The organism is Microbulbifer sp. CnH-101-G, from assembly GCF_052466775.1.
Genome location: NZ_CP174292.1, coordinates 2934426 through 3049768, shown reverse-complemented (window position 1 = coordinate 3049768; position 115343 = coordinate 2934426). Strand labels below are relative to the sequence as shown.

Here is a 115343-nt window from a genome sequence, read left to right as displayed (position 1 = left end):
GGTGACTACCTCGATAGATACAAGCTGTTTGAATGGGTACCCCCTCTTCAATCAATTTTTTGGATACCCCTGAATGGGAGAGTAACTCCAAACTTTTAGAGGTAATTCCAACAGCCCTGCTCAGAGTCGAGGCGCTATCGCGTTTATCTATAATCTTGGCGAATATTTTTCGACGTGCTAATTCCACGGCAAGAGTAAGACCCGTTGGCCCCGCACCGACAATTAGTACCTTCATAGAAACCAGATGCTTTCTCTCTTATTTACAACAATAGTACAGTAATCAGGAGTGGTAGTTGCCACCGAACCTTTATTCGTGGTTAGTGGGGGGGGCGTAAAATCAGCAATGAATCGACTAGAATCGTTATCCTAGTCAAATAGTGTTTTACGGGAGTAGGGTTGATCTTGAAGAGTGCGAATGGGTTTCTGCATCAATCCTTTTGTGGCTATGAGTACCTAATCAAGGTCGATCTAAGAGGATATACACTTTAGAGTGGATAGATCTTCGAGGAAATATCCTTGAAAGAATACAACTATCAGAACATCACTCTACTTCCCATTCGCTAGCAACTAAATAACTAATCAGCTAGGTAGCTTGACTGACGGGGAGAAGTAAACCTGGGATTTAGTGATATTTACCGTGGGCCTTATTTTATCCTTGTCTTTTTTACACAGTTGCCCGGATTTACAGTTTGCTCATCCTCATGTTGCAGATCCATTGCCCCCTTCACTAGATTTTGGAAGTTAGAACACTCCAACTGGTTGTCTTCGGGGCAATTGGCTAAATGCTTAAAGCCATCGCGCATAGCTACTAGGCGTTGAATATTTTTATCCAGAGCATCTACTTTTTGAAGCAGCTGATCACGGTCGATATTGGGTTTGTCACTATAAGTGAACATGCAGGCAATTTCGTCAAGCGAGAAGCCGGCATAGCGTGCTAGGGAGATCAAGGAGAGTTGCTCAAGTACACTAGCATGAAAGACTCTGGCGATACCTCGTCTGCTAATGGATTGAATCAGACCCTTTTCTTCATAATATCTAAGGGTCGAAGAGGGAAGCCCGCTAAGCTTCGACACTTGGCGAATATCTATTTCTTGTGGATCACCCATCTGTAACAACCTCAAGCAGACTAGAAGTTGTATCCTAGTTTTCGCTGCTCTCCCTGGCAAGCCTTTAATGCAATGTCTTATTGGCTAGGGGGGTAGAGTATGGTTTGCAAAACGATAGTTAAGAGACTTACCTTTACTTCTTTAGCTTAGGCCTGCCAATGAGTACCGGAGGATAATTAATATTCATTTTTCTGCCTCATTGCTAATTTATTAGCTTAGTTGCTGTTTAGATAAGGCAGATTTTCTTGGGGGTTCGAATCTTTTGTGTTTGAAAGTTAGATTTTGTATCTCTTATTTTTGGCAAGCATGAAGAGGAGATGCCTATCTGGATTTTTGTATTGCTAAAATAAAGCACCGCTATTGTAGCTTAATACTGAATTTTTTTTATTTTCCAAACTTAGTGTTCCTTGTCGGCAGCTCTTCCTTCGAAGTATTAGCTCTATGAACTAAATATGAGTGCTGGGATTTGCTCTTGGATAGAGCTTATGATGATCCTTTCCTTACCTTGCGCCCTGTAAATTGGCTTTAGGTGACACCCGATAACCTATAAATGTGGAGGAAATATGGAAGAATTTTTTTACCTGCTCTAATTCAAGAAATTTTTCTATTGAAATTGCTGGCTTTCTTGGTTCTGGATTTATTTATTTAAATTAAATTTCTATTTTGCTTGTGCAAGGCTGGCGATTTTTCAGTTATCTGGGTTTTAAAGCGATATTAAAGTTCTTCGCTTGGAGTCTTTTAGGGTACTTTTTGGCTTTTCTAGGTTTTCCGTTTTGTAAAGAATTGTTTTTCATTATGGGAACCATTCCATCATGCCTCAATCGAATCTGCAGTGCTTGTATGGGGCTTTTGCTAGGGCACAGAACAATTTTAAGTATTTGTCGAAAATATTAACTGGTGCAGCTATTTGTACCGAAATAAGAGTAAGCGGGGTTTAGGAATATTATTCCTGTCAGTAAATGAAGGCTCGACTGAAAATATGGGACGTTCGGGTCATATATTATTGATAGAAAAACCGTTGTAGATTTTATCCACGAATTCTTAATTCATTGTTCCTGAAATAACGCCAGCCGGCTAAGCCACCTCATCGCATATATCAACGTTTTTAATAGAAGCCTAAAAACGAATAGCGGAGATTCTATGAACCACCTTTTTATACGCACTGCCATTGCTTCGGCACTGGTGATTGGTGCCCAGAGCGCGGCTGCCGATCAGCCTGCTGAAGACTATGTGGAAGGCCAACACTACCAAGGGGGCAGTCAAGTCTGTTATGGCGGCGATCTTTTTAAAGCTCAGTGGTGGGCTACTGCTGAACAGCGTCCATCCCAGGCGCTAACTGCGCAAAACACCTGGGATTCCCCTTGGATTTTGGAAGAGGCGGGAGCTTGTGATGCTTCCGGCGGGGACTCGGGCGATAGTAGTAATACTGGCGATTCCGACGATAGTGCCGACAACGGTGATTCTGGCAGCAACGATGACAGTAATAGTTCAGGCTCAGACTCCGGCAATTCCGGTAGTACGGGTGGCTCTGGCAGCTTCGGTTCCAGTGATGTTGCCAATTATCAATCCGGACAAAGCTACCGCAAGGGCAGTGAAGTTTGCTATGCCGGTGATGTTTTCCTTGCTCAGTGGTGGGCCAATGGGAACGACTTACCTTCTGATGCATTAACCGCACAAAATACGTGGGACTCCCCCTGGATCCTCAAAGAGGCAGATGGTTGTGCCGATGGCGGAAACAATGACAACGACGATGACGGTGATACCGGCGACGGCAACGATGGCAATTCAGGCTCCACGCCGATCTCCCTAAACGTATCCTCCTCGCAATCGCAGCTGGCTGGTGGCGGTACTGTCCAACTTAGTGCCAGCGCATCCGGTGGCGACAACACGCTTAGCTATAGTTGGGCGCAGCTCTCACCGAGCTCCCCCGAAGCGAGTATTGCCTCAGGTGCCAGTGCCTCCACTTCTGTGACCCTGCCGGCTACGACCTATGATGTGAGTTATGTCTTCAGCCTGATTGTCAGTGATGGCGAGACCACCGAAGAGGCACAGATTACTGTGCAGAATTTCGCTGTCGATACTGGCGGTGATGACGATTCCACCGATAATGACAACTCCGGTGGGGCAGTGAATGCGGTGATCTCCGCTTCCGCCAATAGTGTGGGTTGTTCCGGCAGTATCACTTTGGATGGTTCCGAATCCACCGGCGGCAGTGGCATGAGCTATATCTGGAGCCAGACCGGTGGTCCCTCCATCAAGCTCTCCAACTACGTGGGTAGTTCCACCCAGGCGATCCTGTCTGAGGTGTACAGCAATGTGACTTACACCTTCCAGTTGACGGCTACCGATTCCTCAGCGGCCAGTGATGTTGCGGAAGTGAGCATCAACCAAACCGGTTGTGGCTCTGCCAGTGGTCATGTGATGGGCCTGAGTGAACTCGAGGCGGAGGAGACTGCCCGTACCAGCGATTCGCTTCTGCAAGAGGTGAAGCATACCGTTGAGACCCGTGATAACAGTATTGTGGAAGCGGTTCAGCCCGGTCGCAATGCCAATCCGGAAAACGTGCAGCGCGTTGAAAGCGTTATTTCCGAAGATACCTGGAATTATCTGTTCCCGTTGCGGGCCGAGGAATATACCTACACCAATTTCCTGCGCGCGGTGGCTAAGTTTCCAGCCTTCTGTGGTGAGTACACCGATGGCCGCGATTCCGATGCCATCTGTCGCAAGGTACTGGCGGTGATGTTTGCCCACTTCGGCCAGGAGACTGGTGCCCATGCAGCTGCCTGGGATGAGCCGGAATGGCGCCAGGGTCTTTACTGGATTCGCGAAATCGGTTGGACCGAGGAGACTTCTGGTGGCTATGGCGCCTGTGAATCCAGCAGCAGCTGGGCGGCAGATGTTTGGCCCTGCGCCATCAATGCGGATGGTGGCTACAAGAGTTACTTTGGTCGCGGCGCCAAACAGCTGAGCTGGAACTATAACTACGGTCCCTTCTCTCAGGCCATGTACGGTGATATTTACACCCTGTTGGAGAACCCGGAGCTAGTTGCGGATACCTGGTTGAACTTGGCCAGTGCCATCTTCTTCTTCGTATATCCACAGCCTCCCAAGCCGAGCATGTTGCATGTCGTTGATGGTACCTGGGAGCCCAATAGCGTTGATTTGGCGAATAACCTGACCTCCGGTTTTGGTGTGACCACCAATATTGTGAACGGCGCTATCGAGTGTAGTAAGGGCTCAGAGGATTCCCGCTCCCAGAATCGTATAGATTACTACCAAAGCTTCACCGAGTACCTGGGTGTGGATATTCCCGCGGATGAAGAGTTAGGCTGTGCCAATATGGGCCAGTTCGAGACGGGCGGTGCTGCCTCCCTGAACATTTACTGGGATAAAGATTGGGGCTGGTCTGCCGATAATCCCAATAATGAGAGTTTCGCTTGTCAGCTGGTGAACTACCAAACGGCCTACTCAGCACTGAATGAAGGCGACTATGCCAAGTGTGTGGAAGGTAACTTTGATATGACAATCGATTACCAAAATTAAAAACAAGAGGGGTGTGTTAACGCCCCTGTCAAACCCTTACCCACTTGCAAAGTGACCCGGTACCATCCCCAGCGCCGGGTCACCTTTTTACTACTCCTTTCTCGCGCTTTTCCGTTTTTCCCACCTGTGGATAACTTATAGAGTCAATACTGACAAAATTACACTGATTCACTCACTGGAAAATATGCAGGGTATTGGCGTTGCCAATTTGAATTACAATAGAGTTGCCATCAGTTCCTGATTGTGTGATTTGATTAAAATTGGCGCTGCCGACTTGCAGTAATTCCAGGTTATTGCGCAATCCACTTTGGTTGATCTCTGCAGTATTCAAGCTGCCGATCTGCACCGAGGTAATGGTAAGTAGGCTTCCATTTTGTTCTAGTGTAAGACTATTACTCTCTCCTACCTGGAAAGCGGAAAAACGCACATCGATGCCCAGCTGACTGGAAGTGACCGCGTTGTGATTGCCGGCCTGACTGATAAGAGCGCTGCTTAGCAGGGTATTCTGGTTTGCCATTGCGCTGTTATCGCCCCCGGCTTGGTTAATATTAATAACGCCATCCCTGGAGAAATTTTGATTGCTGGTGGCAGAGTTAAGTATGCCCAACTGAGTGATACTAACCGAGTTGGATCTGCTGACCCATTGGCTGGTTTCCGCAGAGTTTTGTGAGCCTGCCTGTTCTATTCGTGAGGTATCTGTGTTTCCATCAAGTTGAGAAATTTTTGCGAAGTTGTTGCTGCCGACCTGGATGATCGAGCCCACAACGGAAATACTATCCAACTGGTCCACGCGGCTGCTGTTCTCGGAGCCCACCTGAAAAATATCGGCACTGCTCTCTGAGCTTAGGAATTGCAGGATGTTAGCGCTGTTGGCACTACCAAACTGACGGAGGATGCCGCTGCTGTCACTGGTATTTTCCTGAAGGAATCCCGCCGTATTGTGCTCGCCTGTCTGTTGTACCTGTTGGCTACTGGCAGTGACAATTACTTGCTGCGCATTAGCATTATTAGATGCTCCCAGCTGAATTACTGAGTTGCTGCTATCGCTTGTCGTTCCCTGGCCGGCATTGACCTGGTTATTGTCCCCAGTTTGCTCGGTGCTGATGCTGCTAGCGGTAGTGTTTTCCTGAGCGGCTTCGCTGTTGTTGGTCACGCCTACTTGCGTCTGGCTGATAACACTGTTGCTGGTGCCATCAATTTGCAGGGCGTCCACGGTGTTATTTACCCCAATCTGGGTCTGTATGATCAAACTGTTATTGACATCGGAGTCGCCATTATTAGCGGTGGCGCTATTCCCGGTGCCAAATTGATTGAGGATAACAAAGTTATTGTCGGCGAGCGCCCCCCCACTGATGGTGATAGCCAGTGCGGTGGTGATAAGAGGAGAGATTTTCATGAGATGCTCCTTTACTACAAAGATCTCTGGGTAATGCTAAATCCCTGACGAAAATCAGCTATTAGATACCCCATTATTGATGGGGCATTCACTAAATTTTAGATCTTGTTTTAAAGAGGGTGGCTGCGGCTCCGCCATTCTTTCATGAGAAACTTAAGAGTTGGAAGGGAGTATGTACTGTGCTTGGTTTTGTTTGAAATATTGGAGTTGGCTACTAGTGTATTTATTCTTCAAGTATACTGAGGGAAGAGCGCTCTTTGCTTTTGGTTCTGTAAAAGAAAGTCCGACTTCAACGGCTGGCTACTGCTTCCGCCTATGCCTGGCGCCGAAGTCGGGTTACTGCATTGGATCGGCTCTGAATGGAGGATAAGTTTCAGAACTGCACAAAGAACCTTTTCCAAGCCATTGTTAATGGCATTACTACTTGTCTCTACCTGGATGCCGGTCGTTGGCGGATTTTTTCAACGAAGTGAATTTTACCATTTCCATCCTCAACATTAAGTATTCACTACGTTAATGGCTGCAAGTCTAGAATATTTGCATCTTCACCAGAATGATTTTGTGTGCAACTGCTAATTCTCTGTAGCCTTAGGCTCACTGCTGTGTAAGGTAAACCTCTTGATTTTAAGGGTAACTTGCCTGTTTCAGTTTGATTACATTGGTAAGTGTTGACGATAAATTGAGAAGCCGGTATGAGAAAGAAGTATGAAAGTCCTGGGAATAAAGTTTTCTGACTTGATGATGAACAGCTTGGCTTGTGAGAAATATTTCCTGGTAATGCGGTACTAAACTCTCAATTTTCAGCCTGAGCCTACCATTGCCAATTGCACTTATTGTCCAAAGCCAGGAATGATTGCCCCTAAAATTATGAACATATGGGGCTGGTGTATTCAGGTGTCGAAAGATTGGAGTATTTATGGAGGTAGTAAAAGATACACTTTCCCGAAAGCAGATCGTTGCATTAACCGCATTAACCTTCGCGATATTTCTGATTGCCAATGACTTTACAGCCTTTTCTGTGGCAATACCGGCTATGCAGAAGCATTTTCATGCAGATATTTCCACAATGCAGTGGGTGATCAATGGTTATGCCTTAGTCTTTGGCGTATTGATTGTAACCGGCGGTCGCCTGGCGGATATGTTTGGGCGTCGCCGGCTCTTTTTTATTGGTACCAGTATATTTATTTTGTTTTCCCTGTTAGGTGGCTTTGCGATCAATACCTGGATGTTGTTGGGCAGCCGTGCATTGATGGGGGTGGGAGGGGCCCTGATGTGGCCAGCGATCCTTGGTATGACCTACCAGATAATGCCTGAGAGCAGGGCTGGGCAGGCTGGGGGGTTGATTATGACAGTGTGCGGGTTTGCTAATTCGGTGGGTCCTCTACTAGGAGGTTTTCTAACAGATTTTTTAAGTTGGCGCTGGATATTTTTTATTAATTTTCCCATTGCACTTTTGGCAATGCTGATTAGTTGGCGAGTGATTGATGATGACACTCCAGAGAATGCTGATGAGCAGGTGGACTATGCGGGGATAACTTTCCTATCTGTTTGCTTGTTGGCACTATTGCTGGCGCTGGATCTTGTTGTGGATATGGGGTTGGGGAGTTCTTTAATTATTGGGCTCTTTTTCGTTTTTGTGCTTGCATTTTGCATGTTCGCCTGGGCCGAGGCACACACCGAGCGCAATCCTCTTATTCCCGCGGATGTGGCTACTAATTGGCGCTTTCTTACCGTGGGCATTACAACGCTTTTACTCTCGGTTATTTTTGTCTCAATGTTGCTCTATGTCCCTCAGTTTCTGATAAAAGAGCTAAAGTTTTCCGCAGCCTGGTCAGGCGCTGGATTGTTGCCAGTTATGATGACTTATGGGGTTGTCTCCTATATCGCCGGTAGGCTCTATGCCTTGCTGGGGGCAAAAGTGATCTTATCTGCTGCGGCCATCTTTCTTGGGGGTGGAATGTTCTTGTTATCGAGTTTGCTGGAACATACACGCTATATGCACTTAGTACCGGGTCTGATATCACTGGGGATTGGACTGGGCCTTTTTTTTCCTACTATCACAACGGCTGCCGTTACAGCCGTTGGCCCTGGCAGGGCCAGTCTTGCTGCAGCGTTGGTTTTTATGTTTCAGATTATTGGTGGGGCGATTGGCCTCGCAATGAATACTACCATTGTCTCTCTGGCTCCGAGCTTATCTGCGGGGATTGATCGTGCATTTTTAGTAAATGCTTATCTAGCATTGTTGGCACTGCTGGTGTGTATTTTGTTTGTGCGTGGAGAGCGCATTGTTCAGAAGAGATAAATCGTTGGTTTGAGTGTGTTTCACTGATTGGATCCGAATGGTTATTGGTTTTATAGATAATCGGTGTTTGTATTTTTAATAAGAAAAGCTTGCAGCTCAATTTTATATAGCTCAATTTAATTTAACTTAAAGTTCAACTTTAAGTTAAGGGGTCGGGTAATACCCTATTTTTAAATAGGGTTATAAAATTAAAAAACTATGATCATTTCCTATTAACTAATGGGATTGATTGGGGGAAAATAAGCGGCATGCTCAATCCTTGGAATGGACTCTCAGGCGTTAATTCGCGTTGTGATGAATCATCGGGTCGGCTCTATGCCGAACATTGAGTAGATGCGGGACTTATTGGTGCTGCTTCCTGTGACCCTTCGTTCGTTTTTATGGCCGATGTCGAGGCAGTGATACTGGCATTGTGCAGTAAGTGATAACTGCGGAGAGAACCATTGTGAAGGCAGGCAATTGTCCCGGGAGAATTAACCTCCCTTTTTATAAGGAGAACAGACTGTGATACCCATTGTCGACCGCGCGAGCGCGGAATCCATCGCTCCATTTTGGCGCATGCCTTTTCGGCCTTTCTTCTGGGGTGGCGCCCTGTGGAGCATGGTTGCTCTGTTGATCTGGCAGGCTTCTTTGTCCGGCTGGCAATTGCCCGCGCTGCGCGTGGGGATCGCCTGGCATTCCCATGAAATGCTATTTGGCTTCGCGGCAGCGGTGGTGGTGGGTTTTCTTGGCACTGCAATGCAAACCTGGACCGGAATCCCTTCGCCCAAGGGGCCCCAGTTAATGAGCCTGGTGGGCTTGTGGTTACTAGCACGCCTGGGGTATCTGGTCGCGGCAGTGCCCCTGTGGATGCCGGTAATCGCTGAAGTATCCTTCTTCCTGTTGGCCGCATTCCTGCTGGGGGCACGAGTGTTGCGTACAAAACAGTGGCGCAATCTGTTTGTGCTGCCGGCTATGCTGGCCTTTGCCGGGCTAGCGGCCTGTCATTGGCTATTGCCCGGTGCACAGAGCCGAGTAGCACTGATGGCTCTGCTTTTGGTGACAGGGATCATTCTGGTCATTGGTGGCAGAGTTATTCCTTTCTTTACTGCGCGACGCTTCCACTTGAGTCCCCGGGAAAAATTACCTCTAGTTGAATGGGGTACGCATATCGCGGTAGTACTACTGCTACTCAGTGTTGCCTTGGATTTGCCCAGAATAGTTTGGGCACTGCTTGCTTTGTCTCTAGGTGTTTTGCAGCTAATAAGGGTGCTGCGTTGGCACCCCACTAAAATCTGGGCTGAGCCTATGGTTTGGTCTCTGCACCTGAGCTATTGGCTGGTGATTTTGGGGTGTTTTCTCGCCGCCCTGGCTTGGAGTGGAATTGCTCCCGCCTGGCAAAGCCCTGCGCTACACGCTTTTGCAGTGGGTGGCATCGGTGGCTTGATTTTGGCCATGACCAGTCGAGTGAGTTTGGGGCACACCGGTCGTATCCTACAGGCGCCGCGTTTGATGCCGCTGGCGTTTGCCGCGCTGGCTCTGTCCGCTCTAGCCCGTATTTTTTGGGCGCCGGCCCCCAGCGGCTTTCTCGCCGCGATTATTGCCTGGGTGCTTGGCTACTCCCTATTTCTGATTTACTACACCCCGGTATTATTTCAGCCCAGAGTGGATGGTCATCCCGGCTAAACCTATAAACAGCATGCGGTGCAGTTTTACTTATTTGTGAGCGGCACCGTATCTCTTTCAGGAAATATCAACATTATCTTCCTGGGGAAAGCTGCCGAATTTTGGGGCTTTGCTCAGGTCCTTGTCCCAATCCGCTTTGCTGCCCATAAAGATATGCCCTGTGGGCTTGAGGGTGATGGGGCTGTTGAGGCTGCCTGCGGGCACGGCCACAAGCCTTGTTTCCTTATCTGCGTAGGGCAGTGCGGAGCCACACTGACTACAAAAGCTTTTTACGTGCCGGGTCGAGGGGAGCCTAAACACCCTGATGTACTCTTCCCCGTTTAACCACTGCAGTTTTGCCGAGGAAGAAAACAGGTTTGCAGCGTGAGCGGAGCCGGTGTCTTTGCGGCAGTGGTTGCAGTGGCAAAGAAAGAAGCTTTCAAACTCCCCCTCTACCTCAAAGTGCACTTCGCCACAGAGACATGAGCCTTTGTGATTCATTTCTACTCCTTTTTTTAATCGGGGTTATTTGGGGGCCCTAACATATGGTTGTGATTGCGGAGGGGCCTACATACGTACCAAATCATAAAAATTATTCGGCTACATCAATGATGCCGTTAAGGTATGGCACGGCGTTGCCGGAGATGATCACTCGCTCTTCCTCTAGCTGGCAGTGTAGTAGGCCGCCGCGCCTGGAAGCTTGGTAGGCGATCAAGCTAGATTTGCCCAGCTTTTCTCCCCAGTAGGGCGCCAGACCAGTGTGGATAGACCCGGTTACTGGGTCCTCGGCGCCACCATTAGCGGGCCAGAAATACCTGGAAATAAAATCGTACTTCTTTGATTGTGCGGTAACTACTACATCATAGGGAGCGAGCCTGGCCAGCTTGGCAGCATCCTGTTGTAACCGCAAAATATCTTCTTCTGCGCTGTAAATGGCAAAGTAGGCTTGATTGTTGCGCAGAACCTCTGTGGGTGTGATGGACAGCCCTTCGAGCAGGTCACTGGGAATACTGGCTAGTGGCTGTGGGGAGCGAGAGGGAAAGTCCATGGAGATCAGGCCGTCGCTATTGCGCCTGATGTGCATATCACCTACTGCCTCGGCAAAGAATTTCAGTCCTTTTAAGTGTGGATGCCTGCGAAATACGACAAAAGCTGCGGCCAGGGTGGCGTGACCGCAAAAATCGATTTCTGTTAATGGAGAAAACCAGCGGATTTGGTATTCGCTGTCGCTGCGTCTGCGCAAAAATGCAGTTTCCGAAAGATTGTTTTGCGCGGCAATGGACTGCATCAAGGGCTCGCTGAGCCACTCTTTACTAATAATCACTGCTGCGGAGTTGCCACCAAACTGGGTGTCGGTGAAGGCGTTGATGATGTCGATTTCGAGCTGCATATACGATTCCTTGTCTGTGCATCTACTCTTTTTTCTGCCTTGCGCTTTCCTGATTTGTATCAGTCGAGAGACTACGGTTCCAGCATACAGTGCATGTCGAGCGGTGGATAACAAGAGTTTTTCATCGCGAGTCGTAAATGGTTTGGGGTGGTTTAGGGAGTTTGGGATGCTACACACAGATGTCGCGATTGTGGGGGCAGGCCCCGCCGGTATGGCACTGGCGCTTATGCTGGCTGCTCGGGATTGCAGAGTCACCTTGTTGGAGCGTCAGGGTGAAGAAATATTGGCGAGTCCTGCGAACGATGGACGGGAAATTGCGCTCACCCATCAGTCTGTAAGGTTGCTGCAGTCCTTGGGAGTCTGGCAGCGGCTCAAGTCCGGTGAGCAGGGCCCGCTGCACTCTGCGCAGGTGGTGGATGGCAACTCTCCCACTTATCTGGATTTCGACACGCGTGGGCGTGGGCCGCTGGGATTTATTGCGCCCAATTATGCAATCCGGCGGGCTCTCTATGAAGCGGTACGTGAGGACGGCAATATTCAGCTGCAGACGAATAGTGCGGTTGTTGGCACGCGCTGCGAGGCAGCGCGGCAACTGGTGCAGCTGGATAGTGGGCAGGATATTGCCGCAGCCCTGTTGGTGGCGGCAGACAGCCGCTTTTCAGAGGTGCGCCGCATGGCGGGGATCGGTGCGGATATGCGTGATTTCGGCAGGGTCGCGATACTGGGGGCGGTGCGTACAGAGCGGGAGCACGGCGGCATAGCTCGCGAGTGCTTCCGCTACGGTTCCACGCTGGCTTTATTGCCTATGTCCGATGCTTATACCTGCTCGGCGGTGGTCACAGTATCCGCAAGTTGCGCCGAGGAAATTATGGCCTATGGCGATGAGGCATTTGCAGCGCACGTGCAGAGGGAGAGTGTAGGGGCGTTGGGGGCTGTAGAGGCGTTCGGCCGGCGACATAGCTATCCGCTGGTGGCCGTCTATGCCCATCGATTTTACGCGGAACGCTTTGCCCTGGCGGGGGATGCGGCTGTGGGGATGCATCCAGTCACGGCTCACGGGTTTAACCTGGGGTTGGCCGGAGCGAAAAGTCTGACCAATCAGCTACACAATGTAACGCGTCTGTATCAGTCGGCAGCGCTCTCCCGCGCCCTGTCTCGCTATCAGGTTCAGCATCGCCTGGAGTCGCATCCAATATATACGGGCACCAATCGGCTGGTGGACCTCTTTACCGATGATCGTCTGCCGGCGAAATTGCTGCGCAAGGCGGTATTGCGTATCAGTGAGCATTTCCCGCCGGTGCGTCGCGCCATAGTGCATCAGCTTACCCGTTAAGCGGCGGCTTGCTGTTGGGAGATATGGCTGTGAAGTAGGGCTAAAGAGAGATATGCGGTAAGCACTGGGATAAAAACCTGCTTATGCGGGGAGCCATGTTTGCGGGATTTTCTTCCTTTTCTATACTGATCAGCGAGGTACATTCAGAGCTGTTCTCCGCCGCAAGGGAAAACAAATGCCAATTGTGGCTTGACTCATCGGGATGCTAACCATAGAATGCGCAGCCTCTTGAGTGGTTGGGCTGGTCCCGCCGCAGGGAAACAAAGATCAACCAGGCTTTGTTTCTTGGAGTTGTTGCGGGGTGGAGCAGCCTGGTAGCTCGTCGGGCTCATAACCCGAAGGTCGTAGGTTCAAATCCTGCCCCCGCTACCAATTTTGCTTTTTAGCAAAAACTTTGATGTGCATTTGTTGTTGCGGGGTGGAGCAGCCTGGTAGCTCGTCGGGCTCATAACCCGAAGGTCGTAGGTTCAAATCCTGCCCCCGCTACCAATTTTGCTTTTATGTAAAAGCTTTGATGCGCATGTGTTGTTGCGGGGTGGAGCAGCCTGGTAGCTCGTCGGGCTCATAACCCGAAGGTCGTAGGTTCAAATCCTGCCCCCGCTACCAAATTCAGGTGCCAGTGGCGCTTAGGTCGATGCCCGATGATTTGGGCCCCCTTTTCTTCTCTGGCCGGCATTGCCGAGTGAAAGTCTCAGATTGTTATCTGCTTTCGCTACCAAATTGCATTCATGCATACTGGCTGCATGGATGTGCGGTCAAAGCCCCGTCAGGGGCTTTTTCGTATCTGCAAAAAAAGTTGCAGATATTTTTCGAAGTGGGCCGCAGGCCCATTTTTTGTATGTGGTGACGTAAATGGCGAGCAAACGCGAATTGCTGGAAGAACTTCTGGCGCCGGTGGTGGCATCGCTGGGGTGTGAGCTGTGGGGGATCGATTATCAGACCCACGGCCGCAACGCGCTGCTGCGCATCTATATCGATTCTGAAAATGGCATAGGCGTGGAGGACTGCGAGAAAGTCAGTCGCCAGGCGAGTGCCGTGCTGGATGTGGAAGACCCCATTAGCGGTAGATATACCCTGGAGGTCTCCTCCCCAGGTCTCGATCGCCCCCTGTATAAGCTGGAACAATACGAGCGTTTTGTCGGCGCCCAGATAGAGGTACGCCTGCGTATGCCGCTCGACGGTCAGCGCAAATGGCGCGGCCTGCTGGCCGGCGTGGAAGGGGATGAGGTTGTTCTGCGCGTGGATGGCGAAAATGAATACCTGCTGCCGATCGACAGCATCGAGAAAGCAAATATTATCCCCCAATTTACCAAGTAACCTGTAGGCGCCTGAACTCAGGCGATTTTGAGGCACAGTTGCATGAACAAAGAAATCTTGCTGGTAGCCGAGGCGGTATCCAACGAGAAGGGCGTTGACCAGGAGATTATTTTCCAGGCCATCGAAGCGGCATTGGCAACGGCCACGAAGAAACGCTACGACGAAGATTCAACCATTGAGGTTATCATCGATCGCCGCAGTGGCGACTACGAGACTTTCCGCAGCTGGGAAGTGGTGGATGATGATACCCTGGCGGAGCTGGGCACTCAGTTCACCCTGGAGGAAGCCCACGAGAAAGACACCGAGCTGAAAGCTGGTGATATCTACCGCGAACAGGTGGAAAATGTAGAATTCGGCCGTATCGCCGCACAGACCGCTAAACAAGTGATTGTGCAAAAAGTGCGTGAAGCCGAGCGTGCCAAGGTTGTCGACGAATACCGCGACCGCGTTGGCGAGATGGTGAGCGGCACGGTTAAGAAGGTTACCCGCGACTTTATCGCCGTAGACCTGGGCAACAACGCCGAGGCGCGCCTGCCCCGCGATCAACTGGTTGGCCGGGAGATTTTCCGTCTCGGTGACCGCGTCCGTGCCATCCTGCTGGAAATTCAACCGGAAGCCCGCGGTCCTCAGTTAATGTTGAGCCGCTCCTGCCCGGAAATGATTATCGAGCTGTTCCGCATCGAAGTGCCGGAAATCTCCGAGCAGGTCATTGAAATCAAGGGCGCTGCCCGAGATCCTGGCCTGCGTGCCAAGATCGCCGTAAACACCAACGACGGCCGTATCGATCCAGTTGGAGCTTGTGTGGGCATGCGCGGCGCGCGTGTGCAGGCTGTGTCTAACGAGCTGTCTGGCGAGCGTGTGGATATCGTGCTGTGGGACGAGAATCCAGCCCAGTTCGTGATCAATGCCATGGCGCCGGCGGAAATCGAATCCATCGTTGTGGATGAAGACGCCGGCTCAATGGACGTGGCGGTAGCCGAGGAGAACCTCGCTATGGCCATCGGCCGCAGTGGCCAGAATGTTCGTCTCGCGTCAGAGCTGACTCAGTGGCAGATTAATGTCATGAGCTCCGACGAGTGGCAGAATAAACAGGAAGCCGAGTCCAGCTCCATTATGCAGGTGTTTATTGATCGCCTGGATATCGACGAGGATGTGGCCAGCATTCTGGTGGACGAGGGCTTCACCTCCCTGGAGGAAGTCGCTTACGTGCCCATCGAAGAAATGCTCGCAATCGAGGGTTTCGACGAGGATATCGCTGAAGAGCTGCGCGCCCGTGCCAAGGACTCCCTGCTCACCCAGGCCCTGGCTTCTGAAGAGAAGCTGGATGCCTCGGAGCCCCAGGAAGACCTGCTGAATATGGATGGTATGGAGCGCCACCTGGCCTTCCAGCTGGCCAGTCGCGGTATTGCGACTATGGAAGACCTGGCGGAACAGGCGGTGGATGACCTGCTCGACATCGAGGGTCTCGATCAGGAACGCGCCGCTGCGCTGATTATGAAAGCGCGTGAGCCTTGGTTTGCCGATGATAGCGGCGAACAGGCTTAAACACACAGCAACAAGTATTACGTATAAGTAACCCCCCTCCGACCAAGTGACTTTTAGGAGAGAGAATGGCCGAAGTAACAGTTAGCGAACTCGCCAAATCGGTTGGTGCCACCGAAGACCGTCTGCTCAAGCAGATGAAAGAAGCGGGTTTGCCTCACACCTCTGCGAATGCAGTGGTGTCAGATGAAGAAAAGCAGGTCCTGCTCAGTTTCCTGAAAAGCAGTCACGGGGAGCAGGGCGCGAGCCCGCGCAAGATCACCTTGAAACGCAAGACCACAACCACGCTGAAAACCGGCTCTGGCACCGGCCGCAAAACTGTAAACGTGGAAGTACGCAAGAAGCGCACTTATGTGAAGCGTCCACAGGCTGAGCTTGAAGCGGAAGCAGGTAACGAAAGCGCTACCGAAGCGGAAGAAGTGCGCACAGGCGTTGATGCTACTGCAATAGCAGAAGCTGAAGCCAAAGCGGCAGCTGAGGCCAAAGCCGCAGCTGAAGCGGAGGCCGCTCGTCGTGCCGCTGAAGAAGAGGAAGCGCGATTAAAGGCTGAAGCAGAGGCGAAAGCCGCTGCCGAAGCGGAAGAGAAGGCTCGTGCGGAAGCTGCCGCAGCAGAAGCCGCTAAAGAAGCAGAGACAGCCGATAAAAAGGCAGAGGGTAAACCCGTAGAAAATGTAGCGAAAAAGGCGCAACCCGCCGCACCCATCCGCTCAACGTATGTAGATGATATTGAGGCGATGCGTATCGCCGCGATGGAACGTCGCAAGCAGCAGGCAGAGCAAGAAGAGCGTGAGCTAGAAGAGAAGAAGGCAAAGCTGGAAGCCGACCGACGCGCCGCTCAGGAGAAGAAAGAGAAAGCTGCCCAGGCAGCCAAGGCGAAGCCTGCCAAGCCCGCGAAGCCTGCAGAGAAAACCGAAGAGGTTAAACCCTCTCTGCGTCGCAAGCTGGAAACGACCCCGAGTGAAGATCGCAACGATGATGAGCCGCGTAAACGTCGCGGTCGCCGCTCCAAATCCGGCCCGAAGAAATCCAGCAAAACAGCCCTATATGAGCAGGCGCTGGAAGTATTCGAGGAAGATGAAGCCAGTAAGCGCAGCACGCGCTCCCTGTCTCGTCCGAATGTGAAGGTGAAGCCGACACATGTCTTTAAACGGCCTACGGAGAAGCAGGTGTACGAAGTCCAGTTAGGGGAAACCATCACCGTTGCAGAACTGGCCAAGCAGATGAATGTGAAGGCTGGTGAGCTGATCAAGCGCCTAATGAAAATGGGTGAGATGGCCACCATCAACCAGCCCCTGGATCGTGAAACTGCCCAGTTGATCGTCGAAGAAATGGGTCACAAGGTGGTATTGCGCTCTGAGACCGAGCTGGAAGACAGCCTGGTAGCGCAATCCAAAGCTCAAGAGGGCACCGAGGTTTCCCGCGCGCCGGTAGTAACCGTGATGGGTCACGTTGACCACGGTAAAACCTCTCTGCTCGACTATATCCGCAAGACCAAAGTCGCCTCTGGCGAGGCTGGTGGTATTACCCAGCACATCGGTGCCTATCGGGTGAAAACCAGCCAGGGCGAGATCGCTTTCCTGGATACTCCGGGACACGCCGCCTTTACCGCCATGCGTGCCCGCGGTGCCCAAGCTACCGACGTCGTTATTCTGGTAGTGGCTGCCGATGACGGTGTGATGCCGCAGACTGAAGAAGCTGTGAATCACGCTCGCGCTGCCGGTGTGCCGCTGGTTGTCGCTGTAAACAAGTGCGACAAAGAAGCCGCTGATCCCGATCGCGTGAAAAATGAGCTGGCCGCAAAAGATGTGATCCCAGAAGATTGGGGTGGTGATACTCAGTTCATCAACGTATCTGCGCACACTGGCCAGGGTATCGATGAGTTGCTGGAAGCAGTTTCCCTGCAGGCGGAAATGCTTGAACTGAAGGCCAAAGTGAATGTACCGGCCACCGGCGTTGTGATTGAGTCCCGTCTGGAAAAAGGTCGCGGCGTAGTTGCCACCCTGCTGGTGCAGAATGGCGAACTGAAGCGCGGCGATATTATCCTGGCTGGCCAGAGCTATGGCCGCGTGCGTGCCATGACCAACGAGCACGGTAAGCAAGTTAAAGAAGCCGGCCCGTCTACTCCGGTAGAGTTGCTGGGTCTGGACTCCACGCCGAACGCCGGTGATGAGTTCATGGTGGTTGCCGATGAGCGCAAGGCCCGTGAAGTTGCTGAGCAGCGCGCTGATAGTGAGCGTCGCGAGCGTATGCAGCGTCAGCAGGCCGCCAAGCTGGAAAACATGTTTGCGGATATGGAAGCTGGTGAGCGCAAGGTGCTGCCGGTTGTCATCAAGGCCGACGTGCGCGGCTCCCTGGAAGCTATCCTGGGTGCGCTGGCGGATATCGGCAACGAAGAAGTTTCCGTCAACGTAGTATCCAGCGGTGTCGGTGGTATTGCCGAAAACGATATCAACCTGGCACTGACTTCCGGTGCGATCGTATTAGGCTTCAATACTCGTGCGGATGTTGCTGCACGCAAGACCGCTGAGACCGAAGGGGTGGAGATTCGCTACTACAGCGTGATCTACAACCTGCTCGACGAAGTGAAGAAGGCCCTGTCCGGCATGCTGGACCCGGAAGTGCGCGAAGAGATTGTGGGTATCGCCCAGGTGCGCGATGTTTTCCGCTCGCCGAAGTTTGGCGCCATTGCCGGCTGTATGGTTACCGAGGGTACCGTATACCGCAACAAGCCGATCCGCGTACTGCGCGACAACGTTGTAATCTATCAGGGTGAACTGGAATCCCTGCGTCGCTTCAAAGACGATGTGCAGGACGTGCGCAACGGCATGGAGTGTGGTATCGGGGTGAAGGACTACAACGATGTGAAGCCCGGTGACCAGATTGAAGTTTACGATATCGTCAAAGTTGCCCGCGAACTGTAAAGCGTTCCGGACCGGGTAAAGAAGAAACCCGCGCGGCTTGGCCGTGCGGGTTTTCCTGTCTTTAAACCGCCATTCTCAATAGGTAAACAATGGCAAGAGAATTCCACCGCGCCGACCGCGTCGCCGACGCCATGCGCCGCGAACTGGCCCAGCTGATTCAGCAGGAAGTGCGAGACCCGCGCTTGGGCATGGTCAATATCAACGATGTTGAAGTCAGCCGCGATCTGACCACTGCAAAAGTGTTTGTCACCTTTGTGGGTGAAGATGACCGCAGCAAGATCAATACCTCGATGGAAGTGCTAAACAAGGCCGCCGGTTTTCTGCGCAGCCAGCTGGCCCGTGCGATTCAGATACGCACTATCCCGCGTCTGTATTTCCGCTACGACGAGACCTCGGTGCGCGGCCAGGAGCTTTCCGCATTGATCGACAAAGCGGTGCGTGCTGATCGCAAGCACCAAGACGACAGCGACTCTGACGAAGATTGATCTATGGGCCGCAGACCAAAATGGGGCCGGCCGGTTCACGGCGTGCTGTTATTGAACAAGCCCGCCGGCATTACCGCCAACGACGCCCTGCAAAAAGCCAAACGACTCTTTTTTGCCAATCGCGCGGGACACACCGGCGCCCTGGACCCGCTGGCGACCGGTGTTCTGCCGATCTGTTTCGGTGAGGCCACCAAGTTTTCCCAGTACCTGCTCGATGCGGACAAGCGCTATCGCAGTACTTTTGTTTTCGGCATGACTACAGCCAGTGGCGATGCCGATGGCGATGTACTGGAAACCAAGGACGCTTCCGGTTTGACCGAAAAAGCCGTGCTGAAAGCGATGGAAGCCTTCCGTGGCCGCATCAAGCAGGTGCCCTCCATGTACTCCGCTCTCAAGCACAAGGGGCAGCCGCTCTATAAGTTGGCGCGCCAGGGCTTGGAAGTGGAGCGCGAAGCGCGCGAAGTGGAAATTTTTGAATTTGAACTGCTGAGCTTTACACCGGGCCCACAGCCCCGTGCGGAAGTTGAGGTGCACTGCTCCAAGGGCACCTATATTCGCAGTATCGCCGAAGACCTGGGGCAAGCCCTGGGTGTGGGCGCCTATGTGGAAGTATTGCACCGCAGCGCCGCCGGCCCCTTCGATGAAGCGGACTCGGTCACTCTGGATGAGCTCACCGAAGAGCGCGGAGAGGACCAAGCGGAAGTACTGGATCACCACCTGTTGCCGATGGACTCTCCGGCGTCATCTTTGCCCAAACTCGTCCTGCCGGATGACTCTGGTTACTATGTGCGTCAGGGACAGTCGGTAATGGATTTGCAGGTCTATCGTATCGGTGCGGAAGGTGATATGGTGCGCCTCTTCCTGGAAAATGGTGATTTTCTGGGCGTAGGAGAAATTACCGACGAGGGGTGCGTAGCACCGCGGCGTCTGGTAAGTGGCACTTGAGTGGAAACCGCAATATTGGTGAAAGCTAATATAAGGTGAACTTGAAAGTGCCCGCGCGGCACAGCCGCATTCACGATTAGCTGGTCTGTAAATATGCACGGGCCAGCCGAATCTTTTAAAGCATATTACGACGAGGTAATTCGTTATGGCACTGACTGCCGTTGAAAAAGCAGCCATCCTGAAAGAGCACGGCCAAACCGAAGGCGATACCGGTTCTCCGGAAGTCCAGGTAGCCCTGCTGACCGCCAACATCAACAAACTGCAGGGTCACTTCTCTGCGCACAAGCAGGATCACCACTCCCGTCGTGGTCTGATCCGCATGGTAAACCAGCGCCGCAAGCTGCTGGACTACCTGAAGCGCAAGGATCTGAACCGCTACGCACAGCTGATCGCTAAGCTCGGCCTGCGTCGCTAAGACCCTGGAATGCCCGCCTCTGGCGGGCATTCTTTTTTAATGCTTGCTGAAAAGTGGCCTTGCTGTCATTTTTCAGAAGTTGCACTGCACAGGCCAGCGGAAAAGAACCCGACCTGGATGTGCAGTGTTTGCACCGGCCACCCCTGGTCGGTGGCGGCACATCCCCGTGCCGCCCTGGGAGAGGCGTTTGGATTTCTCCCCCGGGCAACCACTGTAGGGGTTACTGGAATGGGCCAGTAACCGTAAGGAAATAGGAAAAAAACTAGTGAATCCAGTAAGCAAAACCTTCCAGTACGGACAACACCAAGTCACCATCGAAACCGGCCGCATCGCACGTCAGGCGACGGGCTCCGCTCTGGTTACCATGGGTGAGACCGTTGTTCTGTGTACCGTTGTCGGTGCCAAGGAAGCCAAGCCCGATCAAGGCTTCTTCCCGCTGTCCGTGCACTATCAGGAAAAAGCCTACGCGGCTGGCAAAATTCCCGGTGGCTTCTTCAAGCGTGAAGGCCGCCCGTCTGAAAAAGAAACTCTGACTTCCCGTCTGATCGATCGCCCGATCCGTCCTCTTTTCCCCAACGGCTTTATGAATGAAGTACAGGTAATGTGTACTGTACTTTCTGCCGAGAAGGACATGGACCCGGATATCGCTGCCATGATCGGTACCTCCGCAGCATTGTCTGTTTCCGGTATTCCCTTCGCAGGCCCCATCGGCGCCGCACGTGTGGGTTACACCCAGCAAGACGGTTACCTGCTGAACCCGGGCTACCAGGCTCTGAAGACCTCCGAGCTGGACATGGTAGTAGCCGGCACCAAAGACGCCGTACTGATGGTGGAATCCGAAGCGCAAGAGCTGCCGGAAGACATCATGCTGGGTGCCGTGCTGTATGCGCACCAGGAAATGCAAGCCATCATCAAGGTGTGCGAAGAGCTGAAAGCTGAAGCTGGCAAGCCCCAGTGGGACTGGCAGGCGCCGGCGGAAAACACAGAGCTGAAAACGGCTCTGGAAGGCCAATTCGGCGAGAAGGTTGCCGAAGCCTACCGTATCACCAACAAGCAGGAGCGCAGTACCCGCCTGGCGGAGCTGCGCAGCGAAGCGGCCGAAGCACTCTCCACTGAAGAAATTAGCGCCGAACTGGTAAAAAGCTACTTCGGCAAGCTGGAGAAGAAGCTGGTGCGCGGCGCTGTAGTGCGTGGCGAGCCCCGTATCGACGGCCGCGACAGCAAAACTGTGCGCTCTATCGCTGTGGAAGTTGGCGCTCTGCCCAAGTCCCACGGCTCTGCGCTGTTCACCCGCGGTGAGACCCAGGCCTTGGTAGTGGCTACCCTCGGTTCCACTGGCGATGCACAGATCATCGACGCCCTGGAAGGTGAGCGTAAAGACTACTTTATGCTGCACTACAACTTCCCTCCCTACTCTGTAGGTGAAGCGGGTCGTGTAGGTGCAACTGGTCGTCGCGAAATCGGTCACGGCCGCCTGGCGCGTCGCGGTATCGCGGCAGTTCTGCCGAGCCCGGACAGCTTCCCCTACACCGTACGTGTGGTTTCCGAGATCACTGAGTCCAACGGTTCCAGCTCCATGGCTTCCGTCTGTGGTTCCAGCCTGGCGCTGATGGATGCAGGTGTTCCGCTGAAGGCACCGGTAGCCGGTATCGCTATGGGCCTGGTGAAGGAAGACGAAGGCTATGCGGTTCTGACCGATATCCTCGGTGACGAAGACCACCTCGGCGATATGGACTTCAAAGTAGCGGGTACTGCCTCTGGTGTAACCGCGCTGCAGATGGACATCAAGATCGAAGGTATTACCGAAGAGATCATGGAAACCGCTTTGGAGCAGGCCCTGCACGCGCGTCTGCACATCCTGGCGGAAATGAACAAGGTGATCGATTCCTCGCGCACCACTGTGAACGAGAACGCACCGCGCTACGCGACCCTGAAGATCCATCCGGACAAGATCCGCGACGTGATCGGTAAGGGCGGTGCGACTATCCGTTCCATCACTGAAGAGACCGGCGCCTCCATCGATATCGAAGATGACGGCACTATCAAAGTCTTTGGGGAAGATGGCGAGAGCCTCGAAGCGGCGGTTACCCGTATCGAGGAAATCACCGCAGAAGCCGAGATCGGCGCTATTTATGAGGGCACTGTGGTGCGCATCGTGGACTTCGGTGCATTTGTAAACTTCCTGCCGGGCAAAGATGGTCTGGTGCATATCTCCCAGATCGCGGAAGAGCGCGTAAATGCCGTGACCGATTACCTGAGCGAAGGTGAGAAGGTTAAGGTTAAGGTGCTCGACGTTGACCAGCGCGGACGCATCAAGCTGTCCATTAAGGAAGTAAAGGCTGAGCAAGCCGCTTCCGAAGAGGCGAAACAAGGTTCCGAAGAGGCCTAAACCTCTCGAGCTGATCAAGCCTGAAGAAACCCGGCCAAGTGCCGGGTTTTTTTATGGCTTATATTGGCTGTAGCTAAGAGCACAAAGGCATTTTTGCCGGCGTTTTTTCGGTTAGAATTCTGCGAAAAGAGGGAAAATTTTGCACAATTACTGGCTTCTCGATACGCTCCTCGGACTAACCTGTCTGCTCGTCGCCAACCAGTACTGGTATCTCACCCGCGCGCGCTTTCAATCGGCAGCTCTAATCATCGTGGCCGCTTTGATGATTATGGCCCTGGCCGCCCTGGTGGGAGCCTATCGTTATGGGATCGATCCCGGAGTGACTGATCTGCACCGGGCACTTACGCAGATTTCCGGTTTTGTCTCTTTCCTGTTGATCGGTATAGCCCTCCTATGGGCGCGGCTGGAGCTACCTTGGGGGCAAGATAATCGTACACCGGCGTACCTGGTCCTTGTATTGTTATTGGCAGGAGGGATTGGATTCGCGCAGAGTAGCTGGATGTCCACCCAGACGGTAATTGACCTCTTTTCTACTGTGGGGATTTTATTGTGGCTGTCGGTGGCCTTGCTGGAGTTGATAGCATCGAGGCGCCTCCAGCGAAACCAGGCCCTGATGATTGGTGCGGGTGCGCTGGTAGTGGTGATCAACGGGCTATTTATTGGCACCGGTGCTTCACGACTGCTGGGCCTGGCCCGAACAAATTGGTTCCACCTGCTTCTCGCGCTCTCTGTTTTTTCCCTTTTGTGGGCTCGCCCACTATTCAATCTGGATCGAACCGCTAATGAATAAAATAACCACCAAGCTGCAGGGCGGCTGCCACTGCGGTGCCGTGCGCTTTAGCGCAGTGCATCAACGTCACAATGATGAGCCATTGGTGGCACACGCCTGTAATTGCTCTATGTGCGAGAAGGTTGGCTACCTGCACCTGATTATACCGGCGGCAAACTTTCAGCTGGAGCAGGGTGAGGGGGATCTCAGCTGTTACACCTTTAACAGTGGAGTGGCGAAACACTATTTTTGTCGTCATTGCGGCGTTAAGCCTTTCTACATACCCCGCTCCAATCCCGATGGTTACAGCCTTAATGTGCGTTGCTTTGATAGCGTTCCACCGGAGTTGGAGGTTAAGCCATTCGACGGGCAGAATTGGGAGCAGAATGCTGCGGATTTGGCACACCTGAGCGCCGCAAAGTAATAATCGTTACCTAATAGACCAGTGAATGGTTGATGAGATTCCAAAGAGGCGGTAGGTGGGATATCTATAGGCTTGCGTATCTGCGCCAGTCTTTTTTCAGTTTTTTGAAAGCCGGATTATTGGTGCTTTATCCGCAGCCGGCGAAGGAGTGGGAAAATGCAATCTGGGCTGATTCACGCCTATCTTCTCGATCACCGTGGTGGCGGCAGGGAGCTAAGCTGGACAGAGGTGGCTGACTGGCAACCCGGACAGGGCGTGCTGTGGTTACACATGGATTATACCGATGAGACCGCGGCCCAATGGTTACGTACAGAGAGTGGTTTGGATCGTTTGGTGGTGGAGGCTCTTCTATCAGAGGAGTCCCGTCCCCGCACCACGCCGATAGGCGATAGCTTATTGATTGCTCTGCGTGGAGTGAATCTAAATCCGGCCTCGCAGCCTGAAGATATGGTTTCGATCCGCCTGTGGATAGAGGCAGACCGTATTATCAGCACCCGTAAGCGCCGCTTGTTGTCGGTAGAGGATCTACTCGGACGTCTGCGCGCTGGTCGCGGTCCCAGCGGCCCTTCAAACTTTATCGTCTCCCTGGCGGATTTACTGGTGCGCCGTATGAGCGACACCGTGGATCAGCTCGAAGAGAAAATTGATGAGTTGGAGAGCCTGGCTCTGGATTCTGCTGGTGGTGAACTGCGTTCGGAACTGGCGCATCTGCGCAAGCAGGCTATTACCCTACGGCGTTATTTATCCCCGCAACGGGAAGCCCTATCTGGCATTATGGCTGCAGAAATGCCTTGGTTTCACGAAACCAATATATTGCATTTGCGCGAAGTCAGTGATCGCCTGCAACGGCATATTGAAGATATTGATGTGGTGCGCGAGCGTGCTTCAGTCACCCAGGAGGAGTTATTGAGTTATAACTCCGAGCAGCTGAATAGCCGTATGTATATGTTGTCGGTGGTGGCCGCAGTATTTTTGCCACTCAGTTTTTTGACTGGCTTATTTGGTATCAATGTCGGTGGTATGCCCTGGGCCCAATCGCAAGAGGGTTTTCTAACATTTTGCGCGCTGCTAATTATTGCGCTTGGCGGGCAGATTGCATTTTTCTTTTGGAAAAAGTGGTTGTAGGGCTCCTTCCATATCCCACCATATGCCCTGGAAGGAGCCCTTGAGTGGATTTAGTTTTTAGTCCAGGAGAAATCCACAAAAACTGGATCGTGGTCGCTTAACCCAGAATAGATTGGAGAGCCGATAAAATAATTGGTGACCTCCAGTGTGTAGTTGGGGTTGTTGTTAATCACCACTACATGGTCTGTGTCATTCTGTAGCTCATCGGAACAGGCCTCCAGGCTGGTATCGCTGCCAGTGAGCATATATTGACAGGCGTGCTTGCCGCCGGTTTTTTCGAAGAAGGCCTTCCAGGTTTGGTAATTAACGCCGCGCCAGCCGTCATCATTTTCATCAAATGCCATATTGAAGTCGCCCGCCAAAATAACGGTGGCATTGTTTGAGTGGGAGACAATCATATCGGCGATTTGATCTAGTTGCTTTGCTTTGGCAGTCAGGTCCGCGTCCTTGTGGCCCGCATCCATATGGGTGTTATAGATATGCACATGATAATTTTCAGTCACTTCAACTTTGGCTACGGTAAAGCCTTTCTCGGTATCACAATCATTACCTGAGCATTTATTAAAGGTTTCCTCTTCATAAGTGGCAAAGGAATAGTCGTTATCATTGCGATTGTCCCGGTCAAAAGGAAATTTGGAAAAAGTGAGTAGACCGTTGCCAAAAGAGGTACCACCTCCCTTCCAGTGTTTTGAGCGATAGGGGACAGTATCGTTACTGAGTTTGTCATCATCATCCAGATAATTGGCCTTGGTTTTATTCCAAACCTCCTGCATCAGCCAGAGATCCTTGGGGTCTTCATTGAAAGTGCGAATAATCTGTTTGAAGTCTGACTTACTGTTGCCGCCGATACATTGTAAAAAACCATCCATGTTGTACACCATCATGTCAAAGCTGCCTGAGTTGGCATCTTCAAAACTAGTGTCACCATATTCGTAACCATCCAGATCTTTTGATCCGCTCTCATCCACATCATCGATAAATTCGAACCAGTTGCATGAGGTAATAGCGTCCCAGACATCTTCGAAATCTGCAGCGCTGGCGGGATGGCTGATCAATAGGGCAAGGGAAATACAGATTCTTTTTATCATTTTTTATTCTCCATAGTTTTATCGCTGGTGGGTGCAGGGATCTGAAATAGCAAGCCTCTTATGTTTGGACTTTTTATTTTTGAGGGTGGGATGATGGATAGCGTAGATTACAAATTGAAGTAAGAAAGATTTTTTTTATTTTATTTTTTTAGTAAATGGTGTGAGCTTGCGTGTTTAGCTGGGGATATCAGTCTTTGATGATAGGAAAATTATTTAGCTGTCAGTCAGTTGAGATTATCCTGACTTTTAGCGGGCAAAAGCCGCCGAATTAAGCCCAGGTTATTTCACGTTTCTGTTTTATCCTTTGGTGACTTGGTGGGGTGAGCCGAATGGTAGAGCCATATCCACTGTAATAGGTGGGTATGGCTCTGCGGGTGGATGGGCTAAGGGGTAAAAAATGAGTACTGTGGATATATTTCGATGCTTTGAAAAAAGAGCGGCCGTTATTCTACTCAACCAAAAATAGTTACCATCTGCCGGGATAAAGCGACGAGTCTGCCCCCACTGTCCCAAAGGCGCGCCTGAATCACCGCATAGCCATCTTCCGCTTGCTCCACTTCAGCCAGGTATTGCCACCAATCCGATGCGCTGCGCTTGGGTAGGGGCTCCATGAACTCCACCGTCCAGGTGAGAGAGCTGGCCGGTGCTGGCGCTTTTAGCATCGGTAAAGTGGCTGGAGGCCAAGCGTCGATCAGTGCGAGCAGATGGCTGATACCTACAGTATTTTCACTGCCGTCCTTAAAGCGTACCCAACCGCCCAGTTGCCGCTCCGAGGTGCCACTGAAAGGCATTTGGCCACGGGCAATGCGGTAGTCATATTTTTGAGTGAACTCCGGTACGACACCCTCGATATATGGCAGGGCGATGCATTTCTCCGGTTCGGCAAATTCGGGTGCGGCAGGGGGAACAGCTTTTACGGAGGAGTCCCTGCCGTTGCCAAAACTGCCGAGCGCCGCGAGCATGACTGATTCGCTCTGCAGCAGCTGGCCTTGTGCTTGTGTTACTGAGCGGCCAGCGCGTAATACTTGCGCATTAACGCCTAAGGCACCGGCGCTAACCGGGCCGACAAAGGAGAGGGTGAGCGAGCGCAGGCTGCTTTCCCTTGCTACCTCAGCAACCTCCGTCGCCATTTTTTCGTAGAGCATGGCCGCAACCAAGCCGCCAAAAGTGGCTCGACCCTGGCTCCAGCCTGTGGGGACTGTATTTGCGCCCTGGTTATTGCGCCACTCAAGGAGAAGTTCATCAAAGGTCATAGTGTTACCGCTGGACAGGCGGACGTTGTGCAGTCCGCCGAGGAGATGTCGGGGCCATTTAAGCTGGTGTTAACTGGCCCCAAATAGAAGACTAATTGAAAGTGTGGCTGTCTTCGGGGAATACGCCGAGTTTGACGTCCGCTGCGTACTTACGCAGGGCGCCAGGGATATCGCCGGCTTCCACCAGGAAGTTCTTGGAGAACTTCGGTGGTTGCTCGGTAAGGCCGAGGATATCGTTGATGACCAGAACCTGGGCATCGGTATCGCGCCCCGCGCCGATGCCGATAGTCGGCATAGATACGGACTCGGTAATGCGCTTGGCCAGAGCGCTGGGTACACATTCCAGCACCAAAAGGTCGGCACCGGCCTGATCCAGCAGGATCGCATCTTCCAGCATTTGCTCGGCGTGTTTTTCGTCGCGCCCCTGAACCCGGTAGCCGCCGAGCTTATGAACGGACTGGGGGGTGAGCCCCAAGTGGGCACAGACGGGGATACCGCGGTCTGTGAGCATTTTGACCGTGTCGGCAAGCCAGGCACCACCCTCGATCTTCACCATATGGGCGCCGGCCTGCATGATACGAGTGGCATTTGTGAGCGCTTGCTCCGGTGTGGCGTATGTCATGAATGGCATATCACCCATGATCAGGGATTTTTTATTGCCCCGCGCTACCGCTTCCACGTGGTAGATCATCTGCTCCATAGTGACCGGCACTGTGCTGTCGTAACCCAGCACGGTCATGCCGAGAGAGTCACCCACCAATACGGTTTCTACGCCGGTTTTCTGCGCCATAGCTGCCATGGGCGCATCGTAGAGAGCGACGGTAATAAATTTCTCACCGTTCGCTTTCATCTTGCGCAGGGTTTGCACGGTAACGAGCTTTTCTAATTCTGAGGGTGCATACATAACGGTTAACTTCCCGGGTTGTAGTAATGACGGCCCTTGGTCACTGTGAGCATGTACTCCACCAGTTGCTGGTAATCCTCGGGGCTATCGACAATATCGATATCCTCACTGTTGACAATCAGCAGCGGTGAGCTGTCGTAGAAATGGAAAAATTGGGTGTAGGCATCGTTGAGTGTGGCCAAGTATTCATTGCTGATTGCGCACTCTGCGGGGATGCCTCGATTGCGAATGCGGGTCTGCAGAACTTCCAATGGCGCCTGCAGATAAATCACCAAGTCGGGTTTGGGCGCCTCTAAGGTGAGATGCTGGAACACCTGTTGGTAGAGTGCGAGTTCATCCGCGTCCAGGGTGACCTGGGCAAACAGCTGATCCTTCTCGATAAGGAAGTCCGCCACTCGTACAGGTTCAAACAGATCATCCTGGCGTAGGGCCTGGATCTGTTGGGAGCGCTGCAACAAAAAATGTAACTGGGTTGGGAGTGCGGCGTTCTTGGGATCGCGGTAGAAGCGCTCGAGAAAGGGGTTTTCCTCGGGCAGCTCCAAGAGGGTGTCGTAATTGAAAGTGGTGGCCAGTTTCTTGGCCAGCGTGGTTTTACCCACACCGATATTGCCTTCAACAGCAATGAATTTCGGTGGGGTTCTTTCCGGTTGGTCAAATTCACACAGATTGGTTTCGCTGTTGTCGATAACCACGTGTTTGACTCCTTTGGTTGGGGGTCTTCCCTGATGGGCTGCAGGCGCAAAAATACTATTAAGGGGGGCGGCCAGTCGAGCACTTTTGGCGCTGCACTGTAGGCTGGTTAGATTTTCTCCAGGCGGTTTTGAGGGCAATTCTGCAGCAGCTGTTGCAGTGATTCCCCAGTTGGCAATTGCAGGTTGGGGGCTAGCTCGGCCAGTGGCAGCAGCACGAAGTTGCGCTCTGCCATGCGCGGGTGCGGCACCTGCAGGTGTGCTTCGTCTAACTGGAGCTCGCCGAACAGCAGAATATCCAGGTCGAGGGTTCGTGCTCCCCAGCGCACCGAGCGCTCGCGCCCGTGGGTCTGCTCAATCAACTGGAGCTGGTTAAGTAGCTCGATGGGTTGCAGCGCGCTCTCCAGTTCCGCTACAGCGTTGACATAATCCGGTTGCTCCCCAGGGCCTATAGGGGCACTGTGATAAAAGCTGGAGCAGCGCAGCAGGCGGCTGTGGGGAATTTCTTCGATGGCTTTCAGGGCACCGCGCAGCTGTTTCTGGGGCTCAGCCAGGTTACTGCCGAGCCCGATAAAAACTCTTTCCATTATTCGGCAGCCTTTGGCCTGCGCCGGCGACCGCCGCGGGAGTTGCGGCCACGGCGGTTGCCGCCACCGCTGCGCTGGAGCTTGCGCACCATCTGTTGGCGCTGTTCTTCGTCGGCCTGCTGGAATTCGGTCCACCAGTTGCCCAAGCCGGGCTCGAGCTCACCACACTCTTCGCGCAATAGCAGGAAGTCGTAAGCGGCGCGGAAGCGGGGGTGCTCCATTTGGCGCTGTGCGCGGCTGCCGCCGCGCTGTGGCAGGCGGTGCTGCAGGTCCCAGATTTCGCGCATGGGGATAGAGAAACGCTTGGGAATCGCGGTGTGGGCCAGCTGGTTGCTTGTGATTTTTTGTGCCGCCTGGGCCAATGCCGGTGCCGGCGGCACCCCTTTCTCTATGAGTTTCTTCTGTTCCTCATTCACAGCCGGCCACAACAGGGCCGCGTACAAAAAGGCGGGGGTGACACGCATGTCGGCCTGGATACGCTGATCGGTATTGCGCAGTGCGCGTCGGGTCAGCTCCAGTGCCGCAGGGTTCTTTTCAATCTGGGCGGCGTTATCGGGGAACAGGTGTTGCCACAGATGGTAGCGGCGCAACAACTCGAAAGTGCGCTCGCCCTGGCCGCTCATCAACAGCTTGAGAATCTCATCGAACAGGCGCGCGGGGGCGATATTGCGCAGTAGGGGGGCCAGCTCCTGCAATGGGGCTTCGGTACCGGCTTCAATGGCAAAATCCAGTTTGGCGGCGAAGCGCACCGCGCGTAGCATCCGCACGGGGTCTTCTTTATAGCGTGTGGCCGGTGCGCCAATCATGCGGATAAGACGCTTTTCTATATCCTCCACACCGCCGGTGTAATCGTGGATGGCGAAGCCATCGGTGGTGTAGTAGAGCGCATTCACCGTGAAGTCCCGGCGCACGGCATCACTTTCCAGATCGCCATAGACATTGTCACGCAGCAGCATACCGTGTTCGGACTGCTTGGCTTCGTGCTCTTCGCCATCGTTGTGGTGACCGCGGAAAGTGGTGACCTCAATGACCTCACGGCCGATACGCGCGTGCAGGATTCGAAAACGCCGCCCGACGATGCGTGCACCGCGAAACAGTGTCTTGGCCTGTTCTGGGGTAGCGTCAGTGGCGACATCGAAGTCTTTGGGGTGGCCGCCGAGCATTAGGTCCCGAACACCGCCACCGACAATGTACGCTTGGAAACCCGCCTCTTGTAGGCGCTTCATGACCGTTAGGGCCGCGCGGCTGATGTCCCGGCGGGAGATATTGTGATCGCTGCGGGCGATAATCCTGGGGCCTTTCTTGGCCGGCTTGCGCCAGCGTTTGATACTACTAATCAAATTATTGAGCATACGGCTGTCTGTCTTGACTGCTGCCATCTGTTGGTGACCGAAAATGCCCTGTTGGTGCTGAGGCCACATCTTCGGTGGCGGCAGGCTTCACACCCGCACTTTCCTTGCCCTATAAAAGTTAGGGTAAGTTGTTGCACTACTGGGGCCTCTGAACCTGGGCTGGCCAGGGGCGAAGTCCAAAACAGGGGGCGGCAATGGCATCTGCTGTCAGTGTGGAGGACTCGCTGGCGCGATTCTAACACACGCAAAGCAATGCGCCCGCAATCTGCGGGTGCCGGAAAGTTGGGGAAAAGTTTGGGAATTATTATTACAGGTATGAAGGCAGCGGCTTCCTTGCGCTCTTAATTTGCTATCAAGCAAACACCCTCTCCCAGGTATAAATCAGTCAGTTTGCAACGCGCTTGTTGTTATTTTTATTCTTCTTTCGAATTTATTGTTATTGTTTATTGTTGTTCTTGCGGTTTTGGCCACTCATTGCTTTTGTTATCGGCCGCCCCATTATTTTTATTGTGTTTCGCCCACTTATTTTGAGTAGTTATAGGGCTTTTAACGGTCATTTATTTTTATTGTTGGCCGTTTTTAATTTTTGTACTAAGAGTAAAGCACTTAGTGTGCCAACTTTTAAAAATCTTTATAAATCAATAAGTTACAATCTTTACGAAAATTGATGGAACTTTTCTAAGCGCCATTGCGTTACGTAAGGTGCGGCAACTGTTACTTGAGGTAGGTGTTGGGTAACACTTCCCCTTGTTACCGGAGGTGTACAAGGGGCGCGGGGGCGCCGGCATGCGGGGCACACCGTAGGGGTGGCGTTTTTTGGGATTCAAGTGCCGCAGCGGGGTAGCGCGGCCGGTGGAGGTGATCGGGGGCGACTTAGCCCCCAGAATAAGGTGATCAGACTTCGGCAACGGCGCTGCGGCGGGCCTTCTTGCGGGGAATACCCAGTTTTTGACGTCTTTCCCACAGACATTTGCGGCTAACGCCCAGCTTTTTCGCCAGTTCTGTCTCGCTCATGGTGTCCTGGTGCTCGATAACGAAGCGCGCGAAGTAATCCTCTAGAGACAGGTCTTCGCGAGGATCTGTGTGCAGGCTGCGTGGGCGGGGTTCACCGATGGCTTCTTCCACAGGGACCAAATCCAGGTCGATATCCAGGGTTCTATGATCGATTTCCCGGCTATCGCGGTCGGTGAGGATCACCGCGCGCTGTATAGCGTTCTCCAGTTCACGTACGTTACCGGGCCAGGTGTAGGTGGTGACAGCCTGGACGGCTTCAGGAGAAAGGCGCAACAGGGGCCGCTCAATTTTGGTGCAGAACTTTTCCAGAAGGTGCTCTGCTAGTGCAAGGACATCGCGGCCGCGTTCGCGCAGCGGGGCCAAGGTCATCTGTACCACGTTGATGCGGTAGTAGAGGTCTTCGCGAAATTTGCGTTCAGCGGCGAGTTGGCGCAGGTTGCGGTGGGTGGCGGTAACCAGGCGTACATCGACTTTGTGGGACTCAATAGAGCCGATCGGGCGCACTTCGCCCTCCTGTATCACACGAAGCAGTCGGGCCTGGGCCTCCAGGGGGAGTTCCCCGATTTCATCCAGAAACAGTGTGCCGCCATCTGCGGCGGCAACCAGTCCTTCGCGGGCACTCTGGGCACCGGTAAAGGCGCCTTTTTCGTAACCGAACAATTCAGATTCGATCAATGTCTCGGGAATGGCGGCACAGTTGACGGAGATGAGCGGCTTGCCAGCGCGGCGGCTCTCCTCGTGGATAGCCTTGGCCACCAGTTCCTTACCGGTACCGGTTTCACCGTGTACCAGCACGGTGGCATCTGTGGGGGCCACCTTGTGGATGCGCCCGTAGAGTTCGCGCATAACCTGGCTGTCGCCGATCATCCCGGCGATAGTGCCGGAGTTGCCCTTATCCACAGGAGCTTGAGCGCGGCTCTGCTCGGCCTTGCCGATGACACGGCGAACGGTGGCGAGCATCTCATCGTGGTCGAAGGGCTTGGCGATATAGTCCGCAGCGCCCATACGCATGGAGTCCACCGCGGAGCGCAGACTGGCGTAGCTGGTCATGATCAATACCGGCACTTCACCGGCGTGTTTGAGCAAGTCGGTGCCGGGCGCACCGGGAAGACGCAGATCTGAGATAACCAGGTCGACCTCGTTAACTCGGTATTTACTGAGGGCCTCCCTGACTGAGCCCGCTTCGCTGACCTTGTATCGGTGCCGCTCTAACAGTTTGCGCAGCGCCGTTCGAATAATGGCTTCATCTTCGACGATCAGGATGTGGCTCATATGTTACGCCTGGTTACAAAATGCTCAACAAACGCCTAGTTTTACCCGGCCGCCGTTTCTATGCAACTCAAAAACGGAGAATCGGGTTATTTTTGCCCAATATCTGGCCGGTTTGCCGGCTGGATTCTTAACCCGCCAAGGGCAGCTGCACAGTAAATCTGGCGCCGCGGCCGGTCTCCGGATTAGCCGGGCTCTCTAGTTCCAGCTGTCCCCCGTGCTCCTCGACAATGCTGTACACCATCGCCAGGCCGAGGCCTGTGCCTTCTCCGGGTTCTTTGGTGGTGAAGAAAGGTTCCAGGATGCGCTCGCGGTGCTGGGCCGAGATACCGGGGCCGTCGTCGGTAACAGACACACAGGCGCAGCCCCTGGCCTCGCGGCCTTCAATACGGATGAGACCGCCATCGGGACTGGCGTCGCGGGCGTTGCTGAGCAGGTTGATAAATACCTGGATCAGGCGCTGGTTATCTCCGGGGGCGATTAGATCTGCGGGCACCGCATTTTCGAAACGCACCTCGGTTTTATCCCGCTGCAGGGACAATAGATGTACGGCTTCCTGCACGCAGGCATAGAGGTCCACTGGCGCGCGTTCACTTTCCTGGCTGCCACTGTGGGAAAAATTCACCAGTGAGTGCACGATACGGCTGATGCGCTGGGTCTGGCTGAGGATCTGGTCGGCGGTTTCCAGCACTTCTGGGTTGTCGCAATCGAACTGGAGGTTCTGCGCCAAGCAAGCGATGCCGGTTACCGGGTTGCCCACTTCGTGGGCGACACCGGCGGCAAGACGCCCCACTGAAGCCAGGCGTTCGCTGTGAATCAGCTCCTGTTCCAATATCTGGGTTTCGGTAATGTCCTCGAGCAGTAACATCTGTCCATCACCGCGCTGGTTACGGGCTGGCCCGCTGCGGCTGCGTTTCTGTCGGGTTTTGTGCAGGTTGAGCCAGTGGCTGTTGCCGTCGAGACTGACCTGCTGCTTGAAGCGGCTGGCATCCGTAGACTCGGCGAACTCCGCCAGCAGACTGCGCCAGGGCTCGGCGAGATATTCCAGTTTTGAACCGATCACCTCTACAGCGGCAATACCGGTGAGATCCTGCATGGCGTAATTCCACAGCAGTATCTCGCCGTCGCGCCCGAGAGAGCAGGCGGCCATGGGTAGCTCTTCGAGCATTTGCCGATGGTAGAGGCGCAGGTTGTTCAACTCTGCGGCCAATCCGGTGAGCTGGTGTTTGTAACGCCCCAGGCGGGTCTCAATGAGGTGGATATCCTTGTTGGCCGGCTGATCGCTGTTCTGGAAGGGAAAGTGGCGATCGATAATCTGGCCGGCCAGCACCCGCCCCAGCAACCCCGACAGGTTGGATTCGATACGGTTGCGCAGCTGGCGTAAGGCGTAGGGACGGCGTTCATCATCGGGCAGGTTGAGCTGGCTGAGGGCGCGTTTCACCTCGGTGTTGGCGGTCGCCGCCCCCAGGCTCTCCGCCAGGCGCAGGCGAAAGTCCGCTGCGGACTGCACATCGAGACCCAGACGCAGAGCCTGGGCGATGGTGTCGTCACTGCACAGGTCAGCGGCGTATTGTTCCAGGCTGCTCGTCGAAGTGAACAGCGACAGACTGACGAACAGCAGTATGTTGACGCCGAGCGACAGAGTGGTGATCTGGGTCCAGATGGACATGCCCAAAGGGATCTGCAGAGAAGTACCGGGCAGGGTGATGCCGGTAATCTCAAATACCGATGGCAGCAGCAAGCCGCAACCCCAGATCAGCATCCCAGCCAGAAGCCCGCCGATCAGACCGCGTCGATTGCCCCGCGGCCAGTGAATAACGGCGAAGATACCTGGCAGGAACTGTAGAGAGCCGATAAAAGCCAGCAGGGCCAGATCCGACAGGGATAGGCGATTGTCCAGCAGCAGGTAAAAGGCGAAACCGGCGATAAACAACGCGGCGATTAAAGCACGGCGCAGCCACACCAGCTGGCGGTACATATTGTCTTCAGAATGCCAGCGGGTGCCCGGGAGTAACCAATGGTTCATCACCATGGTGGACAGCGCCAGGGTCATCATAATCAGTGCGCCGGTGGCGGCGGAGAGGCCGCCGATAAAGGCGAGGGTGGTCAGCAGCGCCGAGCCGCTGGCTCGCGGCACCGCCAGCGAAAAGTACTGCACCGGTTCGGCCACATCCAGGGCGAAGCCCGCCCACATTATCGGAAAGATCGGTAGCGCCATCAGCAACAGGAATAGCGGGAATCCCCAGCTGGCGGTGCGCAGGGCCTGGCCGGTGGGCCGCTCGGCAATACTCAGATAAAAGATATGGGGCATGGCCACGGCGGTGGCGATAAAGACCAGCAGCAGCGTATGCGAGGAACCCTGCTCAATGGGGGTGTAGAGCAGCTGTTGCATATCGTTATTTTCCAGCAGCCACTGGTCGAGTCCCGAAAAGCCACCGAATACACCGTAAACCGCATAGCCCCCTACTGCGGTCAGCGCCACCAGCTTAACCAGGGATTCCAATGCCATGGCGCTGGCCAGGCCCTCACCGCGCTCGCGGGTGGCGCCGTACATACTGGTAAACACTGCCAACAGTACGCAATAGAAGAAGGCGATCAGGTTTTTACTGGAGACACCGCTATCCGGCAGCCCAAGCGCAGCGACGCTGTCCCGCGACAGTAGTGCCAGGGTCTCCGATACCGCTTGGATTTGCAGAGCCACCAGCGGCAATAGCGCCAGCAGCATAAACAGGGTGGCCAGGGTGCCCACCTGGCGACTGTGGTAGCGGAATACCAAGAGATCGGCGGGGGAGTAAAGCTGGTAGCGTTGGGCCAGGCGAGCCAGGGGCTCCAGCGCCACCGGCGCGAATAGGAACATGGCACCAGTGCCTAGATAATAGGCAAGCACTCCGTAACCGTATTGCCAGGCGAGGTCGACAATGCCGTAGAAGGTCCACGCGGATAGAGAGACTCCCAGCGAGAGCACATATACCAGAGGATGGCGCACCCAGCGCGAGGGCAGCCAGCCCTTGGAAGTGGCGAAAGCGACAAAGAACAGGGTGGCGATATAGGCGACCCCGATCAGGGCGATATGGGCTATCTCAAAGCTCATTCGACTTGCGCCTCCACTGGATAAAAATCGCCAGCAGGATCAGAACGAACCAGAGAATAAAGGGCCGATACCAGGCGCCAACGGGGTTGATCATCCAGGTAAATATGGTGGGGGAGAACACATAGCCCACCAGCACGAGCAGAATTAGCAGGGTGCGGTTGCTCATAGGTTGTTATGTAAATCCGCGTGGAGGGTGAAAAGGTAAATGGTTGGCCGGGTTTCGGCTGGCGCAAAAATGTTAATTGCCCCCAGCAATCAGTGCAATTGCCGATCGCGCTTATCGACCTGGTGACGCTGCCAGCGCGCCGCAGCCCACTTGAGAATATGTTCCGGTGTCTCTCTCTCCAGATCATCCGCAACATGGAAGCCGAGAAAATCCAATGCGGTGCAGAGGTTGCTGGCGGCCTTGCTGTCGTCAATCGCCGGTGCGTGGTTTTGCTTGCTGAGTTTTTGTACTCCCCCCGGCCCCATGACCAACGGCAGATGGCCAAAGTGCGGCGCTTCGCTGCCGAGCAGGTGAAACAGGCGGATTTGTGCGGCGGTGGTGTCTAGCAGGTCGGCACCACGCACGACATGGGTGATGCCCTGGGCAATATCATCCACCACTACCGCCAATTGATAGGCGTAGAGGCCATCGCGGCGCTTGAGAATGGTGTCTTCGCGTACTGACTGGCTTTGTGTCCCGCGCCAGATATCCTCGAAGCGCTCTTCTCCGCCTGCGCAATGCAGGCGCAGGGCGCAGACACTATCGTTTTTATCCCCTGTACCCCTAGTTCGGCAGGCCAGGTTATCGTGACCACCGTTTTGGCGGATCTGACTGCGTGAACAGTAGCAGACGTACAAGAGTTCCTGCTGGCGCAATCGAAAGAGGGTCTCTTCATAGAGTGAGTGGCGCTTGCTCTGCCATTCAACGGCACCGTGCCAATGCAGTCCATGGGATTCCAGGGTTTTCAGGATGCGCGTGGCTGCGCCGGGTTCCTCGCGGGGGGGATCGAGGTCCTCCATACGCACGAGCCAGTGCCCACCATGCGCGAGGGCGTCCAGATAGCTGCCGAGTGCGCACACCAGCGAGCCGAAATGCAGGGGACCGCTCGGCGAAGGAGCGAAGCGACCGATATAGGGAGTCTTGCTATTCAAGATGGTAGAGGCGGTCCCGTCGACCGCCCTGTCCAGCTGGGCGATCTGGGGTGATCGCCGCAATGCAAAGGGAAAAAATCAGCCGGAAAGCTGTTTTTCCTTGATCTCAGCCAGGGTTTTGCAGTCCACGCACAGGGTTGCAGTGGGGCGCGCTTCAAGGCGGCGGATACCAATATCAACCCCGCAAGCTTCACAGAAACCGTAGTCATCCTGGTCAATCAGTTCCAGGGTGGCGTCGATTTTCTTAATCAGCTTGCGCTCGCGATCACGGGTGCGCAGTTCAAGGCTGAACTCTTCTTCCTGGCTCGCGCGATCGGCGGGGTCGGGGAAGTTTGCGGCCTCGTCTTTCATATGGGAAACGGTGCGGTCCACTTCCGCCATCAGTTCGGCCTTCCAGGCCAACAGCAAGTTGCGGAAATGCTCCTGCTGCTTCTCATTCATGTACTCTTCGCCCTTAGTCTCCTTGTAGGGCTCAAAGCCGTGCAGAGAATCGGTGCTCGCAGCAGTTTTGGGCATAGTCGTTGCCTCTCTTTCTTTACGGACCCCCGATAATGGGGGCGATACCACCAAATTCAATCTAGCCTAGACCGGAATCTTTTTGGGTGATGTTTTTTTCACCTATTCAAGCAGTTGCGGTGGCAGGCTAATCCTTGCCTCGGTTACCGAGACCCCCGGCGACCGAGAGCGAGGAAGCTATCAAATCTGCGCGATTCGCGCCACAAATAGTTGTCTGCTATTTTGTGGCGCTGAAATGTACAAGAGTGCCAGCCAGTGAAGTTTTCTCCTCCATTACAAAAGGCCACCCTGTTGCGTCGCTACAAACGTTTCCTCGCCGATGTGGAGATGGCGGATGGCGAGATGTTTACCATTCACTGCCCAAATACAGGTTCTATGAAAAACTGTTGGGTTGAAGGGGGCGCATGCTGGTATTCGGATTCGGGCAATCCCAAGCGCAAGTACCGTCACACGCTGGAAATCTGCACAACCCCAGACGGCGCCTTGGCCGGCGTTAATACCGGGCGCGCCAATGCCCTGGTGGAAGAGGCCATAAATTCCGGAGTGGTCAGTGAGTTGCAAGGGTATGAATCCCTGCGTCGGGAAGTGCGTTACGGCGATGAAAATAGCCGTATTGATTTTCTATTGTCCGGTGATGCCGGCGACTGCTATGTGGAGGTCAAGAATGTCACTCTTGCAGATGGGCCGCGCGGTTATTTTCCCGATGCGGTAAGTGCCCGCGGTGCTAAGCACCTGCGTGAATTACAGAAACTGGCTGAGAGCGGTGTGCGTGCAGTGCTTTTTTACTGTGTACAACACAGCGGTATCGAGAGTGTGGCAGCAGCGAGAGAGATCGACCCCGTTTATGCCAAGGCCCTCGATAGCGCTGTATCTGCCGGTGTGCAGGTGCTCGCTTACAAGGCACAGATGAATGCCACTGAAATTGTTCTGAGCGAAGCTTTGCCATTTCGCTGAGAGAATTTGGTTTGTTGGCTGGGCGGAATTCGGCCAGCCAATAAAATCTCATTCCTGCGATTTTATTGAGGCCAGTTTATTCCGGCAGCAGGGCGTAGAGACCGTCTTGAGCGTATTCCACTGGCACAGGCGTTAGAGCATCCCCGGTACAGGGCCCGGCAATGCATTCGCCGGTTTCTATGGTGAACAGTGCTCCGTGGGATGCACATTGAATCAATGCGCCATCGGGATCGAGAAACTGGTCTTCCTGCCAGTCGAGATTGATACCGCGATGGGGACAGGTGTTTTTATAGGCGAAAACCTCACCCCCTTTCATTACCGCAAACACATTGTCGGTGCCGGCGGCGGTATCGCCGAGGGAAAAGCCTTTGGATTGTCCTTCCGTTAACTCATCGTAACGACACAGGAAGTATTTCTGCATAACTGGTCGGCCTTAGGCACAATTATTTATTGGTTATTACGGCACGCCCTTCCAGGTTTGTTGGTCAGGGGAGAAACGCGCCGGATTCTGCCCCTGATTACTGGGGCGCCGCGAGTGTAATCGAGGTGTAGCGGATTGTCCCGTTGCGCATTATTCCCAGGGTAATCTGGTCCCCGGCGCGGTACTTCTCCAGTGCATTCAGCAGGTCGTCATAGCTGCGGACGGGTTGTTGTTCGACTTCCACGATAACGTCTCCGAGTTGCCACCCCCCTTGGCGTGTGCGGTAGATGCCCTGTAACCCGGCTTTTTCCGCCGGCAGGCCGGGCGCAGTGCGCAGCACGGCAACACCTTCAAAGCCGTAGCGACTGCTCCACTGGTCCGGCGCCGATTCGATGCCGAGAATCGGCCGAACCAGGCGGCCGTAGTTAATTAGCTGCGGCACTATTTTCTTTACGGTATCCACCGGAATGGCAAAGCCGATACCCACACTGGCGCCGCTGGGGCTATAGATAGCGGTATTTACCCCGATCAGGCGGCCGAGGGAATCCAGCAGAGGGCCGCCGGAATTGCCGGGGTTAATGGCGGCGTCGGTTTGAATCACATTGCGGATGGTGCGGTTGTTGGCGGCCTCGATTTCTCGCCCCAGTGCGCTGACCACCCCGGTGGTCAGGGTGGTGTCTAGGCCAAAAGGATTGCCGATAGCGAGTACCTTGCGCCCCACTGACAGGTTGCTTGAAGTGCCTGCTACCAGAGGTTTGAGCAATCCTTTCGGCGCTTCGATTTTCAATACGGCCAGGTCTTTTTCCGGTGCGGTACCCACCAGAGTGGCGGGCCATTCACTGCGGTCCTGCAGGGTGATGGTGACTTGGCGCGCGCCTTCGATGACATGGAAATTGGTGACTACGTGCCCCTGCTCATCCCAGATAAACCCACTGCCGGCGCCTTTGGGCACCGCGTGCAGGCGCAGGGTTCTGCGATCGCGAACCAGAGTTTCATTGGTGACATACACCACCGATGGACTGGCAAAATTAAACACCTGCATGGTGTTGCGCTCGTCATCGGTGGCGAACTCCGGTACCTCTGCGTACAGAGGGGCGGTGAAAAAGAGCAAAAGGGCCGACAGAATAATGGGCAGAGTTTTAAGCGGTATCATAGGTTGCCGTCTTCGCTTTATCACTTTACTGAAAAGTTTACTGTGCTCGCTGTGAGGGAGTGAAGATGGGGGCGCGGCAATGAATTAAAACCCGCCCCTGAAGCGTGTAAACAGCAACCTGGCTATTACTTGCGGAAGTTTTGTAGGGCCAGGATACGATCATCCAAGGGCGGATGGGTGGCTAATAGTGCGCCCATATTGCCGAAAATACCGAACGCTTTCATATTGCCCGGCAGCGGTTCCTCGTGACCCCGCTCGGATTCCACTTTGAGTCGTTGCAGTGCGGCAATCATAGAGTTGGGGCTGGCCAGGGTGGCGCCGGCGTGATCCGCACGGTATTCCCGTCGGCGGCTAAACCAAGCGACGATAAACATGGCAAGGAAACCAAAGACTATATCCATCACGATGGAGGTAACGTAGTAGCCGATACCCAGGCCCTGCTCGTTGCGCAGTATCACTCGGTCGACAAAGAAGCCGACCAGGCGCGCGAAGAACATCACAAAGGTGTTCACTACTCCCTGAATCAACGCAAGGGTCACCATATCACCATTGGCCACGTGACCGATCTCATGGCCGATCACCGCGCGCGCCTCTTCGCGGCTAAAGCGTTGCAATAGCCCGGCACTCACAGAGACCAGGGCATTGTTGCGATTCCAGCCAGTGGCGAAAGCATTGGCCTGGGGCATGGGAAAAATCCCCACATCCGGCATGCCGATATTCGCCTTGCGCGATAGCTCGCGCACCGTTTCCACCAGCCATTGCTCGTCGGCACTACGCGGCTCGGTGATAATCTGGGTGCGGGTGCTCATACGAGCGATGGTCTTGGACAGAAATAGGGAAATAAAAGAGCCGCCAAAACCAAATAGCGCACAGAGAAGCAGCAATGCACCCAGGTTCAGGTCGACACCATTGGCCTGGAGGATGCCGCCAATGCCGAAAATATTGAAAATAATGCCGACTAGAACCAATACCGCCAGGTTAGTCAGCAGGAATAGTCCAATGCGCAACATCGGCTCTCTCCGTCTCTTTGCCCTTAGACAAGTTTAGATAGGGTGTGGTGGTTTGTGTGACAAAATTTAGTGTTACTGCCGGGCGGAAGTAATAAAGAACGTGTTGATTTAGCGGTCCGCCGAAAATAGCTTCTTGTGAGTTCTTAATTGGCACTCATACCACAGGCTTCCTACAGCTCGGTAGGCAGTGTATTCCTTCTATTGTTTGTCCCTAGTCAGAATTCTGCGTGGCAAGCAGGCGATCGGCTTCAGTGACCAGCTGCTGCTTGAGATCCGGATCCAGGTCGTTCCAGTGGACGTCCAGGAGGGCACCTTGAAGTGCATAGAGCATGACACGCGAGGCGTTAATGCCGCGGTTGCGAATACTGATAAAGGCCTCAACCGGGCCAATACGATGGAGGTCTTCGTAGGTGCGAATACCAATGGAGTGAAGGATGTTGACGGAGGCGAGCCCCAAATTTTTCAGCTTGAGTAATTCTGATTGACTGGGGTGCATTCAGTTTTCCCTGCAAGGTTTTCCGTCCAGTGGTTGCGATCAATCCTCAATCGCGGGACTGAACTTAACATACATTAACAAACTGCCAACAAAGATTACCGCCGAGGGCTTTAAGAAAGCGCCTATTACTTTATCTAGCCAATTGCGGTGGGCTCACTTATTCCACGCCGCTCTTTGGTAGAGTAGCCGGGTGTTTACTCACTTTAGACCGCCCTATAAGAATCGCCTGCCGATAGGAGCCAAATGTTATCCACACCACTAAAGAGCATGCTCTTCGGGCTCACCGATCATCACGTTATTCTCGATCCTCCCTCTGGGCAGTTGCTGCACCCGGAGGCCCTGGTCGCCTTTCAACGCTTGCGGCGCGATGCGCGCGATGCCGGCTTTGATCCCAAGGTTGTCTCCGGCTTTCGCAGTTTTGAGCGCCAGCGCACCATCTGGAATGGCAAAGCGCAGGGGCTGCGCCCGGTGCTTAACAACGATGGAGAAGCGCTTGAAATCTCCGAGCTGCCACAGGGGGAGCTGGTGCTGGCCATACTGCGTTGGTCGGCATTGCCTGGTGCCTCGCGCCATCACTGGGGTACTGATTTCGATATTATCGATGCCGCTGCTGTAGCAGAGGACTACCAGGTACAGCTAACCCCACAAGAAGTGGCTGATGATGGGGTTTTCGGTGCCTTTCACCAGTGGCTGGACCAGCGCATAGCTGCAGGGCAGAGTTACGGCCTGTTTCGCCCTTATGCCGAGGATCGCGGTGGCGTGGCACCGGAACGCTGGCATTTGAGCTATGCACCGCGAGCCCTGGAGCTGCAGCACCTGTTGACCCTGGAGCGCCTGGAAGCGCAGCTGCGCTCCAGTGACCTGGCGCTGTGCGACACGATTTGCGATCAACTGGAGCACATCTATACGCGCTTTGTGTGGATTCCAGATCACTGTTATCCGGCAGAAATGCCGCTCTGAGAAAGATCTGCGCCACTGGATTCTGCAGTGGTTTCCTAAAATGAGTGGCGCTTGAAAGCCCCTGATATTCCTGCGAAGCTGCGCGAGCTCAGGGGCCCGGATTAGATTCAAGCAGATTAGATACAATAAGGCGGCACTGGGAAGGTAAGCCCTGGGAAAATGAGTAAGAAAGGTGAGGAACAGATTATCGACAGCCAAACTGAGCCCAGAGACGTATGGAGTGCCATGCGCGCAGAGGCTGCCGCAGCCGCCAGGGATGAGCCGATTTTGGCGAGTTACTTCCATAATACCGTGCTGCGCCACAAGTCACCTGAGCACGCGATTGCCGACCAGTTAGCTTCAGTCCTCGATCACAATGCCCTCACGTCCACCGCCTTGCAGGAAGTGATCGCCTCCGCCCTGCAGGGAGATGAAAGTATATCCCGCAGTATGTTGGCGGATATCTGCGCCTGGTATGACCGGGACCCCGCCTGCGATCAATACCTCACCCCCTTTCTTTACTTCAAGGGATTTCACGCACTGCAGTCGCACCGTATCGCCCATTGGCTATGGAATCAGGGGCGCACGACTCTGGCGCTGTATTTCCAGAGCCGTGTGTCGGAACAGTTCGCTGTGGATATCCATCCTGCGGCCAAGTTTGGCAGCGGTATCATGATTGACCACGCCACGGGTTTGGTGGTGGGAGAGACCTCGGTGGTGGGCGACAACGTCTCCATTTTGCATTCGGTGACTCTGGGCGGCAGCGGCCGCGGTTCTGGGGATCGCCACCCGAAAATTGGTCACGGCGTGATGATCGGTGCTGGCGCCAAGATCCTGGGGCCTGTGCGGGTGGGTGAGGATGTGAAGATAGCCGCCGGTAGCCTGGTTCTGCAGGACGTTCCCGATCACACCACCGTGGCTGGCGTCCCCGCACGTCAAGTGGGAGGACGTATAGAGGGCGCCCCCGCTCTGACCATGGACCAAACCCTGGGCTCCGAAGAATAAAGTAGCCACGCCAAGCATTATCCAACCAGCATGACACATAGGGATTGAGTGATGAGCCAAGCCACCTATAGCCTGATATTCCGCGGCGACCTGATTGCCGGCTTTACCGCCGGTGATGTGAAGGCCAATTTGGCACGCCTGTTTAAGAGCAGCCCGCAGGCAGTGGAAAAACTGTTTAGTGGTCGGCCGCTGGTACTTCGCAAGGGGCTCAGCCGCGCCCAGGCGGAGCAATTTCAAGCCACCCTGGCCAAGGTTGGTGCTCAGGTGGTTCTCAAGAATGAGGGCGGTTCTGATATCGCCAAGCGTGCGTCAGAATCCAAGACCGCTGAGCCAACGCAGGTATCGCAACCAGAAGGGCCTCTTGCTCCCAACTGGACGCTTGCGCCTATGGAGGGCAACCTGGTGAAAGATCATGAGCGCGAGCCGGTGGTGGAAGTGCAGGTGTCCACTGAACATATCAGCCTACGTGCGGCGGAGGGATTGTTACTGGATGAGAGCGAGCGGGCTGAGACAGCCGCTGTAGCGGTCAGTATTCCCCAGTGGGATCTCAATTAGATCTTTTGCAGTTTCCATTACAGGGAACGCCCAGGCATAAAAAAACCGGCTAAATGCCGGTTTTTTTATGCCTGTCAGCCCGGCCAATACAAAATCGTGCCGGGCTTTAAAGAAGCTGTGATCAGCCTTCTTCTTTCAGGTAGCGCTCGCGGGAGGAAAGCACTTCTTTGCGCGCTTCTTCAGCGTCGGCCCAGCCTTCCACTTTCACCCACTTGCCGGCTTCCAGAGCCTTGTAGTTTTCGAAGTAGTGTTCGATTTGCTTGAGCAGCAGCTCGGGCAGGTCGCCAATTTCCTGAACGTGATCGTACAGCTTGGTCAGTTTGGTGTGAGGTACCGCCAACAGCTTGGCGTCAACACCGGACTCATCGGTCATTTTCAGAACGCCGATCACACGAGAGCGGATCACGGAGCCAACCATTACCGGGTAGGGTGCTACTACCAGCACGTCCAGGGGGTCGCCGTCTTCGGACAGAGTCTGGGGTACATAGCCGTAGTTGGCCGGGTAGAACATGGGAGTGGCAACGAAGCGATCCACGAATACGGCGTCTGAGTCCTTGTCCACCTCGTACTTGATGGGGTCGGAGTTGGCAGGGATCTCGATGATTACGTTGATATCGCTGGGCAGGTCATTACCTGCGGGGATCTTGTCGAAGCTCATTGCTGTTCCTGAACTGGGTAAAACGAAAAATTTGGAGCGCGGATTATATATGCAGTTCGGCACGGCTGAAAGCCACGCCCCTAAAGGAAATATGGGGCGTCAAGGCTCGGCTGGCGGGTCTATCCTGTAGGTCATTGATAACAACAATGGGGCAGGGAAGGCCATGATCAAAGCGCGGGAGGTAAAAACCGTTCAGGAGGCTCGAGCCATCGTTGAGGGGCGCGGCCTCAGTCATGTCAAAGTGGGCCTGTTTGATTTGGATGGGGTGATGCGCGGCAAATATATGAGTCGCGAAAAATTCTTCTCTTCCCTGGAGCAGGGATTCTCATTTTGTGATGTGGTATTGGGCTGGGATGTCAAAGACCAGCTCTACGATAACACCCGCTATACCGGCTGGCATACGGGCTACCCGGATGCGCCGGTACGCATTTTGCCGCACAGCTGCCGCGATATTCCCTTTGAAGACAATATGCTGTTGTTTCTGGCGGAGTTTGATGAGCGAGCCCAGGTAGTCTGCCCTCGCGCGGCTTTACAGCGCGTGGTAGACCGGTGCCGGGCTATTGGATTTGAACCCTTCGCGGCCCTGGAATATGAGTTCTTTTTATTTGATGAAACACCTGAGTCGGTACGGGAAAAGGGCTTTCGCAACCTGAAGCCTTTCACGCCGGACTGGTTTGGCTACTCGATGCTGCGCAACTCGGTCCACGCCGAACTCTACCGAGAAATCCTCGATATGGGTGAGTGCATGGATTTTCCTCTGGAGGGGCTCCACACAGAAACCGGCCCGGGTGTTCTCGAAGCGGCCATTGCCGTGGATAGTGCAGAGGCTGCTGGGGACAAAGCCGCACTGTTTAAAACCTTTATGAAGGTGCTGGCGCAACGTATGGGCCTGATGGCCACCTTTATGTCGCGCTGGAGCAGTGATTACCCGGGACAGAGTGGCCATATTCATTTGTCGCTACGAGATCTGGATAGTGGCAGTGCCGCTTTCTTTGATGGCTCCCAGCCCCAGGGGATAAGTGAAACCATGCGCCACTTTATTGCCGGCCAGCAACGCCTGATGCCGGAATTCTTGGCGTTGTTCGCCCCTACTGTTAACAGCTATCGACGCCTGGTACCCGGTTTCTGGGCGCCCACTGGTGCGAACTGGGGCGTGGAAAACCGTACCACGGCGCTGCGCGCTATTCCCGGCAGTGAAAAATCACAGCGGGTGGAATACCGCTTGGGCGCAGCGGATGCCAATCCCTATCTGGCGCTGGCTGCAGCCCTGGGTTCCGGCCTTTACGGGGTAATGCAACAGTGGCAACCCAGTGCGCCAATTGAAGGTAATGCCTATGCCCTGGCGCGAGAGGCACAGCAGGAATTACCCACCACTTTGTGGGATGCCACCCAGCGCCTAAAAAATTCCGAGACCGCTCACGAATTATTCGGCAGCGAATTTATTGAGCACTTCGCCGCCAGCCGTGAGTGGGAGGAGCGCGAGTATCGCCGTCACGTCACCGATTGGGAATTGGATAGGTATTTCGAAATTATTTAAATGGCATTCTAACAGTGCGCTTCAGTGGTTTTTTATATTGAAGGGATATCAATGTATGCCGGTGATACCGGCGATAACGGATAGTTAAAATGCACCACCTGCGCTGTATTTCCCCTGTTGATAACAGTGTGTATCTAGAGCGGGCCTTGGCCGGCGAGGCTGAAATTCGTGTAGCCCTGGATAGGTCGGCGTCTTCGCAAAGGGCCTGGCGCTTGACCCCTATGGTAGAGCGTATCGCCATAGTCCACCGTGCGGTGGAATTTTTTACTGAGCGAAAGCATCGACTGGCAGAGGAAATCTGCTGGATGATGGGCAGGCCCATTCGCTATGCGCCGGGAGAAATAGATGGTTTTGCTGAGCGTGCCATCGCCATGGCGAACTTGGCGGAAGAGGCTCTCGCAGATATCCATTTGCCAATCAAACCGGGATTTTCCCGCTTTATACGCCGTGAGCCGCTGGGGACTTCCCTGGTGATCGCCCCCTGGAACTATCCCTATTTAACTGCGGTTAATGCGGTGGTGCCATCCTTGCTCGCAGGCAATGCGGTCATATTAAAACACTCTGCGCAAACGCCTTTATGCGCGGAGCGCATGGTGGAGGCTTTTAGGGAGGCGGGCCTGCCTTACGGGGTTTTTCAGTTTCTAAATCTCAATCATTCAAATACACAACGTTTAGCCTGTGCTGATGAAATTCAACATATTGCTTTTACCGGTTCTGTAGATGCGGGGGCCAATATTGAGCGCACTGTTGCTGGCCGATTTATCCAGCTGGGGCTGGAATTGGGCGGTAAAGATCCGGCTTATGTGCGGGAAGACGCAGACCTTGAACAGGCGGTAGAAGCAGTTGTGGATGGAGCCTTTTTTAACTCTGGCCAGTCCTGCTGTGGTATTGAGCGCGCCTATGTGCATGAAAATCTGTTTGATGAATTTGTTGAGCGTGCCGCTACATTAGTGGGTGACTACCAATTGGGGCGGCCCGATGATCCCCAAACAACCCTGGGTCCGTTGGTCAATGCGGAGGCTGCCGACAATGTGCGCGCTCAAATTGACGAAGCACTGGCACAGGGCGCCAAGCCCCATCTTCAGAGTAATAAATTTTCCAAGGACAAACGCGGCACTCAGTATATGGCGCCGCAATTACTCACCGGTGTGCGCCACAAAATGCGGCTAATGCGCGAGGAATCTTTCGGTCCTGTTTTAGGGGTGCAAAAAGTCCATGACGATGGTGAGGCTCTAGAATTGATGAATAACAGCCGCTTTGGTCTCACAGCAGCTATTTTTTCTCGAGATGAAGAAACTGCCCTGGCAATTGGAGATTACTTGCGAGTGGGCACCGTTTTCCTCAATCGCTGCGACTACCTGGACCCGGAGTTGGCCTGGACTGGAGTCAAACAGTCTGGCAGGGGATGTACCTTGTCCAGAATTGGATTTGAGCAGCTAACCAGGCCCAAATCATTTCACTTTAAAGTTAGGGGTTAGCAAACCAGTAAAGAGGGAAAGTTTGTGAGGTGGATTACTTGTTGTATTTATGGATTGTTTTTAATTTATCCTCTGGCATCAAGCGCGGAACCTTACCTTTATGAAAATATTACTTTAGAGATTCCTGATGGCTGGTCGAGATACAAAGATCCTTACAATAATGATGTAGGGGTTGGTTCTCGTCAGGAGCACACGGGTAACCTGATGGCCTTCATTCTCAGAAAAGGAATGTTGAGTAGTGGGGGTGATCCCAGCGCATTTTTAAAAAACCATCCGGTGGAACATCCAGTTTCCTCAATCCAGGTTGGCAAATATTCAGGCTACTTTGTCACTTTTTCATCGGAAGGAAGGTGTTTGGCAAATTGGTTCCTGGGAGATGGGCATGATCTGCTAATTGCGCATTTTCAGGGTGACTGTAATTCGGCAGATTTCACACCAGTGACTAAGGTGATTGAATCTATCGAGCCTGTTGAGGATGTAGTCGATTAATGATGCGTCTACTGATTCTATAGGTCCAATTACTAAAATGAAAATCGTGCTTTTTTCAGCTGGAGTTTGGTCTAAGGATTATAGCGCCGAGCTTTGACAGGTTAGATAGGTAGATAGCAGTGAGGTTATGAACAGACAGTTTTTTAACCTTATTTGATCGGCAAAATACATAAAGTTTGTGGATAACTAGAAATTTTAAATGTTTAAGCGGTAAAGGCAGAGAGGCTAATGTGGATAAATACCGGGTAAACTGGAATTTTCCTACCAATATTTGGGTTGGTCCCGGCCGGATATCAGATCTTGCCAAAGCCTGCTCTGAACTCAATATGCAGCACCCCTTACTGGTAACCGATCCCGATATTGCAGGCATGCCATTGCTTCAACGCGCATTAGAGCCTTGTAAGGAATATGGTTTAGAGGTGGATATTTTCTCCTCGATCAAGGGGAATCCCAACGGTGAGAATATTGACTGTGGTGTCGAGCTGTTACGAGATAAAAACTGCGACGGTGTAATCGCTTTCGGTGGTGGTTCGGCCATAGATGCCGGTAAGGCGATTGCTCTAATGGCCGGGCAGCGTCGTCCCATTTGGGATTTTGAAGATATTGGCGATAACTATAAACAAGTGGACCCCGACGGTATGGTCCCGGTAATCGCCGTGCCCACTACCGCAGGCACCGGCTCGGAGGTAGGGCGGGTGGCGGTCATAACCGATGAACAGGCGAAGCTGAAACGCCTGATTTTTCACCCCAAACTATTACCGGATATCGTTATATTGGATGCAGAGCTAACTCTGGGTTTACCACCCCAGATTACTGCCGCCACCGGCATGGATGCACTCTCCCACAACCTGGAAGCTTATTATTCCCCCATTTACCATCCCATGGCTGAGGGCATCGCACTGCAGGGGATGCGTCTGATTAAAAACTATTTACCCCGTGCTTATATGATTGGCACTGAGTTGAAAGCCCGCCAACAGATGCTGGTGGCCTCCTGTATGGGGGCCACCGCATTTCAGCGCGGCTTGGGAGCCATTCATGCTCTGGCACATCCACTTGGTGCCCTCTATGACAAGCACCACGGTTTACTCAACGCCATATTGATGCCCTATGTGCTTGTAGCCAACCGGCCCGCCATAGAGATTCCCATGGGGCAGTTGGCCCTCTCACTGCAATTAACGGGCAAAGACAGGTTCGAGAGTGGTTTTGACGCGGTGCTGAATTGGATCCTTGGTTTGCGTCAGCAATTGAGCATCCCAAATACCTTAATGGATATCGGCATTAAAACCGATGATGCCGATAAGATCGGTTGTATGGCCGCGGAAGACCCCTCCGCAAGTAGCAACCCTATCTCTTTCAATGCCGTGGAATATCGCGATATTTTCCTACGGGCCTGCCAGGGCAATATTGCACTGTAAGAAATTGCTCCTAAGGTCCGACAGAAGAGAGCCTATCAATAGAATTTTTCACAGGAATTGGTTATGCGCAGTATTTTTACTCTGTTTATTCTTTTTGCAGCCACTCTAGGATTTGCCCAAGATTCCCCTAACATCCGCACCGCTATTTTTGCCGGAGGTTGTTTCTGGTGTATGGAACCGCCTTATGACAAAGTGAATGGCGTACTGGAAACCACTTCGGGTTACAGCGGTGGTCATGTAAAGAACCCCTCCTATGATCAGGTCTCTGCTGGTGGTACCGGCCATGCCGAGGTGGTGCAAGTTAAATATGACGCAGACAAAGTGAGTTATTCTGAGTTACTCAATATCTTTTGGCACAACGTAGACCCCTTTGATGCCGGTGGCCAGTTTTGTGATCGGGGTGATCAGTACCGTGCTGAGATCTTTTACGGTAATGAAGAAGAGAAGAAGCTGGCCGAAGAGAGTAAGAAGAAAGTAGAGGCTGAGCTGGGTAAGAAAGTTGTCACCCAGATAAAGCCTGCCGCTACTTTTTATCCAGCAGAGGCTTATCACCAGGATTATTACCAGCGCAATCCCCTACGCTATAAATACTACCGCTTTCGCTGTGGGCGGGATCAACGGCTTGAGGAAGTTTGGGGTAAAGGAAAAAGTAAGAGTAAGAGTTGATTAGTGAGGAGTTTTTTGACCCCACAAGTAGTGATGCCTTCAAAGCGAATAAGTCTCCTGACTAGGACAATTTAGCTGTGGTAAAAGACATGGGGAGCACCGAATCTGGCAGATTGCAAGAAGGGGAGGTAATGAGCATTGCAGCAGGATTCCCCGTTCTTTATCGCTATATGGCTGCAGATAAATCCAAACCTCTAATGGTATTTGTGCCGGGTAACTCTCATTTGGCCCGTATCTTTTATGGCTGCCCCGAGGCCAGGGAAGAAGACTTTATCAGTTATTGGGTACATCATTCAGGCCACCCCTTCCTCGCTATATCCTTCCCCATCGCCAATAAGGCCTTTGAGGGATATTACCCCAATTTCACCATCGCAGACTGGGGTAAGCAGGTCGCGGAAGTAATTGACAAGATTGTGTCTGAGAATAGATTGCAGCAAGAGGTGATCGTCTGTGGCTGGAGTATGGGATGCAAGATTGCCGGAGCTCTTGGGAGGGAAGCGATTGGTAAGAGCTTCTCAATAGAGATGTTTGTTGCCATGTCGGGAGATCCAGCTGTCCCTGGGTTTTTGCCAAAGGCAAATGCTGAAAATATCGCTATGACGCCGGAGGGACTGGCAAATCGTGAGAGCTTGTATCCGTGGTTTTTCCAGGCTCTGGAGGATCAAAGTACCTATAACGGTCATAGTATTCTTCCAAGGGATATTTACCGAGAGAGGATTCTGGGCGCCACTCCTGTAGCATTGATTTGTACAGGATTGATGTATAGGCATGGCCACTTTGAAGAAGATTTATTGAAAACTATCCAATCTGCCAACACTTTCGGCTATGAAGATTATCCTTTTCCTGTGGTTATTCATGGAAACTCAATATGTGACGCTGAGAATATACTGCTAAATAATTCCAATTGGGCGTTTATTCGCGATCGAGTCTTAATAAGGATGTTAGTGGGAAAGGAGGGATTGGAAACTCTTAAACCTTCCCAATGGGAAAGTTTGCAGTTATTTGTCCGGTCTTCAGGTAATCATTTTTCAGTGATAGTGCCGGGAAATCATTTCTTTTTTGTTGGGGGTATTGGAGCCCGCGCAACTGTCGAGAAAATTCTTATGCTGCAAAAGCGAATTCTTGGTTTGATTGGTTTTTAGGGTGAGATAGATTTTTCGATAGAAAATATTTTGTTAGTGCATCGGTTTCTAATGGTCGTTTGAATATATGAGTAATGACCAAAAGTTAATTTCTCCAGAGCCGATCAGACTCTTGATGTGCTGGAGGGTGGAGTTTTTATTTTCTATTTCTCCAGACTGTAAAGATTTCTCAATAAAGGAAAGGGTGGAAATGAAGCTAGTATAGGTTTCTGCTATACAGGTTTCTATCCACTCTCCCATCCCATGTGGTGCAGTGTAAACTGGTAAGCTACCTTTATTGAGGTTTATAAAAATTGGATCGCCAAGTAGTGTTTCAAAACCTATAACGTACCAACACTCTTGCCAGTCTCCCTCATCAAGTCCGTATAATGGATCACCATTGATAGATGTTGAGTAGCCAACTTGTTCTCCTAAAGACCCGTCCTTGCTGAAGGTTATTATCCCACCCATCTCGACCTCAAGTTCCCCCTCAATCAAATCTGGTAACTCAAATCCCATAGCCTTTTCTCATAATGTTGACTTAACTGCTCAGTTTTCTTGATCTTATGCAATTTTATTTAGATTGTGAAGTTATAATTTAACGAGTGGTTGAATTTTTATGGGGTGATCAAATGTTGTAGCGAATTGCAGATCTTGCTTGAAGGCTTTTAGATATAGTATTTAATGGTGATTTGAATTGATTTTTCTGAAGTTATCTAAAAATATCAAAATATAAAACAAAGGGATAAGTGCTAGCGCTACAAAATGCAATGCTAGTATATCGTTTTCTTTACTGGTGGGGTTCACTGAAAATACAATTATTTCTAGAATAACGAACAGGATAAATAATAAGCGTTTATCCAGGCTGGATAGAGAATCGAATACTCTGGGTCCTAGTAGCCAAAAACGCCAGGATTTATACTTTAATGCGCCGAAAAGATAATAAAGGCCGCAAGTCAGACTCACTAAGGTTGTGAGTAGTAGCTCAAATACCCAAGCCGGGGGCTTGCTTGGTGCCGGGGGCCAAACGTTGGTCACGCCGAACTCGGTAAAGGAAAGAATGGCAAATAGTCCGGTAGTTAATAGAACAATAGGGAACCGAAAAACTAATATGATCATACAGATTGCGGCAGAGACTTCGAAAATCCTTTGAATGGGCATAAAAATATTGGCATGCTCTGCAACCCAGGCTAATGCGTTGCGAAACCATAGCGGGGTATTTCCGTATTCTACATAGGAGTTCACCAGCCCCCGATAGCCCTCTACGGTAAACCAGTTCAGTAAGCTGTCTTCATAAACTTGGAAAATCAACATAACACCAATGGTGATGGTGAACAGGTTAATCCAACGCCCTACTAGCAGATTGGATTGTTCTGTCTGTAGGACCATGCGATATCGGTCTAAAAATTTTGAAAGTATTGCTAGAGTGGCAATGGTGATACTGGATAAAAGGCTGGCTAGAAGTATGTGATTGCCACCGTTACGCGACATCAAAAATATCGCGAACAGCACGCTAGATGCCACAATCACCCAGAGGCACCAGGACAAAAAGCTTATATTGGGTGCCAGAATACTGCCCAATAGACGCTGGTGATAGGGCGTTGGATGAGATGAGGCTTGATCGGATGGTTTCTGAAAATTTGAGGTGAAGCTACAGCTGCTTACCGCTAAGACTAATGCATATAAAGCTGGTGATAAAAATTCAAAGAACCAGCTATTTTCGCCCATATAAGTAAGGCCCCATAACAATATGAAGCTAATAAACATTAATAGGGAGCCTAGAGTTATCAATACTCGCAATACTAAGAGTACCCCGGCAAGTAGAATGGCTAAATGCAGTGAGTAGGTCAGGCTGGTGATGTGCGGGGTGAAAAATATGGCTAAAGATTGAATGGCCGCCGGAGCTTCTTCGGTTTTTATAAGCTGCTCTAATCCTATTGCGAAAGCCTGCGGTGCCATCTCGCCATTAAAGTAGCGCATAATGACTAGCTGAATGCAGGCGGCGCCTAAAAACAGACTTATCATGCCTAGCCATGCGGTTGGCGAGGTTTCCGTTTTTGCTTGGCCTGAGTCTAAACTTTGGCTGGAATTGTGCATAAACCCTAGCCTAGTTGAATCAGGCAACTACATCTCAATACGTATGCCAAAAAAACTTGTAGATTAAATATATTAGAGCAGCTTAACCCTTATTGCCGACAGCTAAAGGTTCGGATCAGTCAAGGCTAGGATTGATACGGTGGGTAAAGGAAGATATTGCGTAAGAAACTTGGATAAGATGGCAGACGTACTTTATCTATCGTTGTTATCGCCTCCATTTATTGTCAAAGCTATTACCAAAGACAAGTCAACTGAAAGTAGTGAGTTGGTTGCGTCAGCTTATTAAGTGGCCTTTTAGAATATCAATGCAATCCTCTCGCTGTTGTTTGCTGGTATTGGCAAATCCCAGGACCAGGCCCGTATCCAATGGATTGTCGGGATAGAAAAAAGAGAGTGGTGTACTGCCGAAGTTGTGCCTGGCAAGTTTTCTCGATAGGTCAACGTCATCCCTGTTGGGAGTTGAGAGTACGACATGCATTCCAGCCCCGCTTGCGATAAGTTGCGCCTGCGGTTCCAGTTTTTCCCGTATCAGATCACCAAAATGCAACCATTTGTCGCGATAGTTGAGGCGCATTTTGCGCAGGTGTCGCACGAAGTGTCCCTCCTCAATAAAATCGGCAATTACTGCCTGGGTGAGTAGTGGGGAGTGGCCTGAGAGCATTTCCTTGGCGCGAGCAAATGCCTGCACAAAGGGTTTAGGGACTACCAGATAGCCTAATCGCAGACCCGGCTGCAGACTTTTACTGAAGCTGCCCATATAGAGAACGGGAGTATGCTCTGCCATTCCCTGGAGGGCAGCGACGGGTTTGTGCTTAAAGGAAAATTCGCTGTCGTAGTCGTCTTCCAAAATCCAGCATTGCGTCTTGCTGGCCCAGTCCAACAGCTTTAGCCGTTCACTGGCCGGCATGACTCCGCCCATGGGGTACTGGTGGGTTGGTGTGGTGTAGAGGACTTTGCCGTGCAGTTGGCTTTTGATCAGTGCATCCACATCTAAATATCCATTCTGCAATTCGGCCAATGCCAATTTGGCGCCGCAGGTTTGAAACACCCAGCGGGCGCGGCGGTAGCCTGGATTTTCTATGGTGGCGGTATCTCCAGGCTCCAGTAGTACTTGTGCGCACAGGCTTAAGGCTTCTTGGGCGCCATTGGTCATGATGATCTGGTCTTGATCACAGAGCACTCCGCGGCAGCTGCGCAGGTATTCTGCCAGTGCTTGGCGCAAGGGAGGATGGCCCTGGCTGTGCCCATAGCCAAGCAGTGGAAACCTATCTTTGTGGCGCCTGTAGAGTCTGGACCAAATAGCTAAAGGAAAGGCATTGAGATCCGGTATACCCGGTGAAAAAGGTAGAGATACACCGCTGTCGGTTTTAAATGCCGTGGCAGTCTGCAGCTTTCGGCCAAGGGCTGAGAGCCCTGGTAAGGGAGCTGTGCCATCGGAGTCTTGGGAATACCATGCCTGGTGCTGTGGTTTCTGTACGTAAGCGGGCAGGGTGTTAGATACAAAAACGCCCTGTCCGACATGGCTGGTAACAAAGCCCTCTGCTTTGAGCTGCTCTAACACCAGTGTGACCGTATTACGGCTGATATTCAGGGTGGAGGATAGTCTACGAGAGGAGGGCAGCTTGCTCCCTGCTGTGAGACGGCCGCTGCAAATCCACTCCACCAGGTTGCGGTATAGCTGGCTTTGTAACGGTTGCCTGGGGTCCAGGGTTAAGTCGGCAAAATCGGGGCTGCTCAAACTGGCACCATTAACTGATTAAAACTGGATCTAATCAGAGTACCAGCAACTCCCTATATTGGCGATATCTGTTTTTGATAAATCGTTGTGGGAGTTTTTAAGAATGGTAGTTTTAGATTCCGCAAAGAGTGAACTGCCGGTAACTGCGAAAAGCCGGGTGCGCCGTGCTGCCAAGAGGGCCAGTTATCGTCGCGAGGATATTTATCGTTTGGTCGATGAACTGAAGCTGGGGCATATTGGTTTTACCCAGGATGGTGAAGTGATTGTTATCCCCATGACCCTATGGCGCCATGGGGACTTTTTGTATTTACATGTGGCCAATAAAAGCCGCCTGCAGAAGTTACTGGATTCGGGGCAGCAAGTGTGTATTTCCTTTGCCCACTATGACGAATGGGTCCTGGCTAAATCCGCATATCACCACAGTGCAAATTATCGCTCGGCAGTTTTGTTTTGCCGTGGTGAACGAGTGCAGGATTCACAGGAATTTGATGAAGTTTTCAAATCCATTATCGAAGATATCGAACCCGGCCGTTGGAATCAGGTGCGCGCTCCAAATCCACAGGAGCGCAAGGGTACGGCCCTGATGCGCCTGACCATAGAGGAAGGCTCTTTTAAGAGTCGCACAGGGGCGCCATCAGACAATAAAGAAGATCTCGATTTACCGGTCTGGAGTGGCACTAAGCCCGCCTGCCCGTTTAGATAGAATCAGCCTCTTCAGGAGTTTTATTGGTGAGATTGATAATGGCAAGCATATCTTCGTTGTCCTTATCCATGCCCACTTCAGTAAAACCAAAACCGGAATAAAAGCCTTTAGCCACCGGATTTTTGGGGTTGTAGCAGATTTCTATTTGCTCGATATTGAGTGTTTGCCGGATTTCTTGTAGGGCTAGCTGAAGCGCTGCCCTACCTATCCCCTTCCCCTGGTGCTTCTGGTCAACCATAAATCTCCAAATGGAAATTTTTTCACGGCTCTCTTTCACCCACATAAGAAAACCAACGGGCTTTTCTCCCGTATAAATCGCACGAGTTTCATATCCAGAATTGAACTGTGCCTCCACCAGTGACCACATATTGCAGGCGACGTATTCTTGCTGCGCTTCGGCGACATCCAGATCGCAGACCGCCTCATAGTTATTCTGGGTTATAGGTTGTAAAGAGGTACTCATTGTTGATTTCTACAATTCCATTGCTTTAAAGTTTGGGTGTGCTTTAAAACGCAGTTTATTTTTTAAGAACCTCTAACGCCACCTGTAAAATTTCTTGCTCGCTGCTTTCAATATTCGGCCTCACCCCCCGACCCTCCCAGTTAACCAGCTCCTTAGATAAAGTCGAAACCGGGCGACTAGAGGGAATTCCAATCTCAAAGCTAAATGGCAGGGTCTGAGGCGCATCCATCATATGGGCTCCGCCGGCGCTGGCACTACCGATAATAGTGGCTCTACCCAGTTGTTGCAGCGAGAAGGCGATGCTTTCTGATGCAGAGAAGGAGCGCCCATTGATCAGTACTACCATGGGTCGCTGGGTGCCATAGGCTGGCCAAGGAAGATCTTTGATGCGTTCAGGGGAATGTTGCTTCTCTCTGGTTTCAATAACATATGGCAGGGGTTTGGTGGGGTCGACAAAGGACTCGAGGATGGCAGTGGCTGTATCACTATCACCACCGCCATTATTGCGCAGGTCCAATATCAGACCGTCACTGTGTTGCAACAGGGTAAATGCCGCGGCCAGGCTTTGTCGGGCATTTCCATAAGTGTGGAATGAAGAGAGTTTGAAGTAGGCAATATTACCGGGCAATAACTCTAGTTTCTTTACACCATAGTTGCTCTTGGGCGCCTCGGCTCGCCACTGTGCTATCCAGTTGTTGGAATCTTCATTAGGGCTTTCCGGCTCCAAATAGAAATGTTTGTCTCCAGACAGTGTTCGGATTTTCTCGGTAATTAGCTTGGCAAAACTTTCGGAGTCCCGACAAAGGCGCAAAGTTTCAGGGCTACTGGCCATCTCAGACAACGCCAGGGCAACGCTCTGGGCTTTGTCTGCGAGTACATAAGTTTCTGCAATAGCGCTTGCAGCGGATTGGATAACTACGGTGGGATTAAACTGGCAATCCTTATCGGTGGCGCTTGCCTGAGTCGCTGAAGAGATGGTGTGGCATAGGGCCAGGCTGAAGGCGACAATCAGTTTCATGGTTTTTTATTCTCCTTGGCAATGCACTGCTGAATGCGATCGAGATAGGGGTGTTCCTGCAGAGTGGCAATCGCCTCTTCGACGAGTGCTGTTAGAGGTGTAGACAGTTGCCGATTTAATGAACGTTCCGCTTCAACTGTGGCTTGCCAGTGGACTTCAAGCTTTGGTAGTAAGCGCTGGCCTTTACGGCTGAGGCGGACCTTGCGCTGGCGTGCATCCTCCCCGGTGAGGATTTCTAACAATCCCTGCTGGACCATATCTCTGATCGTCTGGCTGACCGCCGGCTGGGAGATTGCGGCACTGGCCGCTATTTCATTGATGGTGACCGGGCTCTTGTGGATAAGGGCTCGCATCACCGGTGTATAACGCGGCTTGTAGTTTTTAATACCGCAGGTGCGGTAACTATCTGCGACATCGCCGTCCAGTAATTCGATTAAATGCCTGAGGCGAGTACCCAGCTGACTGTATTTCATAGTGTTGAATTTATATAAGTGCTTATATAAATGATTGTAGAATATCTCTTTCTGCTGTGGGATTTCACCTAACTCTTGTGATCCCGTTAACCTTTCAGTTGGTCGCAGTTGGTCGCGATCTCGCATTTTCCACTATCAACAAATGCCGAGTGTTTCTAACCACGCAGAATTGAAACCGAAATTTAACATTTGTTTCATCGAAATTTAGGAATTCCCCGCCACTCTGTGCGCCGCTTAATCCGTATCAGGCAACTGGGAATAACGACGATGAAACAATTTGGCTTGGCTGCTCTGGCAGCCCTGGGTCTTCCACTGATGGCTGCAGAGGTCCAAGCCAGCGACCTCATTATTTCAGAATACATCGAGGGCAGTGGTAACAATAAGGCGCTGGAAATTTTTAACGGCAGCGAAACTGCGATTGATTTGAGCGATTACTCAATCCAGCTCTTTTTCAACGGCTCCGATAGCGCCTCAGCGAATATCGCTTTGAGTGGCACCTTGCAGAGCGGTGCGGTATTTGTTCTGTCCCACGGCAGTGCCGATGCGGCGTTGCTGGATCAGGCCGACCAGATTTATACCAGTGGCCTGTTTAATGGTGACGATGTAGTAGCGCTGGTAGGCCCCAATGGTTTTGTCGATGTGATCGGCCAAATTGGCACAGATCCCGGTAGCCAGTGGGGCAATAGCAGCCTCGGTACACAGAATCAGACACTGGTACGCAATCTGGATGTGCAGACTGGTCGCACCGATGGCAGCAGCGCTTTCGATCCCGCTCTGGAGTGGTCCAGCGCCGGCCTAAATAACTTCGATCATCTCGGTTGGCATGGTGCCGATGGAGGCAATGACAACGGAGATGGCGATGGAAATGACAATGGCGGAGTCGAACTGGGAGCCTGTGGTGATGCTGCAACCCTAATCAGTCAGATACAGGGCAACGGTGCTGCCAGTGCGCTTGAAGGCGAGCGCCACGAAATTGAGGCGGTGGTTGTCGGCAACTTCCAAGACCCCAATACTGGCCTGGCCGGCTTCTTCCTGCAGGAAGAGGACAGTGATCAGGATGGCGTGGATGCGACTTCCGAAGGGCTGTTTGTACACGACAATGCCTTTGGTGTGAACGTACAGGTTGGCGACTTAGTACGTGTTGGCGGTATCGTCGATGAGTTTTTTGATTTCACTGAGTTGAACCAAATCGACGGTGTCAGCATTTGTGGAAGCGGCTATCAGGTAACGCCCGCTAATGTGCAAATGCCATTTAGCTCTGTAGAAGAGCTGGAGCAGTTCGAAGGCATGCTGGTTGAATTCCCGCAGAGCCTCACCGTCAACGGTCATTACAACCTGGGCCGCTATGGCGAAGTGATCTTGTCCAACGGTCGCCTGTATATCCCTACCCACAACAATATGCCGGGCGCCGCGGCGGCAGCTCAAGTGGAAGCCAATGCACTCAACCAGATTATTCTAGACGATGGCTCCACCGTACAAAATCCTGAGGAAATGCCCTATCCGGCCTCCGGTCTCAGCGCTTCTAATACGCTGCGCAGCGGCGATACCTTAGCAGGGCTCACCGGTGTGATGGGTTATGGTTTTGGTGCTTACCGTGTACACCCAGTGGAAGTGCCTCAATTTACTCCGGTCAATTTCCGCGATGAAGCGCCGATTCTGCCGGGCGATGGCAGCCTGCGCGTTGCCAGCTTTAACGTGCTGAATTACTTCAATGGTGACGGCAACGGAGGTGGATTCCCCACTTCGCGCGGTGCCGATACTCTGGAGGAGTTTGAGCGCCAGAGAGATAAAATTATTTCTGCAATCCTGCGTATGGAAGCCGATATCGTCGGCCTGATGGAACTGGAAAATGATGGCTATGGAGCCGACAGCGCTATCCAGGATCTGGTTAATGGGCTCAATGCTGCCGCATCAGGACAGAGCTACCAGTTTGTGCAGCCGGACCTCACGCAGCTGGGTAGTGATGAGATCGCCGTGGGGATGATCTACCGCAGTGACCGCGCTGCGCCTATCGGCAGCGCCGTTACCCTGCAGGACTACCCCTTTGACGATGGCAATCGTCAACCGCTGTTACAGGCTTTCGCTGAACTCTCCTCCGGCGAGGAGCTCGCCGTAGTGGTGAACCACTTTAAATCCAAGGGCAGCTGTCCTAATGATGGCAGCCTGAATAGTGATCAGGGGGATGGTCAAGGCTGCTGGAATGCCCTGCGGACTCAAGCTGCCGATGCGTTGGTGAGCTGGGTTGACAGTGATCCGACCGGAACCGGAATTGATCGCGTGCTGGTACTGGGTGACCTCAACAGCTACGCCATGGAAAACCCCATTACCACTTTGAAGGGTGCGGGTTATACCGACCTGCTCGAATGGTACGGGGCAGGAGAGGCTTATTCCTATGTCTACGACGGCCAGTCTGGCTATTTGGACCACGCACTCGCCAGCCCCACACTGGCTCCGCTGGTTACCGCCGCGGTGGATTGGCACATCAATGCGGACGAACCCCGTGTGCTGGATTACAACATTGAGCACAAGAGCGCCGAGCAACAGGAAAACCTCTATTCCACCGGGCCTTTCCGCGCATCCGATCACGATCCCTTAATTGTCGAGCTGGACCTGGGTGCGGATAACCTGGCACCCACGGCAGAATTTAGTTGGGAATCCGAAGGGTTGTTGGTTGATTTTATCGACAGCAGCAGCGATGCAGATGGTGAACTGCTGAGCTGGCTCTGGGATTTCGGTGACGGTGTAACCAGCAACGAGCAAAACCCCAGTCATCACTTCGATGCACCGGGTAACTATTTGGTACGTTTGCAAGTAGAAGATGATCGCGGTGCGGTCTCCACACAGGAGCAGATCGTAGAAGTGCAGGATGTTGTCGATTCTTTGCAAGCCGAATTTAAGCTGCATCGCTTTTTTCGTTGGGTATGGGTGGAAGATCGCAGCCAATACAGTGGGGATAACAAACTGCAATACCACTGGGATTTTGGGGATGGAGTGCAGCGCAACGGACGTTGGGCGTTACATCGCTACGCACAAACCGGCAATTACGAAATTACCCTCACAGTGAGTGATGGTGAGGGTGCAGAAGACAGCGCCTCCCAAGTAGTAAAAATTTCCTGGCCACGCTGATATATGTCATTTATTGATTAATAATAAATATTCTGGTTGCCCTGGCGCTGGGGTTTTGCATTCCCTGTCGTCGCTTCACCAGGATTCTTTGAGTTGATAGCTTTTCCCTAGAAGCGAATGGCCGCACCCTGGTGGTGCGGTCTTTTTTATTTTTCCGATACAGTTTTTTTTCCGAAAAAATTCTATCCCCATCCTTTGTAATTGGGCGGAGAAGCCATAATGGTTAGACATAGAAATGCAGGGCAGCATCCTTTATGTCGCGTACCTTAGAAAGTCTTACCGGGCTAAGCCTGGAGTGGACTGGCACCCGTTATTCCAAGCAGGGGGATTTCCCCGAGCTGTCCACCTATATCGTCAGTTATGACACAGATTCCAGCTGTTATGTCACTGCCTCGGGAAAGCTGGTAGGAGAGGCGCGTTATTGTTACGAACCCATGGGGGTGCGTATGGCGACACTGATCTACTGGCCAGAGGTCTACCAGGGGCGTCGTGGTGTTGTACTGTACGCGATGTTGGATTTTGACCTGATGTTGGATCGAGCGGTCATAGTGCATAATGATAGACCGCTGGCAATAGCAAATGGCAGTTTTCGGGTGGTGGAGACTCCAGCTAAACCGGCCACCTAAATCCCACAACTCACACAATTAATGGAAGGGAAGCTAAGATGGGCAATCATGAAAAAATTAATTATGTAGAATTTCCATCCAAAGATTTACAGAAGACCAAGGATTTTTTTGCCGAGGCTTTTGCCTGGGGTTTTACCGATTACGGCCCAGAATATATCGCATTTTCCAATGCTGGCCTCGATGGTGGATTCTTCCTCGCCGAACAGCAGAGTAAAACCGCAAACGGTGCAGCGCTGGTAGTTTTATACAGCTCTGACCTAGAAGATACCTTGCAAAAAGTAGAGCGCTGTGGCGGTACCGTGGTGAAGCCAATTTTTTCTTTTCCTGGCGGTCGACGTTTTCATTTTACCGAGCCCAGTGGCAATGAGTTCGCGGTTTGGTCAGATATGGAATAATAAGAGTAAATTTGTGAAACGCACCCAATAAAAAAGCCCCCGTTGTTAGTTGGGGGCTTTTTTTATTCTAGGCGATAAGATCTTCGCTTACACCTTAAACTCAGTATCCAGTTTCTTTTCTACCAGCTGCTTTTTCAGCTTGGCATATTGGGGCACGCCGTTTTTGTAGGGCGGGTAGTCTTCGCCCTGAATTAACGGTAACAGGTACTCGCGTCCCGCTTCGGTAATGCCGAAGCCGTCTTCGCTAATATATTCTTTCGGCATAAATTTTTCGACGTTGGCCACTTCAGACAACGGTGCTTCGGCGATAGACCAGCTGTACTCTTCACCTTCCGCACGAATAATTGCCGGCATAATCGCATTCTTGCCGGCTGCCGCCATTTCCACGGCGGCACGACCGACGGCGTAGGCATGCTCCACATCGGTGGCGGAGGCGATATGGCGGGCGGCGCGTTGCAGGTAGTCGGCCAGTGCCCAGTGGTATTTCAGTCCCAGCTCACTTTTGATCATATTGGCGAGGGTCGGTGCCACACCGCCCAGCTGCTTGTGACCGAAGGCGTCGGTGGTGCCGGCATCGGCGAGGAAGGTGCCGTCTTCGTACTGGGCGCCCTCGGAGGCGACGATTACACAGTAGCCTTTTTCGTCCACGGTCTTTTGCACTTTGGCCAGGAACTTCTCTTTATCGAAGGCCACTTCCGGGAACAGGATGATGTGCGGTGCATCGCCTTCCTCTTCCTGGGCCAGGGCGCCGGCGGCGGCAATCCAGCCCGCGTGACGACCCATTACTTCGAGGATAAAGACCTTGGTGGAGGTGGCGCACATGGAGGCGACGTCCATGGCCGCTTCCTTGGTGGAAACTGCAACGTATTTGGCTACGGAGCCGAAGCCGGGGCAATTGTCGGTTAGCGGCAGATCGTTGTCGACCGTTTTGGGAATATGGATGGCCTGAATTGGGTAACCCATGGTCTCAGACAGCTGCGAGACTTTCAGGCAGGTATCGGCAGAGTCGCCGCCGCCGTTATAGAAGAAGTAGCCGATATCGTGGGCCTTGAACACTTCGATCAGGCGCTCGTACTCGGCGCGGTTCTCTTCCAGGCTCTTTAGTTTGTAGCGGCAGGAGCCAAAGGCGCCGGAGGGGGTGTGACGCAGTGCGGCGATGTCTTCCACACTTTCCTGGCTCACGTCGATCAGTTCCTCGCGCAGTGCGCCGAGGATGCCGTTCAGCCCCGCGTAGACTTTGCCAATTTTGTCCTGATTTTCACGGGCGGCTTCTATTACGCCGCAGGCGGAGGCATTGATTACGGCAGTCACACCACCGGACTGCGCGTAAAAGGCATTCTTCTTCGACATGGTTATCCTGTATTTCATAGCGATCTTGGGAAGTGACCCGATCCGGTTGTCCGCCGAGCGCTCTTTGGCGGCGCCAGTGGGGAACTCCGGGAGCTCGTATCGGGTGTCGGCCGTAGCTGGAAAACTCCTACCACCCTAACGGGGGTGAGGCCGATCTGTGCGGGGGCGGAGTCTAATGGAATAGCGAGTAAATTGCATGGCAAACGGGGTATTTGGCAATTACTGGCCTGTTTGGCCGTGTTAAGCTTGCGCCGCAACCCCCAGGAGTACAGATTTTCGCCATGCATATCCATATTCTCGGTATTTGCGGCACCTTTATGGGCAGCCTAGCCCAATTGGCGGTAGCCGAAGGACACCGGGTCACCGGTAGCGATGCCAACGTCTATCCCCCCATGAGCACTCAGTTGCAGCAGGCGGGTATCCAAATTACCGAGGGCTATGACCCGGCTCAACTGGAGCCGGCCCCGGACCTGGTGATTATCGGCAATGCCATGTCCCGCGGTAATCCCGCCGTGGAAGCGGTGCTTGAACAAGGTTTGCCCTATACCTCCGGCGCCCAGTGGCTCTGCGACCACTTCCTCGGCGGGCGCTGGGTACTGGCAGTAGCGGGCACTCACGGTAAGACCACGACCGCCAGCATGTTGGCTTGGATTCTGGAAGCGGCGGATATGCAGCCGGGCTTCCTGATCGGCGGTGTGCCAGGTAACTTTGGAGTGTCGGCGCGCTTGGGGGAATCCCCTTTCTTTGTGGTGGAGGCGGATGAATACGACACGGCTTTCTTCGATAAGCGCTCTAAGTTTGTGCATTACCGCCCACGTACAGTGATTATCAACAACCTGGAATTCGATCACGCCGATATCTTCGACGACTTGGCGGCGATCCAGCGGCAGTTCCATCATCTGGTGCGCACGGTGCCCGGCAATGGCCTAATTGTTGCCGCCGCTGAGGACAATGTGGAGCAGGTATTGCAGCAGGGTTGCTGGAGTGAAGTTCAGCGCTTTGCCAGTGAAGGCCAGCCGGGGATCAGTGCCGGCGACTGGCGAGCGGTGGAGATCGCCGCGGATGGCAGCAGTTTTAGCGTGCTGTTCGAGGGTGCCGAAGTGGCGCGTGTGGGGTGGGATCTCACCGGTATGCACAATGTGCGCAATGGTCTCGCCGCTATGGCTGCAGCTCGTCATGTGGGCGTGGTGCCGGAGTTGAGCGCCTCTGCCCTTGGGCGTTTCCAGGGCGTAAAGCGCCGTATGGAATGTCTGGGCGAAGTGGCGGGTATCCGCGTTTACGATGATTTTGCTCACCACCCTACTGCGATCGAATCCACGCTTACGGGCCTCAGGGCCAAAGTGGGCAAGGACAAGATCATCGCCTTAATAGAGCCCCGCTCCAACACCATGCGCATGGGCGTGCACCAGGGCCAGTTGGCCAATGCCTGTAGCGGCGCGGATATGGTCCTGTGGTATCAGCCCCAGGGCATGAATTGGTCCCTGGATGAAGTGGCTCACCACTCTCCGGTGCCGGCCAAGATTTTTGACACTATCGAGAATGGGGTCGAATCGGTACTACAGCTCGCCGGTGAAGGCAGCCATATAGTAGTGATGAGCAACGGCGGCTTCGGTGGTATCCATCAGCGTTTGATCGGAGCCCTGGAGCAAAAATATAACTATTCGACCTGAACAGAGTCAGCACTTTAGTGATCGGGGAAGTGATCTTGCAGCAAGCCACATTTAATAAAACCGTCACCCTGGCCATGACTGGGGCTTCCGGAGCCCAATACGGCCTGCGTTTGTTGCAGTGCCTGCTCGCTTCCGGCGTGCGCGTCTGGCTGTTGATGTCCGAGGCGGCTCAGGTGGTGATCAACACCGAGACCGACCTGCAACTGCCGGAGGGGGACGACAATACACTGCAGGCCTTTCTCGCCGATCGCTTCGGCGCTCAAGAGGGCCAGTTGAAATTGTTTGGCAAGCGCGACTGGTTTTCGCCGGTGGCATCCGGCACTGGTGCACCGGCCAGTATGGTGATCTGCCCGGCCAGCGGCGGCACCTTATCGGCGGTTGCCTGTGGAGCCTCCAACAATCTGATCGAGCGCGCTGCGGATGTGGCACTGAAGGAGCGCCGCCAGCTGATTTTGGTTCCGCGCGAGGCGCCTTACTCGGAGATTCATCTGGAGAATATGCTCAAACTCACCCGTATGGGGGCGATGATTCTGCCGGCCAGCCCCGGTTTTTATCAGAAACCGCGCACGGTCGAGGACATTGTCGACTTTGTGGTGGCGAGACTACTCGACCAGCTGGGCGTGGAACAAAAGTTACTACCGTCTTGGGGTGAGTAGGTCACCGGGAGATAAAAAATAGTGAAACCGAGCATAACTATCCACTACTGTGCGCAGTGCAACTGGATGTTGCGGGCCACTTGGATGGCCCAAGAGTTGCTTCACACTTTTACCGATGACCTTCAACAGGTTGCATTACAACCCGGAACTGGAGGAATATTCGAAATCCGAATTGGTGAAAATTTGATCTGGGAGCGCAAACGCGATGGCGGCTTTCCCGGAGCAAAAGAACTCAAGCGGCGCGTGCGGGACCTGCTATTTCCCGAGCGCGACCTGGGACATATCGATACTCCCTGAAAATATTTCCAATAGCGCCGTGTTAACGCAAATTTTGTATTTGCACCAGCACTGCCGAGGCGATCAAAATATGCGCCGTACTGCGGCCCACTGATTTATTGGATACAAGCGGAAACCTATGCTGTCAGCTCTGAAGAACTCTTATGAATTCCTGGTAACCAAACGGCCACTGGCTGTATTGGTGGTTATCGGCCTACTCACCTTGCTGGCAGCGATGGGTCTGCCCCGCTTCAAAATCGATGCTTCGGCGGACTCCCTCACCCTGGAAGCAGACAAATCGCTGGATTATTTCCGCGAGATCGCCGAGCGTTACGCCAGCGGTGATTTCCTGGTAGTGACTTACCGTTACAAGGATGGCGACCTGTTCAGCGATGAGTCCCTGGAGGCGCTGGGCAGGCTGCGCGATGAGTTGGCCGGAGTAGATGGCGTTTCCAGTGTGCAGTCCATTCTGGATGTACCGCTGTTGTACAGCCCAAAACTGTCTCTAACTGATATAACCGATGAGATTCGCACCCTGTCCCAGTCCGACACCGATCGGGACCTGGCTCGTCAGGAGTTTCTCTCCAGCCCTATCTATCGAGAATTGATTCTGAGTCCAGACGGCCAGACCACGGCACTGCTCGCCAACCTGACGCTGGACAGCCGCGGTATTGAACTGGTGCGCGAGCGCGATGCCTTGCGCCGCAAACGCAATAGCGAGGGCCTGAGCCCGGAAGAGGCCGCGCGCCTGGAAGAGGTGAGTGCCGTTTACCTGGAGCACCGCACCGTTCAAGAGCAGGAAGCCCACCAGCGGGTGGATACGGTGCGAGCAATTCTCGCCGGTTACGACGATGACGCTGAGCTTTTCCTCGGCGGTGTCACCATGATCACCGCGGATATGATCTCGTTTATCAAGAGCGACCTGCTGGTGTTCGGGCTGGGCATCCTCGCCTTTATTATCCTTACCCTGTTGCTGATCTTCCGTCAGCCCCGTTGGGTGCTGTTACCGCTGCTGACCTGCGTCACTACCGCAGTGATGATTCTTGGCCTGCTCAGTTGGCTCGACTGGCGTATGACCGTAATCTCCGCCAACTTTGTCGCTCTGCTGTTGATTATCACCCTGGCCATCACCATCCACTTGGCGGTGCGCTACCGCGAATATATTGCGCAAAACCCCGACTGGAGCCGTGAGACACTGGTGCTGCAAACAGTGCGGTTTATGGCCAAGCCCTGTTTGTACACGGCTCTGACCACTATCGTTGCATTTGTGTCACTGGTGGTGAGCGGCATTCGCCCGGTAATCGACTTTGGCTGGATGATGACGATGGGCGTCACCCTGGCCCTGGTGTTGTCCTTCCTGATTATCCCCAGCTTTCTGATGATCCTGCCTAAGCGCCAGGGCAGAGTGAGTGAGGATAATTCTCATGCCTTCACCCTGCGCTTCTCCAGCTTTGCCGAGCGCCATAAGTTCGTGGTGCTGGGGGTCTCCCTGATTGCTGCGGTAGTTAGTGTGGTGGGCATGTCTCAGCTCAAAGTGGAAAACCGCTTTATCGATTATTTCGATGACTCCACCGAAATTTATCAGGGGATGCTGGTGATTGACCGCCGCCTGGGCGGCACTGTAACCCTGGATATCATCCTCGATAAACCCGAAGAAGAGGCGGTGGCCTTCGAGGGCGAGGAAGATCCCTTTGCCGTGGAAGCGGAAGAAGATCCGTTTGCGCTAGAGGAGGATCCCTTCGCCGCTTCCGAAGAAGACCCCTTCGGCAGTGAGGAAGCGGCCCCGCAGCAGAGTTACTGGTTTACCGTAGCCGGTCTCGCCACGCTGGAGCAGTTGCACGACTACCTGGAAGAGCAACCCGAGATTGGCAAGGTGCAGTCCCTGGCTACCCTGTACAAGGTGGCGCGGGATCTAAAAGGCGGCCAGCTGAATGATTTCGAACTGGCAGTGGCCAATACCAGCCTGCCGCCGGAAATTCGCGGTGTATTGGTCGATCCCTATCTCTCCGCAGAGCACAACCAGGCACGTATTACCTTGAGGGTGATGGAGACAGATCCAAATCTGCGCCGAGGTGAATTGATCGAGCGCATTTACGATTACGCGCATAACGAGATGGGCATAGCGCCGGAAAATATCCACCAAACAGGACTGCTGGTGCTTTACAACAATATGCTGCAGAGCCTGTTTAAGTCCCAGATCCTGACCTTGGGTGCGGTGTTTGTGGGCATCCTGCTGATGTTCCTGGTGTTGTTCCGCTCGCTGTCCATCGCCATTATCGCGCTGGTGCCGAATATGTTGGCGGCCTGTGTGGTGCTTGGTGGTATGGGCCTCGCTGGTATACCGCTGGATATGATGACGATCACTATCGCCGCGATTACCGTGGGAATTGGTGTGGACCACGCGATTCACTATTTGTATCGCTTCCGCGCCGAGTTTGCCAAAGACGGCGATTACCTGGCTACCATGCATCGCAGCCACGCCACAATCGGCCGTGCCATGTTCTACACGGCCATCACGATTATTGCCGGCTTCTCAATTTTGGCGCTGTCCAAGTTTGTGCCTTCTATTTACTTTGGTCTCTTGACCGCCTTGGCGATGTCCGCGGCACTGCTGGGCTCATTGACGTTACTGCCACTGCTGCTGGTGATGGTTAAGCCACTGGGAGCCGGTTCTGTAGATAGTGGTGAGATGGACATTCCTGAGGGTGCGGCCAAGGCCTGAGGGGACACTCTACAAAACTAACAATAAAAAGCCGGGCAACAGCCCGGCTTTTTATTGGCAGATTATCCCACTGGGAATCAGTCTCGGCGGCTGGTGATTTCCAGCAGGTGGTAGCCAAACCGGGTTTTATCGGGTCGAGCACCTTGTGCAGTTCCTCAGAGAAAATGACCTTGTTGAGCTCGCCCAGATCGCCGCCGCACTGAATAGTAGAATTACTTAATCTTCTTATTGCCCCTCTGTAAACTGATCGCAAGGCTCATCAGTTCATCGTCGCTTGAAATAGGTATTTCATCGCTGGGTGCGAAAGAGTATGGATCTTGAGCATATCTTGGAATGATTTGCACATGCATGTGATCTTCCGACTGTCCAGCTGCCATGCCGGAATTACAGAAGGTATGAATGCCGTCAGGTTCCAGTGTTTCCCTTAGTAAATGTATTCCAGTTAGCGTCAAATCACTAATGTCGGATAACTCTTGTGGATTACAATCCGTGAGATGGTGAGTGTGAGCAAAAGGCATTACCAGCAGTGCTCCTCTGCTGCGTTGTCGCGGATTGATTGCCAGGCAGGCATGATTTCTGACCTGTATCAGCGGGATATTGGAGTGCATTAGAGTGCATAATGGACAGGGCCGTCGAACTCGAAATGTGTAAGGCACAATAAAATCAACGCAGATTGTTGTAAGTTAGAGTAACCAAATAATCAATCCATGATTTCTCTGCTGAGTCATTTTGTGAGCCAGACTGACAGCCAAAGACACCGAGGAGCTATTCTGAAATTTAAAAAAGTATAGAAATTATCTTGAGTGATGAAGGGCCTCTCTCAGCCGTGTTGCCTCTTCTGCACGTTGTGCCTGTGTCCATTTGGGGCACAAATGAATATCTTTATAGCGATATTTTCTGCCTTCCTTACGATCATTTCTCGGCACAATTTCCCAGACCAAGTGCTGATAAGATCGGCCTGTGATATCACCCCAGTCACACCATACATTTGTGCCGTCAGGCTCATATACTCTTTCCACTGCTAGCGTGGCTTCGCGGACACATAGAAATAGTCCGTGAAACTCCTTTTTGCTCAGAGAGGTAAAGTTAGTGTGATAAATATAGGGGATAATTACCACATTGCCTGGAATTCTCGGGCGCTCTGGTATCATCGCAATGGCACAGTCATTCTTGAAAACAGTAAACAGCGATTTTTCCTCTGAACTGTTAAAGCAATATCCACAGGGACAGTCTGATTGTTTAGAGGATAGATTAGACAAGGGTGATACGAGCCTCTTCCCTTTGTTTTGCAACAACATAGGCTTGTCTTCCTATTGGCAGAGTGAGCATGGGATCTGTGTGGCCAAAACTTAGGTTGGCAATAATCGGAAAATCATAATCCTCACAGGCTTCAAGTACGATGTCCTTTAAGGTTAGCCCCGCAACTTCTGTACATCGGGGAGAGCGGCCGATTAGCATGGCTCTAACATGAGAGAACACACCAGATTGGCGAAGATGAGTTAAAGCGCGTCGGACTCGTTCGAGGCGCGCCTCTTCAGCATGCGCTTCCCAGAAAAAAATACTATCCATAGGAACCTTTAAGTATGGAGTTCCAATCAGCATGTTGAGTGTTTCAATGTTCCCACCAAATAATATGCCGCTCCCACCACCTGCTCGATAAACAATCCGCTGACTACCTTCTGTCTTCAAGTGTCGCTGACGGGGATTCTTTCCCCAGTCTGCAAATTCCTGAGTCCACGCCCTTGGATCACCTAATTCTGTAAAGTCGGTTTCATTGGATATAACGGCTTGCAGGTTGTGAACTGTGAAAGGGAATGGATCAGGGTATTCACCGAACTGCGGTAAAACTGCTGGGCCAAAGTAGGTGATCCAGCCACCCATTGCGTAGATGCCCAGGAGTAGGGCGGAGGCGTCACTATTGCCAACAACCACTTTAGGGTGACGGCGAACGACCTCTGCATCCAGGTGCTCTAATATCTCTGCTGAATTAAAACCACCGATTGCACAAATGATCGCTGTAACAGAATCGTCCAGTAATAAATCCTCTAGGACTTGTGCGCGTTGTGCTGCACTCCCGGCGGTAAATCCCGTTGAGTAAGTGACTTGTGCGGGTAGTACAACCTCGACATTCAGCGCGGCACCTAGGGACTTAATACCTTGCTGCAAGCGGACTGGGTATTTACTTGCCGCATTGGAAGACGGTGAGAAAACAGCGATTGCCTTTCCAGGTGTAAGACGAGGGCGAAACGCAATAGTCATATTATCAACACACGTGGCGGCATGGGTTGGGTGCTGCAGATCTTAGTTTGGCCAGTCAAGGGATAATCCTTGCTGCCGTAAAATGTCGATAATTTTTTTGTACTGCGGGTTTTTAATAAGTAAGTGATTCTGTCTGGCTCCTTTAAGTGCGCGTAAGAAAATTTGATGAAGAGTCAATTGGCTGGACTGAAGATCTTCTTCCGTAAGCGTTGTGGGATGCGACTGGTGAAGTTGCTCCACCCAACTAGTGGGTAATCGCTCTTCCAATCTCCTATCGCCTTGTAAATTGGTACCCGTGGCCATTTGGATTAATGGAACAATTGCGTGTTTACGTGTGAAAGCGAGGGAGTCACATGCGGCTAAATATTCACCACGTTTGATTTTCGTATGGGTAAACCAAAGCCACCCGCAGTAGCGTCGCAATATATATTCCACAGATAATGGGGTATTGTAATTTTTTTTGCTGAGTTGGACCGGTATATCCTTGCGCAAGAAAATTTGTGACGCGGGAATGGAATAATGAGGCCCAACGCAAGTCTCAAAACTCACATCGAGCTTTACTACCCAGTTGCTATCTGTTGAGTAGAACACAAGTAGGTTGGGTAGTCCTGCGTGTTCTGCGGTAAAGGATACTGAAATTGAAAAATGTCTGTTAAGAGATTGCTCGAAGTGAATCTTGGCCAGATCGCGTGCAAGATTAGAGGGGAATATAAATGTAAAGTCTAGATCGCTAAAAACATCGGCCTCACAGGAAGCAATACTTCCACCAATAGATACCGTTAACGGCCCCTCCTGTTCCTCAATCCATGAATTTACAAATAAAAACATAGGACGTAAGTGCTTCGGGATTTTTTGGGTATTTTTTTCCGAAGTAAAGTTGTCGCTGTGATCTAGGGTTTTACCAATTGGAGATTGGCCATCCAGTGAATTCATGGTGTCAATTCGAATCCGTTTCGACGGGGTAAGATCTGAAGATCACGAATATCGTCATGATTGAGGACCCACATAAGAAACCGCTCCACGCCCATACCAAATCCAGCCGTTCGCTTTGGGCATTGTTGCTTCATATTTGTATACCATTCATAAAGCTCTGGATTTATGCCATGGGCCTGCATGGCTTCGAGTGTGGCCAAGTGATCGACATGTCGTTCACCGCAACCTATTACCTCTCCACAGCCGAATAGGAGATCAGCGTTTAGCGCTTTGTGTCCATCTTTATCGAGGGCCTGATAAAATGGAACAACACCGTGATCCCATTTGGTAACCCAGACAAAAGGCCCGATGGTTTTAATCAGCTCCCTCTCGCCCTCTCGAGTTAAATGTCGACCGTATTTGGTTGACTGTATCAAGCCAGGCTTTTCGCGAAGTAGATCGGCGGCTTTATCGAATGTAATCTCTTTGAGTTCCAACTTGCCTGAGGCTAATTCCTCTAGGTGACTTAAGCCGCCGGCGGCATTCAGAACAGGTTCTGCCTGTTCAGCGAGGATAGCGTTACAGAGTGAGCGGATATAGCTTTCGGCTAGGGCCATGGCATCGTGCAGTCCGCCGTTTATTTCTACTTCGCTGTGCATAAATTGACATAAATGCGTGGTATCCCAGTCCTCCCCGCGGAAAGAGGGCATCAAGTAATAAACCCCCTGAGGCTTCATTCGGCAGCACAGCTCCAGGTGGAACTGCATAGAGTCGGCCAAATAAGTTTCATGGCCGTCCATTTGAATGCGAACAGGCATTGAATCGCTGCCCAATCCATTTGGGCTCGAGATGCTTCCCGTGGTCACTGGCAGGTGAACGGTTCCAATGCCCCGTTTTTTCCAGAATGCTGCGGTTCCTCGGGTGATGATGTCTTGTAGATCTACCAATAGGTTAAACCAGGGGTTCTCTGTCAGCTTCAAATATCTGGCAGGGTCCGCTAACGCTGGTGGTTGCCAGCTATTTATACGGTTGTCGGTGTCCAATTTCCCGGCTCCATAAAGAAAAATATTTTGCGACACGATGTTGAGTTTGCTGTGTTGGTTGTGTGTTGCCGCGGTGTGCCAAGTTTAGTGAATATTTCTGTTACATTTTTTGTAAAAGATCGCGCTGTTGAATAGATAGTTTTTTCCTTTTCATCAAGGGGGAAATTATAGTCTTGCTGTATGATCTGTAGGCATTAGAATGCGGGATTTTTACTTTGTAGTGCGAATGGCTATGGAGTAAGTTTTGATTGCCGATGGGCGCTTAACTCTCTAATGAGTCAAAAAATGATGACCCCCTTGAAAGGGAAGACGGAGTATTGCGATGAGTAAAGGGGGCCTGCAGTTTGAGTCGGAAGTATTCTTGTCAGGTTGCAATACTATTGTCGGCACTATTGTCGGCTGCTTATTTTTTTAGTGCTTTGGGCTGAAGAAATACTCGGCGTTTTAAAGCTATTTTCAAGTTCATCTATTGGCAGTATTTTGATATTGAGTCTGCAGGCACGGTTGTATCCTCTTTTACTTATAGGTATGTCAAAAAAATCATTATTTCTGATGGAAAGCCAGGTATCAATTCTAATCGTCGATCTCGAATGTACCTGTAATGATGCACCTGCTATAGCGCGTGAAGAGATGGAGATTATCGAGCTGGGCGCCATTGTTGCTAAATTGTCAGGAGACTCATTTCTCATCTTGGATGAAAGGCAGTTTTACGTCAGTCCTTCGATTCACAGCAAGTTAACCTCATTTTGTACTGACTTAACTGGGATTCTTCAGGGCGAAGTTGATCGTGCGCCGCCCTTGGCAGAGGTATTGAAATTGTTTAGTGATTGGCTTTCTCTCTATGATTTATCTGCATGGGGAAGCTGGGGTGCATTCGATGCTGAGCAAATACAAATGGAGACCGGTGCCAAGGTGTTGTCTAATCCTTTGGAGTATTTGCCTCATATAAACATCAAAGAGCTATTCTCTCGGAAAAGGGGGCAGCGCGTCGGCCTTGGCAGGGCTCTTCAGCTGGAGGGGCTTGAATTTAAAGGTAGGCAGCATTCAGGCTTAGATGATAGTCGAAATATCGCTCAGCTCTTGGGGTGCGATGCCATGCTCAGGGAAAGCGTTTTACGCAAGATATAAACGCTGGTCTCGCTTCTATAAACCCCTATTGTGGGCAACCTCCAATTGCGGGAATGATGCAATCAGGTGCTCGTATTACTCGGTACTCTTCTGGTACGGCAAAGTAGTTTGCAGCCACCGGCTGGCAGAAATATAAAAAAATCCGGAGTCCTTGGAGGGATTCCGGATTTTTTGCCAACCAGTCAGCAATAATCACTGAGCTAACCGACGCTTGAAGGTTTTGGGCTAATTGCGCTTTAGCAATTAATCCTGGCGGCTGGTGATTTCCAGCAGATGGTAGCCAAACTGGGTTTTCACTGGACCGTGTACCTTGTGCAGTTCCTCCGAGAAAACGACCTTGTCGAATTCCGGTACCATCATACCCTTGCTGAACTCGCCCAGGTCACCGCCGGAACGGCCGGAAGGGCACTGGGAAAATTGCTCGGCGATTTTGCCAAAATCGGCGCCATTCTCAATCTGGTCTTTCAATTCCAGGCACCTGTCTTCAGTCTGAACCAAGATATGGCGGGCTGTTGCTTTGGGCATGAATAGTCTCCATTCGTTGATAAACCGCTGCAGCTTAATGGCTGCAAGCCGCTCTTGCCACCGACAATTGTCGGGATACGGGTGAATTTAGGTCTCAGTTTGCCGGATTGGCGTTAAAACGTCTCATCAGTCATCTCGGTGAGCCTATTGGCAATGGTATCTTTAGTGTTCAAACACAGCCGACGAGAGAGCGTTTTGCAACAGATTCCCCTTTTTCCCCTGAGTGTGCCTCTATATCCAGGGGTTGCCCTGCCACTACGTATCTTTGAGCAGCGCTATCTACATCTGGTCAGCGAATCCCTAAAAAGTGAGAGCGGTTTTGGCGTGGTGTTGATTCGCTCTGGCGGGGAGGTGGGTAATGCCTCTGTTTGGCCCCTGGGGGTCTACGTGCATATTGTCGATTGGAGTCAGGGTGAGGAGGGGCTGCTGCATGTGCAGGTGGTGGGACGGCGGCGTTTCCGCATAAATCATACTGAGCGGGCTGAGGACGGTCTTTTGCTCGGCGATGTGGAGTGGTTGCCAGACAGCACACCCCGGCCGATACCTGCCGACTGCGATGGCCTGTTGGCAGTGCTGGAGGAGTTAAAGGAACGCGCTAAGGACCTCTCGCTCAAGTTTGATAATGTCGATTCCGCCGATGCGCTGTCCTGGCAGCTGGCCCAGCTGTTACCTCTTGAAGATAAAGCCAGGGTGGATCTGCTGGGTTTGGAAGATCCGCTAGCGCGTCTCGCCAATATCGCCGAGAACCTGGATCGTTGGAGCCGGGAGTGACCCGACTGTAACAATCCTCCTGCAGCTCCATATTTATGCCGTTTAAACCCCCGGCCGCTGGGGTATACTGCGCGGCCGACCGGATTTCGCACGGAGAGCCAAGTGACCACGACTGCTACCACTGATCAGCAATCCACCCGCGACAAGCTCGAACAAATGGGCCGAGCTGCCCGCGAGGCCTCTCGCGTGATGGCACGCGCCGATACCGAGACCAAGAATCGTGCTCTCAAGGCTATAGCCGCTGAGCTTGAGGCCCAGCGCCTTCAGTTAGCCGAGGCCAATGCGGCTGATATGCAGGCCGGACGCGAGCGAGGTCTGGATGCGGCGCTGCTCGATCGACTGGAACTCAATGATGAGCGTATCGACGGTATGATCGAAGGCCTGCTGCAGGTGGCCGATCTGCCGGACCCTGTAGGGGAAATTGAGGACTTATGCTATCGCCCCAGCGGAATCCAGGTGGGCAAAATGCGTGTACCCCTCGGTGTCGTGGGCATTATTTACGAGTCCCGCCCCAATGTGACTATCGATGCGGCCAGTCTCTGCTTGAAATCCGGCAACGCGACCATCTTGCGTGGCGGCAGTGAGGCACTGAACTCCAATCGGGCTATCGCCGCCTGCATCAGTGCGGGTTTACGTGAAGTGGGCCTGCCGCAAACCGCGGTACAAGTGGTGGATACCAGCGATCGCGCTGCAGTGGGCGCCCTGATCACCATGCCCGACTATGTGGATGTGATTGTGCCGCGTGGTGGCACCGGTTTGATCGAAAGGGTCAGCCGCGAGGCCAGTGTACCGGTGATCAAACACCTGCACGGCGTTTGCCACGTTTATATCGATGATCTTGCTGACGAGCAGAAGGCCTTTGAAATTGCCTTGAATGCCAAGACTCACCGCTATGGCGTTTGCAACGCTATGGAAACGCTATTGGTCGCTGAGGCCATTGCCGAGAGAATGCTGCCGCGCCTGGCCGAGGCTTATACGCTGAAGGGCGTCGAATTGCGTGGATGTGAGCGCACTCGCGAGATACTGCCGCAGATCAACGCCGCCAGTGATGGCGACTGGAGTGAGGAATACCTGGCGCCAATTCTTGCTGTCCGTGTTGTGGCGGATATGGATGGCGCCATGGACCATATCGCCCGCTATGGCTCAGGCCATACCGAGGCCATTGTGACCCAGGACTACAGCCGTAGCCGTCGCTTTCTCGCCGAAGTGGATGCCAGTTCGGTGATCGTCAATGCCTCCACGCGCTTTGCCGACGGGTTTGAATACGGCCTGGGGGCGGAAATTGGTATCAGTACTGATAAAATCCACGCCCGCGGACCGGTGGGGCTTGAGGGGCTCACTTCGCAGAAGTGGATCGTGTTCGGTGACGGGCATATCCGCCGATAATATCCGGGTTCGGCAGCCAACAAAGAGGTAATTTTGGCAACTAAGCGGCAGACCATTGCCTTATTCGGCGGCACTTTCGATCCGGTGCACTTCGGCCACCTGCGCATGGCGCTGGAGCTGCGCCAGGCTCTGGATTTCGATGAAGTGCGTCTGCTACCCAGCCACCAGCCCCGTCACCGACAGAGCCCAGGTGTTTCCTCGCGTCAGCGCAGTGAAATGCTGGCATTGGCGCTGGCGGGTTGCGATGAATTGCAGCTGGATGAACGGGAACTGCAGCGTGGCGGTGATACCTATACGGTGGATACTCTCGAAGCACTGCGTGAGGAATTGGGGCCGCAAGTGTCCATCAGTTTCTGTATGGGCACCGATTCCCTGTTGACCCTGCATCGCTGGCATCGCTGGCATCGGCTGCTGGAGTTAGCTCACTTGGTCGTGGTGACCAGACCCGGCTGGCATTTGCCGGAAGTGGGTGAACCGGGTGGTAATGCTGAGCTGGCGAAATTACTACAGCAGCATTCCGGCACTGTGGCCGATTTACACAAACACGCTTACGGCCGCCTGGTTTTGCGCGAGCAAACCCTGTTGCCAATTTCCGCCACACAGATTCGCAAGCTGCTGGGCAGCGGCCAATCGCCGCGCTTTTTGCTGCCAGCAGCTGTGTTGCAATATATTGAAGACCATCAACTCTATACAGAATCGGTCACCAGTGGTGACCAGTAATGAATCAAGGTGTTATGACAAATATTAAAGATATCGCGCTGAACGCTCTGGAAGATCTCAAGGGCAAAGACATTGTTGCTTTGGATGTTTCTGAATTTTCCGATGTGATGGACAACCTGGTGATCTGCACCGGTACCTCCAGTCGTCAGGTGAAGTCGCTGGCAGACAATGTGGTCGATGAACTCAAGAAAGAGGGCGTGCGCCCGATCGGTGTTGAGGGCAAAGAACAGGGCGAGTGGGTACTGGTGGATTACGGCGACCTGGTGGTGCACGTAATGCTGGCAGACGTACGGAATTTCTACGACCTGGAAAAACTCTGGTCTATGACACCGAATACCCGCGACGAGGCGGATGGCAGCGATCCCCACCAGGGCTGATTAGGGTGAAGGTACGCATCCTCGCAGCCGGAGGCAAAATGCCCACTTGGGTACAAGAGGGTTATGCCGAATACGCCAAGCGCCTGCCCCGTGAAATTGCCCTGGAAATGGTGGAGATCCCTCTGGGGCAGCGGGGCCAGAAAAGCTCTGCGGCGCTGATTGAAAAGGCGCGCAAGAAAGAGGGCGAGGCAATGCTCGCCGCTCTTGGTCCGCGCGATCACGTGGTGGCACTGGATGTTAAAGGTAAGCCCTGGAGCACAGAGCAACTTTCCGATCAGCTGCGCGACTGGCAGCTGTTGGGGGAAAATGTCAGCCTGTTGATTGGTGGCCCGGATGGGCTCTCTCCAGACTGCTTGAGCAGGGCACAGCAGCGCTGGTCCCTGTCGCCTTTGACCCTGCCGCACCCTCTGGTGCGTGTAGTTTTGGCTGAGCAAATCTATCGCGCCTGGACACTGCTTGCCGGCCATCCCTATCACAAATAGGACATTTGCGACCAAGTGCGGAGAGATTTGCCAACTGGGATTCTCTCTCCGCGCGCTCGCTGTGGTAATGTAGTCCGAATTAGTCTTTTCCCGCGCCAGTCATAATCGTTTAAAAAACGCCAATGCCCCACGATCATCACCTCAAGGACCCGCACACGGAACAGCGACTGTTTCGCAACCGTATGTTGGTGGCCATTGTAGGGGTGATTGCACTGCTGGGAGTTTTGATTGCGCGTTTTTATAACTTGCAGGTGGTGAATTACGACGACTACCGCACCCAGTCCGATGAGAACCGTATCCAGGTGCGCCCTGTCGCCCCGACTCGCGGACTGATTTACGATCGCAACGGAATTCTGCTGGCCGATAACCGCGCCAGTTACAACCTCTCCATCGTGCGCGAACGGGTGAAGGACCTGGACGCGACCCTCGAATTGATCGGTCACCTGATCCGCCTCGACGACAGCGACGTGGCCAAATTTCGCAAGCGTCTGGGACGCCGCCGCCCGTTTGAGCCGATACCTCTGAGGTTTCGCCTGAGTGAAGAGGAAATCGCGCGTATCAGTGTCAACCAGTTCCGTATGCCCGGGGTCTCCGTAGAAGCTGAGTCGGTGCGCTACTACGCCTTGGGGGATCTGTTTGCCCACAGTGTCGGTTATGTGGGGCGCATTAGTGATCGCGACCTGAGTAATTTCACCAAAGAGGACGTGCGCCTCTATCGCGGTACCCGCAGTATCGGCAAGGTGGGGCTGGAACGCTCCTATGAGAAAACCCTGCTCGGTGAAGTGGGTTATGAAAATGTGGAGATCAATGCACGCGGGCGGGTATTGCGGGTGCTGGAACGCCAGGACCCCAAGCCTGGCTCGAACCTGAGCCTGCACCTGGATGCCCATTTGCAGCAGGTGGCCTCTGATGCCCTGGGCGACCAACGCGGTGCGGTTGTCGCTATCGATGTGAATACCGGGGGCGTATTGGCCTTCGTGAGTAAACCCTCCTTCGATCCCAACCTGTTTGTGACCGGGATCAGTTTTGCCAATTATCGCGCTCTCAGCGATTCCCTCGATGTGCCCCTTTTTAACCGCGCCGTGCAGGGCCAATACCCGCCGGGTTCGACTCTGAAGCCGCTGATGGGATTAGGGGGGCTCGAGGCCGGATTGATCACTCGAGATACCAAAATTAAGGATCCCGGATTCTACAAGCTGCCCAATGATCCGCGTCTGTACCGCGACCATGTGCGCTGGGGGCATGGAGAAAAAGTGGATCTGATTCAGGCTATGGCGCAGAGCTGCGACGTCTATTTCTGGGATATGGCCCACCGCTGGCATATCGATGGCATGCACGATATGGCTACCCACTTTGGTTTGGGTTCCAAGACGGGTATCGATCTGCCTATGGAACGCGCGGGACTGTTCCCTTCGAGGGACTGGAAGCGCGGTGCGCGAGGTATGCCCTGGTTTCCTGGTGACAGCCTGAATGCGGTTCTGGGGCAGGGTTTTGTATTGGCGACACCTCTGCAGCTGGCGGTGATGACTGCCACCATCGCCAACCGCGGTACTCACTATCGCCCACAGATGGTGAAGAGTATCAACGGTGTGGAACAACCCGCGGAAATTTTACATAACCTGGAGGCGCGCCCGGAGAATTGGGACCTGGTCTTTGAGGGAATGGAAGCGGTGGTAAACCACAGCAATGGCACTGGTAAACGTGCCGGCAAAGGGCTGAATTTCCGTGTTGCCGGTAAGTCCGGTACCGCCCAGGTGGTGGGCATTGCCCAGGGGGAGCGCTACGACTCAGAAGCCCTGGCAGAGCGCCATCGGGATCACGCTTTATTTGTCGCTTTTGCGCCTGTGGATGAGCCTCGAATCGCGGTGGCCGTTCTGGTGGAAAACGGCGAGGGCGGCGGCAAAGTGGCGGCGCCGGTGGCTCGTGAAGTATTTGCCGAGTGGGTGCCGCGCCCGGATACCCAGCAGAAGACGGCACAGGAAACCAGATTGTTTGAGGGGGCGGATAATGGCTAGCCGAGATTTTTCCCACCGGCTGTCCGATGCCCACGGTAGCCTTCGAAAACCGGTGAGCCTGGCGCGGCGCCTACATATGGATGTACCGCTACTGGTGCTGCTGCTGGTTCTGGCCGCAGTGGGGCTAGGGGTGCTCTACAGTGCCTCTGGCGGCGATATGACTTACGTGCGACGCCAGTCTATTTTTATGTGTCTGGCTTTTACCGGCATGTTTATTGTTGCGCAAATCCCACTGGATTTTTACCGGCGCTGGTCTCCCTGGGCTTACCTGGGGGGGTGTGCCCTATTGGTGGGAGTGTTGCTCTTTGGTACCGGCGCCAAGGGCGCTCAGCGTTGGCTGGAGATTGCCGGCTTTCGCTTCCAGCCCTCGGAGGTGATGAAATTGGGGGTGCCGATGATGGTGGCGGCTTTCCTGCATCAGCGTGCCCAACCCCCATCTCTTGTGACTGTTATAGGGGCTCTGGCCATTGTGGCGATTCCGGCCGCTTTGATTGTGCGCCAGCCAGACTTGGGGACTTCTATCCTAATCGCTGCCTCCGGCCTGTTTGCGCTTTATTTGGCCGGATTGAGCTGGAAAATGATCGGGGTAGCGGCCATGGGCTTGGTGGTTTCCGCCTGGCCAATCTGGCAGTGGGGACTCAGAGACTACCAGCGCCAGCGTATCCTCACGTTGCTGAACCCCAACGACGACCGCTTCGGGGCCGGTTGGAATATTTTTAATTCCAAAGCCGCTATCGGTTCCGGGGGGATCTATGGCAAAGGTTATCTGCAGGGCACGCAGTCGCAGCTGGATTTCCTGCCGGAGAGTCATACCGACTTCATTATCGCGGTGCTGGCGGAAGAATGGGGAATGCGCGGTGTTTTACTGCTGCTTTTACTCTATGTGCTGGTGATTGTCCGCGGTATCTATATTAGCTTTATGGCGCAACATCTCTTTGGGCGCCTGCTGGCGGGGAGTATAACCCTCACTTTTTTTGTCTATGTGTTTGTAAACATTGGTATGGTTACGGGATTGTTGCCAGTGGTAGGGGTACCCTTGCCAGTAATCAGTTACGGAGGCACCTCACTGATTACCTTGATGGCGGGATTCGGTATTCTCATGGCCGTAGGGACCGAGCGACGCAGGGTGCATTTTTAATGGACATGCGGCGTAAATAAAAAACTGGATGTAGAGACGCGAGATGAAGATAGGAGCGGTGGTTTTGAAGTGGACCTCGGGACTTTTGATTGGAATGGGGCTGGTACTGGCAGCCTGTGCGCAGGAGCCCGGCCACGGCGATAATGCCGATGCGCAAAAGTTCGTGGAATATATGGTGCAAGAGCATCAATTTGACCGCAAAGAGATGCAGGAATTGATGCGTAATGCCAAGCGCAAGGACTCCATCCTCAAGGCGATCAAGCGCCCCGCGGAAAAGGCCAAGCCCTGGTATGAATATAAAAAGCTTTTCCTGACACCGCAGAGCATTGCTGGTGGCGTGGATTTTTGGGATAAGAATGCCGAAGCGCTGGCGGAAGCCGAGAAAAAATACGGCGTGCCAGCTGAGATGATCGTTGCGATCATCGGGATTGAAACCCGCTACGGTGGCAACATGGGGGGCTACAGGGTATTAGATGCACTTTCCACCCTGGCCTTCAATTATCCTCGTCGCTCTGAATTCTTCACCAAAGAACTGGAAAATTATCTCCTTCTGACTCGCGAGCAGGGTATGGATCCCCTCGCACTGAAGGGCTCCTATGCGGGCGCCATGGGTTTTGGCCAGTTTATGCCCTCAAGCTATCGCGCCTATGCGGTGGATTTCAGTGAAGATGGCAAGGTGGATATCTGGACCAACACCACCGATGCGATCGGCAGTGTCGCGAACTACCTGGCAAGGCACGGCTGGAAACCTGGCGAACCAACCACCGTGTTGGCCAACCCGCGCCCCAATGCGGATATGACCATTGTCAACGATACCCTGCAGCCCGAATGGACTGTCGGTGAATTGGCGGAAAAGGGCTTTAACGCGACCAGCCAGGTTGCGCCGGAAATGCCCGCGATCGTTTTCTCCCTGCAGACAGAGCAGGGCAAACAGTATTGGCTGGGGCTCAATAACTTCTCCACCATTACCACTTACAACCGCAGTCGCCTCTACGCTATGGCGGTGAATGAGTTGGCCCAGGAAATCGTCAAGGCACGTGGCGGAAAAAGCTAACTAATACACGAATAATCCCCGAGAAAATTTGCCAGAATTGGGGAACTAATGGCGGTAGTCGTAATCGAAATTTTTCTGTTTCACTGAGCAGTCATAGATAACAGCGGCTGGGAGACGGTAGCCTGGAGCTGCCGCGCGCCGGGGGGATTATGTTTCAGCGCAATATACGGCGAGTCTTTTTACTCGCCGCTTTGTTTTTGGTCGCTTGTGGCGGCCCGCAAATCAAGCCAGCCAAACAGGGCGAACGAGACTTTGACAAGGTCAAAGATAGCGGCCCGGCTAAACCAGTGAATATGCTTGCCACACCGGAACCCACACCGGTGCGTGAGCCAATTGGGCCTGCCGGGAATAAAACCCCCTACAAGGTCAACGGTGTTACCTATCACGTGCGTAATGCTGTCAAAGGCTATAAAGAGCGTGGCAAGGCTTCCTGGTACGGCACCAAGTTTCATGGTCGGCGCACTGCCAATGGCGAAATATATAATATGTACGCCATGTCCGCGGCCCACAAAACTCTACCCTTACCCAGTTACGCCAAGGTGACCAACCTGGATAATGGGCGCAGTATTATTGTGCGTATCAATGACCGCGGCCCCTTTGTCCACGGTCGAATTATTGACTTGAGCTATACCGCCGCTCAGAAGTTGGGCTATGTGAATAAGGGCGTTGCCCGTGTCGAAGTGGAGGCGCTGGACCCCAACACTCTGCCGCCCGTCACTGAGACTCTTTTGGCCGGCGATGTAAATGGTGGTCTACCGCAGGATACGAGTATCCGACTGCCGGAAAATACTTTCCTGCAGGTGGGGGCTTACAGTAACCCAGCCCAAGCTGAGAAAGTTCGAGCTCGCTTGGCGGCAGCAATTGACTATCCTGTTTTTGTCAGTCCGGTTGAGCGCAGTGGCAAGCAGTTTTACCGGGTGCGTATAGGGCCGATTTCCCAGCAGCGAGCCCTGGCCAATGCGCGGGAAGCGGTGCAAGGGAATCAACTGGGAGACCCCCAGATAGTGTACGAATAAGGTCTTGCTCGGAAAAATGAGCGGTCTGAGCGGTGAATATTCACGCTTGTAGAGATGTACTGCTGCCATGCATAGTCAGCTGTAATTTTTAGAGCTGTACTATTTATGCAGGTTATTGAAAGCTATGCAGGTTATTGAAAGGCCTTATGCAACCAGTCTTAAATTGTAGATGTGGTGCAGGGCCTTTACCCGGCGGTAAGTGACCACTACTGGATTCGACGGTCACAGGAATGGCCGTTCACAAAATACTGCGCACTGGCGCGAATTTTCTTGTATTTTGTATGTATTACTGGCTCGCGGCATTTGGTGACAAACCTATACCGTGAATTAATCGCTTAAAATAAGTAATGGGTTAACAGCCAGCCAACGAACACGAGGATTAATGAGACTCTCACCTATGATCACACGGATTATCGCCTGCTCTTTTTTGTTGCTTTGTGCGGGCCTGGCCCAGGCGCAATCACTCATTCCGGCTCCGCCTCAGCTGGCAGCCACCTCATACCTGCTTGTGGATGCCAATACCGGCCAGGTGTTGGTAGAACACGAGGCTGATAAAGAGGTTCCACCCGCCAGTCTGACCAAAATGATGACGGCCTATATTGTCTCGGAAGAGATGATCAAAGGCAGTATCAAAGAAGACGACAAGGTGCGTATCTCTGAGAAAGCCTGGCGCAAGGGCGGCTCGAAGATGTTCGTTAAGGTTGGCGACCAGGTTCCGGTAATGGACCTGATGCGCGGCGTGATTATCCAGTCCGGCAACGACGCCAGTATCGCCCTCGCTGAGCATGTCTCTGGAAGTGAAGAAGTTTTCGCCGAGGTGATGAACCAGCAGGCTGAGCTTCTGGGTATGGAAAATACGAATTTCGTCAATGCCACCGGTTGGCCGGCAGAAGGGCATATGACTACTGCCCGCGATTTGAGTATTTTGGCCCGTGCGCTGATCACCAATCACCCCGAGCACTACGATATCTACTCTGAGAAGTATTTCAGCTACTCCGGTATCAACCAGCCCAACCGCAATCGTCTTCTGTGGCGTGATTCCGCCGTGGACGGTATCAAAACTGGCCATACTGAAGAGGCCGGCTACTGCCTGGTAGCCTCTGCAATGAAACGTGGCATGCGCCTGATTGCCATTGTGGTAGGCACCGATAGCGATGAAAAACGCGCCTCCGAAACTCAGAAGTTGCTGGCCTACGGCTTCCGCTACTACCAGACTCATAAGGTATATGGTCAGGGTGAAGTTCTGCAGAGCGAGCGTGTCTGGGGCGGTAAAGAGCCCAGCGTCGGCATCGCGGTTGAGAAGGATATCTTTGTCACTATCCCCCGCGGTGGTGAAGAGGGTATCAAGGCGGATCTGATCGTAGACGGTGAGCTGGAAGCTCCGGTCGAGAAAGGCCAGCCAGTTGGTAAGGTCGTTGTGACTCTCGATGGCGAGACGGTTGCCGATGTGAAAGCAGTCGCTGCGGAAGAGGTTGATCGCGCCGGTTTCTTTAAGCGTATGTGGGATTCCATCAAGCGCTTTGTCATGGGCTTTTTCAATTAAATTTGCTCAATTGACTGGCTAGGGGTGGCAAGAGTGCCTCCCTGGCCGGCTCGCCCGCATCTCTGACCAGTTCCTCCGCCATTCCCTGTCCACTGCTCTGCGCTCGCTGTATAATCGCCGCCCGGCTGCACCTAAGCTTTTCTCTATGTCTATAGGCCGGTCCCGGAGAGTGGTATGAGTCAAGATCCCAATCAGAATCCCCCGAAGATAGAATTCCCTTGCGAAGACTACATGGTCAAAGTAGTGCGTGACGCTAATGAAGAAGCGCACCAGTTCGTGCTGGAAGTCATGCGCCGCCATGCCCCAGGCCTGGATGAAGAGCGCATTACCCTACGTGATAGCAGCACGGGGAAGTTTACTTCTATGACTTTCTTTATCCTCGCTACCGGTGAGGATCAGCTCAAAGCCCTCTTTGAAGAGCTGAAAGTTCATCCTGCGGTACATATGGTGCTTTGATGGCCATTGTTCGCAACCTTGGCCGGCGGGATTACGAGACTGTCTGGCGCGCCATGTCTCGATATACCGACCTTCGCGATGAAAACAGCGCGGATGAAATTTGGTGTGTGGAGCATCAACCGGTATTTACCCAGGGGCAGGCCGGCAAGGCGGAGCACCTGTTAAATACCGGCGATATTCCGGTGGTACAGGTAGACCGCGGTGGCCAGGTGACCTATCACGGCCCCGGTCAGCTGGTTGTCTACCCACTGTTGGATTTGCGCCGCGCCAAAATCGGCGTACGCGATTTGGTGACTGCCCTGGAAAAGGCCACCGTAGCGATGCTGGCCACCTTTGGTATTGCGGCCGCCCCCCGCGCCGATGCACCAGGGGTTTATCTGCTAGAAGGGCCGCGCAGTGGCAACAAAATTGCCTCCATAGGGCTGCGTGTACGCCGTGGCTGTAGTTTCCATGGTATTGCCATCAATATCGATATGGACCTAGCCCCCTTCCTTCGAATCAACCCCTGTGGTTATGCCGGCATGCAAATGGTGCAAATGGTCGAGCTGTTGCCGCAGGTCCCTACCTGGAAACAGGTAGCTGAAAATTTTGTGCGTGAGTTACTGTGCACTTTGGAGCTGCCCCCAGCGGAGTGGCAGCCGTTAGAAGAAAACGTATTGGCGCAACTGAGCGCGGAACAGCAGGAATTGAGTAATGGCTGATAAACCCGATCTGGTGCCGGTAAAGCGCACCCGCCGCCTCCAGCAGGGGGAAAAACTGCGTGATGGCGATAAAGTAGAGCGTATTCCGGTCAAGGTCATTGCCAGTGATACCGTGCTGCGTAAACCAGATTGGATTCGGGTAAAAGTGCCTGCCTCTAAAGAGGTGGATCGAATCAAGAGTATTCTACGCTCTCAAAAGCTCTCGACAGTATGTGAAGAAGCCAGTTGTCCGAACCTGGGCGAGTGCTTTAGTGGCGGTACCGCCACCTTTATGATCATGGGGGAAATCTGCACCCGCCGCTGCCCCTTCTGCGATGTTGGCCACGGTAAGCCCAACCCTCTGGATCCGGAAGAGCCTAAGAATCTGGCGGAGGCCATTGCCGCGATGAGTCTGCGCTACGTGGTCATTACCTCGGTAGATCGGGATGACCTGCGCGATGGCGGTGCCCAGCATTTTGCCGAGTGTATTCGCGAAGCACGGGATCTCTCCCCGAACTTACAAGTGGAAATCCTCACCCCGGATTTCCGCGGACGAATGGATATCGCTCTGGATATCCTTGAAAAGCAGGCACCGGATGTATTCAACCATAATTTGGAAACTGTGCCACGCTTGTACCGCGAGTCCCGCCCAGGTGCTAATTACAAGTGGTCCTTAAAGCTGTTGCAGGAATACAAAAAACGCCGCCCAGATGTGTTGACCAAGTCTGGTTTGATGGTGGGCTTGGGTGAGGAGAAGGAAGAAATTTTCCAGGTAATGGACGATATGCGCGAGCACGATATTGATATGCTCACCATCGGCCAGTATCTACAGCCGAGTAAGGAACATTTGCCTGTGCAGCGCTATGTTCACCCCGATGAGTTTGATGAATACCGCCGCTACGCCGAGCAAATCGGCTTTAAGCACGCCGCTTGCGGCCCGCTGGTGCGCTCCTCTTACCATGCGGATAAGCAGGCTCACGGAGAGAAGGTGAGTTAAAGTTGAATTAAGGGGGATCGCAGTGCGATTCCCCTTTTTAATAGTTTTTATATATCTTACTTAGTTTCCCCTCACTTTTATCTTTTTAATTCCATCGTATATATAGGTTTTCAACCTGTTGAAGGTTTCGGCAGTTACTTCCAGCTCAAAAAATTTTTTTTGATTGTTGTGGGATTATTCACTCACGATACCCTATTTATTTTCAGTGGAAAAAGGTAAAGATCCGCAGTGCTGGTGATGCGTGTTGGAGGCATTCGCCCATCTTTTTAAGCAGTATCCCTATCTCAAGCAACCATAAAGGTTAATTGGTTTCCTGCATTTTTTACTATTTTTTAAGTATAAATCTTTAGGTTCAGTTAAAGGCTGAGAAGAGGCTTTCCCCTAATCGGGAACGGTACACTGGGTTTGCGGATAGAGGTTTGGTGAAATGTTTAGGCAGTATTGAGGAAATTTTTTATTTAGAACGAGTGTATATGGATAAAACACTTCACTTTTTAGGGGAGAGGTAGATAGCAGAACCCTAAGCTCGCTCTTATTTTGCGTATACCTTTAAATCAAGGATTTGTAGATACTTTTTTTCCTAATCTTTTAAAAAGGCGGACCAATATAACCTTCCCAGCGATTAGACTATATAGTCTACACTCTTGTGTGGATGGTATACCTTACTTTGGCGTCTGGGAATTGCACTGGAAGGACATATTCAGTAACTTTAGGCCAAATAATTATGATAAGCCGGGATTGGCCCTAATTTCTGTAGCAGTTCCCACTCAAAGAAAGGGATGGTCAGAGCGCACTAAAGCGCACTAAAAAGGTGATTCATTTTTGCGGTCTAATGAGCCGGTTATCTGGAATTAAGCTGTTGCGAGTACCTGAGTACAGGTTCCTGTAGTGCTGGTCAGTATCAAACCACTATAAACACAATAATGAGAGAGAAAGCGATGACCCCGGAAGAGCGATACGAGAAGGTTAAGGGCCTGCAGCCTTTAGAGCTTCTCTATAAGAGAGAGGCCGAAGAGCCAGAAACGGTATTTCTTCGACAGATGCAGCGTCGTCAGTGGCAGGACTATTCCTGGCGTGAAGTAATGGACAGGGCCAGGCGTATAGCCGGTTACCTGCGCAGCCGTTTCGAGCCCGGTGATCGTATTGCTATTCACGGTAAGAACTGTGCCGACTGGATTATTGTCGATGTGGGTATCATGCTCGCCGGTATGGTCAGCGTGCCCTTGTATCCGGGGCAATCCGCCTCCTCCATGTCTTATGTTTTGCAGCACTCCGAATCGAAATTGCTATTTTGTGGGGCGACCGATAACAACGCCGCCCTGCAAGAGGTTGCCGACACCCTACCTTCTGTAGCGATACAGCGCTGTGAAATACATTGCAATGAAGAGCTCGAAGCTGTTATTGCTTCTAATGAACGTTATGAAGAGAGTCCTGTTTTTGCTGAGGATGACCTCTTCACTATTATGTACACCTCTGGCACTACCGGTAACCCCAAGGGTGTGATGCACACCTGGTCATCCGTGGTATTTGTTGTGCCTAATATGATTCGTGGTTATGGCTTCAATGAGAGCGACCGTGTGCTCTCCTATTTACCCTTGGCCCATGCCGCCGAGCGAATTCTGGTGGAATTCCACTGCCTCTACTCGGGTACGCCAGTCCACTTTCCCGAATCCTTGGATACCTTCCTGGAAGACTTGCAGCGTACCAAGCCGACTATGTTCTTCTCGGTTCCCAGGCTGTGGACCAAGTTTAAGGAGGGAATTGATGAGAAGATTCCGCCTGCGTTGCAAAACGTATTGCTGCGCATCCCTGGCTTGAATAGCTGGTTGAAAAATAAGGTGCGTGCCGGGCTCGGATTGGATCAAGCGCGAATGCTGGTAAGTGGGGCCTCGCCAATTTCTATCGAGTTGCTGCGCTGGTATGAGCGCATGGGCATGCAGATAGCCGATGGCTATGGGATGACAGAGAACTTTATCTATGGCTGCTTTGTTATGCCAGGTGAGGACCCGGTACCAGGCACTGTAGGCAAGCCTTATCACGGTTGCGAGGTAAAAATTTCTGATGAGGGTGAAATTCTCTTCAAGAGTGGCTCTCTGATGAAAGGCTACTATTTAGAGCCTGAGAAAACCGCTGAAGCTATTCGTGATGGTTATTACCACACAGGGGATTCAGGTTTTATCGATGAGAAGGGGCTGCTTCATATTACCGGCCGTATCTCAGAAACCTTTAAAACCAGTAAAGGCAAGTTTATCCAGCCCAGCTTGTTGGAGGGACATTTTGGTAATGAAACCCTTCTGGCACAACTTTGTGTGCTGGGGCATGGTATGGATCAACCGGTGATGTTGGCAACCCTGTCAGAGTCTGCAGAAAAGCTGCCGAGAGCTGACGTCAATGAACAGCTTCGGCGTGTGCTCGAATCAGTCAATGAACGCCTGCCGCACCATGAGCGCATCCGGGCAATCTTTATCTGTAAAGAGGAGTGGACCCCTCTCAATGAGTTTCTGACTCCGACCCTTAAAATTAAGCGAAAAGTGCTGGAATCCTATTATCAGCCGTTGTTTAAGCAATATGCTGATACCCAGGGGGTAGTTTGGGAATCTCGAGATACTTTAACTCCACAAAAAACTCAGCCGGATTTGCAGGCGGTGGATTGAGGCGGCTTAATTTCTAAAGAAAAAAGCCCGATAGCAAGCTGCTATCGGGCTTTTTTATTGAGGCTTACTATTTAAAGTAGTCAGCTCAGTGGGTGTAGCTCAGGCAATTTGTTGAGTTGCCATTGCGTCCGACCTCGATGCGATCTGCGGAGCACTCGAAGTCATCATTAAACTTGCAGTCTTCCATCTTGCAGGCGCCAACACCGGCGGTGCGGGAACTACGGGTGTGTCTGGAATTAGTGAAGAAAGTGTCACAATCCGGGTCCGCGCCTTCACCAATAGTAATAGCTCTGGCATGGCAGGTGTCGTTGGCATTGTATGCGCATTGAGTTGCGGCACATCTGCTCACTTCAGGCATATCTGTCGCGATAATCATGGCTGTCTTCTCCTGGTTAGTAAGTTGGAGACTAGTTCAGCCCCATCCTCTGTCAATGAGAAACCATAGATTTCATAAGGTATTTAGCATTGCTTATAACTAGCATGGTGGCGAAAAATACTAGCGCTTACTGTTATTAGTGTGGAGGATGGTTTCAATTACCCTTGAACCTATAAAAAAGATTTTTTATAGGTTTTGCGAATTACTGATAGTTCAGGCCTCCCAGGCCATCAATAGCAACTCCATGGTTTCGCCAGGCAAAGTAATTCTTCCCTCCGCTTTTAAGCCTATTTTTTCCAGAAGTTTTACAGAGGCGGTATTATCGGGGCGTGCTATAGCGACGATGCGTTTCAGTGCCAGTTGGCCGCGGGCATAATCCATAATTGCTCGGGCGGCTTCTTTTGCATAACCCCTTCCCCGATACTCCGGCAGAAATGCAAAGCCAATATCCACATCTTCGAGTCCTTCCCGTTTGATCAATCCGCAGGTGCCAACTCCGGTGCCGTCTGGAAGTGAGGCTTTATAGAAGCCGAATTGATGCTCTTGATACATTGCCATAGGGCCACTTTGGATATATTGGCGTGCTTGCTTCAGATTGCGGACTCTTCGATCGCCGATATTTCGTAAAAAATCGGCATCATTCAGAAGTTTAAGGATAAATTCAGCATCGGATTCACGGAGCTCACGCAGTATTAAATTAGGCGTGTTTAGTTGGAACATGAATTTGGCCATGCAGGGAAATCTGAAGGCGTTTATTTTGCCTATGGAAACTGTGTTTGGCGAGGGTATTGGGAGGGGGTTCTAGAAAATTGTGCCCCCTTGCGGGGGCATGCTGTGAAGCACTAGCCGGATTAGAAGCGGTAGGTCACATTGACAGATGCTTGCTCAGCCGCTGGGCGTGAGGTCACATTGGCACTCAGAGCGAGAGAATCAGCCGCTTGCCAGCGAATACCGGCGATGAGGCCCATGCCATCATCAAAGAGGCCCTGGTCGACGCTGGAGTAGCTGGGCATAGCATTCATGTTGCCAGCCATGGACTTAACGCCAACCTCAAGGGTGTCGTCATCAGTTCCGTTGGTATCTTCATACCAAATCTGAGCGTAAGCATTGACGGTGTTCCAACTCTTGTTGGCGAAGGCACCAAAGCGCAGTGTATTGTAGTCGCGCTCCTGGTCGCCATAATTCATACCCAGAGGGTCGTACTCATTGCTTTGGGTATCGGTGTAAGTAAAGCCTTCAATAGCCTTCTCGGTATAACCGTCAACTTCCATGGTAGCTCGGGTGACTCCAATGAAGGGACCAAGCTGGTAGCTGGATTCACTGAACAGGTTGGCACCAACAGTCAGGCTCAGAGTAGTGTTCTCACCGGAGGTATCCCCTTCCAGCTCGGAAGCAAAACTGTTGCCGAGGGTCAGAGCGCGGTTTACCTGGTCAAAGTCTACATCGGTCAGAGTCATGCTACCTTCCACGAAGAAGACATCGTGATGGAAGCGGCCAAACAGGCTGTAGTTGGTGGATGTGGACTCGATATCGGAACGGGCATTATCCACATCGATGTCGGAGCGGCTAACCGCGAAGCCCAGCTCCAGGTTGTCACGTAGGGCGTAGGTCATACCGATCAGGTTGGCATTGCTATCGCCGCTCATATCCGCAGCAAAGCTGTTGTCGTAGTCGATATCACCGAAAACGCTACCAGCGAAGACCGCAGTTTGAGCCTGGCTGTAGCGAACACCAACCAGATTTTCATCCAAGGTATTGATGTGAGTGCGGGCAGCCTGGGCGCCAATGTCCGGAAGCTGGCCGGCCACTTGGGCGGCATTCACAATAGCGGTGTAGTAGTCGGCGAGAACCTGCTGGCCAACCTGGGTGGGGTGTACGGTATCGTTGAAGATTAGCTTGGAAGCGTCGGCAGTGTCCTGGCTAATACCGTAGACAGGATGCTCGATGCATTCACCACCACTGCCGTCATAGCAGAACTGGCTTTGATCGAATTCTGCAGACAAGCCCAGTTGGCCGGCATTATTCAGAGCGACTTTAAGCAGACCGGCCTGGTCCACCATCAGCACGCCGTCGATATCTTTAGTTTGGGCTAGCAGGCTGGCGTTAAAGGCTTCAGAGGCTTTGCTGGCCTCTATCAGCACTTCATCAATAGCGGCTGGCAAAGCTGCATTGGCTTGCTCCTGGGTCATCTGGCCCGCAGCAACTACTTGAGTCAACTCAGTGTTAACTTTCTCATAAACGGCTGCATATACAGCTGGGGTTTTGCTGATATCCGGAACATTAGATACCAAAATATAGTTGGCACCGGCACCAGAGAGTGCGCCAGCTGCCGTTGCCATCATTGCTGAGGCGACGCCAATTTCTGCAGTGGCTTCTTCCATAGTCATATCGCCAGAAGAGACCTTCTTGAAGCCTGTGAGCAGATCGTTGCCACCACCATTTACCCAGTAAAGGGCATTCGCATCGGCAGTTCCAAGAGTAGTTTCTAAGTAACCTCTACCCAGAGGGTGTGGGTTGCCATTAGTGCCTAATTCTTCTAGAGCTTGATCAGCCTCGCCTTTGGCTGCTAATGCTTGTTGCTGATACCCGGCTGCAGCGACTAAATCACCTTGCGCTTTCGCAGCTTCTGCCATAGCGGCGTAGGTCCCAGCTTCGGTTAACTTCTGTTTTAGCAAGCCGGCCAACTGTTGGTCTGGGTAGGCTGGTTTTCCTTCGGCATCTACAGCTGGCATAAAAGCGCTAAGAAGATTATGTCGATTGACGTCAGGGTCTAAACCATTAGCTTGAAGGAAAGCCATGTAGTTCTCGGTACCGATAATATTCATCAGTACGTCAGCAGCTTTGTGGCCACCAACAGCCCATACAGACCCTGCTTCATTGACTCCGTTAAAAACTTGTCGCGAAACATCTGCTTCAAGCTTGGCGGGGTTAGTCATCAATGCAGGGTCAATACTGGGTAGGCAGAGAGAAGATTGCATACCAGCACAGGATGCTGCTAAAGAACCCAGTCCCAAATTCTGAGACAGGATATTAATAGCGATATCGTTTGCATCGCCACCATTAGTAAATACATCGTAGTTGCCTACATCGGTGAGGCTGTCACCAAAAGCAATAACCTGGCTGAAGGCCGACTCTTCTGCAATTGCAGAAACGCTGGTGAGGGATGCAAGTGCAATAGCCGCCGCAAGGCTGCGCTTAGCGTTGGGCATGGTTTTCTCCTAGTCGCGGTAATGGCACACCCGCGGAGACATCGGGAGGAATCCAGAGGAAACAACTGGGCGTGCATCTTTTATTGTTTTTTGTTCCTGTACCTCAAGGAAGCTCGGCAATACTAGCGGATTGACCCGAACAATAAAATAAGTCACGGGTAAAGTGGCTGGCTGCTTGGTCACCTCTTTCATGAGGTGGCCTTGAGGCACGCTACAAAGTGGCGCAATAGTACTGAATGATTGTTTTTAGGTAAATGCGCTACAGCTTTTTTATCACTCGCTGCATGGTGCGATTTATTTTGAGGGAGGGCAAGTGTTTTCACCTGAGTGACAGGTACCCGAGTACCGCATGGTATTTCTCCCCAATGAATCGGGAGATCCGGTAAAATATGGGCATTCTCCCTGGTAGATATGGATTAAATCTTGGATCTGAAAATATGTTAAATGCCCGGTTAAAGGTCGATTCGGCTGATGTGCAGATCAGTGCTGTCCGTGCTCAGGGGGCGGGAGGCCAGAATGTAAATAAGGTCTCTAGTGCGATTCACTTGCGTTTTGATATCAAAAAATCCTCACTTCCAGAGGAAATAAAATCCCGGCTGTTACAGTTGCGGGACCAAAGAGTTTCTGCCGATGGCATTGTGATTATTAAGGCGCAGCGTTTTCGCACCCAAGAGAAGAATCGAACGGATGCCTTGGAGCGCCTGCAACAGTTGATTGAACAGGTATCCAGAGTGCATAAGCCGCGCATAGCGACAAAACCCAGCCGGGGAGCAAAGGAGCGGCGTCTGCAAAGTAAAAGTCGCCGCTCGCAAGTAAAAGCTATGCGAGGAAAGATCAGGGATTAAATCGGAAGAGGGTTTTAGGTAACTTTTCTATAGTAATTTTTGTATAGCAAGACAGGGGTCATTGAAGACAATTACCCCTCGATAGTTTGTAGTCGCTAGGAGTCGGTATCAACTTGTGATGTACAAAAGTGCTCTCACTAGCGTAGTAAATCCATAAATAAATTATATAAGGCTACACACCCAAAATTTGTAGAAGAGGAAAAGAGAGTAAATTGCGCACTTAAAACCCTATGATATTTGCTTGGCATCTGTTACAGGTGAGCCAAGAAATATTCACAAAGTAATTGGATGCCAGTTGCTCGTTAATTCTGCCCTGTTTAATACAGCTTTCTAATGAGGGTAGGGGGAACTAGCCAGCAAATTTTGATATTCCATGCGCCTTTGCGCCAGCTCGAACCTCAGGTCGTCAATCTCCAGCCCTAATTCCGTGTGGCGTACTTTAAAGCGCGCAATGTCGGCTAGCATTGAAACTCGCTCATCTCGTGTAGCCTCATCTCCCACCAGCAGGGTACCTAATTCAGTCAGATCATCTAATAGATGCTCGCGCTCAAGCTCCCGATCGTGAATAGCTGCCTCTATTTCCTCTACTGCACTTCTGGCAACAAAAAGATCCCGGCCGGTTTCATAACCCTTTAAGAAGAGTCCTTCCAGGCCTGCTGGGCAGACGCCGGCGTAGTTTTCCCCTGAGCGCCCCTCAGAAAAGCCACGCAGTTCTGTGCAAAATAGCTCCAGGCCCTCTTCCCGACCAATACGGTAGGTGCTGGTATTGAGCTGAACACCATACTTAGCGCAAGATTCCCGCCGCTTACCCATGTGACTCAGTGCTCTTCCTTCGGCTCCATCTTCATAACCTAGTGCCTGCCAGTCAGCTACATGACACTCATCTTCACTCATGGTGGCGCATCCAGCACTCAAAAGGATAAAGGTGATTAGAGTGAGGGTTCCAAATCTTAGCTTCACTGCTACTTCCTGTGATTGGGAGAAAAGGGCAGTTTACAGGAATCAACCTGACTGCGAGCTGAAGAAAACCAATAAGAGGCCAGTCTGCATCAGTTGGAGCCATTAATTCGCTTAGTGGTCGTTCGGCACCTAGATCTCATCGGCATGGCGTAACAACACTGTCAGTATCTACAACTGAGAACAGAACAAATTATGTGGTGATCGCTTTTTATGCAAAGGTAAGGGGGGGGGACTCAGGAGGATAAACAAGGTTTACTAATCTAACTATCTTTGTTATGGCCATCAAGCGAGAGTCTTTTCTAATATCTCCTTATTGGATTTCATTTTTCTTAGATTTTCTCTTTATATATTTCCAATAGCAATACTTGTCTATCCAGTGTTTTTTTAGTTCTGTTAAGTCTTAAAAATTATTATTTGTTTTTTTGGGAATGGTGCTAAATTGTTCAAGTACCATTCGTTGGTTGGTACTGGTTTTTTTGATTTTTTTTGAATTTTTATATCTGTTAATCACTGCGCTTTCCAAAATTTAAATAATAAAAATAAATCCATATGTCTTGCAGCATATCTTCTTGAGTCAGGTTGCGTCTTTAAGGTCAGTTTTTGTGGGTTTTTTAAATATTGCCGGCATTTAATCCTGCAGTTTGTGCAAGGATTTTGCATGAGTCTTTGATGTCTTCCTGTGTTTCTTGGGGAATTGCCGGCTTGCGCAGGGAGAATCAATCAATGTGGAGAAGATAATGAAAAAAATGATTTGTACATCGCTACTAGGGTTGCTGGTTGTGCCCGGTACAATTTTGGCACAGGAGTTATGGATAACGATCGGCAGCGATGGTTATCAATCCTTGAAAAAAAACAGTGCGTCAATGGCTAAAGAGGCTCTAGATGCACAAGGAGAGCGCAACGGTATAACCATACTGAAGGTAAATGAAGATAATTTATCCGATATTTCTACAATAATGCATAACAGCCACAATCGCTGCGGTGGCTTTATGGTGCATGATTCTTTAGAGGAGGCGCAAAATGCGCAGCTTTCCCCACTGGCTAATACTGTGTCGAGTATTGTCAGCTACACCATTGATAATGCGGATGTTGTGAATGCCCTACAGGCAGAAATCTCTGAAGCAAATATTCGCACGACAATTACCAGCCTTTCCAACTTTACCAATCGCTATTACACCACTTCTACAGGCGTCGATGCGGCTGAGTGGATTCGGGACAAATGGCAGGCCTTGACGAGCTCTCGCAGTGATGCTTCGGTGCAGCTCTATAGCCATAGCTGGGCACAGCCTTCGGTTATTCTCACGATCCAGGGGCAAACAAACCCCGACGAGATCGTGGTGCTGGGAGCACACCTGGATTCCACCGTTGGCTGGAGTACAGGAGAGGGCACTAGGGCGCCGGGTGCTGATGATGATGCTTCGGGTATCGCGACTCTGACCGATGTGGTGAATGCCATTGTGGCAACAGGCTATAAACCAGCGAAAACCCTGGCATTTATGGGGTATGCGGCCGAAGAAGTCGGCCTGCGTGGCTCTGATGATATTGCTTCGGACTATAAGAGCCAGAATAAAAATGTGGTTGGCGTTATGCAGTTAGATATGACCAACTATTACGGCTCCAATAGTGACATCTATATTATTGGTGATTACACAAACAGTTCACAGAATGCATTCCTGAAAGATCTGGTGCAGACTTACCAGGGGAACCTCAGTGTCGGCACGACTACTTGTGGCTACGCCTGTTCCGATCATGCCTCATGGCATGACCAGGGCTTTGCGGCTTCCTTCCCTTTTGAGGCCAGTTTTAATGGTTCTAATCCCTACATCCATACTATCAACGACACCCTGGCCAATAGCGGCGGCGATGCCAACCATGCCGTGAAGTTTGGCAAGTTGGCGGCAGCTTATGTGGCAGAGTTGGCCAAGGGAGCGATTGGTGATGATCCCGGCCCTGATCCAGACCCAGATCCCGATCCCGGCCAGGAGCAAACTGAAAGTTTCTCCGGTAGTGTATCGAGAGGAGGTGAAGAGCATTACGGGCCGTTTAGCGTAACACCCGGCACCAGCTTTGTGGCGGATATGACCGGTACAAATGACGCAGATTTATATGTGCGATTTGGGGCTGCTCCAACCTGGCGTTACTATGATTGTCGGCCCTACGACAATGGTTCTGCTGAAAATTGCACGTTACAAGTGCCAACTGGTGATAGCGAGGCTTATATCATGGTCCGCGGATACAGCCGGCAGACTTCTAGCTTTGAGTTGGATGTCACCTATACCCCACAATAATCAACGAGCGCCCGGGGTAAACCTCACCCTGGGCACTTTAACTCCATTCTTGATTTTACTTTTAGTCTGAGAAATGGCATACCTGGCAGTAATGACTGCTAGCTGGGTGTGTCAGCTATTGTTTTAAATAAATTTAAACGCCATAGGTTTTGGTTTCTTGAGTAACTGTTGTCTAATCAGCTGAGGGGAAGTGCCAATAGCTGAGAAGCATTTGCGCTGAGGCCAAAATTTTAATCATTGAGGCGAGCTGACATATTCCCTCATAAGAAAGAGCGCTCGGTTATTTTACTTGCGTGTGTAAATTACTGTGCATCACTTCTTGGGGTGTCAGGTGGTGTGCTGTCCATATCAATAATGAGAAGAGAGGACGGGCAATATGCAAACCCATTTGCTAAAACCATTATCGTTGGCAATCGCTGTCGCACTAACGGCTCCAGGTACCTTTGCTCAGGATCGAGGTGAAAAAGCCTCGACTGCCGATGATCGTACAATGGAAGAGGTGATTACTACCGGTACTCGGAAGGAAGGGGTTTCCCCAACAGAAACGCTTTCCCCGGTCGATGTTGTGGGAGGGGAGGAGCTGGCGGATCAAGCAGGCTTCGATCTCACCGAATCCCTGGCAAAAATTGCTCCATCCTTTAATACCCAGCGTTTTCCTATCGCCGATGGTACAGCTTTTATTCGACCGGTGACTCTGCGCAATTTATCCCCAGATCAGACTTTGGTATTGGTCAATGGCACTCGCCGCCATCGTTCTGCTCTGGTGAACTTGCAGCTCGCTCCTCTGGGCACTGTAAACCAGGGGGCCCAGGCGGTGGACTTTTCCACACTGCCATCCATGGCTATCGAACGGGTGGAAGTACTGCGCGATGGTGCTTCGGCCCAGTACGGCTCTGATGCTATTGCTGGTGTGGTTAATATCATCCTAAAGGATGATGCCGAGGGTTTTGGGCTGTCCGCTCAGACCGGTGAATACTTTGAGGGAGATGGGACCCGCAATTCTTTTGCCGCCAATGTAGGTTTTAGCCTTTTTGATCAGGGCTTTGTCAATGCCACGGTGGAATATTCAAAGGCAGATAAAACCTGGCGAAGTGTTGCTCGTCCAGATGCAGCGTTTGTGGGCTCTGTAGTTGGTGAAAATCTGGTGCCATTAGATGGCCTTGGCCAACGCTGGGGTGACCCAGATGTGGAGGCTTTAAAACTCTTTGTCAACAGCGGTTTGGATATCAACGACGATGTGGAACTGTACGGAAACTTCGGTTATTCCACGAATGAAACTATTTCTGACTTCTTTTATCGCGGTCCTGTATTAGATCCTGAATACGAGTTCACCGCTCGGGGTACTTTGCAGGTTGATATGCCCAATGACCCCAGCAATCCAGATAGTATCGACTATATTCCAGATCCGGCACCACAGTCACTGATTGATTATATTGTCGGTCAGGGCTTAAATCCGTCTGATTATCTGGTGGCAGATGACTCCAGCCCCAGCGGCTATGTATTGCGTAACCCAATTTATTCCCAGTTCCCCGGTGGCTACAACCCGCAATTTGGAGCAGAAATTCATGATATTTCCGCTGTTGTGGGTGCTCGTGGAGAATTTCAAAATGGTTTAACCTGGGATCTGCGCGCTCGGGTTGCAGAGAACGAAGTAGAATATGTTTTAAAAGACTCTATTAACCCCAGTCTTGGGTTATTGTCACCCACTAGCTTTAAACCTGGTACTCTCACCCAGGAAGAGTCCAGCCTCAATGCAGATTTTGTGAAACCCATCGATATCGCCGCCTTCGCTTCGCCATTGAATATCGCTTTTGGTGCGGAATGGCGAGAAGAAACTTATTCAATTGGTGCCGGCGATGCCGCATCCACAGAAGTAGGCCCCACTGCGATGTATTTTGGAGTGGGCTCGGATGGTTTCCAAGGTTTTCCCTCAGAAGCGGTAGGTAGTTATAGTAGTGAGAGTATTGCCGCATATATCGACCTTGAAGCTGATATAACGGATGCACTGACACTTGGTGCAGCAGTGCGCATCGAAGAGTTTGATGAGTTTGGATCTACTTCAGACTGGAAGCTTTCAGCTCGATACGACATCAATGAAAACTTAGCCGTACGTGGCACTATGAATACCGGCTTCCGTGCCCCAACACCTGGGCAGGTGAACACCCTCAATGTCACCACTACGGCGGACTCCAGCGGTAACTTAATTCCTAATGGTACCTACCCAGTGAATCATCCGATAGCGATGGCCCTGGGGGCGAAGGAGTTAAGCCCGGAAGAGTCTACCAGCTTTACTTTGGGGGCCGTGTTTGCGCCGTTTAACAATACCAACATCACTATTGATTATTACAATATCGATATTGAGGATCGGTTGGCTTTACGCAGCAACGCGATAGGGACCGCTGAGATTGATTTATTACTTGGTGCAGGAATTGAAAATGCGGAGCTTTTAAATGGCAGCAATGCCAACTATTTTGTCAATGCATACGATTCAGAAGTCTCCGGTATCGATCTGGCCATTACCAGTGACTTTGAGCTGGCAGGCAATTTACTGGTTGTGGATTTACGCCACAATCACAATAAGCAGGAAGTGAGTAATGTCGCTGCCAATACTATTAATGCCTCCAGAGTTTTTGATCTGGAAAATCAGGTTCCCAGTGACCGCACCACACTGACTTTTGATATTGATACTGGCGCTATATTTAGCGGCTATTTGCGCCTGAACCGTTATAGTGATTGGGAGTCTACTGGTGGTTTGTTTGGGCCAGGTGACGCTTCGGATACCTACAGCTACGGTAGTGAAATTTTGGTGGATTTAGAGGCAACTTTTACCCTCTATGAGAATTATAAATTAGCCATAGGTGGTGAAAATATTTTCGATGTACAGCCTGATGATGAGCAAGATGGTACTTTGCAGTATTTAGGGGTGCGTCACGCTCTAACTTCACCGTTTGGCTTTAATGGAGGCTTCTGGTATCTGCGTGCGAGTGCAGAATTTTAACGAGACAGAGTGTTTTGATTGGGGCGATTTCCTTAGTCTTCTTTAAAGGATGATCATTGCCAATCTAACTTTTCCATAGTTTCAAATTGGCAACACCAAAAAACCCGGCGTATGCCGGGTTTTTTGGTGTTGATTCATTACCCTCATTAGAGAGAAATCCTCAGCTGGATTTTGCACCCGCAAGAACCTGCGTATTGAAGTCCAGTACTATTTGTGGCTCATCGGTAAAGACACCATCCACCCCCTGAGTGGCTAGCAGTAATAAGTCGTCTGGGTTGTTAACGGTAAAAACATAGTTTTTTAAACCCCTGCGTTTCGCATCGGCGATCAAATCGGCCTCGAGAAAATCCAGGCAGGTGTGTAATGAGTAAGCTTTGAGAGGCCCTGTACTCGCGGCCAGATCCAAAGGAATACCGCTGAATAAAACACCGCGGCGCACCTCTGGTATTAGATGCAAGCACTCGTGCAGCTGGCGATGATCAAAAGAGGAAACAATATATTGTTCGAAGCTTGTTCCTTCGTCGCTAACGAACATTCGGATTTCTTTCGCTACCAGCGCTGCTGAGTTGGGGCCCTTGATCTCTATATTGAGTTGGGCACTGTTGCCGACTAATTCCAATACTTCCCGTAGGGTCGGAATTTTGTTGCCACAGGGTAAGGTACGCTCACGTAAAGTATCCGGGTGAAGATCGGTTATCAATTCGTTGCCGGAAAGCAGCCTTCCCAAGCGCCTATCGTGTGTAACTAGCAATTGTCCGCCGATATTCCAGACATCAATTTCAATACCACCGACGGCTAATTCCAGAGCCTGGCTTATGGCCTGCAGGGTATTTTCACTGGCTCGAAGCTGGTATCCACGATGGGCGAAGCAAAAAAGAGTGCCTGGATTCACTGTCGCTAAACTCCCCGGAGAATCTTTTGAGTCTGTCATGGAATTATGACGATGGGATGATTGGGTTACCAAAGTTTATCGGCTGCAAACTTCGGTAGGATTCGAAATATTTTGTACAGACTTAATGAATAGAAACAGGATAAAGGAAGAGGGCCCTTGGCCCTCTTTGAAAAATTGCCTGTGGAATCCCTCTATAGATTCCTATTCCCCAGCCAAGGCGCGGTAGCGTCCCCGGTGGAAAACCAGGGGTTCGCCGCCGTAAGCGCAAAACTCCAGTACCTCTCCCAATAGGATGGTGTGATCACCGCCCTCAATACATTGGGCTCGACGGCAATGGAAATAGGCGGCGCACTCTTCCAGGCGAGGTATGCCATCGGGACCCTCTTTCCATTGAATCTGTCCAAATTTATCGGCCCCACGGCCGGCAAACAGGTTGGAAACGTGCTGTTGGTCAGCGCGTAGTACGTGTACGGCGAAGTGTTCGCGGGTGGTGAAGGCCTCATAGCCTAGAGACTGTTTGTCGATACTCCACAACACTAGAGCGGGGTCTAGGGATACAGAATTAAAGCTGTTGGCGGTCATTCCCGCAGGTTGGCCCTCTGAATCCCGGGTGGTAATCACCGTGACTCCGGTAGCGAATTGCCCCAGAGTATCGCGCAACAGGCGGCTTTGTTGAGGAGAGGGCGTGATAATAGGGCTTCTTTCTGTCGACATACGATGGTTGCTTGTACAAAAACTGTGCTAGCCGACCATTTTACGGCAAAAGCGTACTGATTGCGCGTCTTGCCTCGCAAGCTAGTGAAAGATGCTCGAATACTGCTATTCAAATGACTTATCGTTCATAAGTGGCACGCATTCGCTGGTGAGCCGCTCTCTCTCTGCGATTGCGGCACCCGTTAGGGCGAAGCCCAGCAGTTCTCCATGGTGATTGCGAAACTCGGCACAGACGCCTTCATCGTCAGAAGAAATTTCCCAGCTGCCTTCGGCATCTGGCTGGGGTGGGCATACGGTAGTTGGGCGCAGTGTCGTTTTAACCGCAACGGGGACAACCCCATAGTGCACAGGGCAGGGTTCACCGCTTAAAGTTAGCGCCAGTGCGCGGGCACAAGTCATTAGAGGGGCGACATAAAAGAGCTGGTGGCCTTCCAGTTCTGCACAGTCGCCGATAGCAAATATATATGGGTCACTAGTCTGTAAGCTTCGGTCGACGGTAATTCCCCGTTGAGTTTTGAGTCCCGCAGTTTTGGCCAAAGTGGTATCGGCTTCCAGGCCCAATGCTGCCAGGGCAATATCAGCTTCTAATATTTCACCGTTATCGAGCTTGGCCTCAATGCCGTTTGTACTGTGACTCAGTGAACGTATGGACCTGCCCAGGTTAAAACGCACCCCATTATCACTCAGTACCCCCTGAAGATCGCGACCAGCGGCCTTTGGCAGCAGAGAGGCGAGGGGCCAGTCTTGTGGGTCAACTACCGTTACGTTAAAGCCAGCTTGCACCAAATCGTTGGCAAATTCACAGCCTATGAGACCTGCGCCCATCAATAGCACCCGTTGACACCCGACGAGCGCGGTGCGAAAGCGATGGTAGTCAGTCAGGTTGTTGATTCGAAATAGCCGCGCGTGGGCATCACCAGCGATAGCTGGCAGTTTGCGGCACTGGGCCCCTGTGGCCAATACCAGTCGGTCGTAATGGATGTCTGCTGCGTGGCCCCCGGCTTCCTGCCGCAGGGTCAGTGCTCTGGAATGGGGAGATATAGAAACGACATGGGTATGCACCAGAATTTGCGCGTTCAACCTGCGGGCCATTTCCTCGGCACTGGCTTGGCATAATTGCTGGGCTGTTTTGCCATGGGAAAGAGAAGCGGACAATAGGGGCTTCAAGTAAAAGGTGCCATCGTCACTGGAGATCAGCATTAGGGGGCTGGTGCGGTCGTGTTTGCGGAATTCCAGCGCCAGGTTATATCCGGCCAGGCCGGTGCCGATAATCACCAGTGGGGCCCGGATTTCCATAGGGGCCGTGGGGGCTTTATGATGGCTCGGTTCTTTGTCGCTTTTTATTTGCTCTGGTGCCGAAGACACCAGCACCATATCGAAGTCTTCCTTGCCCACACCGCATTGCGGGCAGCACCAGTCTTCCGGGATATCCTCCCACCGGGTGCCGGGCGCTATGCCCTCTTCCGGGCAGCCCTGTGCTTCGTCGTAGACCCATCCGCAAACCATGCACTCCCAAATGCGAAAAGTGAAGGTGCTTTTATGGGATGGCGAAGGGGAGTTAGGGCTTGTTTCAGGGGAAGCTGCGCCACCTTCCGGTGTACCCAGCTCGCGCATTGAAAAATCCTGTTTACTGGCACCGCACTGGGGGCAGCACCAATCCTCGGGGATATCCTCCCAACGGGTGCCTGGAGCAATACCGTCCTCCGGCCAGCCTTTGGCCTCATCATAGATCCAGCCACAGTTTTGGCATTCCCACTGGCGATATTTAGGCATGGCACCCCCGCGTTAACTGGCAGTCTCCGGCTGTTAAGGCAGCCGGGGTTGGGTACTTATTGTTAACAGACCCTAGGCAAATATAAGGGAGACTGTATGAGGGCGCTGCTATTCGTTATTGCCCTGGGAAATAGTGGCCAGCGCATTCTGATACACATCCGCGATCTCTCCGGGGTGGCGAATGGATATTCCCAGGTCGTGTACCAAGCCGTCTTTCAATCCATAGACCCAGCCGTTGACGGAGAGTGGCTGCCCTGAGCGCCAAGCGTCGCGCACGATTGTGGTTTGGCAGATATGGATGACTTGCTCAAGGACATTGAGCTCGCACAGTAGGTCAGTGCGCTGCTGCTCCTGGAATAGGTCGACCAGAGTGTGGTGCTTGTCACGCACGTCCTGAATGTGGCGCAACCAATTGTCGATTAAACCGAGTTGTTCGTTGTGTAGGGCTGCCTGTACACCGCCACAGCCGTAATGGCCGCAAACAATAATGTGCTTCACCTTCAAAATCTCTACGGCGTACTGCAAAACAGATAAGCAGTTGAGGTCTGAATGCACCACTACATTGGCGACGTTGCGGTGTACAAACAGTTCACCGGGCAGCAGGCCGACAATTTCATTAGCCGGCACGCGGCTATCTGCGCAGCCTATCCAAAGATATTCTGGTGATTGCTGCTTGGACAGCTTGAGGAAAAAGTCCGGGTTTTCCTTGCGGGTGGCTTCGGACCATTGGTGGTTATTTTTTAATAGATGATCTAGCGGGTGCAATGCTGTTGTATCCTGAGATGACCAATTGGACATTATGTTGGCAGGATAGCGACTTTATTCCTGCGGGCCAAGGGGGTTTGAACTAACCTCAAGGATGACTAGTTTTTAGGTTTGGGTCTTATAAAGGGAAGAATAATGGCGAGGCGAAATCACTCGGGTCCCAGCAGACGACAACGTAGATCCGTGCGTTCTGGATTTGTCGATCGGCACCGTTTGCGTATGCGACAGCTGCAGGTCCGGCGAACCCGCTTGCGTGGCTACCTCTCTAACGCTGAAGAGATAGATGTTGTTGATGCTGCGGGCGAGGTGGATATTCCACTTAATCAAGAGCTGGAAAGGGAGCCCTTGGGTTGATTTTCTCTTCTCTGTTGGATTCCAGAAAAGAAAGAAATGAGCAGAAAAGCTCGACCAACTTAAATTTTGAGTATTAATCGCCAAATTATCAGAAATTTGTTTACATAGGGTCCAATGAGCCGTTGCGAGCTTTTCCAGCAGAAAAAATTTCGGAGAAATAAAAATGGCCTTGGTTACCCAGGAGACCTCCACTGCAGTTCACGTGGTTCTGGCGAATTATTCAGACCGCCGCCATGCTGAAGATATCATTACTTTAATGGAAGAATACTCCCGTCATCCCTTTGGTGGCGGGGGGCCATTACCGGAGCAGTGCCGCAATGAATTGGTATCTAAACTCGCGGATTTTCCCGGTGCTTTCAGTGTACTGGCCTATGACGATGATAAAGCCTTAGGCCTGGTGAATTGTTTTACCGGTTTTTCGACTTTTGCGTGTATGCCCCTGGTGAATATTCACGATGTTATCGTCAGCGAGCGTGCCCGCGGGCAGGGCGTTTGTGCCGCAATGATAGATTTTGTGGCGCAAGAGGCAAAAAAGAGAGGGTGTTGCAAACTGACGATGGAGGTGTTGGAAAAAAATCTTGCGGCAAAGAATGCCTACCGCAGGGTGGGCTTCAAACCCTACACCTTAGAAGAAGAATTTGGTCAGGCAGAATTTTGGCAGCGTTACCTTTGAGCTTTAGTAAATTTTGGTAAGTTTTGGGGGGTGGCATCTAGCCACCCCTCCTCTCGATCCATTAGATACAGATTTAACAGTCGTATTGCGCCTGCTGCAGTTTTTTCCTTTTGCCGATCAAGCTGGCGACTACGGCAAAAAGCGCGATTAAGGAGACGCTGATCAGCAATCCAAGTAAGGGTTGCTGTGGTTCTCTCTCATACAGCCAGCCACCGACAGCAAAGCCGATGGTGTAGCCACCGGTATGCATCAGTGACAGCAGCCCAAACAGCCTGCCGCCACGCTGTTGCGATTGGCTTAAAAGCGCGCTGTAGCCCGGCACCAAAAAAGCGACCCCCACCACAAAGATCAGTAGTCCGGCAGCGGCGAACAGGCTACCCAAGGTACTAGCTAGCAATATGGTGCCCGTGCACAGGGAGGTCACTCCTAGTATAAAACTCATTTGTGGCGCTTTGAGCTTTCGCACCAACCCCACTTGAACTAGAAATCCACAAATCGCCACCGCAGCCAACAATACGGCGGTGGTCGACGAAGCCCTCATAGCGCTGAGGCCGTAGAGATCCTGAAGAGCAGGGCCCATAACCACCTGTAGCTGACCGACACTAACGGTACCCAGTAGAGCGGTGCCAAAAAGCGCAATAGCGCCGGGGGGAAGAGAAGAATTATCGGGGGATTGTACTTCCGGCACATGACTCTCGCCTTTGGGCAATCCGGCAGTTAGCAGCAGGGCACTTAACGGTAATAGGATTAACCAGGCCAACGGCCACAGTGCACCAGCCAGAAGTGCCGGCAGGGCAAGCAGGGGGCCGAGACCTCGTCCCAGATTGGCTGCCGCACTCAAGCCTGAAAGAATGGATAAGCGCTTATCCGCTTCTCCCAAGTCGATGGCCCAAGCCTGGCAGCAGGGATAGATGGCCGCGGCATTTAATCCATAAATAATTCGGCTGATCGCCAGTGCGATAAGAGCGTTGCCTTCGTCGAGATATCCCTGGGACATGGCTACTAGCAGTGCAACAAAAAGACACTGGGCCAGTAGGGCACCGGTTAAGCCTGCGAGCAGTACTGGCTTGCGGCCAATCCTGTCACCCATTTCCCCCCAGAGTGGCCCGGCAATCATCAGGCAAAAAGTACCCAGGGCTACAAGCCCCCCAATACTGGCCAGGCTTAGGCCGCAGCGCTCGACTATGAGCGGAATTTGAGTCAGGAGGACAACCTGGGCGGCTCCCTGGCTGGCCACCACCATATTGATTTTACGCTGGTGATTCTTTGAGCGGTTCTGGGGTTTCCGCATCCGGGGCTCCACAACAAATAAATAAGAATGCACAAAAAAGTGCGACCCTTTCCTGTGCATGAGTTCACAGCCAGATAATTTCTCTAGCAGCGGGCTTGAAGTGCGAGAAATTTACCTGCATCATAAGGCTAATGCAAACCATTCTCACTTAGATTTAGCTCAAAAAAGAATCACCACCATGAATAATCCTCAATCCGATGCGGCTAATGCCGGCTGCATTGATGGCGATGCTTTTGCTCAAAACCCAGTTATGACCGCCGGGCTTACCGAGGTCAATATGGCTGCGGAAAGAATGTCAGCCAACTGTTTCTTCAATGCGCTAATCCGAGAAACGGATAGTGCTGTCTGGCATGAGCGGACTGGCGAGCAACTCCCCGAAGGCATCAGTGTGCCAGCGGTGAGTATTCCTCTGCCCGCCAGTGGTGACGAACTCTGGTTGAATGCCTCTTACCGCAGTGAATGTGGCAGGCATCAGTTCGCCTTACCTATGGTATGGAGAACTACGGATGGCGCCAGCAAAGCTATTGAGCTAGCCGAAGCGGCGCAGCTGGTTGCACAGGAGCCCGCTTTTTTTCCCGGCGCTACCACAGAGTCGAGAGTGCAGTTTACCCGTCGGGTCTCGGCCAGCGTAAAAAACATGGCTCAGGCGCTGGCAGCACGCAGAGCCGATACTGAAAAGCTATTTACGCAGCCGCTGACTTTTGCCGAGGCGGAGCAGGCACTTTTGTGTGGCCACTCTATTCACCCGACCCCTAAAAGCCGTGATCCATTCACCGATGAGGATGCCGAACGTTTTGCACCAGAATTTGGCAATAGCTTTGCCCTGGTGTGGTTGGGGGTGGACCCGGATTATTTACGCGGAGCCAGTGGGGCGGAAATCAGTGAAGCGCAGTTTGCCGAACTGGTCCGTGCAACAGAGGCTGCTCCGGCAGCCCCGCAAGGGTTTGTAGCTATCCCGGCACATCCCTGGCAATGGCGTCAACTCGGTGAAGATCCTCGTGTTGCAGAGTTAGTTGCGAGCGGAAAAATTATTGAGCTGGGCGAAGGGGGTGAGCCATGGCGGGCGACCTCCTCACTGCGCGCTATTTATAGTGGCAAAAGCCCTTATATGCTGAAGTTTTCCCTCAGCTTGCGACTGACAAATTCGGTGCGCACCTTGCAGCCAAAAGAAATGGTGCGCGGTCTCGAAGTTTTAAAAGTTCGCAATACGCCACTGGGACAGGAGTTTGCCAGCCGCTACCCGCGCTTTCATGTATTGGCGGAACCCGCTTATCTGATGCTTGCCGATAGCAGTGGCGAGCAGATTATAGAAAGCCTGGTAATGTTCAGGGAAAACCCATTCCTGGAATCCTCTGCAGAAAATACTTGCTTGCTGGCCACTCTGACCCAGGATCATCCCGATGGTGATCCCTGTCGGGCTGCACAGTTGGTGCAGCGGCTTGCTGAAGAGGAAAAAATTTCCACAGAAGCCGCTACCAAGCGTTGGTTCAACGCTTTTCTCGATGCAGTGATCGAACCTTTGCTGATCGCCCAGGCCGATTTCGGCATTTTATTTGGTGCTCACCAGCAAAACCTGATTTTGTCATTCGATGGTGCCCTACCGGTGGCAGGTTACTTCAGAGACTGTCAGGGCAGTGGTTATAGCCGTCTGGGCGAGGAACTGCTCAAACCTTACCTGCCTGATCTGGCCCAGGACAGTGAGAATGTTATTGATGAAGAGATGGCCAATCGCCTGTTTGTTTATTACCTGATTGTTAATAGCTGCTTTGGTTTGATCTGTGCGCTTTCCGCTGCGAGATTATTATCTGAGCATGCGTTGTTACGTCAGTTGCGTGAACGCCTGCAATTACTTTATGAAGGGCAGAGACGTGATCGCAGTTGTCTGGAGTACTTGCTCACTGCCGATGAAATTTGGGCAAAAGGCAATTTTCAATGTGCGGTGATCGGTATGAATGAAACGACCACCGATGACCCGCTTTCCATCTATCACACCATGGCGAATCCACTGCAAGCGGCAGTAGAAACTGAAACTGCGGAAGCCTGAAACCTGTGTCGATGAAAATTGAAAGGAAAGAATTATGACCAGCTCAACAGCTGCGCTTGAAATTTCTTCAGGGGAGCGCGGTCAGCTCCCCGATGGGCGCGCATGGCAAACTATTGCGGGCGGATATCGTTGCCAGTCAAGTGGCGAAAATTATTTTCAGATTGAATATACCCCCGGACAAGAAACTGCGCGTTTTATTCTGCTGTCCGGTGATAATCAACTGGCAGAGTTGGACCTTTGGTTCGACTGGTTTTTTTCGCTGAATGCGACACTTCAAACTATTGATATCGCAGAAGAAGATACTGTCGTTAGCCGTGTATCCCGCAGTGGCTTTTATCAGCGGACCGAGCTTTGGTATCAGGGCAACAATGGTGGCAAGTTTCCACTGCAGTGGGTGGTGAATGAGCAGGGGGGGCGTCACCCTCTCCGTGCAGAACCGCCAAAAGGAGAGGTTTACCGTCGCCACTTTCACTCCTTGGGAATGGATTTTAGTTTGCGTCATCTGGACCCGCAGGAGGATTTGGAGCGTTTTACGGACTGGATGAACCAGGAACGCGTTGCGCTTTTTTGGGAGGAAGAGGGCGATGCCGAGAAACAGAGACAGTTTATCGACTCTGTGATGCAGGACCCCCACAAGCACCCGTTAATTGCCTGCTTTGACGATGAGCCCTTTGCCTACTTTGAAATTTATTGGGCTCTCGAAGATCGTATTGCACCCTACTATGACTGCCAGCCATTTGATCGCGGCGCGCATATGTTAGTTGGCAACCAGCGTTTTTTGGGCGGGCGCTTTGCCCAGGCTTGGTTCAATGGTGTTAGTCATTTTATGTTTCTGGACGATGCGCGCACCGAAACTTTAGTTGGAGAGCCGCGCGCAGATAACCGCGCCTTACTCAAGTATATCAACGGCACCTTTGGCTGGAAAAAAATTAAAGAGTTTGATTTTCCGCACAAGCGCGCTGCACTGGTGATGTGCAAGCGGGATGAATTTTTCCGGAGCATGGGGGGAGTATGAGCACGGATAAATACTGGAAGCAGGTCAACAGGACTCTGTTGGTAAAGTCATTAGCGGAGCTCTGCTACGAGCAGGCACTTATCGCTAAGGACGAGGGTGCAGGCCGTTACTCTGTGACTCTTAAATCAGGTGTTATTTATAGCTTTAAGGGCCAGCTGACAGTTTGGGACTGGCTGTTGATTGACGCGCAAACCATCGAGCGGCAATTTGAAGGGCAGGCATTGCCTGCAGATGATGCGGCACAGTTTTTTATCGATGCTAGCGAAGATTTAGAGGCTACTTCCAGCACACTGGGCAATTTATTGCATGAACTTGCCAATACTCTGGTTGCCGATGTCGTCCTACTGCAAAAGCGCGAAGGGCTGGATGCTCAGGCTCTGGCCACATTGCCAGATGAACAATTGCAATGCCTGCTGGATGGGCACCCCAAGGCCATGGTGAATAAAGGGCGTATCGGTTGGGGAGCACAGGAATTTAATGCTTACGGCACGGAGGCGGCTCAGGGGGTTCGGCTTTTATGGTTAGCCGTTCGTCGGGATTTGGCCGTGAGTGGCAATAGCGAGCAATGGGATTGGCCACAGCTATTAGCCGAGAGCTTGGATGAGGCACAGCTGCAGCAGCTGGATCGTGCTTGTCGTGAAAAAGGGGTCAGCTGGCAAGAGTTTTTGCCATTGCCTGTACATCCATGGCAGTGGCAACATCATATTCGCCAGCATTATGCACAACAAATTTTCCACGGCGATCTGGTCCTGCTCGGTGAATTTGGCGATAGCTATCTGCCTCAGGTATCACTGCGCACTCTGTCAAACCTTGAGCGCCCGCGCGCCTTGCATGTAAAGCTGCCGTTAACGGTATTAAATACTTCTTGCTACCGTGGGATTCCGGGCAAGTTTATGCGCTGCGGGCCGGCATTATCCGAGTGGATGCAGTCACTTTGTGATCGTGATGAGCAACTGCAGTTACGCGGTACAGAGATTCTACAGGAAGTAGCCGGACTACATGTGCCGCACTTACATCAAGAGTCGGTTGAGGGCACGCCTTATCGTTACCGTGAATTACTGGGAGCCACTTGGCGGCAGAGTCCGGCGGGCTTGTGTGCAGAAGGTGAGCGCCACCTTTTAATGGCTGCGCTACTGCAAAAAGATGCCGGCGGTAAATCTGTGGCTGCCGCTTTGATAGAGGCTTCCGGTCTCTCTGTAGAAGCCTGGCTCACGCACCTGTTCGACGCTACGGTGGTGCCGCTTTATCACCTGCTTAGCCGCTATGGCATAGGCCTGGTGGCGCACTCACAAAATCTGACACTAGTATTGCGCGATAACAAAGTGGTGCGCGTTCTTTTAAAGGATTTCCAGGGAGACCTACGCCTCGCCCAGGGTGAGTTCCCGGACCGTGCAGACCTGCCAGAGTCTGCGGCACAGGTCCTCGATCAGCTGCCAGCGAATTATATTATTCACGACCTGTTCACTGGCCACTTTGTCACAGTGCTGCGCTATTTGTCTGCCCAATTGATGACAGAGATAGGTTTGGGTGAGCTAGAGTTCTACGGCGTTTTAGCTAAGGCTTTGCGCCGCTATCAAAAATCTGCGCAACAGGATAACGCTGATATGACAGAGCGTTTCCAGCAATTTAATTTATTCCGTCCTCATATTGAACGTGTCTGTATTAATCGCGTGCGTTTGCGCCAGGGCTACGATGACAGTGCCGAGCGTCCTGTCCCCATTGTCGGTGGAGACCTGACCAATCCACTTTGGCTCGCTGAACAAGAGTCACAACAAAACCAACCTGAAACCGCTTCCGCTTTAGAGGCTTAATTATGAGTAATATCCTAGATCTCGCCGGTATCGGAGCCGGTCCTTTTAATTTGGCCGTTGCCGCTCTGATGCGGAACAAATCTTTGAGCCATCGCTTTTTTGATGCTAAAGCGGAATTCTCCTGGCACCCGGGTTTAATGTTGCCTGGCGCTATGATGCAGACTTCTTATCTGAAGGATCTGGTGACACCGGTCGATCCCACCAACCCTTGCAGCTTTCTGGCGTACCTGGTGGAAAATAAGCGTTTCTATGACTTCCTGCATGCGGAGCAGCGCACCGTAACTCGCCGTGAGTTTGCCGATTACCTGGCTTGGGCTGCGCGTCGCCTGGATTCCATTCAAATGAGTAGCCGTGTCCAAAGCGTGGTGGATAATGGTGAATACTTTGAGCTGGATGTACATGGACCCAATGGCCGCGAGCAAGTGTTTGCCAAGAATTTATGTGTTGCCGCTGGTAAAAAACCGAATATCCCAGAGTGCAGTCGCCCATTCCTTTCAGACAACTGTTTCCATGCACTGGAAATTGCCCTGCGTAATCCAGATGTCAGTGGTAAGCGTGTAGCCGTGGTCGGTGGCGGTCAGACAGGTGCAGAAGTGGTTATTAATCTTCTGAGCAAACACTGGGGTCGTCCGCAGCAGGTAACCTGGGTGTCCCGCCGCAGCAACTACTTGCCGTTGGATGAGACACCGTTTACCAATGACTGGTTTACCCCGGAATATGTCGATGTTTTCCGTCAATTGAGCCCACAGCGTCGTGAAGAAGTTGTCGCAGAGCAAAAGCTGGCTTCCGATGGTATTTCCCCGGATACTCTCAAGGAGCTTTACCAGTTGTTCTATCGCCTTGTGCACCTGGAAAAAGATGCTGAGCGAGTGGCATTAATGCCTAACCGCGAACTGATGGATATGTCTCACCGTGGTGACTACCAGTTGCAGCTGGAAAATCACCTGCTGGGAGAGGCGGACGGTACCGAATGGATAAATGCCGATATCGTTATTTTGTGCACCGGCCTTTGCGAAGCTTTGCCCCCTTGCCTGGCGCCCTTACAGGAACATATCGCCCGTGATGCAGAGGGTCGTTTGTTACTGGATGATGCCTTTGCGGCAAAACTCAGCGGTGATGAGAGTGGTCGCCGTTTGTATTTCCTTGGCACGGGCCGTACCAGCCATGGAATTGCTGAACCACAGCTGAGTCTATCGTCCTGGCGTGCTGCGCAAGTGGTGAATGACTTGCATGGCAGTGCTGTGTATGACAACCAGCAAACCAGCAACTTTATGAAATGGATTACCCCTCAAACTCAGCAAGCTGCTGTAGCGTAAGTTTATAGGGGAAACCGTGACCGACCTTCTGGTGCCCACCAGAGAGGCCGGTCATGGAAAAAATATGTTTCTACAATCCTTCCTCTGAATATCATCGTCCCAAGTATCATTTGGCAACGTCAATAAAAATACCCATATGGTCAGTAACCGCAGCGGCTTTATTGGCTCCATTAATGCTGACCACCGTGCTTTGAGATAGATAGTCCACATTAACAATTTTGATGGTTGCAGTGTTGTAGACAGCTACATCATATTTTTGACTAGCGGTACTATTGGTGCCGGAAAAACTGCGTTGGTAAGAGTCCGAAGGCGTCACCTCAGTAGCGGGGTGAGCGTCACGAAATATATTGTTTGTTGCTCGGCTAATTACTGACGGGGTAAAGCTGTTGCTGCCTTGGTTGGTATCACCCATCACGAGATCAATACCACCGTGCCCTTGTTGTAATAAAAATTTATTAATATTTTGGTAGAACAATGTCGCCTGTGCTTCACTTTTGGCGATGCTGTTGGGGACATGCACAAATACAGCATTCACATTACCTGTCTTTACCGCGATCCAGCCCATGCCCGAACCCAGAACCTGGTGTTGAGTGGTATTGGCAGCATGAACGCTAAAGCTGTTACAGGCTTTACCGGTAGAGCTTGATCCCACCAAACCGCCTGCGTGCTGCTGCATGGAACCCCATTCGCTATGGGCTCCATCCATTTCGCCATATACCAACAGGTCACAAGGCTTCCTGAGTGAGCGATAGAGATGTTGGTGGGTTTGCCGCGCCTTACCTTCAATCATGCTAAGAAACTGACCGTTATTGTGTTGGCCTTTGGCCATATAACCTTGTGGTGCTTGAGCAACCAGCTGGGCTGGGCCATAGATCGGAATGTGGGGTTCCAGGCTTTCGGCCGTTGGCATTACCAAAAACCAGGGGTCTTGTTGAGCAGCTTGGTGATTGTGGGTAACGCGAGTGAAGTGTTGGCTATTGGAGGCACTCACCCCACGATTGGTACTGGCGTTAGAGTTAATGGATTGGTAGGCAAAGGTTGGCATATTGGCTACTCATTTTTATTGAATCGTCGAATCAGATTTATTCTTTAATACCGTTTCTTAATAAGAAAAGCCAGCCTTCTTTGTAAGTATGGCTTGGTAGGTTAAGACATTTGTCGCAAAAAGTTGGCGCGATATTATTTTTTAGCTCAGGATTTTTGGCTGATCTTCAAAGCGTTTATGACGACTGAAAAATCACTTCCAGGCTCATGTGGTAAATGTCGGACTTAACTCCGGTTTTTTAATCGCAATTAAAGTAATCGTTTAAAAACACTGCTCGGCCTTTGAGATTGCTTTTCCTGTTTCCAAGCTTGTCATTAACTTGGAGTTTATTAACGAATTCTTTCAAAGTCTGATTTTTTTATCAATTATTTCTGTATTTCCTCTGGAAATGGTCTAGGTGAGAGCTGAATAGTCTCCGTAAATCCTCAAGCCCTCCGTTTTGATAGCGTTGGGATATATCTATTTTAAAACCACTTATTTGTGATCATAACCTCTCAAAAAAACTATAAATATATAGCTGAATAAAGTGCCAAAGCCGGTGTGCCCAATACACCTTGTGCAATACTTTTTGGGTACTGAACCATTGGTCTAGTGCATGCAGTGAGCAGGGAGGAAATCTGTAATGCGTTTGAACTCAACCCTTGCACAAGGGCGTTATCACT

General features: G+C 52.1%; 102 protein-coding genes and 3 tRNA genes (2 of these 105 cut by a window edge). 61 read left to right on the top strand and 44 right to left on the bottom strand.

Annotated elements, in window-relative coordinates; all coding sequences use genetic code 11:
* Both ACJJID_RS13515 and ACJJID_RS13510 read right to left on the bottom strand, forming a co-directional pair.
* Positions 1 to 235, bottom strand: the start of a protein-coding gene (locus ACJJID_RS13515; RefSeq protein WP_444919933.1) for an FAD-dependent oxidoreductase. The gene continues 827 nt to the left of window position 1, outside the view; 235 of the gene's 1062 nt are visible here — the first part of the coding sequence; its start codon is at positions 233 to 235; the stop codon falls past the left edge of the window.
* A gap of 409 nt (positions 236 to 644) precedes the next feature.
* The gene (locus tag ACJJID_RS13510; RefSeq protein WP_444919932.1) at positions 645 to 1106 is read right to left on the bottom strand and encodes a helix-turn-helix domain-containing protein; all 462 of its coding nucleotides are present in this window, start codon (positions 1104 to 1106) and stop codon (positions 645 to 647) included.
* Between the two features lie 1140 nt (positions 1107 to 2246).
* Here ACJJID_RS13510 and ACJJID_RS13505 point away from each other — a divergent pair.
* A complete protein-coding gene (locus tag ACJJID_RS13505; protein ID WP_444919931.1) occupies positions 2247 to 4649 on the top strand; it encodes a glycoside hydrolase family 19 protein in 2403 nt (800 codons plus the stop codon).
* Positions 4650 to 4821: 172 nt separating this feature from the next.
* Here the strand turns inward: ACJJID_RS13505 and ACJJID_RS13500 are convergent, their stop codons facing one another.
* Entirely contained in the window at positions 4822 to 6045 is a 1224-nt protein-coding gene (locus tag ACJJID_RS13500) for a hypothetical protein (RefSeq protein ID WP_444919930.1), read from the bottom strand.
* 916 nt (positions 6046 to 6961) lie between these two features.
* Between ACJJID_RS13500 and ACJJID_RS13495 the strand changes: the two genes are divergently transcribed.
* Together ACJJID_RS13495 and ACJJID_RS13490 are read left to right on the top strand one after the other, a co-directional pair.
* A complete protein-coding gene (locus tag ACJJID_RS13495) occupies positions 6962 to 8347 on the top strand; it encodes an MFS transporter (RefSeq protein ID WP_444919929.1) in 1386 nt (461 codons plus the stop codon).
* Between the two features lie 504 nt (positions 8348 to 8851).
* The gene (locus ACJJID_RS13490) at positions 8852 to 10012 is read left to right on the top strand and encodes an NnrS family protein (RefSeq protein ID WP_444919928.1); all 1161 of its coding nucleotides are present in this window, start codon (positions 8852 to 8854) and stop codon (positions 10010 to 10012) included.
* Between the two features lie 57 nt (positions 10013 to 10069).
* Here ACJJID_RS13490 and ACJJID_RS13485 read toward each other — a convergent pair whose 3' ends face one another.
* Both ACJJID_RS13485 and ACJJID_RS13480 read right to left on the bottom strand, forming a co-directional pair.
* The gene (locus ACJJID_RS13485; RefSeq protein WP_444919927.1) at positions 10070 to 10492 is read right to left on the bottom strand and encodes a GFA family protein; all 423 of its coding nucleotides are present in this window, start codon (positions 10490 to 10492) and stop codon (positions 10070 to 10072) included.
* A gap of 91 nt (positions 10493 to 10583) precedes the next feature.
* A complete protein-coding gene (locus ACJJID_RS13480; protein ID WP_444919926.1) occupies positions 10584 to 11381 on the bottom strand; it encodes a PhzF family phenazine biosynthesis protein in 798 nt (265 codons plus the stop codon).
* Positions 11382 to 11547: 166 nt separating this feature from the next.
* Here ACJJID_RS13480 and ubiM point away from each other — a divergent pair, with 166 nt between their 5' ends.
* The 15 genes from ubiM to ACJJID_RS13405 all read left to right on the top strand — a co-directional run bounded on the left by ubiM (position 11548) and on the right by ACJJID_RS13405 (position 25046).
* On the top strand, positions 11548 to 12714 hold the full coding sequence (gene ubiM, locus ACJJID_RS13475; RefSeq protein WP_444919925.1) for a 5-demethoxyubiquinol-8 5-hydroxylase UbiM: 1167 nt from the start codon (positions 11548 to 11550) through the stop codon (positions 12712 to 12714).
* A 295-nt stretch (positions 12715 to 13009) separates the two neighbouring features.
* Positions 13010 to 13086 (top strand) — tRNA-Met (locus tag ACJJID_RS13470).
* Between the two features lie 40 nt (positions 13087 to 13126).
* Positions 13127 to 13203, top strand: a tRNA-Met gene (locus ACJJID_RS13465).
* A gap of 40 nt (positions 13204 to 13243) precedes the next feature.
* Positions 13244 to 13320: transfer RNA gene (locus tag ACJJID_RS13460), tRNA-Met, on the top strand.
* Between the two features lie 246 nt (positions 13321 to 13566).
* Positions 13567 to 14031 carry a ribosome maturation factor RimP gene (rimP, locus tag ACJJID_RS13455; protein WP_152454740.1) on the top strand — a complete coding sequence of 155 codons (465 nt, stop codon included), beginning with the start codon at positions 13567 to 13569 and terminating at the stop codon, positions 14029 to 14031.
* 42 nt (positions 14032 to 14073) lie between these two features.
* Complete coding sequence (nusA, locus tag ACJJID_RS13450) at positions 14074 to 15576, top strand: transcription termination factor NusA (RefSeq protein ID WP_152454739.1); 1503 nt, start codon at positions 14074 to 14076, stop codon at positions 15574 to 15576.
* Between the two features lie 65 nt (positions 15577 to 15641).
* Positions 15642 to 18494 (top strand): translation initiation factor IF-2, encoded by a 2853-nt coding sequence (gene infB, locus ACJJID_RS13445; RefSeq protein ID WP_444919924.1) that lies wholly within the window; start codon positions 15642 to 15644, stop codon positions 18492 to 18494.
* A gap of 89 nt (positions 18495 to 18583) precedes the next feature.
* Positions 18584 to 18979 (top strand): 30S ribosome-binding factor RbfA, encoded by a 396-nt coding sequence (gene rbfA / locus ACJJID_RS13440; protein WP_444919923.1) that lies wholly within the window; start codon positions 18584 to 18586, stop codon positions 18977 to 18979.
* Positions 18980 to 18982: 3 nt separating this feature from the next.
* On the top strand, positions 18983 to 19924 hold the full coding sequence (gene truB, locus ACJJID_RS13435) for a tRNA pseudouridine(55) synthase TruB (protein ID WP_152454736.1): 942 nt from the start codon (positions 18983 to 18985) through the stop codon (positions 19922 to 19924).
* Between the two features lie 145 nt (positions 19925 to 20069).
* A complete protein-coding gene (gene rpsO, locus ACJJID_RS13430; protein ID WP_152454735.1) occupies positions 20070 to 20339 on the top strand; it encodes a 30S ribosomal protein S15 in 270 nt (89 codons plus the stop codon).
* A gap of 39 nt (positions 20340 to 20378) precedes the next feature.
* Positions 20379 to 20579 (top strand): hypothetical protein, encoded by a 201-nt coding sequence (locus tag ACJJID_RS13425; RefSeq protein WP_444919922.1) that lies wholly within the window; start codon positions 20379 to 20381, stop codon positions 20577 to 20579.
* 25 nt (positions 20580 to 20604) lie between these two features.
* Positions 20605 to 22728: a polyribonucleotide nucleotidyltransferase gene (gene pnp, locus ACJJID_RS13420; RefSeq protein ID WP_444919921.1), complete on the top strand. Its 2124-nt coding sequence runs from the start codon at positions 20605 to 20607 to the stop codon at positions 22726 to 22728.
* A 139-nt stretch (positions 22729 to 22867) separates the two neighbouring features.
* The gene (locus tag ACJJID_RS13415) at positions 22868 to 23518 is read left to right on the top strand and encodes a hypothetical protein (RefSeq protein WP_444919920.1); all 651 of its coding nucleotides are present in this window, start codon (positions 22868 to 22870) and stop codon (positions 23516 to 23518) included.
* Positions 23511 to 23921: a GFA family protein gene (locus ACJJID_RS13410; protein ID WP_444919919.1), complete on the top strand. Its 411-nt coding sequence runs from the start codon at positions 23511 to 23513 to the stop codon at positions 23919 to 23921. The genes ACJJID_RS13415 and ACJJID_RS13410 overlap by 8 nt, the downstream gene beginning before the upstream one ends.
* Before the next feature lie 156 nt (positions 23922 to 24077).
* Complete coding sequence (locus tag ACJJID_RS13405; RefSeq protein ID WP_444919918.1) at positions 24078 to 25046, top strand: zinc transporter ZntB; 969 nt, start codon at positions 24078 to 24080, stop codon at positions 25044 to 25046.
* A 50-nt stretch (positions 25047 to 25096) separates the two neighbouring features.
* Here ACJJID_RS13405 and ACJJID_RS13400 read toward each other — a convergent pair whose 3' ends face one another.
* The 11 genes from ACJJID_RS13400 to dksA all read right to left on the bottom strand — a co-directional run bounded on the left by ACJJID_RS13400 (position 25097) and on the right by dksA (position 37946).
* On the bottom strand, positions 25097 to 26134 hold the full coding sequence (locus tag ACJJID_RS13400) for an endonuclease/exonuclease/phosphatase family protein (RefSeq protein WP_444919917.1): 1038 nt from the start codon (positions 26132 to 26134) through the stop codon (positions 25097 to 25099).
* 452 nt (positions 26135 to 26586) lie between these two features.
* The gene (locus ACJJID_RS13395) at positions 26587 to 27387 is read right to left on the bottom strand and encodes an acyl-CoA thioesterase (protein ID WP_444919916.1); all 801 of its coding nucleotides are present in this window, start codon (positions 27385 to 27387) and stop codon (positions 26587 to 26589) included.
* 91 nt (positions 27388 to 27478) lie between these two features.
* Positions 27479 to 28291: a 3-methyl-2-oxobutanoate hydroxymethyltransferase gene (panB, locus tag ACJJID_RS13390; protein ID WP_152454727.1), complete on the bottom strand. Its 813-nt coding sequence runs from the start codon at positions 28289 to 28291 to the stop codon at positions 27479 to 27481.
* Positions 28292 to 28296: 5 nt separating this feature from the next.
* Positions 28297 to 28983 carry a deoxynucleoside kinase gene (locus ACJJID_RS13385; RefSeq protein ID WP_152456425.1) on the bottom strand — a complete coding sequence of 229 codons (687 nt, stop codon included), beginning with the start codon at positions 28981 to 28983 and terminating at the stop codon, positions 28297 to 28299.
* Between the two features lie 107 nt (positions 28984 to 29090).
* Positions 29091 to 29567, bottom strand: coding sequence for a 2-amino-4-hydroxy-6-hydroxymethyldihydropteridine diphosphokinase (gene folK, locus ACJJID_RS13380; protein WP_444919915.1), 477 nt, complete (start codon positions 29565 to 29567; stop codon positions 29091 to 29093).
* On the bottom strand, positions 29567 to 30946 hold the full coding sequence (gene pcnB / locus ACJJID_RS13375) for a polynucleotide adenylyltransferase PcnB (protein WP_444919914.1): 1380 nt from the start codon (positions 30944 to 30946) through the stop codon (positions 29567 to 29569). The genes folK and pcnB overlap by 1 nt, the downstream gene beginning before the upstream one ends.
* A gap of 867 nt (positions 30947 to 31813) precedes the next feature.
* Complete coding sequence (locus ACJJID_RS13370; RefSeq protein ID WP_444919913.1) at positions 31814 to 33205, bottom strand: sigma-54-dependent transcriptional regulator; 1392 nt, start codon at positions 33203 to 33205, stop codon at positions 31814 to 31816.
* 127 nt (positions 33206 to 33332) lie between these two features.
* Positions 33333 to 36293 (bottom strand): ATP-binding protein, encoded by a 2961-nt coding sequence (locus ACJJID_RS13365; protein WP_444919912.1) that lies wholly within the window; start codon positions 36291 to 36293, stop codon positions 33333 to 33335.
* Complete coding sequence (locus ACJJID_RS13360; protein WP_169337099.1) at positions 36283 to 36459, bottom strand: hypothetical protein; 177 nt, start codon at positions 36457 to 36459, stop codon at positions 36283 to 36285. The genes ACJJID_RS13365 and ACJJID_RS13360 overlap by 11 nt, the downstream gene beginning before the upstream one ends.
* 89 nt (positions 36460 to 36548) lie before the next feature.
* A complete protein-coding gene (gene gluQRS, locus ACJJID_RS13355; protein WP_444919911.1) occupies positions 36549 to 37430 on the bottom strand; it encodes a tRNA glutamyl-Q(34) synthetase GluQRS in 882 nt (293 codons plus the stop codon).
* Positions 37431 to 37508: 78 nt separating this feature from the next.
* Complete coding sequence (gene dksA, locus ACJJID_RS13350) at positions 37509 to 37946, bottom strand: RNA polymerase-binding protein DksA (RefSeq protein WP_152454721.1); 438 nt, start codon at positions 37944 to 37946, stop codon at positions 37509 to 37511.
* A gap of 255 nt (positions 37947 to 38201) precedes the next feature.
* On the opposite strand from dksA, the gene sfsA reads away from it, so the two are divergent.
* Positions 38202 to 38900 (top strand): DNA/RNA nuclease SfsA, encoded by a 699-nt coding sequence (gene sfsA, locus ACJJID_RS13345; protein ID WP_444919910.1) that lies wholly within the window; start codon positions 38202 to 38204, stop codon positions 38898 to 38900.
* Between the two features lie 76 nt (positions 38901 to 38976).
* Here sfsA and ACJJID_RS13340 read toward each other — a convergent pair whose 3' ends face one another.
* The 4 genes from ACJJID_RS13340 to ACJJID_RS13325 all read right to left on the bottom strand — a co-directional run bounded on the left by ACJJID_RS13340 (position 38977) and on the right by ACJJID_RS13325 (position 41980).
* Positions 38977 to 39321, bottom strand: a complete 345-nt coding sequence (locus ACJJID_RS13340) for a Rieske (2Fe-2S) protein (protein WP_444919909.1) — start codon at positions 39319 to 39321, stop codon at positions 38977 to 38979.
* 97 nt (positions 39322 to 39418) lie between these two features.
* Positions 39419 to 40474, bottom strand: a complete 1056-nt coding sequence (locus ACJJID_RS13335; protein WP_444919908.1) for a S1C family serine protease — start codon at positions 40472 to 40474, stop codon at positions 39419 to 39421.
* Between the two features lie 125 nt (positions 40475 to 40599).
* Positions 40600 to 41484: a protease HtpX gene (htpX, locus tag ACJJID_RS13330; RefSeq protein WP_444919907.1), complete on the bottom strand. Its 885-nt coding sequence runs from the start codon at positions 41482 to 41484 to the stop codon at positions 40600 to 40602.
* A 211-nt stretch (positions 41485 to 41695) separates the two neighbouring features.
* A complete protein-coding gene (locus ACJJID_RS13325) occupies positions 41696 to 41980 on the bottom strand; it encodes a TfoX/Sxy family protein (protein ID WP_152454716.1) in 285 nt (94 codons plus the stop codon).
* Positions 41981 to 42223: 243 nt separating this feature from the next.
* On the opposite strand from ACJJID_RS13325, the gene ACJJID_RS13320 reads away from it, so the two are divergent.
* From ACJJID_RS13320 to ACJJID_RS13310, 3 genes are all read left to right on the top strand, one after another.
* Complete coding sequence (locus ACJJID_RS13320) at positions 42224 to 42940, top strand: M15 family metallopeptidase (RefSeq protein WP_444919906.1); 717 nt, start codon at positions 42224 to 42226, stop codon at positions 42938 to 42940.
* 159 nt (positions 42941 to 43099) lie between these two features.
* The gene (gene cysE, locus ACJJID_RS13315; protein ID WP_444919905.1) at positions 43100 to 43924 is read left to right on the top strand and encodes a serine O-acetyltransferase; all 825 of its coding nucleotides are present in this window, start codon (positions 43100 to 43102) and stop codon (positions 43922 to 43924) included.
* A 51-nt stretch (positions 43925 to 43975) separates the two neighbouring features.
* Positions 43976 to 44479 carry a hypothetical protein gene (locus tag ACJJID_RS13310; RefSeq protein WP_444919904.1) on the top strand — a complete coding sequence of 168 codons (504 nt, stop codon included), beginning with the start codon at positions 43976 to 43978 and terminating at the stop codon, positions 44477 to 44479.
* 121 nt (positions 44480 to 44600) lie between these two features.
* Here ACJJID_RS13310 and ppa read toward each other — a convergent pair whose 3' ends face one another.
* Positions 44601 to 45137 (bottom strand): inorganic diphosphatase, encoded by a 537-nt coding sequence (gene ppa, locus ACJJID_RS13305; RefSeq protein ID WP_444919903.1) that lies wholly within the window; start codon positions 45135 to 45137, stop codon positions 44601 to 44603.
* A 163-nt stretch (positions 45138 to 45300) separates the two neighbouring features.
* On the opposite strand from ppa, the gene ACJJID_RS13300 reads away from it, so the two are divergent.
* The 6 genes from ACJJID_RS13300 to ACJJID_RS13275 all read left to right on the top strand — a co-directional run bounded on the left by ACJJID_RS13300 (position 45301) and on the right by ACJJID_RS13275 (position 51864).
* Positions 45301 to 46674 (top strand): glutamine synthetase family protein, encoded by a 1374-nt coding sequence (locus tag ACJJID_RS13300; RefSeq protein ID WP_444919902.1) that lies wholly within the window; start codon positions 45301 to 45303, stop codon positions 46672 to 46674.
* Between the two features lie 89 nt (positions 46675 to 46763).
* A complete protein-coding gene (locus ACJJID_RS13295) occupies positions 46764 to 48152 on the top strand; it encodes an aldehyde dehydrogenase family protein (RefSeq protein WP_444919901.1) in 1389 nt (462 codons plus the stop codon).
* Positions 48153 to 48176: 24 nt separating this feature from the next.
* Entirely contained in the window at positions 48177 to 48641 is a 465-nt protein-coding gene (locus ACJJID_RS13290) for a hypothetical protein (RefSeq protein WP_444919900.1), read from the top strand.
* Between the two features lie 230 nt (positions 48642 to 48871).
* Complete coding sequence (locus tag ACJJID_RS13285) at positions 48872 to 50056, top strand: iron-containing alcohol dehydrogenase (protein ID WP_444919899.1); 1185 nt, start codon at positions 48872 to 48874, stop codon at positions 50054 to 50056.
* Between the two features lie 63 nt (positions 50057 to 50119).
* Positions 50120 to 50722 (top strand): peptide-methionine (S)-S-oxide reductase MsrA, encoded by a 603-nt coding sequence (gene msrA / locus ACJJID_RS13280; protein ID WP_444919898.1) that lies wholly within the window; start codon positions 50120 to 50122, stop codon positions 50720 to 50722.
* Between the two features lie 77 nt (positions 50723 to 50799).
* A complete protein-coding gene (locus ACJJID_RS13275; RefSeq protein WP_444919897.1) occupies positions 50800 to 51864 on the top strand; it encodes a hypothetical protein in 1065 nt (354 codons plus the stop codon).
* A gap of 48 nt (positions 51865 to 51912) precedes the next feature.
* On the opposite strand, the gene ACJJID_RS13270 is transcribed toward ACJJID_RS13275, so the two are convergent.
* The 3 genes from ACJJID_RS13270 to pdxR all read right to left on the bottom strand — a co-directional run bounded on the left by ACJJID_RS13270 (position 51913) and on the right by pdxR (position 55678).
* Complete coding sequence (locus ACJJID_RS13270; RefSeq protein WP_152454706.1) at positions 51913 to 52362, bottom strand: hypothetical protein; 450 nt, start codon at positions 52360 to 52362, stop codon at positions 51913 to 51915.
* A 162-nt stretch (positions 52363 to 52524) separates the two neighbouring features.
* The gene (locus tag ACJJID_RS13265) at positions 52525 to 53940 is read right to left on the bottom strand and encodes a hypothetical protein (RefSeq protein ID WP_444919896.1); all 1416 of its coding nucleotides are present in this window, start codon (positions 53938 to 53940) and stop codon (positions 52525 to 52527) included.
* 274 nt (positions 53941 to 54214) lie between these two features.
* Positions 54215 to 55678, bottom strand: a complete 1464-nt coding sequence (gene pdxR / locus ACJJID_RS13260) for a MocR-like pyridoxine biosynthesis transcription factor PdxR (protein WP_444919895.1) — start codon at positions 55676 to 55678, stop codon at positions 54215 to 54217.
* Positions 55679 to 55781: 103 nt separating this feature from the next.
* Here pdxR and ACJJID_RS13255 point away from each other — a divergent pair, with 103 nt between their 5' ends.
* Positions 55782 to 56381, top strand: a complete 600-nt coding sequence (locus tag ACJJID_RS13255) for a pyridoxamine 5'-phosphate oxidase family protein (protein ID WP_444919894.1) — start codon at positions 55782 to 55784, stop codon at positions 56379 to 56381.
* On the opposite strand, the gene ACJJID_RS13250 is transcribed toward ACJJID_RS13255, so the two are convergent.
* Genes ACJJID_RS13250 through ACJJID_RS13240 form a run of 3 tightly spaced genes read right to left on the bottom strand, consistent with a single transcriptional unit; the run spans position 56374 to position 58335 of the window.
* Positions 56374 to 56844 carry a GNAT family N-acetyltransferase gene (locus ACJJID_RS13250; protein ID WP_444919893.1) on the bottom strand — a complete coding sequence of 157 codons (471 nt, stop codon included), beginning with the start codon at positions 56842 to 56844 and terminating at the stop codon, positions 56374 to 56376. The genes ACJJID_RS13255 and ACJJID_RS13250 overlap by 8 nt on opposite strands.
* 55 nt (positions 56845 to 56899) lie before the next feature.
* Entirely contained in the window at positions 56900 to 57862 is a 963-nt protein-coding gene (locus ACJJID_RS13245) for a S41 family peptidase (RefSeq protein WP_444919892.1), read from the bottom strand.
* A complete protein-coding gene (locus ACJJID_RS13240; protein WP_444919891.1) occupies positions 57859 to 58335 on the bottom strand; it encodes a MarR family winged helix-turn-helix transcriptional regulator in 477 nt (158 codons plus the stop codon). The genes ACJJID_RS13245 and ACJJID_RS13240 overlap by 4 nt, the downstream gene beginning before the upstream one ends.
* Before the next feature lie 267 nt (positions 58336 to 58602).
* Between ACJJID_RS13240 and ACJJID_RS13235 the strand changes: the two genes are divergently transcribed.
* The 3 genes from ACJJID_RS13235 to ACJJID_RS13225 all read left to right on the top strand — a co-directional run bounded on the left by ACJJID_RS13235 (position 58603) and on the right by ACJJID_RS13225 (position 62482).
* Positions 58603 to 61461: an ExeM/NucH family extracellular endonuclease gene (locus ACJJID_RS13235; RefSeq protein WP_444919890.1), complete on the top strand. Its 2859-nt coding sequence runs from the start codon at positions 58603 to 58605 to the stop codon at positions 61459 to 61461.
* A gap of 254 nt (positions 61462 to 61715) precedes the next feature.
* Positions 61716 to 62087 (top strand): hypothetical protein, encoded by a 372-nt coding sequence (locus tag ACJJID_RS13230; RefSeq protein ID WP_444919889.1) that lies wholly within the window; start codon positions 61716 to 61718, stop codon positions 62085 to 62087.
* 38 nt (positions 62088 to 62125) lie between these two features.
* Positions 62126 to 62482 carry a VOC family protein gene (locus tag ACJJID_RS13225; RefSeq protein WP_444919888.1) on the top strand — a complete coding sequence of 119 codons (357 nt, stop codon included), beginning with the start codon at positions 62126 to 62128 and terminating at the stop codon, positions 62480 to 62482.
* A gap of 87 nt (positions 62483 to 62569) precedes the next feature.
* Here the strand turns inward: ACJJID_RS13225 and ACJJID_RS13220 are convergent, their stop codons facing one another.
* Positions 62570 to 63832: a 6-phosphofructokinase gene (locus ACJJID_RS13220; protein WP_444919887.1), complete on the bottom strand. Its 1263-nt coding sequence runs from the start codon at positions 63830 to 63832 to the stop codon at positions 62570 to 62572.
* A gap of 281 nt (positions 63833 to 64113) precedes the next feature.
* Here ACJJID_RS13220 and mpl point away from each other — a divergent pair, with 281 nt between their 5' ends.
* The 4 genes from mpl (at position 64114) to ACJJID_RS13200 (ending at position 69156) form a co-directional block, all read left to right on the top strand.
* On the top strand, positions 64114 to 65502 hold the full coding sequence (gene mpl / locus ACJJID_RS13215; protein ID WP_444922633.1) for a UDP-N-acetylmuramate:L-alanyl-gamma-D-glutamyl-meso-diaminopimelate ligase: 1389 nt from the start codon (positions 64114 to 64116) through the stop codon (positions 65500 to 65502).
* Positions 65503 to 65531: 29 nt separating this feature from the next.
* Positions 65532 to 66158, top strand: a complete 627-nt coding sequence (locus ACJJID_RS13210) for a flavin prenyltransferase UbiX (protein WP_444919886.1) — start codon at positions 65532 to 65534, stop codon at positions 66156 to 66158.
* Between the two features lie 21 nt (positions 66159 to 66179).
* Complete coding sequence (locus ACJJID_RS13205; RefSeq protein ID WP_444919885.1) at positions 66180 to 66455, top strand: SelT/SelW/SelH family protein; 276 nt, start codon at positions 66180 to 66182, stop codon at positions 66453 to 66455.
* 118 nt (positions 66456 to 66573) lie between these two features.
* Positions 66574 to 69156 carry an efflux RND transporter permease subunit gene (locus tag ACJJID_RS13200; RefSeq protein ID WP_444919884.1) on the top strand — a complete coding sequence of 861 codons (2583 nt, stop codon included), beginning with the start codon at positions 66574 to 66576 and terminating at the stop codon, positions 69154 to 69156.
* 212 nt (positions 69157 to 69368) lie between these two features.
* Here the strand turns inward: ACJJID_RS13200 and ACJJID_RS13195 are convergent, their stop codons facing one another.
* The 5 genes from ACJJID_RS13195 to ACJJID_RS13175 form a co-directional block, all read right to left on the bottom strand.
* Positions 69369 to 69764 (bottom strand): HIT family protein, encoded by a 396-nt coding sequence (locus ACJJID_RS13195; protein ID WP_444919883.1) that lies wholly within the window; start codon positions 69762 to 69764, stop codon positions 69369 to 69371.
* A gap of 186 nt (positions 69765 to 69950) precedes the next feature.
* A complete protein-coding gene (locus tag ACJJID_RS13190; protein ID WP_444919882.1) occupies positions 69951 to 70454 on the bottom strand; it encodes an HIT family protein in 504 nt (167 codons plus the stop codon).
* Positions 70408 to 71415: a S66 family peptidase gene (locus ACJJID_RS13185; RefSeq protein ID WP_444919881.1), complete on the bottom strand. Its 1008-nt coding sequence runs from the start codon at positions 71413 to 71415 to the stop codon at positions 70408 to 70410. The genes ACJJID_RS13190 and ACJJID_RS13185 overlap by 47 nt, the downstream gene beginning before the upstream one ends.
* Positions 71416 to 71457: 42 nt before the next feature.
* Positions 71458 to 72348: a hypothetical protein gene (locus tag ACJJID_RS13180; RefSeq protein WP_444919880.1), complete on the bottom strand. Its 891-nt coding sequence runs from the start codon at positions 72346 to 72348 to the stop codon at positions 71458 to 71460.
* A complete protein-coding gene (locus ACJJID_RS13175; RefSeq protein WP_444919879.1) occupies positions 72345 to 73370 on the bottom strand; it encodes an amino acid--tRNA ligase-related protein in 1026 nt (341 codons plus the stop codon). Before ACJJID_RS13175 ends, ACJJID_RS13180 begins: the two co-directional genes overlap by 4 nt.
* A gap of 414 nt (positions 73371 to 73784) precedes the next feature.
* On the opposite strand from ACJJID_RS13175, the gene ACJJID_RS13170 reads away from it, so the two are divergent.
* Positions 73785 to 74498 carry an exonuclease domain-containing protein gene (locus tag ACJJID_RS13170; RefSeq protein WP_444919878.1) on the top strand — a complete coding sequence of 238 codons (714 nt, stop codon included), beginning with the start codon at positions 73785 to 73787 and terminating at the stop codon, positions 74496 to 74498.
* Between the two features lie 243 nt (positions 74499 to 74741).
* Here the strand turns inward: ACJJID_RS13170 and ACJJID_RS13165 are convergent, their stop codons facing one another.
* Positions 74742 to 75023, bottom strand: a complete 282-nt coding sequence (locus ACJJID_RS13165) for a peptidylprolyl isomerase (RefSeq protein ID WP_444919877.1) — start codon at positions 75021 to 75023, stop codon at positions 74742 to 74744.
* Positions 75024 to 75218: 195 nt separating this feature from the next.
* Between ACJJID_RS13165 and ACJJID_RS13160 the strand changes: the two genes are divergently transcribed.
* From ACJJID_RS13160 to ACJJID_RS13095, 14 genes are all read left to right on the top strand, one after another.
* A complete protein-coding gene (locus ACJJID_RS13160) occupies positions 75219 to 75794 on the top strand; it encodes an LON peptidase substrate-binding domain-containing protein (RefSeq protein WP_444919876.1) in 576 nt (191 codons plus the stop codon).
* A gap of 102 nt (positions 75795 to 75896) precedes the next feature.
* Complete coding sequence (locus tag ACJJID_RS13155; RefSeq protein ID WP_444919875.1) at positions 75897 to 77180, top strand: glutamate-5-semialdehyde dehydrogenase; 1284 nt, start codon at positions 75897 to 75899, stop codon at positions 77178 to 77180.
* A 33-nt stretch (positions 77181 to 77213) separates the two neighbouring features.
* Positions 77214 to 77900, top strand: coding sequence for a nicotinate-nucleotide adenylyltransferase (nadD, locus tag ACJJID_RS13150; RefSeq protein ID WP_444919874.1), 687 nt, complete (start codon positions 77214 to 77216; stop codon positions 77898 to 77900).
* 14 nt (positions 77901 to 77914) lie between these two features.
* A complete protein-coding gene (rsfS, locus tag ACJJID_RS13145; RefSeq protein WP_152456419.1) occupies positions 77915 to 78277 on the top strand; it encodes a ribosome silencing factor in 363 nt (120 codons plus the stop codon).
* A 5-nt stretch (positions 78278 to 78282) separates the two neighbouring features.
* On the top strand, positions 78283 to 78759 hold the full coding sequence (rlmH, locus tag ACJJID_RS13140; RefSeq protein ID WP_152454685.1) for a 23S rRNA (pseudouridine(1915)-N(3))-methyltransferase RlmH: 477 nt from the start codon (positions 78283 to 78285) through the stop codon (positions 78757 to 78759).
* Positions 78760 to 78881: 122 nt separating this feature from the next.
* Positions 78882 to 80774, top strand: a complete 1893-nt coding sequence (gene mrdA / locus ACJJID_RS13135) for a penicillin-binding protein 2 (RefSeq protein WP_444919873.1) — start codon at positions 78882 to 78884, stop codon at positions 80772 to 80774.
* Entirely contained in the window at positions 80767 to 81912 is a 1146-nt protein-coding gene (gene rodA / locus ACJJID_RS13130) for a rod shape-determining protein RodA (RefSeq protein WP_444919872.1), read from the top strand. The genes mrdA and rodA overlap by 8 nt, the downstream gene beginning before the upstream one ends.
* Positions 81913 to 81955: 43 nt before the next feature.
* A complete protein-coding gene (mltB, locus tag ACJJID_RS13125; RefSeq protein ID WP_444919871.1) occupies positions 81956 to 82966 on the top strand; it encodes a lytic murein transglycosylase B in 1011 nt (336 codons plus the stop codon).
* A 149-nt stretch (positions 82967 to 83115) separates the two neighbouring features.
* Complete coding sequence (locus ACJJID_RS13120) at positions 83116 to 83982, top strand: septal ring lytic transglycosylase RlpA family protein (protein WP_444919870.1); 867 nt, start codon at positions 83116 to 83118, stop codon at positions 83980 to 83982.
* Positions 83983 to 84379: 397 nt separating this feature from the next.
* Entirely contained in the window at positions 84380 to 85525 is a 1146-nt protein-coding gene (locus ACJJID_RS13115; protein ID WP_444922632.1) for a D-alanyl-D-alanine carboxypeptidase family protein, read from the top strand.
* Positions 85526 to 85699: 174 nt separating this feature from the next.
* The gene (locus tag ACJJID_RS13110) at positions 85700 to 85981 is read left to right on the top strand and encodes an HP0495 family protein (protein ID WP_152454680.1); all 282 of its coding nucleotides are present in this window, start codon (positions 85700 to 85702) and stop codon (positions 85979 to 85981) included.
* Positions 85981 to 86682, top strand: a complete 702-nt coding sequence (gene lipB, locus ACJJID_RS13105; protein ID WP_444919869.1) for a lipoyl(octanoyl) transferase LipB — start codon at positions 85981 to 85983, stop codon at positions 86680 to 86682. Before ACJJID_RS13110 ends, lipB begins: the two co-directional genes overlap by 1 nt.
* Complete coding sequence (lipA, locus tag ACJJID_RS13100; protein WP_152454678.1) at positions 86675 to 87658, top strand: lipoyl synthase; 984 nt, start codon at positions 86675 to 86677, stop codon at positions 87656 to 87658. Before lipB ends, lipA begins: the two co-directional genes overlap by 8 nt.
* A gap of 938 nt (positions 87659 to 88596) precedes the next feature.
* The gene (locus tag ACJJID_RS13095) at positions 88597 to 90312 is read left to right on the top strand and encodes an AMP-binding protein (protein ID WP_444919868.1); all 1716 of its coding nucleotides are present in this window, start codon (positions 88597 to 88599) and stop codon (positions 90310 to 90312) included.
* Positions 90313 to 90397: 85 nt separating this feature from the next.
* On the opposite strand, the gene ACJJID_RS13090 is transcribed toward ACJJID_RS13095, so the two are convergent.
* The 3 genes from ACJJID_RS13090 to ACJJID_RS13080 form a co-directional block, all read right to left on the bottom strand.
* The gene (locus ACJJID_RS13090; RefSeq protein WP_444919867.1) at positions 90398 to 90688 is read right to left on the bottom strand and encodes a DUF1540 domain-containing protein; all 291 of its coding nucleotides are present in this window, start codon (positions 90686 to 90688) and stop codon (positions 90398 to 90400) included.
* Between the two features lie 213 nt (positions 90689 to 90901).
* On the bottom strand, positions 90902 to 91408 hold the full coding sequence (locus ACJJID_RS13085; RefSeq protein WP_444919866.1) for a GNAT family N-acetyltransferase: 507 nt from the start codon (positions 91406 to 91408) through the stop codon (positions 90902 to 90904).
* Positions 91409 to 91539: 131 nt separating this feature from the next.
* Positions 91540 to 93897, bottom strand: a complete 2358-nt coding sequence (locus tag ACJJID_RS13080) for an autotransporter outer membrane beta-barrel domain-containing protein (RefSeq protein WP_444919865.1) — start codon at positions 93895 to 93897, stop codon at positions 91540 to 91542.
* Positions 93898 to 94334: 437 nt separating this feature from the next.
* Between ACJJID_RS13080 and arfB the strand changes: the two genes are divergently transcribed.
* Positions 94335 to 94742 carry an alternative ribosome rescue aminoacyl-tRNA hydrolase ArfB gene (arfB, locus tag ACJJID_RS13075; protein ID WP_444919864.1) on the top strand — a complete coding sequence of 136 codons (408 nt, stop codon included), beginning with the start codon at positions 94335 to 94337 and terminating at the stop codon, positions 94740 to 94742.
* 330 nt (positions 94743 to 95072) lie between these two features.
* On the opposite strand, the gene ACJJID_RS13070 is transcribed toward arfB, so the two are convergent.
* A complete protein-coding gene (locus tag ACJJID_RS13070) occupies positions 95073 to 95702 on the bottom strand; it encodes a DUF2799 domain-containing protein (protein ID WP_444919863.1) in 630 nt (209 codons plus the stop codon).
* Between the two features lie 737 nt (positions 95703 to 96439).
* Between ACJJID_RS13070 and ACJJID_RS13065 the strand changes: the two genes are divergently transcribed.
* Positions 96440 to 97990: a M20/M25/M40 family metallo-hydrolase gene (locus ACJJID_RS13065; RefSeq protein WP_444919862.1), complete on the top strand. Its 1551-nt coding sequence runs from the start codon at positions 96440 to 96442 to the stop codon at positions 97988 to 97990.
* A 376-nt stretch (positions 97991 to 98366) separates the two neighbouring features.
* Complete coding sequence (locus ACJJID_RS13060) at positions 98367 to 100988, top strand: TonB-dependent receptor plug domain-containing protein (RefSeq protein WP_444919861.1); 2622 nt, start codon at positions 98367 to 98369, stop codon at positions 100986 to 100988.
* A 160-nt stretch (positions 100989 to 101148) separates the two neighbouring features.
* Here ACJJID_RS13060 and ACJJID_RS13055 read toward each other — a convergent pair whose 3' ends face one another.
* The 4 genes from ACJJID_RS13055 to can all read right to left on the bottom strand — a co-directional run bounded on the left by ACJJID_RS13055 (position 101149) and on the right by can (position 105132).
* Positions 101149 to 101880 (bottom strand): glycerophosphodiester phosphodiesterase, encoded by a 732-nt coding sequence (locus ACJJID_RS13055; RefSeq protein ID WP_444919860.1) that lies wholly within the window; start codon positions 101878 to 101880, stop codon positions 101149 to 101151.
* A gap of 201 nt (positions 101881 to 102081) precedes the next feature.
* Positions 102082 to 102594: a flavin reductase family protein gene (locus ACJJID_RS13050; RefSeq protein ID WP_444919859.1), complete on the bottom strand. Its 513-nt coding sequence runs from the start codon at positions 102592 to 102594 to the stop codon at positions 102082 to 102084.
* A gap of 105 nt (positions 102595 to 102699) precedes the next feature.
* Positions 102700 to 104367, bottom strand: a complete 1668-nt coding sequence (locus ACJJID_RS13045) for an FAD-dependent oxidoreductase (protein ID WP_444919858.1) — start codon at positions 104365 to 104367, stop codon at positions 102700 to 102702.
* A 108-nt stretch (positions 104368 to 104475) separates the two neighbouring features.
* Positions 104476 to 105132, bottom strand: a complete 657-nt coding sequence (gene can / locus ACJJID_RS13040) for a carbonate dehydratase (RefSeq protein WP_444919857.1) — start codon at positions 105130 to 105132, stop codon at positions 104476 to 104478.
* Positions 105133 to 105267: 135 nt separating this feature from the next.
* On the opposite strand from can, the gene ACJJID_RS13035 reads away from it, so the two are divergent.
* Together ACJJID_RS13035 and ACJJID_RS13030 are read left to right on the top strand one after the other, a co-directional pair.
* Entirely contained in the window at positions 105268 to 105486 is a 219-nt protein-coding gene (locus tag ACJJID_RS13035) for a hypothetical protein (protein WP_444919856.1), read from the top strand.
* A gap of 163 nt (positions 105487 to 105649) precedes the next feature.
* Positions 105650 to 106159 carry a GNAT family N-acetyltransferase gene (locus tag ACJJID_RS13030; protein WP_444919855.1) on the top strand — a complete coding sequence of 170 codons (510 nt, stop codon included), beginning with the start codon at positions 105650 to 105652 and terminating at the stop codon, positions 106157 to 106159.
* Positions 106160 to 106232: 73 nt separating this feature from the next.
* Here ACJJID_RS13030 and ACJJID_RS13025 read toward each other — a convergent pair whose 3' ends face one another.
* Positions 106233 to 107450, bottom strand: a complete 1218-nt coding sequence (locus ACJJID_RS13025) for an MFS transporter (protein WP_444919854.1) — start codon at positions 107448 to 107450, stop codon at positions 106233 to 106235.
* Positions 107451 to 107628: 178 nt separating this feature from the next.
* Between ACJJID_RS13025 and ACJJID_RS13020 the strand changes: the two genes are divergently transcribed.
* The 4 genes from ACJJID_RS13020 to ACJJID_RS13005 are packed head-to-tail and all read left to right on the top strand — an operon-like array spanning position 107629 to position 113636.
* Positions 107629 to 109494: an IucA/IucC family protein gene (locus tag ACJJID_RS13020; RefSeq protein ID WP_444919853.1), complete on the top strand. Its 1866-nt coding sequence runs from the start codon at positions 107629 to 107631 to the stop codon at positions 109492 to 109494.
* Positions 109495 to 109528: 34 nt separating this feature from the next.
* Positions 109529 to 110509, top strand: a complete 981-nt coding sequence (locus tag ACJJID_RS13015; protein WP_444919852.1) for a GNAT family N-acetyltransferase — start codon at positions 109529 to 109531, stop codon at positions 110507 to 110509.
* Positions 110506 to 112320: an IucA/IucC family protein gene (locus tag ACJJID_RS13010; protein WP_444919851.1), complete on the top strand. Its 1815-nt coding sequence runs from the start codon at positions 110506 to 110508 to the stop codon at positions 112318 to 112320. Before ACJJID_RS13015 ends, ACJJID_RS13010 begins: the two co-directional genes overlap by 4 nt.
* A 2-nt stretch (positions 112321 to 112322) precedes the next feature.
* Complete coding sequence (locus ACJJID_RS13005) at positions 112323 to 113636, top strand: lysine N(6)-hydroxylase/L-ornithine N(5)-oxygenase family protein (protein ID WP_444919850.1); 1314 nt, start codon at positions 112323 to 112325, stop codon at positions 113634 to 113636.
* A 106-nt stretch (positions 113637 to 113742) separates the two neighbouring features.
* On the opposite strand, the gene ACJJID_RS13000 is transcribed toward ACJJID_RS13005, so the two are convergent.
* A complete protein-coding gene (locus ACJJID_RS13000) occupies positions 113743 to 114681 on the bottom strand; it encodes a hypothetical protein (protein ID WP_444919849.1) in 939 nt (312 codons plus the stop codon).
* A gap of 622 nt (positions 114682 to 115303) precedes the next feature.
* On the opposite strand from ACJJID_RS13000, the gene ACJJID_RS12995 reads away from it, so the two are divergent.
* On the top strand, positions 115304 to 115343 hold the 5' end (the start) of the coding sequence (locus ACJJID_RS12995; protein WP_444919848.1) for a hypothetical protein. Its footprint extends 686 nt past the window's final position; 40 of the gene's 726 nt are visible here — the first part of the coding sequence; the start codon lies at positions 115304 to 115306; its stop codon lies beyond the right edge, outside the window.

Coding starts and splice junctions, on each gene's coding strand:
- ACJJID_RS13510 (WP_444919932.1), bottom strand. CDS start 1,106: ATGGGTGATCCACAAGAAATAGATATTCGCCAAGTGTCGAAGCTTAGC.
- ACJJID_RS13505 (WP_444919931.1), top strand. CDS start 2,247: ATGAACCACCTTTTTATACGCACTGCCATTGCTTCGGCACTGGTGATT.
- ACJJID_RS13500 (WP_444919930.1), bottom strand. CDS start 6,045: ATGAAAATCTCTCCTCTTATCACCACCGCACTGGCTATCACCATCAGT.
- ACJJID_RS13495 (WP_444919929.1), top strand. CDS start 6,962: ATGGAGGTAGTAAAAGATACACTTTCCCGAAAGCAGATCGTTGCATTA.
- ACJJID_RS13485 (WP_444919927.1), bottom strand. CDS start 10,492: ATGAATCACAAAGGCTCATGTCTCTGTGGCGAAGTGCACTTTGAGGTA.
- ACJJID_RS13480 (WP_444919926.1), bottom strand. CDS start 11,381: ATGCAGCTCGAAATCGACATCATCAACGCCTTCACCGACACCCAGTTT.
- ubiM (WP_444919925.1), top strand. CDS start 11,548: ATGCTACACACAGATGTCGCGATTGTGGGGGCAGGCCCCGCCGGTATG.
- rimP (WP_152454740.1), top strand. CDS start 13,567: ATGGCGAGCAAACGCGAATTGCTGGAAGAACTTCTGGCGCCGGTGGTG.
- nusA (WP_152454739.1), top strand. CDS start 14,074: ATGAACAAAGAAATCTTGCTGGTAGCCGAGGCGGTATCCAACGAGAAG.
- infB (WP_444919924.1), top strand. CDS start 15,642: ATGGCCGAAGTAACAGTTAGCGAACTCGCCAAATCGGTTGGTGCCACC.
- rbfA (WP_444919923.1), top strand. CDS start 18,584: ATGGCAAGAGAATTCCACCGCGCCGACCGCGTCGCCGACGCCATGCGC.
- truB (WP_152454736.1), top strand. CDS start 18,983: ATGGGCCGCAGACCAAAATGGGGCCGGCCGGTTCACGGCGTGCTGTTA.
- rpsO (WP_152454735.1), top strand. CDS start 20,070: ATGGCACTGACTGCCGTTGAAAAAGCAGCCATCCTGAAAGAGCACGGC.
- ACJJID_RS13425 (WP_444919922.1), top strand. CDS start 20,379: ATGCTTGCTGAAAAGTGGCCTTGCTGTCATTTTTCAGAAGTTGCACTG.
- ACJJID_RS13410 (WP_444919919.1), top strand. CDS start 23,511: ATGAATAAAATAACCACCAAGCTGCAGGGCGGCTGCCACTGCGGTGCC.
- ACJJID_RS13405 (WP_444919918.1), top strand. CDS start 24,078: ATGCAATCTGGGCTGATTCACGCCTATCTTCTCGATCACCGTGGTGGC.
- ACJJID_RS13400 (WP_444919917.1), bottom strand. CDS start 26,134: ATGATAAAAAGAATCTGTATTTCCCTTGCCCTATTGATCAGCCATCCC.
- ACJJID_RS13395 (WP_444919916.1), bottom strand. CDS start 27,387: ATGACCTTTGATGAACTTCTCCTTGAGTGGCGCAATAACCAGGGCGCA.
- panB (WP_152454727.1), bottom strand. CDS start 28,291: ATGTATGCACCCTCAGAATTAGAAAAGCTCGTTACCGTGCAAACCCTG.
- folK (WP_444919915.1), bottom strand. CDS start 29,567: ATGGAAAGAGTTTTTATCGGGCTCGGCAGTAACCTGGCTGAGCCCCAG.
- pcnB (WP_444919914.1), bottom strand. CDS start 30,946: ATGGCAGCAGTCAAGACAGACAGCCGTATGCTCAATAATTTGATTAGT.
- ACJJID_RS13370 (WP_444919913.1), bottom strand. CDS start 33,205: ATGAGCCACATCCTGATCGTCGAAGATGAAGCCATTATTCGAACGGCG.
- ACJJID_RS13365 (WP_444919912.1), bottom strand. CDS start 36,293: ATGAGCTTTGAGATAGCCCATATCGCCCTGATCGGGGTCGCCTATATC.
- ACJJID_RS13360 (WP_169337099.1), bottom strand. CDS start 36,459: ATGAGCAACCGCACCCTGCTAATTCTGCTCGTGCTGGTGGGCTATGTG.
- dksA (WP_152454721.1), bottom strand. CDS start 37,946: ATGCCCAAAACTGCTGCGAGCACCGATTCTCTGCACGGCTTTGAGCCC.
- ACJJID_RS13340 (WP_444919909.1), bottom strand. CDS start 39,321: ATGCAGAAATACTTCCTGTGTCGTTACGATGAGTTAACGGAAGGACAA.
- ACJJID_RS13335 (WP_444919908.1), bottom strand. CDS start 40,474: ATGATACCGCTTAAAACTCTGCCCATTATTCTGTCGGCCCTTTTGCTC.
- htpX (WP_444919907.1), bottom strand. CDS start 41,484: ATGTTGCGCATTGGACTATTCCTGCTGACTAACCTGGCGGTATTGGTT.
- ACJJID_RS13325 (WP_152454716.1), bottom strand. CDS start 41,980: ATGCACCCCAGTCAATCAGAATTACTCAAGCTGAAAAATTTGGGGCTC.
- ACJJID_RS13320 (WP_444919906.1), top strand. CDS start 42,224: ATGTTATCCACACCACTAAAGAGCATGCTCTTCGGGCTCACCGATCAT.
- cysE (WP_444919905.1), top strand. CDS start 43,100: ATGAGTAAGAAAGGTGAGGAACAGATTATCGACAGCCAAACTGAGCCC.
- ACJJID_RS13310 (WP_444919904.1), top strand. CDS start 43,976: ATGAGCCAAGCCACCTATAGCCTGATATTCCGCGGCGACCTGATTGCC.
- ppa (WP_444919903.1), bottom strand. CDS start 45,137: ATGAGCTTCGACAAGATCCCCGCAGGTAATGACCTGCCCAGCGATATC.
- ACJJID_RS13300 (WP_444919902.1), top strand. CDS start 45,301: ATGATCAAAGCGCGGGAGGTAAAAACCGTTCAGGAGGCTCGAGCCATC.
- ACJJID_RS13295 (WP_444919901.1), top strand. CDS start 46,764: ATGCACCACCTGCGCTGTATTTCCCCTGTTGATAACAGTGTGTATCTA.
- msrA (WP_444919898.1), top strand. CDS start 50,120: ATGCGCAGTATTTTTACTCTGTTTATTCTTTTTGCAGCCACTCTAGGA.
- ACJJID_RS13270 (WP_152454706.1), bottom strand. CDS start 52,362: ATGGGATTTGAGTTACCAGATTTGATTGAGGGGGAACTTGAGGTCGAG.
- ACJJID_RS13265 (WP_444919896.1), bottom strand. CDS start 53,940: ATGCACAATTCCAGCCAAAGTTTAGACTCAGGCCAAGCAAAAACGGAA.
- ACJJID_RS13255 (WP_444919894.1), top strand. CDS start 55,782: ATGGTAGTTTTAGATTCCGCAAAGAGTGAACTGCCGGTAACTGCGAAA.
- ACJJID_RS13250 (WP_444919893.1), bottom strand. CDS start 56,844: ATGAGTACCTCTTTACAACCTATAACCCAGAATAACTATGAGGCGGTC.
- ACJJID_RS13245 (WP_444919892.1), bottom strand. CDS start 57,862: ATGAAACTGATTGTCGCCTTCAGCCTGGCCCTATGCCACACCATCTCT.
- ACJJID_RS13240 (WP_444919891.1), bottom strand. CDS start 58,335: ATGAAATACAGTCAGCTGGGTACTCGCCTCAGGCATTTAATCGAATTA.
- ACJJID_RS13235 (WP_444919890.1), top strand. CDS start 58,603: ATGAAACAATTTGGCTTGGCTGCTCTGGCAGCCCTGGGTCTTCCACTG.
- ACJJID_RS13230 (WP_444919889.1), top strand. CDS start 61,716: ATGTCGCGTACCTTAGAAAGTCTTACCGGGCTAAGCCTGGAGTGGACT.
- ACJJID_RS13225 (WP_444919888.1), top strand. CDS start 62,126: ATGGGCAATCATGAAAAAATTAATTATGTAGAATTTCCATCCAAAGAT.
- ACJJID_RS13220 (WP_444919887.1), bottom strand. CDS start 63,832: ATGTCGAAGAAGAATGCCTTTTACGCGCAGTCCGGTGGTGTGACTGCC.
- mpl (WP_444922633.1), top strand. CDS start 64,114: ATGCATATCCATATTCTCGGTATTTGCGGCACCTTTATGGGCAGCCTA.
- ACJJID_RS13200 (WP_444919884.1), top strand. CDS start 66,574: ATGCTGTCAGCTCTGAAGAACTCTTATGAATTCCTGGTAACCAAACGG.
- ACJJID_RS13195 (WP_444919883.1), bottom strand. CDS start 69,764: ATGCACTCCAATATCCCGCTGATACAGGTCAGAAATCATGCCTGCCTG.
- ACJJID_RS13190 (WP_444919882.1), bottom strand. CDS start 70,454: ATGTTGTTGCAAAACAAAGGGAAGAGGCTCGTATCACCCTTGTCTAAT.
- ACJJID_RS13185 (WP_444919881.1), bottom strand. CDS start 71,415: ATGACTATTGCGTTTCGCCCTCGTCTTACACCTGGAAAGGCAATCGCT.
- ACJJID_RS13180 (WP_444919880.1), bottom strand. CDS start 72,348: ATGAATTCACTGGATGGCCAATCTCCAATTGGTAAAACCCTAGATCAC.
- ACJJID_RS13165 (WP_444919877.1), bottom strand. CDS start 75,023: ATGCCCAAAGCAACAGCCCGCCATATCTTGGTTCAGACTGAAGACAGG.
- rsfS (WP_152456419.1), top strand. CDS start 77,915: ATGACAAATATTAAAGATATCGCGCTGAACGCTCTGGAAGATCTCAAG.
- mrdA (WP_444919873.1), top strand. CDS start 78,882: ATGCCCCACGATCATCACCTCAAGGACCCGCACACGGAACAGCGACTG.
- rodA (WP_444919872.1), top strand. CDS start 80,767: ATGGCTAGCCGAGATTTTTCCCACCGGCTGTCCGATGCCCACGGTAGC.
- mltB (WP_444919871.1), top strand. CDS start 81,956: ATGAAGATAGGAGCGGTGGTTTTGAAGTGGACCTCGGGACTTTTGATT.
- ACJJID_RS13120 (WP_444919870.1), top strand. CDS start 83,116: ATGTTTCAGCGCAATATACGGCGAGTCTTTTTACTCGCCGCTTTGTTT.
- ACJJID_RS13115 (WP_444922632.1), top strand. CDS start 84,380: ATGATCACACGGATTATCGCCTGCTCTTTTTTGTTGCTTTGTGCGGGC.
- ACJJID_RS13110 (WP_152454680.1), top strand. CDS start 85,700: ATGAGTCAAGATCCCAATCAGAATCCCCCGAAGATAGAATTCCCTTGC.
- lipB (WP_444919869.1), top strand. CDS start 85,981: ATGGCCATTGTTCGCAACCTTGGCCGGCGGGATTACGAGACTGTCTGG.
- lipA (WP_152454678.1), top strand. CDS start 86,675: ATGGCTGATAAACCCGATCTGGTGCCGGTAAAGCGCACCCGCCGCCTC.
- ACJJID_RS13095 (WP_444919868.1), top strand. CDS start 88,597: ATGACCCCGGAAGAGCGATACGAGAAGGTTAAGGGCCTGCAGCCTTTA.
- ACJJID_RS13090 (WP_444919867.1), bottom strand. CDS start 90,688: ATGATTATCGCGACAGATATGCCTGAAGTGAGCAGATGTGCCGCAACT.
- ACJJID_RS13085 (WP_444919866.1), bottom strand. CDS start 91,408: ATGTTCCAACTAAACACGCCTAATTTAATACTGCGTGAGCTCCGTGAA.
- ACJJID_RS13080 (WP_444919865.1), bottom strand. CDS start 93,897: ATGCCCAACGCTAAGCGCAGCCTTGCGGCGGCTATTGCACTTGCATCC.
- arfB (WP_444919864.1), top strand. CDS start 94,335: ATGTTAAATGCCCGGTTAAAGGTCGATTCGGCTGATGTGCAGATCAGT.
- ACJJID_RS13065 (WP_444919862.1), top strand. CDS start 96,440: ATGAAAAAAATGATTTGTACATCGCTACTAGGGTTGCTGGTTGTGCCC.
- ACJJID_RS13060 (WP_444919861.1), top strand. CDS start 98,367: ATGCAAACCCATTTGCTAAAACCATTATCGTTGGCAATCGCTGTCGCA.
- ACJJID_RS13050 (WP_444919859.1), bottom strand. CDS start 102,594: ATGTCGACAGAAAGAAGCCCTATTATCACGCCCTCTCCTCAACAAAGC.
- ACJJID_RS13045 (WP_444919858.1), bottom strand. CDS start 104,367: ATGCCTAAATATCGCCAGTGGGAATGCCAAAACTGTGGCTGGATCTAT.
- ACJJID_RS13035 (WP_444919856.1), top strand. CDS start 105,268: ATGGCGAGGCGAAATCACTCGGGTCCCAGCAGACGACAACGTAGATCC.
- ACJJID_RS13030 (WP_444919855.1), top strand. CDS start 105,650: ATGGCCTTGGTTACCCAGGAGACCTCCACTGCAGTTCACGTGGTTCTG.
- ACJJID_RS13025 (WP_444919854.1), bottom strand. CDS start 107,450: ATGCGGAAACCCCAGAACCGCTCAAAGAATCACCAGCGTAAAATCAAT.
- ACJJID_RS13020 (WP_444919853.1), top strand. CDS start 107,629: ATGAATAATCCTCAATCCGATGCGGCTAATGCCGGCTGCATTGATGGC.
- ACJJID_RS13015 (WP_444919852.1), top strand. CDS start 109,529: ATGACCAGCTCAACAGCTGCGCTTGAAATTTCTTCAGGGGAGCGCGGT.
- ACJJID_RS13010 (WP_444919851.1), top strand. CDS start 110,506: ATGAGCACGGATAAATACTGGAAGCAGGTCAACAGGACTCTGTTGGTA.
- ACJJID_RS13005 (WP_444919850.1), top strand. CDS start 112,323: ATGAGTAATATCCTAGATCTCGCCGGTATCGGAGCCGGTCCTTTTAAT.
- ACJJID_RS13000 (WP_444919849.1), bottom strand. CDS start 114,681: ATGCCAACCTTTGCCTACCAATCCATTAACTCTAACGCCAGTACCAAT.